The sequence below is a fragment of the Chelativorans composti genome (genome assembly GCF_039541695.1).
GTDB classification, from domain to species: domain Bacteria; phylum Pseudomonadota; class Alphaproteobacteria; order Rhizobiales; family Rhizobiaceae; genus Chelativorans; species Chelativorans composti.
Genome location: NZ_BAABGS010000075.1, coordinates 1 through 112691 on the forward strand (window position 1 = coordinate 1; position 112691 = coordinate 112691).

Below are 112691 nucleotides of genomic sequence, written 5' to 3' on the forward strand. Positions count from 1 at the left end.
CTTCGTGACGATCTCGTCGGGCTTGTGTCGCTTGTTTGCCATTGTGGTCCTCCTTCATGGTCAAAACCATACTTCAAGGTGGACCCGTTCAATGGGGGTGGATCAAGCGGAGATGGCCCCTTTCGGGGAGACATTGTGACGGCGATCCCGGGGGGAGGTTCGGTTCCAGACTACTTAGCTATATACGTCGACAACCAAGGGTTTCATTTTACTCAATTAATCCATGATGATTATTTCAAGGCAATAAAAATGCTTTTTAATAATGGGCTATATGTTTCCTGCGCAAAGCTTCTCATGTCGTGTATTGATTCAATGGCTTATGTTGAATTCGGTGACGTCAAAGGGAATTTTGAGCGTTGGCTTGAAGAATATTCTGATCTATCTCGCTGCGGAATCACACCTGCTGAACTTTGGGAATTTAGGAATTCACTTCTCCATATGACAAATTTGAACTCACCCAAGGTTCGCCGCGGAGAAACGTCAGGAATAATACCATTCATCGGAGGAGTACAACATTTGCCAAGCATTCACCCCAGCCTTCCTAAGCCATCCAACCTGTATATACTGTTACAGGAAATTGGATCTGCAATTTGTAGATGGGGGGAGAGCTATAACCACGATAAGGATAAGCTACTGAAGTTCATCGAACGTTATGATGAAACGATTTCCGATTCTCGCATGGCCGTTTTTTCGCTAAATTCGCCATCTGAATCCTACCAGCACCGGTAGATGATGCCCGGACAAGAAAGCGAGCCATAGCTCGATACCGGTTCTCAATCCCAGAGTAGTCACACTACACAAGTGTCAGTCGCCGCAACCGACCTGATCCATCATGAATACAAATGGAGCGGGTAGCGGGAATCGAACCCGCATATTCAGCTTGGAAGGCTGCTGCTCTACCATTGAGCTATACCCGCAGCGGGATGGTGGAGGGGGCTGGATTCGAACCAGCGTAGGCATAGCCAACGGATTTACAGTCCGTCTCCTTTAACCACTCGGACACCCCTCCATGCGCTTGCTTAACAAGCACTTAACTGGAACAACCTCACGTTCTCGCAAGGCCGCTGTCCGTGATGGGCGCGTTATGGCGATCCTCGGCGCGACTGTCAACTGGGTCGTTGTGAAAAACATGCAGGCAGCGCGATTTTTCACAAGCGCCCCACTCCGTCCGGCTTCAGCCCGCGCGGACGCCTGCCGGGAAAACCCCGCGCTTTTCGCCCGCAACGCGCGCTTTTTACATAGGCGCAGCGCGGCTCCTCCGCTATAGGGGGTGCCATGACTGACGAAAAGAAGCATTCCACACCGAAGGACAGCCACTATGCGCGCCTGCGCCGCGCCTACCGCGACGGCCAGGGCAAGGGCGAATCGCGCCGCCGGCCGCGGCCGTCGATTCCCGGCGCCCCCGCACCGGAAGGGCTCGTCCGCCTTTATGGCCTCCACACCGTGCGTGCCGCGCTCGACAACCCGCGCCGCAAGATTCGCGCCATGTTCGTCACGCGCAACGCGGCCCAGCGCCTGAACCTGGCCGATCCCGATTCCCTGCCCTTTCCCGTCGATCTGGTCGAGCCCAGGGCTATCGATCTGCTGGTGGGCTCCGACGCGGTTCACCAGGGCGTGCTGATCGAAGCTGAGCCGCTGGAACCCAAGCCGCTCTCGGCCCTCGGCGACACGCCGCTGGTGCTGGTTCTTGACCAGGTCACGGACCCGCACAACGTCGGCGCGATCATGCGCTCGGCCGTGGCCTTCGGCGCCGGAGCGCTGATCACCACCGCCCGCCACAGCCCGGAGGAATCGGGTGTGCTCGCCAAGGCCGCCTCCGGCGCGCTCGAACATATCGACCACATCGAGGTGAGGAATCTGGCAGCAGCCCTCGAGGAGCTGCACGCGGTCGGCTTCTTCACCGTCGGCCTCGATTCGGAAGGGCCCGAAATCCTCGAGGAGACGCTCAGCGGCAACCGCATCGCCCTGGTGCTGGGCTCCGAAGGCAAGGGCCTGCGCCAGAAGACGCGCGAGACCGTGAAAGCCCTGGCACGCCTCGACATGCCGGGCGCGATCCGCTCCCTAAACGTCTCGAACGCTTGCGCCGTCGCCCTCTACATCGCCCGCAGCAAGCTCTCCGCAACCTGATTCCAACGCCCGCCTGGCGGCGCGATGCGCGCCCTCAGGCAACCAGTAACCAACTGCGGCGTTGTACCGGGCCCCGTGTCCCGGTTCGGGGTTGGGCATGGAGAGGATTCATGGCACCGCCGCGCTACTGGAAGGGCTATCTCAAGCTGTCGCTCGTCACCTGTGCGGTGTCGCTGACGCCGGCCACCTCGCCCGCCGAAAAGATCCGCTTCCACACACTCAACAGCGAGACCGGCAACCGCGTCCGCAGCCGCTATGTCGATGCCGAGACCGGAAAGGTCGTGGCCGACAAGGACCAGGCAAAAGGCTACGAGATCGCGGAAGGCCGCCACATCGTTCTCGAGGACGAGGAGATCGAGGCGGCAGCGCTGGAAAGCGCCCGTACCATCAACATCGAGCAGTTCGTGCCGGCGGATTCCATCGACTGGATCTGGTACGATACGCCCTATTACCTGCTGCCCGAGGACGAAGTGGCGGAGGAAGCATTTGCCGTGATCCGCGAGGCCATGAAAGCGACGGGCACTGCCGGCATCTCCCGGCTCGTTCTCGCCCGGCGGGAGCGGGCCGTGATGCTGGTGCCCGAGGACAAGGGAATCATCCTCTGGACGCTCCGCTACGGCGATGAGGTTCGCGCACCGGAGGATGTCTACGGCTCCGGCGCACCCCGCAAGGGGGAGCCGCAGCTGGTCTCGCTCATTGAGACGCTGATCAAGGACAAGACCCTGGAATGGTCGCCCTCGCTGGTAGAGGATCCGGTGCAAAACCGGCTCAAGGACATCATCGCCGAGAAGGAAAAGGGTGCGAAGAAGAAGCCATCTCGCCAGAAGAAGGATGACGAGGTTGAAGCGCCGAGTAATGTGGTGAGCATCATGGAGGCGCTGAAACGATCGATCCGCGAGGAGAAGAAGGGAAAGCGTTAGCTAAGATGTTGATTCAAGGACTTTTCAAGTCACTTGAGTCTAAGATCTTAACGCTTTGACTTATCTATAATTTTACCCCTTCCGCCCTCCTCGGCGCTTCCGATTCTCCGCAGGCAACTCTACGGCCGCCTTGCGGAAGTCCTCCCACGGATCGGACTCTCTCAGGCGCTCCGCTGCGTTGAGGACGGTGAAATGGGCCGGCCCGATATCCGGCGAAAGCTCTTCCCATGCGAGCGGCATGGAAACCGGCGCGCCCGCACGCGCCCTGCTGGAGTATGGAGCAACGGCGGTTGCCCCCCGCCCGTTGCGTAGGTAGTCGATCAGGATTTTACCCTTCCGCTTTGCCTTGGCAACTGTGGCGACGTATCGGCCCGGCTCATCCTCGGCCATGGAATCGGCAATCGCCTTGGCGAACGCCTTCACCTCGTCCCATCCGGCCTTCGGCTTGAGCGGCGCCACCACGTGGAGCCCCTTGCCCCCGGTGGTCTTGACGAAACTGGCGAGACCCTTTGCCGCGAGTCGCTCGCGCACGTCTTGCGCAGCCCGGATTACGTCCTTCCATTCGACGCCCGGCCCGGGATCGAGGTCCAGGGTGATGTAATCCGGCCTCTCCATATCCTTGAGCGTCGCGCCCCATGGATGGATCTCGAGCGCGCCCGCCTGCACCAGGCCGAGGAGACCGGCGAGCGATTTCACGGCGATGAGCGGCTCCTTATCCTCCGGATCTTCCGCAATGATGATGTCCTTGGACAGGCCCTTCCAGGGATGCTTCTGGAAGAAGCATTCACCCTCCGCGCCGTCCGGGCAGCGTAGCAGTGCGAGCGGCCGGCTGACCACGAAAGGCTCCATGCGCGGCCAGACTTGCGCGTAATATTCGGCGAGGTCCTGCTTGGTAACGCCCGCATCCTGCCAGTACACCCGGTCCGGATGCGTGAGTTTCACCTTGGGCAGCGGCACCGTCTCCTTCACGGCACGGTCCTCCGTTTCGCGGACGATCTCCCTGGACGCCTTGTCTTCGCGCAGGCCGCGGAAAGCAGCATGGCGGATGATGCCGTCCGCCGTCCATGTCTGAAAATCCACCTCCACCACCGTTTCCGGACGGACGAAGACGAGACCCCTGGCCTCCGTGGCTGAAAGCTTCCGCTTGAGCGGGCTCCTGTCAATCGCGAGCTTGGAGAGCCTGCGGTAGAGGTCCCCCGCCACCTTGCGGTTGAAGCCGGTACCGACGCGCCCGGCATAGATGAGATCATCTTTGTCGAAATACCCAAGTGCCAGCGAGCCGATGGCCCGGTTCGAGGTGGAGGAAAGCGTAAAGCCTACCACTACGAACTCCTGCCGCTGGGAGCACTTGGTCTTGAGCCAATCCTTGCTCCGGCCGCTCCCGTACGCAGACGCGACCTTCTTGGACACGATCCCTTCCAGGTCCAGACGGCAGGCGTGTTCCAGCACGGTCTTGCCGTCTTCCTCGAAATGCTCGCTGAAACGGAGCACCGGCGGCGCGCCGTGCAGGAGAAGTTGCAGCGTGCGCTTGCGTTCGGCAAGCGTTGCCGCCCTGAGGTCCATGCCGTTCACGTAGGGAAGGTCGAACAGGTAGAAAACCATGCGGTCGCTTCGCCCTTCCGAGAGGTCTGACTGAAGCTCGGCGAAGCTGGCAACGCCGCCGCCGTCCTCCACGACCACCTCGCCATCGAGAATGGCGTTCTCCACCGTCAGCGAGGCGAGCGCTTCCGCGAGCTCCTTGCCGAACCGCTTCGTCCAGTCGAGCCCTCCGCGCGTGATGAGTTTCACCTTGCCGTCACGCACCTGCGCCTGCAGGCGGTATCCGTCGAACTTGATCTCGTGCAGCCATTGGCCGCCGGAAGGGGGCTGCTTGGCAAGCGTCGCCAGCGCCGGGGGAATAAACCCCGGCCAGCGCGCCTTCTTCGCGCGCTCTGGCAGCGGAAGCTCTGGTTCCGGCTCGCGAAGCTTCCCACGCTTCGACGACCAGCCAGGCTCCTCGCCTGCCACTTCTTCGACCAGACGCCCGGTCTTTACCGACTCCGGCCGTTCCTCGAGAATGTCGGGATCGGCCTCCGTTCGCGCGGATTCGTCGTCCGCTTTGATCAGCAGCCAGTTGTCGGCCTTCTCACCCTTCCGGCGGGCCATGCGCACGAGGTGCCACTCGCCGGAAAGCTTTTCGCCCTTGAGTCGGAAATCGAGATGGCCCTTGGCATAGCCTTTCGCGACGTCGCCGACCGGTTCCCAGGTGCCGCGATCCCAGACGATGACGGTACCGCCGCCATATTCGCCCTTCGGGATCGTACCCTCGAAGGAACCGTATTCGAGCGGATGGTCCTCCACATGCACGGCGAGCCGCTTTTCGCCCGGCACCAGGCTCGGGCCGCGTGTCACGGCCCAGCTTTTCAGCACACCGTCGATTTCGAGACGCAGGTCGTAATGGAGCCTTCGCGCCACATGCTTCTGGATGACGAAGGTGGGCTCGGCCGGTGCCTTGCGCCGACGCTTGGCCCCGCGCGGCTCCGGCGTCGCCTTGAAATTGCGCTTGGCCTGATAGGTTTCGAGCGCCATTTAGCCGGCCTTCCGGCGAGACGCGGCCTGAGACTTGCTGCCGCTCGCCGCCCGTTTGCTCCCTGATGCCTTGGCGGCCTTTGCGCTTTCCCGCAGCGCATCGAGCAGGTTGACCACCTTTTCCTCGCGCTTGCGCGGCGGCACCTTGATCTCCTTACCCTCGGCCTTGGCCTTGACGAGCTCGGCAAGTGCCTGGTCGTAGCGGTCGTCGAAGCTGCGGGGATCGAATTCGCCCATCTTCGTCTCGATGATGTGCCTGGCGAGGTCGAGCATTTCACCTTCTATCTTGAGATCCGGCAGATCCCGGAAGACCTCCGAGGCGGGCCGGACTTCATAGTTGTAGTTGAGCGAGCAGGCGGCGAGCCCCGGCCCTTCGGGCCTCAGGACCAGCGTGCGCGCCCGCTTGAAGAGGATCGCCTTGCCGATGGCCGCCACCTTGCGCCGCCGCATGCCTTCACGCAGCACCGCGAAGGTTTCGCCCAGGATGCCGTCCGCGGGGGCGAGGTAATAGGGCTTGTCGAGGAAGACCGTATCCACCTCGTCGAGCGGCACGAAGCCCTCGATGCTGATCGTCTTGTCGCTTTCCGGGAGGGCAGCGGCGATCTCCTCCGGCGTGAGGATGACATAGTCCCCCTCCCCGGTCTCGTATCCCTTCACCTGATGTTCACGGTCGACCGGCTTCGACGTGTCCTCGTCGATGTACTCCCGGCTCGCCCGGTTCCCGGTCTTGCGGTTGATGATATGAAAGGAGACCCGCTTGGAGGTTGTCGCTCCCGCATAGAGCGAGACTGGAAACGCCAGCTCCGCCAGCCTGATGTAACCCTTCCACGTCGCGCGCGGCGCCATGGTACACACTCCCGTGACAAAGCGGGGAAACGCCATGGTTGCGCCGGAGGTTCCGCCAAAAACGCACGTCCGGCGGATTGTCATGTCTGATAAAAGGTTCTCCCAATTACCAATTGCGGAATTCTGTTAGCTTGCTAATCTTTGCATGTTTGAATGCCTTGCGTGGCATCGGGACCGAATTCGGCCGCTGCAGGCGGGAGTGTCTGCGGCGAAACTTCAGCGAGGGAACATGAAAGCAGCGCGCAACCTTTTTCTGAGCGCCGCCCTGGCCGCTTCCACGGCCCTGGCTGGTTGCCAGTCATCGTCCACGCCCTACGGGCATACCCGCAACCATGAGTTCGGCTGCATGGCCGGCACGGTCGGCGGCGCCATCATCGGTGGCCTGATCGGCAGCACCATCGGTTCGGGCCGCGGCTCCGTCCTGGCTACAGCGGCCGGCATCGGTGCCGGCGGCCTGATCGGCAATCGCCTTGCATGCTGATAGGAGAGATCCCCATGCGCAAGATCATCGCCGCGACTTTCACCGCTCTCCTCGTCAGCGCCGGCATGGCGTCCGCCCAGGACCTCTATGAACACCATCTCAACCACCTGGACGACAACAAGGACGGCGCCCTGACCCGGGTCGAGTACGAGGACTTCATGAACTCGACCTTCCGGGCGCTCGACACCAACAAGGACGGCTCCCTCAGCGTCGAGGAAGCTTCCAAGGTCCTGACTCAGGAGCAGATCCGGGCCGTGGACACCAACCAGAACGGCCGCATCAGCCGCCAGGAGTTCATGCGGCAGGTGATGAAGGACTTCGACGCGGCCGACAAGGACGGTGATGGCAGCCTCCGCTGACTGGCCGTACCGTCGTCTGGCTTGCAGGAACCCGCCGTCTCCGGCGGGTTTCCCATGCCGGAGTCCGGTGTTTCCCTCCACCGGAATTTTCGCGGGGGCGATGCGCGGCGTTCCGCGCGGATCCAGCGCCCCTCATCCGCATACCTGACGCAATGACAGACAAGCGGGCATAGCGGCCGAAACGCCCAGCCGTCTCAGCTCTTCGATTCAATGGAACCGGCGGCGATGTCGGACTGGTCGCTTCTATCTCCAAGCTCTTCCATCTTCTCGAGCGTGCGCACCTGTTCCAGGTCCCGCACCCTTTCGCGGCTGGCGAAGAGCGACCACACGGCGAAGAACAGTGCCGCGATCAGCGGGCCTATCACGAAGCCGTTGATGCCCAGGAGCGAGATGCCGCCCACGGTGGACACCAGCACCACGTAGTCCGGCAGGCGCGTATCCTTGCCGACGAGCGGCGGCCGCAGCAGGTTGTCAATCAGACCGATGACGAACACGCCGACGAAGAACAGGATCGCCGCGCGCAGGTAGTCGCCGGTGAGCAGCAGATAGATGGCCACTGGTCCCCAGACCAGGAACGATCCGATCGCCGGCAGCAGCGACAGCACCGACATCAGCACGCCCCACAACAGCGCCGCCTCGACGCCGAGGAACCAGAAGGTGATGCCGCCGATCGCGCCCTGCAGGACGGCGATGATGACGTTGCCCTTCACGGTGGCCTTCACCACGGTGGCGAACTTCTTGAGCACGTAGTCCGTGTGGAAGTCGTTGAGGGGGCTTGCCCGGCGGATGATGCGGGCGATCGCTGCGCCATCCCGGAACAGGAAGAACAGCACGTAGAGCATGACGCCGAGGCTGACGAACAGCTGCGCCGTGCCCTGCCCAATGCTGACCGCGCGCGACGCGATGAACTGCGCCACCTGCGTGGCATAGGTCGTCAGCTTGTTCTGAATCTGCTCCAGACTGTCGAGCTCGAAATTGCCGAGCAGGTCGACGATGTAGCTTGGAAGCGAGCTGCGGATCCGTTCGACAGCCGCCACCAGGTCGAACTGGCTGCGGCTGATGCGCACGTAGAGAGCCGTGGCCTCCTGCGCGAGAGAGGCAAGGATCAGCGTTCCGGGGATGACGACAATGCAGAGGCAGACGGTGAGCGTCAGCGCGGCCGCGAGGTTCTTGCGTCCGTTGAGATGCACGACCAGCCATCGCTGCAGCGGATGGAACAACAGCGCCAGGATCGCCGCCCACAGCAGCGCCCCGTAGAACGGGAGCAGCAGCCAGATGAAGGCGATCGTGACGAGCACGACCATGACCATGAAGCTGTTGTCCTGAACGGTACGACTCAATTGACTGCCTCCCGGGGACGGATCCCCAAAACCCCACGCGCATGATTTATGGCACAAACTCCCCTTCGCCACTATCCTGAGCGCAAAGCGTGGTGCTGGGTGTTGACAGCAACCGTCTTGTTGCGCCGGAAGGCAACGTTCCTGCGGGCACCGCCGCCCCTCGTCCGTGGACCGGGCTTTTCCCGGAGCCGGACAAGACCAACCTTTCTGTCCGCAGTGTGACACCCGAGTCCCGGCCGTCCAGGGCCCTGCGCGCCTCCCAGCGCTTGAGGGCCATGCCTAAACCGGCGTTCGGAGACACGCCTGTATCCCGGCGGCACAGGTCTGGCCTGTGAACTTGTGCCGGGGTGGAAAAGAATGGATTTTACTCCCGGGCGCTTTATGCTATCGGAGCGCGCGTGCCCTTGTAGCTCAGCTGGTAGAGCAACCGCCTTGTAAGCGGTAGGTCGCGGGTTCGAATCCTGCCGGGGGCACCATTTGCCACCGTGTATGGCCGAACATTGCCATCCGTCAGGCGGAAACCCATTACCTTGGCATTTGCGGACCAGGTTTCCCGCTCAGTACCGGATTTTCCGCTCAGTATCTGAGTTACGGCGTGGATTTTGTCACGGCTGTGGGCCAGTGCATCCTCACTGAAGAACAGCGCCGAATGATCCACTTGCGGAAATGAATATGTTCATCACCCCGACCCATTGCGATAACTCGCCTGCAATTTCGCGATTGCTCTGGGTTTTCCGCGCTTGGCTGCACTACCCGCTATGGGCCGTGATGTTTGCAGTTTCTACAATCCCATGTGTCCACGTATTCAGCACTCCGCCTCTGCCCAAATAAACCTTTCAGGATGCTGACGGTTTCACGCGCCTGGGCAGGAGGACAACGCACCGGAACACTCTCCCCTCCCGCGGGTTGGGCGGAAAAGGGAGATACCTGATGAAGAGAATCCTTGAGACTGCCGTTCCGATCCTTCTGTTCGCCCTGGCCGCGCCGTCCGCCATCGCCCAGGAAAACAGCGGCAGCAACATGTCTATCCCGGAAAGCCAGCTCAGTGCCGTTCGTGAACGTTGCGAAGAGCTTCAGGTTCAGCAGGGCGTGACGGGAAGCCAGCAGCCCGAGACTACCGAACCGGAACGCGCCACCAACCAACCGGACAGTGATGGACAGGAGGACCGCGGCGGCAGGAGCTTCGACCTGTCCGCGATCACGCTGCAGGACTGCATCGACAGCGGCATGACCGCCCAGCAACCGGCAGACTAAGAGGATCGCCCTCGCAAACTGGCTCGAACCGTCAACCGCGCACCAGGCGTTCTGCGACGAACGCCTGAACCGTGCAGGAAAGGCTGCCCCCGGCTTCCATCCGTGAACGCCGGAACAATTGACAAAGGTAATAGAGGCATCTGAAGCACCTCGTGGTTTCGGGACGTTGGAGCCTCAAGATTGCCAGCTCCATGGCAGGGCCCCATTGTGCACGGTCCCTGCAATCCACGGCAATTCATAGCGGACTGGCTCCAGGGCCCCTGTCCCCCTTTACAGGAAAGCGCTATGACCGCGCGCCCAAGCGTGGTACCAGACATGGTAACGCTTGCCGCAGGCTCCAGAACCATCCGTCGATTACGCATGAAAACGTCTCCCCTGCCCTCGACCGCTCCGACGATCGCTTTCGTGTCGGCCGACACGGACGACGCTCGCAGCGCCCTCGCCCGTCTCACCGAGATCTACGGCCAGCGACCGCCGGAAGACGCGGACGTCATTGTCGTGCTCGGCGGCGACGGCTTCATGCTGCAGACGCTGCGCGAGACCATGGGTTCGGGCAAAAGGCTCTACGGAATGAACCGCGGCACCATTGGCTTCCTCATGAACGAATATCACGAGGAAGATCTCTACCGCCGCATTGAGGAAGCGGTCCCCGAAACGATCCGTCCGCTGGAAATGCACGCCACGGACGTGAACGGCGACACGGTAAGCGCCCTGGCGATCAACGAGGTTTCGCTGTTCCGCCAGTCCTTCCAGGCGGCCAAGATCCAGATCGCCATCGACGGCAAGGTGCGGGTCGACGAGCTCATCTGCGATGGCGTGATGGTGGCGACACCGGCCGGCTCGACCGCCTACAACCTTTCAGCGCACGGGCCTATCCTGCCGCTCGACGCGCCCCTGCTCGCCCTCACGCCGGTGAGCCCCTTCCGTCCGCGGCGCTGGCGAGGCGCCTTGATTCCCAACCGCTCCACCGTTGAATTCACGGTGCTGGAACCACAGAAGCGCCCGGTCAACGCGGTAGCCGACAACCGGGAGGTCAAGTCGGTCATCACCGTGCGCGTGCATTCATCGCTCAACCACACGGCGACGCTTCTGTTCGACGCGAGCCACCCGTGGGAGGAGCGCATCGTCGCCGAACAGTTCCGCTACTGATTTTCGCGATCGGCGCCCGGAACGCATTTCTGGTATCGCCGCGGCAGGTGGATACGGAACTGTTTTTAGTCAAACTGCAACGCAGTGTTGACATTGAGCCTGCTTGGTCTTACGTCGCGCAACGGGGGTATTGCACTTTCGCCCCCGTTTGTAGGCGTATTCACGCGCAGCATTAGCACTGCAGAGAGCAAAGACGTCACTCCGTGTCAGATACAGACGTTCAGGAAATCACGCAGCAAGTTACCACCTTTGAGGAACTGGGCCTGTCGCCCAAGGTTCTTTCTGCTGTCAAGGATGCGGGATACACGACGCCCACGCCGATCCAGGCTGGCGCCATTCCGCACGTACTGGCCGGCAAGGATGTCCTCGGCATCGCCCAGACCGGAACGGGCAAGACGGCGTCGTTCGTCCTGCCGATGCTGGTGCGGCTGGAGCGTGGCCGTGCCCGCGCCCGCATGCCGCGCACGCTGATCCTCGAACCGACCCGCGAACTTGCCGCCCAGGTGGAGGAAAACTTCACCCGCTACGGCAAGAACCACCGGCTGAACATCGCCCTGCTGATCGGCGGCGTTTCGTTCGAGGACCAGGAGCGCAAGCTTGAGCGCGGGGCCGACGTGCTGATCGCCACGCCCGGCCGCCTCATCGACCATTTCGAGCGCGGCAAACTGCTGCTGACCGGCGTCGAGATCCTCGTGATCGACGAGGCGGATCGCATGCTCGACATGGGCTTCATCCCGGACATCGAGCGCATCTGCAAGCTGCTTCCGTTCACGCGGCAGACGCTGTTCTTCTCCGCGACGATGCCGCCCGAGATAACCAAGCTCACCGAGCAGTTCCTGCAGGCACCGGTCCGCATCGAAGTCGCCAAGCCCGCGACCACGAACGAGAGCATCACGCAGAAGCTCGTCAAGTCCGGCTCCAAGCCCTGGGCCAAGCGCGCGCGTCTGCGCGAGCTGATCCGCGCCGAGGGTGACGAGCTCAAGAACGCGATCATCTTCTGCAACCGCAAGACGGACGTTTCGACGCTCTTCCGTTCGCTTGTCCGCCACGAGTTCGACGCCGGCGCCCTGCATGGCGACATGGACCAGCGGTCGCGCACGACGATGCTGGAAAACTTCCGCAAGGGCAAGCTGCGCCTGCTGGTGGCTTCCGATGTCGCCGCCCGCGGCCTTGACATCCCGGACGTGAGCCATGTCTTCAACTTCGACGTGCCTGTTCACTCCGAGGACTACGTGCACCGCATCGGCCGCACGGGCCGAGGTGGCCGCACCGGCAAGGCCTTCACCATCGTCACCAAACCGGACATGAAATATGTCCAGGCCATCGAGAAGCTGATCGGCCAGCAGCTCGAATGGTATGACGGCGATCTCTCCACCCTCACCCCCGAGGATGAGGCAGAGGAGAAGCAGACCGGCAAGTCCGGCTCCCGCCGCAGGGGCAAGGATTCCCGCCAGTCGCGGCAGAAGGAGTCTCCGTCCAGGCCGGCAGAAAAGCCTGCCACGGACAAACCGGCGGAAGAAAGCGCCGCCGCGGAACCCGCCCCCGCCAGACAGGAGGGCCAGAAGGCCAGACAGCAGAAGGCCAAGGCCTCGCACGAGGCTTCAGCACCTGCAAAGGACCGCCAGCACCGCTCCGCCCAGGACCATGGCCATTCCCGGCACAGGGGTCACGAGGAGAAGGTTGTGGTCGGCTTCGGCGACTTCATTCCGGATTTCATGAAGATCCCCGGCAAGGTCTGACCGCCGGCCTTGCCTTCCAGGCGGATACGCCAAGGCCTTCCGCCTTTCTCTCTTCCCTTACATGTCGAACCGCAGGTGGAGCGCCACCTCCCCGCCCCGCGTGGTGGTGGAAACGCGGTCGGCGAACAGGCCTACGGCCACGTCGCGCAGGCCGCCGCTCATGGCGGCCTCCTCATTGCTGGTCGGGTTGAGTTCGTGGCTGGGTAGAAACAGCGGCGTACCGCGGTAGCGCAGCTCGATTTCGAGCGAATTGTCCTGCTCACGCGCGAGGATGGCCACGGGCTCCGCCATCAGCTGCCCTTCCCGCAGAAGCTCCACCACTCTTCTCTTCACATTGGCCACGCCGCGGGCAATGACCTCCTGCGTGAGTTCCCAGGCCTGGGCGTTCTTCTCCAGCGTTGCCTTGAGGTCAGTGACAGCGTCCTTCGACTGGCTCCACAGGATCGTCTGCTGCCGGTCCGTGGCGATGCGGAAGATCATGAGCAGGCCGATGGCTGCCAGCAGCCCGAGCGCGAGTCCGCTGTTGGTGACGGGGCTGAGCCACGCCGGCAGACTGGTGAAGTAGCTGGTCGAGACCATCTGCACCAGCGGGAACAGGATGCCGAGGCCGACCACGAAGGTCATGCGCGTGTCGAGCGCCTTGACCGTCATGAGCTGCAGCCCGCTCGCCAGCATGATGCAGGACGTGAAAAGCAGAAGCCCGCCCGCTACCGACAGCGGCAGCTGCAGGAATATATCCGCCACCTTCGGCATGAAGGCGAGGATCACCATCACCACTGCCGTTCCGTAGGCGATGCTGCGCGAGGTGACGCCCGTGGCGATCGACACCCCGACGAGGCTCGGCCCGATGTTCATGCCCGGCGCGCCCACCATGCCGCCGAGGGCGCAGCCGAGACCGTCCGCCAGGATGCCCTTGCGGATGCTGACGAAGTCCGGACGTGTCCAGCCCGGCTCGTTGGCGCGCTGACAGGTGGTGACCACGCCGACGGTGCGGATCGCCGCAGCCATGCCGGCGGCCATGAAGGCCGGCATCAGGCTTGGGTCCCAGTGGGCGAGCGACATGTAGGAGAGACTCGGGACCGCGAACCACGGCGAAGCCGCGATGTCGCGCATCGCATCATCTCCGAACAGCGATAGCGCGAAGGCCACGGCCACGCCCGTGACCATGCCCAGAAGCGAGCAGATGAGCCGCCACACACCCTTGCCCCATACGGCGAAGCCCGCACAGACGGCGAAGGTGAGCGCGCCCGCCATCACGTTACGGGCGAACGGCGGCGTATGCTCACCGCTCACGTCGAGCACCTGCTGCAATCCGACGATACCCAGCTCGAGCGCGATGATGGTGATGATCAGCCCGCTGATCACCGGTTGCATGATGATACGCAGGTGCCTTAGGAACCACGCAATCAGGATCTCGAACAGTCCCGCGCAGACGGTCATGCAGGCCACGGCCGGCAGCCCGCCGGCCTTCGCCGCCAGGATCGAGGGGCCCAGATAGATGGCCGAAAACACCGGCGGTGCGAAGAAGCCGGAACCCACCGGCCCGCGATGGAGAGCCTGCAGCACCGTTCCTGCCGCCGAGGCCACCATGGCCATGCTGACCACGCTTCGCGCCGTGTCGGCATCTGCCTTCGCCGCATGCACGACGATGACCACCAGCACGAGATACATCGACAGAAGAAAGGCGTACTGAAGTGACAGCAGCACGAATTGAAGCGGCGGCGGTGTCCGATCAACGCCGATCGTGATGTTGGCGGATGCCATCGGCTGCTCCCCCTCAGGCTTGCGAGCCCCAGGCGGCCAGCATCAACTGGGCCACGGCCTGGAACACAACCTTCAAGAAATGCTGAGCCAGCCTAGTAAATTCGGGAAACGGAGAAAACTGCTTTTGCAGGCGGAAAAGAGTAGCGCATCAATCAGGGCGGCGTGCCACGCTCCACGCCTCATCCTGAATCCGTGGAAGGACGAGACCAGGAAAAGGCGGCCAGCCTTCCCGATACTTCGCCCCCTCGCAAGCTCAGGTGCGCGGGGCGGGACGCAACAAGTTTGCTTGATCACTCCGCCGGATTGGCACCGGCGGCGGCACGGGCCTCTGCCAGGGCCTTGAGGTCGGCGGGCTTCAGCTCCACCGATTCGCCGCAGCCGCAGGCGGAAGACTGATTGGGATTGTTGAAGACGAATCCCGAGCGCACCCGCGTGGTCTCGAAGTCCATTTCCGTGCCGAGGAGAAACAGCGCCGCCTCGGGCGCGACATAGACATGCGCGCCATCCTTCTCGACGTGGTCGTCCTTCGGATTGGGCTCCTTCACCACATCGACCGTGTATTCCATTCCGGCACAGCCGCCCTTCTTGATGCCAAGACGGATTCCATGCGCGTTCTGCGCCTTCATGATCTGGCGCACGCGCTCCGCAGCGGCGTCGGTCATGGTGATTACCTGAAATCGGGCCATCTGCTTCTCCGTTCGCGGCGAGGTCAAGACTCGCGGAATGGGTTCCTCATGGATGTAAAATGGTCAGGCAGCGGGCAATTTGCAAGCCCGCCGGCCCTGCGCAGCTCAGTACCAGCCGACCGCGACGCGCGCTTCCTCGGACATGCGGTCCGGTGTCCACGGCGGATCGAACACCATCTTGACCTCGACATCCGCCACGCCTTCGACGGCGCCGACCGCATTCTGCACCCAGCCGGGCATCTCGCCCGCCACCGGGCAACCCGGCGCGGTGAGCGTCATTTCGATCTTCACCGTCCGGTCATCCTCGATGTCGATCCGGTAGACCAGTCCGAGCTCGTAGATGTCGGCCGGGATTTCCGGGTCGTAGACGGTCTTGAGCGCGGCGATGATATCGTCAGTCATCCGCTCCAGCTCTTCCGGCGGGATGGCGGAAACCTGCGCGCTCTTCTGCTCCGTCCCGGTTGTCGTGTTGTCATCCGTCATGGGGTCATCCGAAGAACTTGCGCGCCTCGATGAGCGCATTGGCCAGGGCGTCCACCTCGGCCCTCGTATTGTACATGGCGAAGGAGGCCCGGCATGTCGAGGTCACGCCGAAGCGCTGCAGCAACGGCTGCGCGCAATGGGTGCCCGCGCGCACCGCCACGCCGGCGCGGTCGATGATCATCGACACGTCATGGGCATGGATGCCTTCGAGTTCGAAGGAGACGATGGCCCCCTTCCCGGGCGCGTGACCGAAGATGCGCAGCGAATTGATCTCCGAGAGTCTCTGGTGCGCGTAGGCGACGAGATCGGCTTCGTGCACAACGATCTTCTCGCGGCCGATCTGCTCGATGTAGCGGAGCGATGCGGCAAGCCCGATCGCCTGCACGATCGGCGGCGTGCCAGCCTCGAACCGGTGCGGCGGCTCGTTGTAGGTGACGGTATCCACCGTGACGGTCTCGATCATCTCGCCGCCGCCCATGAACGGGCGCATCTCGTGCAACAGCTCCTCGCGGCCATACAGGAAACCGATTCCCGAAGGGCCATAGAGCTTGTGGCCGGTGCAGACGTAGAAGTCGCAGCCGAGATCCTGCACGTTGACCGGCAGGTGCACGGCTGCCTGGCTGCCGTCGACCAGCACCTTGATGCCGCGTTCATGTGCTATCCGCACGATGTCCTTGATGGGTGTCACCGTGCCGAGCATGTTCGACATGTGCGTGATGGCGACGAGCCTGGTGCGCTCGGTCAGGCACTTCTCGAAATCCTCGAGGTGGAAGCTGCCGTCGTCATGGACCGGCACGAAGACCAGCTTCGCCCCCTGCCGCTCGCGAATGAAGTGCCACGGCACGATGTTGGAATGGTGCTCCATGATGGAGAGCACGATCTCGTCGCCCTCGCCGATGCGCGGCATGCCGTAACCATAGGCAACGAGGTTGATCGCCTCCGTCGCCGAGCGGGTGAAGACGATCTCGTTCACCGACTTCGCGCCGATGAAGGCGCGCACGGTCTCCCGCGCGTTCTCGTAGGCTTCGGTGGCAGCATTGGAGAGGAAATGCAGGCCGCGGTGCACGTTCGCATATTCCTGCGTGTAGGCATGCGTCACGGCGTCGATCATCGCCTGGGGCTTCTGGGCCGAAGCGGCGTTGTCCAGATAGACGAGCGGCTTTCCGTAAACCTGGCGTGAAAGAATCGGAAAATCGCGGCGGACCGCCTCCACGTCGTAGGAAAGGTTTTCCACTTTCAGATCCATTCGGTCTCCGCATGAATGCCAAGGCGCGGCCCCGCCGCAGACGGCGGGGCCATGCCGGTTTCGTCAGGCGTGCTCGTCGAACCAGCGCGTAAGCCTGGCTTCAAGCATGTCGATGACCCGCTCGTCCTCCAGCTCCTCGATGACTTCAGCGAGGAAAGCCTTGACCAGCAAGCCGCGCGCCGACTTCTCGTCGATGCCGCGTGCCATCAGGTAGAACAGGTGGTCCTTCTCGATCTCGGTGACCGTCGCGCCGTGGCCGCAGGCCACATCGTCGGCGAAGATCTCGAGCTCGGGCTTGGTGGAGAAGCCTGCCTCGTCCGAGAGTAGCAGCGTGTTGCAGGCCATCTTGGCGTCGGTCTTCTGCGCCGCCTGCGCCACGCGGATCATGCCCTGGAACACTCCCTGGGCCCTGCCGGTCACGATGTTGCGGATCGTCTCCGTCGAATAGGTGTCCGGCGCCAGGTGATGCAGCACCATGGTGGTGTCGGAATGCTGCTCATCGGCCATCAGGTTCGCGCCGCGCAGGCGGAACTCCGAATGCTCGCCCTCCATTCGCACGCGGACCTCCTGCCGGGCGAGCTTCGCGCCCACGTTCATGACGAACAGCGTGAGCTTAGCACCGCCTGCGACGCTCGCCTTGAACTGGGCCAGATGATGGACGTTCTCCGGCTGGTCCTGCAGGACGATCCAGAGGATGTCCGCCCCTTCGCCGACCTCGAGCTCCGAGACGGAAGAGATCAGCGCCTGACCGTTGCCAGTCTGGCGCTCGATGAACACGGCCTTGGAACCGGCTCCTGCCTTCACCACGAAACGGCTGTGGACGTGACCGCCCGCATGCACGTTCTGCAGCTCGATCGGCTGCTCGATTTCCGCGCCCGCGTCGAGCGTGATGGACAGACCATCGGCGACGAAGGCGGCGTTGATCGCGCCGACCGTGTCGTCAGTTTCGGCGACCGCAAGGCGCTCGGCGAGTCCGCCGTCGGCGAGGCTGTCGGCGAGAGGCCGGACGGCAATGCCTTCGGCACCCTGCCCGGCCGCCGCCTTGCCACCCAGCACCGGCAGCACCAGCGAGCCATCGAGCAGCGGCTCGAGCACGCTCGCACCCGCCTCCTGCGCGAAGGCAGGGAGCTTGGAAAGAAGCCGGCGAAGGTCAGTGTAATGCCAGGATTCGACGCGGCGCGTGGGCAACCCGCGGCCGATCAGGTCGATGGCCGCCTTGCGCCTGGCCTGGACAGAGGGGTCGCCCGGGAGCGCCCCGCCATGCGAAGCGAAGGCGTCCAGCAGAAGCTCTTCGGCAGCCGTTCGCTGTATCTGGGTCTGGATGTTCATGGCTATCCCTAGGCAGCTTCACCGACGATGTCGGCGTAACCGGACTTCTCGAGCTCCTGCGCCAGCTCCTTGCCGCCGGACTTCACCACGCGGCCCTTGTAGAGCACATGGACGGTGTCCGGAACGATGTAGTCGAGCAGGCGCTGGTAGTGGGTGATGACAACGATCGCCCGATCCGGCGAACGCAGCGCATTCACGCCCTCGGCGACGATTCGCAGCGCGTCGATGTCGAGGCCGGAGTCCGTCTCGTCGAGGACACAGAGCGACGGCTCAAGCAGCTTCATCTGCAGGATCTCGGCGCGCTTCTTCTCGCCGCCCGAGAAGCCGACGTTGAGCGGGCGCTTCAGCATGTTCATGTCCATGTGAAGCTCCTCGGCCGCCTGGCGCACCCGCTTCATGAACTCGGGGATCTTGAGTTCCTCTTCGCCCCGCGCCTTGCGCTGGGCATTCATGGCCACCTTCAGGAACTCCATGGTGGCGACGCCCGGGATCTCCATCGGATACTGGAAGGCGAGGAAGATGCCGGCGCTCGCGCGCTCGGCCGGGTCCATCTCGAGGATGGACTGGCCCTTGAACAGGATGTCGCCCTCGGTGATCTCGTAGTCGTCACGGCCGGCCAGCACATAGGAGAGCGTGGACTTGCCCGAACCGTTGGGACCCATGATGGCGACCACTTCGCCGGGCTTCACGGTCAGGTTGACGCCGCGCAGGATCTCGGTGCCGTCCTCGGCAATGCGTGCGTGAAGGTTCTTGATCTCTAGCATCGTAATCTTTTCCCAAATTCCTTGCGGCGGCGCTCAGCCGACCGAGCCTTCAAGCGAAATGCTGATGAGCTTCTGAGCCTCGACGGCGAACTCCATCGGCAGCTCCTGGATGACTTCCTTGACGAAGCCGTTCACGATGAGCGCGATGGCCTCCTCTTCCGGAATGCCGCGCTGCATGACGTAGAACTTCTGGTCCTCGGAAATCTTCGAGGTGGTCGCCTCATGCTCGACCTTGGCGGATGAGTTGTTCGCCTCGATATAGGGCACCGTGTGGGCGCCGCACTCGTTGCCGATCAGCAGCGAGTCGCAGTTGGTGAAGTTGCGGGCGTTCTCCGCCTTGCGGTGGATCGACACCTGGCCGCGATAGGTGTTGTTCGACTTGCCGGCGGAAATGCCCTTGGAGATGATGCGGCTGGACGTGTTCTTGCCCAGGTGGATCATCTTGGTGCCGGAGTCGATCTGCTGGTGGCCGTTCGACACCGCGATCGAATAGAACTCGCCGCGCGAGTTGTCGCCGCGCAGGATGCAGGACGGATACTTCCAGGTGATGGCCGAGCCGGTCTCCACCTGCGTCCAGGAAATCTTCGAGTTCTTGCCGCGGCAGTCGCCGCGCTTGGTCACGAAGTTGTAGATGCCGCCCTTGCCTTCCTTGTCGCCCGGGTACCAGTTCTGGACCGTCGAGTACTTGATCTCGGCGTCGTCAAGCGCGATCAGCTCGACCACGGCGGCGTGCAGCTGGTTCTCGTCGCGCTGCGGCGCCGTGCAGCCCTCGAGGTAGGACACGTAGGCGCCCTCATCCGCGATGATCAGCGTGCGCTCAAACTGACCGGTGTTGCGCTCGTTGATGCGGAAGTAGGTGGAAAGTTCCATCGGGCAGCGCACGCCCTTCGGCACGTAGACGAACGAGCCGTCCGTGAACACCGCCGAGTTGAGCGTCGCATAGAAGTTGTCGGAGACCGGCACGACGGAGCCCAGGTACTTGCGCACCAGCTCCGGATACTCGCGGATCGCCTCGGAGATCGAGCAAAAGATCACGCCCGCCTTGGCAAGCTCCTCCTTGAAGGTGGTCACGACCGAAACGGAGTCGAACACCGCGTCAACGGCCACGCGGCCGGACGCGTAGACATTGTCCCCCGGCTCCTCGGACGGCTTGCGCACGCCGGCAAGGATTTCCTGCTCCTGGAGTGGAATGCCGAGCTTCTCGTAGGTCTTCAGCAGTTCAGGATCCACCTCGTCCAGGGACTTGGGGCCGGTAACTCCCTTCGGCGCTGCAAAGTAATGGATGTCCTGGAAATCGATCTTCGGGTACGAGACGCGGGCCCAGGTGGGCTCCTCCATCGTCAGCCAGCGCCGGTAAGCGCCCAGACGCCACTCGAGCATCCACTCCGGCTCGCCCTTCTTTGCCGAGATGAAGCGGATGATGTCCTCGTTCAGGCCCTTGGGAGCCTTGTCGCTCTCGATGAGTGTCTCGAAACCGTACTTGTACTGGTCCACGTCGAGCGTTCGGACCGTATCAATGGTTTCCTGTACTGCAGCCATCAACGTTCTCCATTATCCCGGATTCAAGGTCCGGTTATTGCAGCTTCGCCAGGGATGCCCCGTATCTAGTGTGTTACAGCGCCGAATGCACCCTGAGAAACCAAAAATATGTGTCTTTTACTCCAATTTTCGAAGTCGCGTCCATGACCGCTCACGCGGCGCTGCCCGCCGCCGTCCGGCGATGAACTTCTGCAGCGCCGTGCCGAATGCCTCCACATCCTCATCCGTGGTGTCCCGCCCGATGGAAACGCGCAGCGCACCGCCCGCATCCGCATACCCCATCGCCTTCAGCACATGGCTCGGCCCGACCTTGCCCGAAGAACAGGCCGATCCGGCCGACACGGCGATACCCGCCAGGTCAAGAGCAATCTGCGCCGTCTCCGCCTTGATGCCCGGCATCGAGAAGAACACGGTGTTGGGCAGCCGCCCCGCGCCCTCCCCGTGGATGACGGCCTGCGGGACAGCCTCGCGGATCATTCGCTCGATTCGTTCGCGGCGCACCTGCACCGCGTCAATCTCCGCCAGCCCGGTCAGCGCTTCACGCGCAGCGGCACCGAACCCGGCGATACCCGCCACATTTTCGGTACCGGCGCGATGGCTTCTCTCCTGTCCACCGCCCTTGATAAGCGGCAGCGGCATGAGCAGGTCGGACTGCCCCACCACCGCGCCGACGCCCTTCGGGCCGCCGATCTTGTGCGCGGACAGAATCAGGAAATCGGCATAACCCGCTGACATGTCGAGTAAAACGCGGCCCGCTGCCTGTACCGCGTCGAAGATCATCAGCCCGCCGGCGGCCCGCACAATCGCTGCGATCTCCCGCATTGGCTGCAGCACGCCCGTCTCGTTGTTGGCGCTGTGGATCATGACGAGCGGCAGCCCCTGGGAGGCATCGTGCGCGGCGAGAGCGCGGGAAAGCGCATCGAGGTCGATCACGCCGTCGGGGCGGACCGGCAGGACCTCCACCGCTTCCGGCGGAAAGCGGCCTCCCGCGAGCACGCAGGGGTGATCGGCGGCCGACACGTAGGCGCGCGAATAGCGCACCGGCGAGCGCCCCATCTGCCAGTTCGGGGCAAGCAGCATGTTCGCTGCTTCCGTTGCGCCCGAGGTAAAGATGACGTGCTCCGGCTTTGCGTTGACCAGCACCGCCACATCGCGGCGCGCCTGGTCCACAATGTGCCGGGCGGCCCTTCCCTCCGCATGGACGGACGACGGATTGGCGGCATCCAGCGCATCGACCATTGCCTGCCGCGCCGCGGGAAGCAGCGGCGCCGTCGCGTTATAGTCGAGATAGATGCGCCTTCTCGTCATGGTTTCTTCACTTCGCGTCTCAAGTCACAGCCGGGAGAACGCAATTCCCTTGAATTTTTTAGGCAAGCCGTCCTATCTACGCGAGTTGCCGGTGTGCGGTTCGCACAACTTTTGAACGGTTCTAAACAAGCTTCTATGGAGGCACAGGCGTTACGTCAAGTCCTGCCATGACTGTGCAGGAGGATAACCGCCCAAGCTGGAGTCACTATGCCCGAGGTCATTTTCAATGGTCCTGCCGGCCGTCTCGAAGGCCGTTATCAGCCGTCACCCGAGAAGAATGCGCCGATTGCGATCGTGCTGCATCCGCATCCTCAGTTTGGCGGCACGATGAACAATAAGATCGTCTATGATCTCTTCTACATGTTCCAGAAGAGGGGCTTCACGACGCTGCGCTTCAACTTCCGGGGCATCGGCCGCAGCCAGGGCTCCTTCGACCACGGCCATGGCGAGCTGTCCGACGCGGCGGCCGCCCTGGACTGGATCCAGTCGCTCCATCCGGATTCCAAGAGCTGCTGGGTGGCGGGCTATTCCTTCGGTGCCTGGATCGGCATGCAGCTTCTGATGCGTCGTCCGGAGATCGAGGGTTTCATTTCCGTCGCTCCGCAGCCGAACGTCTACGACTTCTCCTTCCTGGCCCCCTGCCCCTCGTCGGGCCTGATCATCCACGGCAGCGAGGACAAGGTGGCGCCGGCCCAGCACGTTCAGGCGCTGGTCGACAAGCTCCACACCCAGAAGGGCATCACGATCACCCAGAAGATCATCCAGGGCGCCAACCACTTCTTCTCGAACCATCACGACGAGCTGATCGAGGAGTGCGCTGCCTACCTGGATGCGCGCATGCGCGGTGAACTGGCGGAGACACGCCCGAAGCGGCTGCGCTGAACCTGTCCAGGTTTCACAAGACAAGCCCGGAAATCCGAAAGCCCGGCAGCCGCTGCCGGGCTTTTCTCACGTGCCCCCCGTTACGGCGGGTCAGGCGGGCTCCGCCACCACCCCGCCGCTTGCCGCCTCGCGGCAGCCCGTGGTCGTCGGGAAGGTGAGCGGCAGCCCGACAAGAGACCGGACCGCGAGATAGGCCCAGGCTTCCGCCTCCATGGCATCCCCGTCCACCCCGACATCATCCGCGGTCACGACTTCAGAAACTGATTCAAGACCTGCAGAAAGCGATTCAGCAAGAAGCTTCATATCGCTGATAATAAAAGGGTTTTTCCGTCCGCCCCCGCAAACGATCCAGAGCCTTGGCGCTTCTTCCAGAAGCTCCACGGCCTTGAAGATCGCTTCCGCCGTGACGGCCGCGAGCGTCCGCGCCCCGTCCGCGGCGCTGAGGCCGCGCACCGGACCGAGGTCGAAATCCCTGCGGTCGAGTGACTTTGGCGCAGCCCGCATGAAGAACGGATGCGCCAGATAGTCCTCCACGGCCGGACGCACGACCTTGCCCTCGGCCGCGATCCTGCCGCCCTCGTCAAAGGATACGCCAGCCGTTTCCGCGACCCACTGGTCGATAAGCGCGTTGCCTGGCCCGGTGTCGAAGGCGACGGGATCGCCTTCGGCCGGGATATAGGTGATGTTGGAAATGCCACCGATGTTGACGAAGCAGAGCGGCAGCCTCCGGTACTGCTCGGGCAGCGATGCGGCCAGCGCCGCATGATAGACGGGAACCAGCGGCGCCCCCTGCCCGCCCTGGCGCATGTCCTCCGCCCGCATGTCATAGACAACCCGGATACCGATAGCCCGCGCCAGCGCCTCGCCATCACCGATCTGCACCGTGAGCGCCTCCTGCGGCCTGTGGAGCACCGTCTGGCCATGGAAGCCTATGACGTCGGGGCGCCAGGCCTCACCATGCTCCTCCAGAAAACGCCTGACCGCTTCCGCGTGCCACTCGGTAAGCTCCCGTTCGAGTTCGGCAAGAATGCCCGGCCGATCCCTGCGCTCCCGGATCTGACGCGCGTCATCGAGCCCCTGTTCAAGCCTGGACCGGAACGCCGCGTCATACGGGACGAACAGGAATGGCCCGCGCTCCACATGGCCCTCGCCGTCGGTGCGGATCGCCGCGATGTCGATCCCGTCCATGGAGGTGCCGCTCATCAGTCCGAGCGCCGTCATCAATGCCATCTGTCTGCTCCTGCGAAATCCTGCCGGACGAGTGCACACTCCTTTCCCGGTCCCCGGATCGCCCCGTGCATGGCAGACCGGCGAAAAACAGCGGACCTGAGGCAGCTCTGCCGCTTGTCCCTGAGGATGGTTCAATGGTAAAGGCCGCTCGCACCCACTTTACCTCCTTGTTGTACGGGATCTGCGGAAAAATGCCCGAGTTTAAATCTGATTTCCTGCGCATTCTGTCCGAGCGCGGCTTTATCCACCAGACCTCTGATGATCGTGGCCTGGACGAGCTTTTCAGCAAGGAGACCGTCACCGCGTATATCGGCTATGACCCGACGGGGAACAGCCTGCACGTCGGTCACCTGACGCAGATCATGATGCTCTACTGGCTCCAGCAGACGGGCCACCGTCCCATCACGCTCATGGGCGGCGGCACGGGCATGATCGGCGACCCGTCCTTCAAGGACGAAGCGCGCAAGCTGCTGACGCCGGAGGTCATCAACGACAACCTCGCCAAGATGAAGCAGTCGTTCTCCCGTTACCTGCGTTTCGGTGACGGCCCGAACGACGCACTCATGGTCAACAATGCCGACTGGCTGCTCGAGCTCAAGTACATCGACTTTCTGCGCGACATTGGCCGCCATTTCTCGGTCAACCGCATGCTCTCCTTCGATTCGGTGAAGCTGCGCCTCGACCGCGAGCAGTCGCTGTCCTTCCTGGAATTCAACTACATGATCCTCCAGGCCTATGACTTCACCGTGCTGTGCCAGCGCTACGGCTGCCGCCTGCAGATGGGCGGTTCCGACCAGTGGGGAAACATCGTGAACGGCATCGACCTTGGTCACCGTCTGGGCCTGCCGCAGCTCTATGCGCTGACCTCGCCGCTGCTCACCACCGCTTCCGGCCAGAAGATGGGCAAGACGGCCTCAGGCGCCGTGTGGCTCAATCCGGACCTGTTGAGCCCCTATGACTTCTGGCAGTACTGGCGCAACACCGAGGACGCCGACGTCGGCCGCTTCCTGAAGCTCTTCACCACCCTGCCGATGGACGAGATCGCGCGCTTGGAGAAGCTGCAGGGCGCGGAGATCAATGAGGCGAAGAAGATCCTCGCCAACGAGGTCACCGCCATGGCCCACGGTCGCGAAGCGGCCGAACAGGCGGCGGAGACGGCCCGCAAGACCTTCGAGGAAGGCGCGTTGGCCGAGACGCTGCCGACCATTACCGTTCCCGCAGGGGACCTCGACGCCGGCATCGGCCTTCTCGCACTGTTCGTCCGCGCCGGCCTCGCCGCCTCCAACGGCGAGGCGCGCCGCCACGTCCAGGGCGGCGCCGTGCGCGTAAACGACTCGCAGATCCAGGACGATAAGTACACCGTCGGCGCAAAGGACGTGACCTCCGACGGCGTGATCAAGCTGTCGCTCGGCCGCAAGAAGCACGTCCTCGTCCGCCCGGAATAAGGACATTCCGCAGCAGAAACCTGAAAGGCGCCGGGGGCCTCCCCCGGCGCCTTTCTTTTCCCGAGTGTCCTGGTCTCTTTTTTGGGGGAGAATGCACAATCGACAGCTTGGCAAATCCAGGTGTCTGATCGTGGCAGAGGGTGGATCAGGCACGGCTTCGGGCAATACGGAACCGGTATCCCGCCTCGAGCAACCGGTCCGCGCCGCACTAATCAAACTCGAAGATCTGGCGGAAAATGCCCGGCGCGATGGCGGAGATCGGATTGATTTCGAGATTTGGCTGGTCGAACGGGCCGACCACGCGGAATGTGATGCCGATCAGGCCGCGGTCGCGGCCGTTGCCGAGGATCTGCCCGATCAGCGGAATCTCGCCAAAAATGCGGTTGAGCCCGTAGGCCGGCATGAAGGTGCCGGTCATGTTGGTATTGTTTTTCTCGTCGAACAGAGTGCCCTGGAACGCGAAGCCGATGGTCGGCCCGCGAATGATGCCGTTTGCCAGGTCCACCCGCTGCTTTCCCTTCGCGATGTCCGCGAAGGCCGTGCCGAACTGCACGCGCGTAACGTCGACACTCTTGCTCGGCTTGCCCGACTTTGAGCTTGCCGCCACCAGTGAGCTCAGCCGCGGTTCGTTGACGACCCAGAAATCGTTGATCTGGATGCGGCCCCTGAGGGCGTTGTCATTGAGTCCGGCCAGTTGGAGGTTTAGCTTGCCACCCTCCATGTAACGGTAGAAGTTCAGGAAGCGCAGCACCGCGCCGCCGTTTTCCGACTGCAGACGGAGCTGCCGCTGCCCGCCCTCGGTCCAGCGTGCGAAGATGACGGAGCCGAAAACCGGGGTGGCCGCCCGGATGGAGAGCCGGTCAGGACCGTTGCCGGAAGCGTATTCGGCCGTGACCTGCTCCAGGCGCACGTCGTGGAAGCCTGTCACCTGCTTGAGGCTTGCCTGCAGCTTGATCGGCGTCCCGGCGGAAGCGTCCTCGGGCTTCGTGTCCTTGCCGGTCACCAGCTTGATGACCGAGCGGGCATCGAACGAATTGCCCCGTGCGACGACGTCATAGCCGTTTCCCCTGGCCCTGATGTCCACCGACAGATCGTCGTCCCGGTTGAAGCGCACGTTGCTGAAATTGGCCTCCCGGAGCCGCCCCTGCGCCACGAACACCCGCCCGGCCAGGCCGAAGGTCTCTCCTGTCAGCCTAAAGTCGGAAAGTTCCATCTGGCCATCTGCATCCTTCAGGACGAAGCTGGCGCGCGCGGGAATGCCAGCGCCCTTCTCCCATCCGATCCAGGGAACGCTGAGCTTCGCCCTGAGGAGGTTCACCTCAATGCGGCGGTCCTTGCCACTGCCCTGCTCGAAGCTCACCTCCATCGGCCCGGAAACCAGCTGGCCGAGCCCGGGAAACATCTTGCCGCGGGCTTCGTCATTCACTTCCATTTCGATGTGGCGCTTGCGACCATCCCGGACCCCTCCGAGCGGTTCAACCAGCTCCACTTTCGCAACGAGGCCATTGAGTTCGGCGTTCGCGGAAATCCGCGCGCTGGTGCGGTCGATCTCCATCGTGCCCGTGGCGTTGCGTATGATCTGTCCGTCGACGGGTTTGGCAATGGAAAGCTGCTCGTAGCTGAGTTCCGCAGCCCAGCCCAGCCGTTCCCGCGGAACGCCCTCGCTAAGCGGAATGTCCGCGCGGACATGACCCGAAACCCGGCCCGACAGGTCCTCCGGCTTGAGGTCGAGAAAAGACGCATTGATCGGAGGCAGGGACGCGAATTCCGCCACCGCCTGCGCATCGCCGGAAATGTCGATTGCGAGCTTGCCGATGCGCGGGCGCAGGTGGGTGGCGGCGATTTCCATGACGCCGCCTCCGGTGTGCACCACGCGGCCACTGGGAAGATAGGCAGCGCCCTTGGTGAGGCCGACCAGCACGTCAGTTCCCTCGATGTCCACCCAGCCGTCGCTGTCGCGCACGGCGGGCAGGTCTCCGACGAGATCGAAGCGCGCGCCGTAGATGTTGAACTGTCCGTTGAACTCATCCTTCGAAAGCGGCACGCCGTTGGCGAGCCGTCCGGGCGCCACGCTGTAGCGCAGGTGGCTGTCCCGCAGCATTCCCCCGAACAGATTGTCCATCACCCAGCGGCGTGTTCCCGGCGCGGCAAACCACGGCCACAGCTGCTTTGCTTCCGCGGTGGGAAGCTGGTCGACCCTGAGATCGAGCGAGATGCCCGGCGCCTGCCCGGACTTCAGGACCAGGCCGCCGGAAAGCGAAACACCGCCATTGTCCGTTACCACCTCCAGTTGTTCGGCGGTCAGAGTCGTCTGAGAGATGTCGAAAATGCCGGTAAAGCGCGAGGCGAACCGCAGCGGCTCTTCGGTGGAATCGCGAGGCGCAAGCAGCGAATTGCGGGACAGGAAGTCGAAGCGGTACGTGTCCGGCCGTCCCGTCTCGGGTCTCACCGTCCCCCCGAAGGTAACGAGGCTTCGCCCGATGGAGACGGAGGAGTCGACAATCGAGAACGCGTCCTCCTCGCGGTGCATGCGGATCCGCAGCGCGGCGGCCTTTAGATCCAGCTCTTCCTTCTGCAGCATCAGGACGAAGTCCCCGAGCTTCAGATCCGCGAGCAGCCAGGCTCCATTGGGATCGGTTTCCGTTCCCTGCAGCGTCGCGTCGACGCGCCCGAACTGCCGCAGCACGCCGCCCATGTCGTTCCGCGGCAGACGGCCAACACCGTCAACCGCGACGCGCACCGCTAGCTCGCTCACAAGCCCCGTGTCCGGTTCGCGTTCAGCCTCGCCGTCAAGGGCAAGATCCTGGCCGGCGATCTGCAGTGCTCCCTCGACATGCAGCCGCCGTTCGCCCGACACCCTGAAGTCGAGCCTTTCGAGCCGCAGGAGCGGTTCATCGTTCTCGCCCAGCAGGGCGACATTCTGAAATCGGAAGCGCGAGATGCCCGTCCCGAGCATGGACGCAAAAAGGGTTCGCACCGCATCGAAGACGGCCGTCTCCGCTTCGGTCGCCGTGAACACGGTTTTCGGCTCGCCGCTTCCGAACAGCGGCTGCAACGTGGCGGCCGACAGATCCGCGTCCGCCAGCATCACCTGGCTGAGTTCGACCCGCCCGAACAGGAGCGGCAATGCGCGGATGCCGAATCGGAGCGTCCCGGCGCGCGCAATGAAGGCGCCGTCATCTTCAAGCGCGATGCGTGCGTTTTGCACCTCGAGTGCAAAGAGGCTTGTGGTTCCCGGCCGCAGCTCCAGCCTTCCAAGCTGCACATCCACATCCTCGCCGACCATGCGCGTGAGCGCGAGCTCGGCCTGCTGGCGCAGCCGCTCGTTTCCGATCGCATCGACGCCGACAACATAGATGACCAGGGCCGCCGCAATGAGAAGCAGGAACAGCCCTGCGAGGGCAAGGGACAGACGCCTCATCCAGCGCCGCCTGCGCCGTTGTCCCGCCCGCTCCCGGGCCGTCTGCGCGGGATTGTCGCCTGGAGGATCCAACGGCCGCGACGTCGCTTCTTCACTGTCGAAGCGAAGATCGTCCTGTCCGATAGCAACCTTTTCGTTTCGCGCGGCCGTCAATGCCTCATCCACATTGATTGGACGAATCCTCCGGAAGATTATAGCTATGGGTATCCCCGAACGACAAAAGCAAAAGTTTGGCGAACGGGGCATTCGCCCGCCCTATTTCAACAAAGGAAGGTGAGAAGATGGCAGTGCCTGAACCAGGCTCTTTCGCCCCGGATTTTGAGCTGCCGAAGGATGGCGGTGGAACCGTCCGTCTGTCCAGCCTGCGCGGCAGACCCGTGGTGCTTTACTTCTACCCCAAGGATGACACCTCCGGCTGCACCACCGAGGCGCTGGATTTCACCGCGCGCAAATCCGATTTCGACGCGCTCGGCGCGGTCATCCTCGGCGTTTCCCCGGATTCCGTGAAGAAGCACGACAAGTTCAAGGCAAAGCACGGCCTCACCATCGACCTGTTGTCCGACGAGGAGAAGCAGGTGGTGCAGCAGTATGGCCTGTGGATCGAGAAGAGCCTTTACGGCCGCAAGTACATGGGCGTCGAGCGCAGCACCTTCCTCATCGACCCGGAAGGGAAGATCGTGACTTCCTGGATCAAGGTGAAGATTCCCGGCCACGTCGACGCGGTCCTGGAGGCTCTGAAAAAGCTTCTCCAGTCGGTCGCATAGGAATTATTAACCATAATCCATTGTAATGCGGCCTTCTGACCACTTGATGGTTTCGGCCGTGAGCAACGCCCGCAGTAAGCAGAACCGCAGCGCCAAGCCACCTTTCCTGATCATCCTCGCCCGGGGTGAAAAGATCCGTCACATAACCCTGAAACCCCGTCAGGTCCGCTGGCTTTCGGCCCTTGTGGTTCTGGGCATGCTCGGTAATCTGGGCGCAGCGAGTTATCTCATCCTGCGCGACGACATTCTATCCACGCTGCGAGCGCCGCGACTGTACCAGTACGAGGACAAGATCGCGGAGCTCCGCGGCCGCATGCTCGAGCTCGGCACGCAAACCACGCTGGAACAATCCGACGTCCATGAAAAGGTGCGCGAGCTTCTTGAACGCCAGCAGCTGATCGCCGAACGACAGGACCGGCTGGAGCCCCTGTTTGACCGCAAACGCCGCCCCGCCGCGCAGCCGGCCAGGCAAACCGTGCCCATTCCGCGCCCGCGTCCGTCGACCCGGACAGCGCAGGTGCCGGCCGAGCCCAAGGATCCTCCGATCAACGCTTCTGCCTTCGCCCCGGAGATGCGGCCGCAGATCCAATGGCCACTGCGGATGGATGTCCCAGCCATTCCGGAAGAGCCTGATGGCAAGGATGGGCTTCCGGACTCCCCGGTCAACGCCCTGAAGCATTCCCTGCTTGAGGCCGAGCAGAAGCAGCTCGCCCAGATCGACACCCTCACCCGCCACGTCTACCAGACCGCCGAGACGCTGGAGGAACTCCTGGAGTCCATCGGCATTGCGCCCGCCACGCCCGCTGGCGGCCCCCTCACCGTGACGACAGGACTGACGCCGTTCGAGTACCAGTTGCAGGAGCTGGACGAAGCCCTCGCAAACCTGGACCGGTTGCGGGTCTTCGCCGGAAGCATCCCGCTCATCAATCCCCTCCCCGGAGCCAGGGTCACAAGCAGGTTCGGCAAACGGAAGGACCCCTTTCACAAGCAGGTGGCATTTCATTCGGGCGTCGACTTTCGCGCCAAGCGCGGCGACCTCGTGCGGGCGGCCAATGGCGGCCGCGTCATCAAGGCAGGCTGGCACGGCGGTTATGGACGGATGGTGGAGATCGACCACGGCAGCGGCATCACCACGCGCTACGCCCATCTGCAGGAAATACTTGTCAGCGAGGGAGAGACGGTGCCCGCCGCGGCTCCCATCGGCCATGCGGGCAACAGCGGGCGCTCGACCGGACCGCACCTTCATTACGAGATCCGCCGCAACGGCGAACCGCTCAATCCGATGCAGTTCATCCAGGTCGGCCGGCAGCTGGCGCAACTTCTATACTGAAGCGGCTCCCGGAACAGGGTGCCGAAACAAGAAAGCCGCCGGCATGACCGGCGGCTTTTCGATGACAATCACCTGAGGAAGATCAGGCTTCGCCTTCCTTTTCCTCGGACTTCTCTTCAGCCTTCTTCGAGGACTTCTTCTTGGCCGGAGCCTTCTTGGCAGGCTTCTCCTTGGCCTCGGCCGGCTTGGCCTCTTCTTCCTCGTCGTCGGCGAGCAGCTCCTCGCGGGTCACCTTGTTGTCGGTGACATTGACCTTCGTGAGCAGGTGGTCGACCACCTTCTCCTCATAGATCGGCGCGCGGATGCCGGCGAGCGCCTGCGGGTTCTGGCGGTAGAACTCGAAGACCTGCTGCTGCTGGTCGGCCGGGAAACGGCGGATCGTGTCGAACAGGGCGCGCTGCAGCTCGTCCTCGGAAACCTGCACGCCAGCCTCTTCGCCGATCTGCGCGAGCACGAGGCCCAGGCGCACGCGGCGCTCGGCCAGTCGCTGGTACTCCTCGCGGGCAGCCTCTTCGGTCGTGTCCTCGTCCTCGAAGGTACGGCCGGCCTGCTCCAGCTCGCGGGTGACCTGCGTCCAGATGTTGTTGAACTCGGCCTCGATCAGCTTGGACGGCGCCTCGAACTTGTAGGCCTCATCCAGCGCGTCGAGCAACTGGCGCTTGGCCTTCTGGCGGGTGACCGAACCGAACTGGCTCTCGAGCTGGCCGCGGACGATCTCGCGCAGCTTCTCGGCGGACTCGAGACCGAGCTTTTCGGCGAGCGCGTCGTTGATCTCGATCTCGTCGCCGGAGGCGACCTTCTTCACCGTGATGTCGAACTCGGCTTCCTTGCCGGCGAGGTGTGCCGCCGCATAGTTGTCCGGGAACTTGATCTTGAAGGTTTTCTTGTCGCCGGCCTTGAGGCCGATGAGTTCTTCTTCGAAGCCCGGGATGAACTGGCCGAAGCCGATCACCACATCGGAATCCTCGGCGGAACCGCCCTCGAACGGCTCGCCGTCGAGCTTGCCGACGTAGTCGATGGTGACCTTGTCGCCCTTCTCTGCCTTGCCGTCCTTTTCGCTGTAGGTCCGGGTGGACTCGGCGATGCGCTTGATCTGCTCGTCGACCTCCTCGTCGGTCACATCATAGACCGGACGGGTGATCTTGATCTCCGAGAAGTCCTTGAGCTCGATGGTCGGGATAACCTCGTAGGACAGCGAAAACTCGAAGTCGGCGGCGCCGGACAGGATCTTTTCGGCTTCCTTCTCGTCCTCGGTCATCTTGACCTCGGGCTGCATGGCCGCCTTCTCACCGCGCTCGCTGATGATGTTGCGCGAGGTCTCCGTCAGGATCTCGTTGACGATCTCGGCCATCATCGACTTGCCGTACACGCGGCGCAGATGCTGCACCGGCACCTTGCCCGGGCGGAAGCCCTTCAGGCGAACTTTCGTGGCAGCATCCTGCAACCGCTCCATCAGGCGGTTTTCCAAATCCTGAGCGGGCACGATCACCTTGATCTCGCGCTTCAGGCCGGAATTGAGAATTTCGCTTACCTGCATCAATCAAACCTTTTTGTGTTTCATGCGCCGCTCTTAACGGCTTTTTCCAGACCGTCCAGCCTTGCCGAAGATTGAGGGCGGCTCCATGCGGTTAGAGGGACCGAATCCCCGCGGCTTTTACCGCTGGAACGAAAATCCGATACTACCTATCCGCTTCCCTCTGCCTTGCAAAGGGTTTCGCCACTCCTTCCAAAACCTGTGACGGGTCCCCTGCGAGGAAGCGGTTACCCGTCCGAACACGAGTTGTGTCGTTAAATGAGACCTTGCAAACACGCAAGACTTATCTTAGGGACGGGGCCGTTGCGGGTGTGGCGAAATTGGCAGACGCACCAGATTTAGGTTCTGGCGCCGAGAGGCGTGGGGGTTCAAGTCCCTCCACCCGCACCACCGCCGACCGTTCCGCTGCCGGGCGTGCAGCGCACGCGTCTTCCCGGCGGAGACAAATTCCGACGCGCACATCCGGCGGTCAAAAACTTCGGAAAAATCAATTTCTTAGTCTACGGCTTTCGTGCTCGCCGGCGCCATGCGCCAGATCAATATTGCAATGCACAATACGCATTACTGCTATGCAGCATTCGCGCTTCAAAAAGAGGCAGGCCCTGACTATTTGAGAGGCAACAAGATTGATGATCGATTTTCCAAGCGAGCGAGCACGACGATGAACCTGATCCAGAACTTCCGCAACTGGCGCCGTTACCGCGAGACGATGAACGAGCTGAGCCGTCTGTCCAACCGCGAGCTGGCAGACCTCGGAATTTCCCGCAGCGAGATTCCTTACGTCGCCCGTAAGTCCTCGTTCTAAGAAAGAATTCCCAGATTTCGTCGGATAATCCTCCTCCTCCTCCCAGGTCCGACGAATAAGACCGGCATCTTCCTCCTCCTCCTCCCAAAATTGCCGGTCCACTTAACAACACTCGCTGGCCCCTCCCCCAGCGAGTGTTGTTTTTTTGTGCGTTTGCGAGAATGCCTATTCGTTGAGCACCGCACCAAATGCTCCCGGGCGCAACGTTGGCGTTGCATTCTTTTCGGCTTCCCCCTATTTCCACCCCATGACACACAAACCGATCCACGTCATTGGCGGTGGCCTCGCCGGTTCCGAGGCAGCCTGGCAGATTGCCAGCGCTGGCGTTCCCGTCATTCTGCATGAGATGCGTCCCGTGCGCGGGACCGAAGCCCACAAGACCGACCGGCTGGCGGAGCTCGTCTGCTCCAACTCCTTCCGGTCCGACGATGCCACGAGCAATGCGGTCGGCGTCCTGCATGCCGAGATGCGCATGGCGGGTTCGCTCATCATGCGCTCGGGTGACGCCAACCAGGTTCCGGCCGGCGGCGCGCTTGCCGTGGACCGCGAAGGGTTCTCCGAGGCCGTCACGCGGGCGCTGGAGGAGCATCCGCTGATCACGATCGTGCGCGAGGAGGTCACGGGCCTGCCGCCTGCGAACTGGGACATCGCGATCATTGCCACCGGCCCCCTCACCGCTCCGTCGCTCGCCGAGGCGATTCGGAAGGAAACCGGCGAGGAGTCGCTTGCCTTCTTCGATGCGATCGCGCCGATCGTCCACTTCGACACGATCGACATGAACGTCTGCTGGTTCCAGTCGCGTTACGACAAGGTCGGCCCTGGCGGTACCGGCAAGGACTACATCAACTGCCCCATGACCAAGGAGCAGTATGACGCCTTCGTCCAGGCGCTTCTCGAAGGCGAGAAGACCGCCTTCCGTGAATGGGAGGGTACGCCCTATTTCGACGGCTGCCTGCCCATCGAGGTCATGGCCGAGCGCGGACCGGAGACGCTGCGTCACGGCCCCATGAAGCCCATGGGCCTCACCAACGCGCACAATCCGTCGGTCAAGCCTTACGCGGTGGTCCAGCTGCGCCAGGACAATGCGCTGGGCACGCTCTACAACATGGTCGGCTTCCAGACGAAGCTGAAATACGCCGAGCAGGTACGCATCTTCCGCATGATCCCGGGCCTGGAGAACGCGGAGTTCGCGCGTCTTGGCGGCCTGCACCGCAACACCTACATCAACTCGCCCGCGCTGCTCGACGGCACGTTGCAGCTCAAGTCCCGACCCGGCCTGCGCTTCGCCGGCCAGATCACCGGCTGCGAGGGCTATGTGGAGAGCGCCGCGATGGGCCTCGTCGCCGGCCGCTTCGCCGCCGCCCAGCGTCTGGGCAAGCCGGTCGTGCCGCCGCCGCCCACAACCGCCTTCGGGGCGCTCATCAACCACATCACCGGCGGCCACATCCTCACTGATGAGGAGCCGGGCAAGCGCTCGTTCCAGCCGATGAACATCAATTTCGGCCTCTTCCCGCCCGTGGAGCTGCCCAGGACGGAAGGGAAGCGTCTGCGCGGCAAGGAAAAGACAGCCGCCAAGAAGCAGGCCATGGCCGCCCGCGCCCTTGCGGACTGCCGCGCCTGGCTCGACCGCATTGAGACCCTCGCCGCTGCCGAATGATCGGCGGGGCCTCCGGTCATCTGCACCCGTTTCCAATCTTTATCGCGAGAGCAAGCCAGCTGCGCATGGGGCCCACGTCCTGCAATTGGCCGGACGGGCGAATTGAACCCAGTTCCTCGAAGGGCCTTGCATCGCCCTCACTGCGGCCGGTTCTTCCAGACCCCTACCAGCCACGCAGGGCGTGGCGCAGCATGATCCATTGCCTGCGGATCGGCGAGATGTTGACGATCTGGTCGATCGCTGCCGTCCCGTCCGCCTCCAGCCGGTCGAGATAGGCCCCGGCAAGCGCCACCGGCAGGAACGCAGGCCGCAGGCTTGAAGGCAGTTTCCGCGCATGGCTGCGGAAGGCGGCGAAATGATCCCGCCCGAGCGCGACCATGGCCGCGACGGCCCGGGCAATTCCCTCCCGGTCCCTTCCCTCGACGATGGCCTGCGGCGTTACGCCGACCGAGTTCAGGAGGTCGGCGGGCATGTAGCATTGCCCGCGGGCGCGGTGGATCGGCAGCGACCGCAGAAGACCCGCGATCGCCTGTGCGCAACCGCCATGGCCCGCCGCGTCCGCCGCCCCGCGCGCCGCGTCCCGGTCAAGCACCAGCGCCGACAGCTGGAGGAGCGCCGAGGCCGTCTCGCCGCAATAGCCCTCGAGGTCGGTTCGGCTCGGCATCGGATCGTCATAGAGGTCGAAGATCCGCGCCTCCAGCATGTCGAGAAGCGGCTGCACCGGAAGATCGTGCGTACGGACGGTGGTGAGCAGCGCTGTTGCCACCGGACTGCCGCCCGCCTGTTCGGGCGAGCCGGACTCGAGCACATTACGCCACCACTGCAGGCGGATTTCACCCGGCAGTGGCTGCGATACGCGTTCGCGCACCGAGGCAATTTCCACGTTGAAGGCGTAAAGGGAAAGCAACGCCGCGCGCTTGTCTTGCGGCGCGTAAAGGGTGGCGAGATACCGGTCGGCATCGGCCTGCCGTACCAGCGCCTCAGTCTCGGCTGTCAGAAAGGTTTCACTCAACGGCAATCAACGCAGCCGCGACCGCGCGGTCCTCCTCCAGGAGAACGTTGTAGGTCCGCACTGCGGCTCCCGTCGACATCACTTCAACGCTCACGCCGGCCTCCCGCAATCTGGCCTTGAGAGTGGGAGGCAACGGCTGAAGCCGGTCGCCGGTTCCGACCAGCAGGATCTGGATCTCGGCCGCCTCGTCGAAAACGCGCTGGAACGCCACCTCGTCCAGCTCGGCATGGCTCACCGGCGCCCAACCGTGGATGCCCGACGGCACGCAGAGCAGCGAGCCGCGGTGGGACATTTCGGCGAAGCGGAATCCTCCGTTGCCGTAGGCGTCGATGGGAGCGCGGCCCGGAAAATGGGCCGCGCGAATTTCGATACCCTTTGCCATCAGCTTGCCGAAGCCTGTTTGGCCTCCGTCTTGAGATCCCTCGCCTCTCCCGCGCGGATCTCCTCTTCAGAGATGAGCTGCCCCTTGGTGGGCCGCAGGTTGAAGAAGATGAGCGCGGGTGCGGAGATGAAGATCGACGACAGTGTGCCGATCACGATGCCGAAGATCATGGACGCCACGAAGGAGCGTATCACCTCGCCGCCGAAGAAGTACAGGGCAAGCAGGGCAAGCAGGGTCGTGACGGAGGTCATCACCGTGCGGGCAAGCATCTCGTTGTCAGAGAGGTCGAGCAGTTGCCCGAGCGGCATCTTCTTGAAGCGGCGCAGGTTCTCGCGGACCCGGTCGTAGATGACCACCGTGTCATTGAGCGAGTAGCCGACGATGGTCAGCATCGCCGCCACGGTCGTGAGGTCCACCTGGATCTGCGTCACCACGAGGAAACCAAGCGTCAAGCAGACGTCGTTGATGGTGGACATGATCGCGCCGATGGCGAACTGCCACTCGAACCGCACCCAGACGTAGATCATGATGCCGGCCATCGCCACCAGCACGCCGATGATGGCCGACCACATAAGCTCGTTTGAGACCGTCGGGCCTACGACCTCGGTTCGGCGGATGTCATAATCGGACGAGAGTATCTGCTGCGCCTGGGCAACCATGGCGTTGCCCGTCGCCTCGTCCTCAGCCGCGCCAAGACGGATCAGCGCGTCGGAAGCTTCGCCGAAGCCCTGCACCTGCACCTCGCGGATGCCGGCTTCCAGAAGCTTCTGGCGGATCTCGCCCGTGTCGGCCGTGCCATCCTTCGCGCGCACCTCGATCAGCGTGCCGCCGGTGAAGTCGATGCCGAAGTTCGGCTTGACCGTGAACAGCAGCGCGATGGAGGCGACGCTGAGCAGCACTGACAACGCGAACACCTGCAGGCGCACCTTCATGAAGGGGATGCGCGTCACCTCGGGCACCAGGCGGAAGAAGCCCTTCGGCACCTCGGTAGGCTTGCTGCGCCGCAGCCAGAAGGCCACCACCCAGCGGGTGAAGGTGAAGGCAGTGAACAGCGTCGTGCCGATGCCGATGGCAAGCGTGACGGCGAAGCCCTTCACCGGGCCGGTACCGACCAGGAACAGCACCAGTGCGGCGATGAGGGTCGTCAGGTTCGAGTCGACGATGGTGGCAAGTGCGCGCTCGAAGCCCGCGTCAAACGACTTCAGCACGGAGCGCCCGAGCCGCCGCTCCTCGCGGATGCGTTCATAGATGAGCACGTTCGAGTCCACGGCCATGCCGACGGTGAGCACGATACCCGCGATACCGGGCAATGTGAGCGTTGCCCCAAGGATGGACAGGATCGCGATGATCATCACCACGTTGAGGATCAACGCGACGTCGGCGATGACGCCGAGGAACCCGTAGGCAAGGATCATGAAGACGATCACGAGGACCGAACCGATGATGGACGCCATGATGCCGGCGTCGATCGAATCCTGGCCGAGGCCGGGGCCGACGGTGCGCTCTTCCACCACGGTCAGCGTGGCGGGCAGCGCGCCCGCGCGCAGCAGCACGGCGAGGTCGTTCGCGCTCTGAACGGTGAAGTTGCCGGAGATCTGGCCAGAGCCGCCGAGGATCGGCTCGCGGATCTGCGGCGCCGAGATCACCTTGCCGTCGAGCACGATGGCGAACAGCCGGCCGACATTCTCCTGGGTGGCCTGGCCGAAGCGGGTGGCGCCGCGCGTATCAAAGCGGAAGGAAACGATCGGCTCGTTGGTCCGCTGGTCGAAGCCCGGCTGCGCGTCCACCAGGTTTTCGCCCGACACGATCACGCGGTCCTCGATGACATAGGGGACCGGCGGGTTGTCGATGGAATACATCAGCGTGGTGCCGGCGGGCGCACGGCCGCCATTGGCGATGACCTCCTGCGGCGACACGGACATGTCGACCATCTGGAAGGTCAGCTTCGCCGTCTGCCCGAGTATGTCCTTGAGGCGTTGCGGGTCCTCGAGGCCCGGCACCTGCACCAGCACCCGGTCGAGGCCCTGCCGCTGGATGATCGGCTCGGTCGTGCCAAGCTCGTTCACGCGTCGGCCGATCACCTCGATGGACTGGGTCACGGCGTTGGAAAGCCGGTAGTCGAGGCCCTCGTCCGTCATGGCGATCCGGAAAAGGCCCGGCTCCTGCTCGGTCACGCTGAACTCGCGGACGGAGCCCGTGCCGAACAGGCCGGACGAGATGGGCTGCTCGAGCTCGGCAAGCGCCGTGCGAGCAGCCTCGCGCTGGGCTTCGTCGCGCACCCTGACCTGAACGGCATTGCCGGACAGCGCCAGGCCCGTGTAGCCGACCTTGGCATCGCGCAGGATGCGGCGTACGTCATCGCGTGCCGCCGTCAGCCGCTCGTGGATGAGGTCGTTCCGGTCGACCTGCAGCAGGATATGCGATCCGCCCTGCAGGTCGAGGCCGAGTGTCATGGGGCGCGATGGCGCCCAGCTCGGCATGGATGACAGCCATGACTGGGGAAGAACGTTTGGCGCAGCGTAGAGGACGCTGAGTGCGACCGCCAGCCAAATAAGGATCGTCTGCCAGCGTTTGAAGTATAACATGCAGTGTATTCCTTTGCGGGCCAGGCTATGCCACCCCAGTCACGAGCTTCGTATGTATTGGCCTACTTCTTCGCGGCTTCCGCAGCGACCGGTTCGCCCTTGGTGCGGACATCCGCCAGCATTGCGCGCACGGCCACGACCTTCACGCCATTTCCAAGGTCGATCTCGACCTCGCCGTCGCTGATCACCTTGGTCACCTTGCCGACCAGGCCGCCGCCCGTCACAACCGTGTCACCGCGGCGGATGTTGGCGAGCATCTCGGCCCGCTTCTTCATCTGCTGCCGCTGCGGACGGATGATAAGGAAATACATGACGGCGAAAATGAGGATGAACGGCAGGATGCTCATGAAAACATCCGGTGCCCCACCCGTCGCGGCTTGTGCATAGGCTGGCGTTACAAACATCAAGAAACTCCCGAAATGGTCGCCGGGACGCGCGTCCCGTACGTTCTGAAGGTTGCGCGGAATATAAACATTCGGCTCGCCCATGCAACATTGCCGTCCCGCAGGCTGCCTTCAGCGCACAGGCGAAGCTTGCCTCATCCAGATTGCGGGAGTAAACAGGAACCGTACCGTACGGTACTGTTCGCACTGCATGGGGAACATGATGGCTGACACCGCAATCGAAACGCTGAACCGCAAGCTCGACAGTCTCCTTGAGCTCATTGGCCGCATGGTGCCGCAGCCTGCGCCCGCGCCGGACTTCGACGCAGCGGACTGCTTTGTCTGGCAGGCCGACACCGGCACGCTCCAGCCTGTCCCCCATGTGAACCGCGTGGATATCAGCCTGATTACCGGCGTGGACCGCGTTCGCGATATCCTGCTCGACAACACCCGCCGCTTCGCCGAATCCCTGCCGGCCAACAACGTGCTTCTGTGGGGCGCGCGCGGCATGGGCAAGTCGTCACTGGTGAAGGCCGCTCACGCGGAAGTGAACCGTACCCGCGGCGCCGACACCCCTCCCCTCAAGCTGGTGGAGATCCATCGCGAGGATATCGACACCCTTCCGAAGCTGATGGGGCTGCTCAAGACTGCGCCCTATCGCTTCATCCTCTTCTGCGACGACCTCTCTTTCGATCATGACGACACCTCCTACAAGTCCCTGAAGGCGGTGCTGGAAGGTGGCGTTGAGGGCCGTCCGGACAACGTGATCTTCTACGCAACGTCGAACCGCCGCCATCTCCTGCCGCGCGACATGATGGAGAATGAACGTTCCACCGCCATCAATCCTTCCGAGGCGGTGGAGGAGAAGGTCTCCCTGTCGGACCGTTTCGGCCTCTGGCTTGGCTTCCACAAATGCTCCCAGGATGAATACCTGCAGATGGTGGAAGGCTACGTCCGCTATCACGGGCTCAAGATCGATCCGGAGACGCTGCGGGCCGAGGCACTGGAATGGGCCACCACCCGCGGCAGCCGCTCGGGCCGCGTCGCCTGGCAGTTCATCCAGGACCTCGCCGGCAGGCTGGGACAGAAGCTGAAGGCTTGAAGCAGTCACCAAGGCCCGATTTCATGAAACCCCGCTCCGGCGGGGTTTCTTCTTTCAGGGACGCATCACCATCCGTGAATCCTTCGCCTTGATCATCCGCCACAGCAATAGAACCATTGCGAAAGGCTTGCAGTTGGTGATCAGGGAGGGGTAGCTGCCTTACCCACTCAATCTTTTTCACGCCTTTCGCAATTGAGCACTGGGCGCACTGCAAAAGCAAAGGGAGCAGCTTGCGCTGCTCCCCTGCCCGTTGCCTGAGAATGCCGGTCAGTTGAGATAGGTCATCGGATTGACCGGGCTCGTGCCCCTGCGCACCTCGAAGTGCAGCTTCGGGCGGTCGGCGTCGCCTGTCATGCCGGAGAGCGCAATCTCCTGCCCGCGCTTGACCGTGTCACCGCGCTTCACCTTGAGTTGCGAGGCATGACCGTAGACCGTGACGAGACCGTCCTCGTGACGGATGAGCACCGTATTTCCGAAGCCCTTGAGGCCGTCGCCGGCGTAAATCACCGTGCCCGCCTCGGCGGCGCGGATGGAGGTGCCTTCCGGCACGGCGATGTCGATGCCGTCGTTGCTCTTGCCGCCGGAGCTCTTGCCGAACTGGGAGATCACGCGGCCCTGCACCGGCCAGCGCAGCTTGCCGCCGCCGGTCTCCTCCGGCGAGATCGCGGCCATCTGCTGGGTCTCGCCCGACGAGGAGGCGGACTGGGCGCTCGAAGTGGCCTGTCCGGAAGACGGGGATGACGCGGTCGCCGGTGGCGTGTAGGTGGCGACGGTCGCCGGTTTCTGCACCTGCGCAGGTTTCGGCGCCTCAACGGGAGCGGCGACCGTGACGGACTTCTCCTGCTTTGCGGGAGCGGCAGCCGGCGTCGGCGCCGGATTGGCGGCGACCTTGGCGGCCTGCGTGTTGCCGCCGGGGATCACCAGGCGCTGGCCGACCCGGATCGAATCGGGGCTCGAGAGATTGTTTGCCGACTGGATGGCCGCAGCGCTCGCGCCGGTCTTGCGGGCGATTCCGTAGAGCGTGTCACCCGGCTCGACCGTATAGGTGCCGCCCGCCTGGGCTGCCGGACGGTTCGCCGGTGCGGGGGCTGCCGGCGCGAAAACCGGAGGAGGCGTGACGTTGCTTGTGGCGGCCGCGACCTGCTGAGGCGCGACTGGCTGCGGAGCCGTTGCGACGGCGCCGCCAGGGTTCTGCGGAGGCGGCAGCGGCGGCGATGAAATCGGCGAGGAATAGACGGGCGAGACGGGTGCGGCCGCGACAGGCGCTGCAGGTGCCGGCGGAGGAAGCTGGCTGTACTGGGGCGCCGTCTCCACGGTGCCATAGCCGCCACCCACGGGAACCTGCGGACGGATGACCCGCTCGTTGGAATAGGAGTTCGTCGAGCTGGTCGTGAGGCCGTCGGTCAGTCCGTCCATCCCGCGGCTGCAGCCCACGGCCGCGCCACAGAGAACAACGACGGCAACGCCCCGCGCCAACCCAATTTTGAACTGTGCCGAGATACTAGAACGCATGACCAACCCGCACTCGTCCCGCTTGATTACGTTTGATAATGAAAACGCATTAAAGTTACCGTGCGGTTAAGGCATCAGAACTTGCGGTAACGATACGGGTAACGACCTGTGTGGAATCATCCACTTGCCCGTTCACGTGGGCGATTTGGCCGCTGCTGAGCTGAAATGAAAAGAAGGCAGAAGCCTGCGCCACGCCCGCCTACAGGGCCAGCGGCAGACCCTTGGCAAGCGGTTGCATTCGCACCGGCATCAGGTCTGTGCGCTCGAACCGGCTTCCCATCTTGACGAACTTTTGCAGCATCTGTTCGCCGTCTCCCGGCCCCACCGGCGCGACCAAAATACCGCCGCTGGTGAGCAGATCGGCGAAGCGGCGCGGATGCTCCTCGAAGGCCGCCCAGGCGACGATGCGGTCGAAGGGGCCGTCCTCGATCGCGTCAAGACCGTTTGCCTGCCGCATGACGATGTTGTTGATGCCGAGCGCCTCGTGCCGCACCCGCGCGTCCTCGATCAGCCGCTTGTAGCGGTCGATCGACACGACCTTGGAGACGAGCCGGGACATCACGGCCGCCGTGTAGCCGGAACCGCTGCCGATTTCGAGCACCTTGTGGCCGGGGCCGAGTTCCAGCGCATCGAGCACCACACCCTGCAGGTCGCAACCCTCGATCACCTCGCCGCAGTCGATGGGAACCGACCGGTGCGACCAGGTCCAGTTGTGCCATTCCACCGGCACGAAACTGCCGCGGGGAATCGCTTCCATGGCGGCAAAGAGCGGATTGTTGAGGATGCCGCGCGCTCTCATGCGCAGCATGAAGGCGGCAAACCCCTCTCGTTCCCCCACCCGCCCGTTCATGCAAGCGCCTTGGCCAACTTGTCGCGCAACGCATGCGCGGTGAGATCGAGGTGAAGCGGCGTCACCGACACGTAGCCGTCACGGATGGCCGCCTGGTCGCTCCCTTCGCGCAGCTCCGCCTCGGCCCTTCCGAAGCGCAGCCAGTAATAGGGATAGCCGCGGCCGTCCCGGCGTTCGTCGATCCAGAGGCCGTGCGTGAGCCGCCCCTGCGAGGTGACCTTCACGCCCTTGACCTCCGCGGCCGGAATCTTCGGGAAATTGACGTTGAGGAACACGCCCTTCGGGATTTCGAGTTCGATCAGCCGCTTGAGCAGGTCCGGCCCCAGCGTCTCGGCCGTGTCCCACGGCACATAGCGCATCTCGTCCACGTAGTCGTAAGCCTGGCTGAGCGCGATGGAACGGATGCCCAGCAGCGCCCCCTCCATGGCTCCGGCGATCGTGCCGGAATAGGTCACATCGTCAGCCATGTTGGCGCCGCTGTTGACGCCCGACAGGATCAGGTCAGGCGGTGTGTCCATGAGCTTGCGCACGCCCATGATCACGCAGTCGGTCGGCGTGCCGCGCAGCGCGAAATGCCGGTCGTTGATCTTGCGCATGCGCAGCGGCTCCGACAGCGAGAGCGAATGGGCGAAGCCCGACTGGTCCGCCTCCGGCGCCACCACCCAGACGTCATCAGACAGGGTCCGGGCGATGCGCTCCAGGACCTGGATACCCTCGGCGTGGATCCCGTCGTCGTTGGTCAGAAGAATTCGCACCGCTCGTCCTTTCGTTCCTGCCTGTTCGCCCCCGCGCAGTCTGATCACCCAGCCGGATGCGCTACGCGCGCTCGATGCGCGTGACGCCTCCCATGTAGGGCTGCAGGACGGACGGCACGCTGATGCTGCCATCCTCGTTCAGGTAGTTCTCCATCACCGCGATCAGCGCGCGGCCGACCGCCACGCCCGAGCCGTTGAGCGTATGGACGAAGCGGGTCTGCTTCTCCCCGGCCATCCGGTAGCGCGTGTTCATGCGGCGGGCCTGGAAATCGCCGCAGACGGAACACGAGGAAATCTCGCGGTAGGTCTTCTGGCCAGGCAGCCAGACCTCGATGTCGTAGGTCTTCTGCGCGCCGAAGCCCATGTCGCCAGTGCACAGCACGATGGTACGGAACGGCAGCTCCAGCTTTTTCAGAACCGTCTCGGCGCATTCCGTCATCCGCTCGTGCTCGGCGATGGATGAGTCCGCGTCCGTGATCGAGACCAGCTCCACCTTGTTGAACTGGTGCTGGCGCAACATGCCTCGCGTGTCGCGTCCGGCCGAACCCGCCTCGGAGCGGAAGCACGGCGTCAGCGCCGTGAAGCGCAGCGGCAGCTTCTCGCCCTCGAGGATTTCACCCGCCACCAGGTTGGTGAGTGGCACTTCCGCGGTGGGAATCAGCCAGCGGTCGTCAGTCGTGCGGAACAGATCCTCGGCGAACTTCGGCAACTGCCCGGTGCCGAACAGCACCTCGTCGCGCACGAGCAGCGGTGGCTGCACTTCAGTGTAGCCATGCTCGCGCGTGTGCAGGTCCAGCATGAACTGGCCGAGGGCGCGCTCGAGCCTTGCGAGCTGCCCGGTGAGCACCGTGAAGCGCGTTCCGGCAAGCTTCGCGGCGCGCTCGAAATCCATGAACCCCAGGCTCTCGCCGATATCGAAATGCTCCTTCGACCACGGATTGAGGGCCGGTTCGCCGAAGCGGCGGATCTCGACGTTGTCCTTCTCGTCCCTACCGACCGGCACGTCCTGGAGCGGCACGTTCGGGATGCTGGCGAGCTGGTTGCGCAGCGACTCGTCGAGCTCCCGCTCCCGCACCTCGCCGTTCTGCACGAAGGTCTTGAGGTCGGCAACCTCCGCCTTCAGCTTTTCGGCCCGCTCCTTGTCGCCGGAAGCCATGGCCTTGCCGATCTCCTTCGACGCCGCGTTGCGGCGCTCCTGCGCCTCCTGCAGCCGGGTCACGTGGGCGCGACGCTCCTCGTCCGTCGAGATCACGCTCTGGACGGTCGCGCGGGCGTCGCTCTCCGACTGTCCCCTGTTCCTGAGTGCCTGCACGAGAGCTTCAGGGTTTTCACGTATCCACTTGATATCGAGCATCGGTCAGCTTCCAGACAATACGGAGTGACACGCCGGGCGGGTTGCGGAGGCCCCCCATCGCTCAGGAGGCTGCGCCATCGGCTCCGGACGAAGCATTGGCGGCGGCCTGCGCTTCTTCCTCTCGCTTGCGCTCCACCATGCGTGCGCACCAGATGCCGATCTCGTAGAGAAGGATCGTGGGAAGTGCAAGACCGATCTGGCTGATCGGATCGGGCGGTGTGAGCACCGCCGCCACGACGAAGGCGACCACGATCATCACCTTGCGCTTGCTGACCAGCGCCTCGGATGAAAGCAGCCCCACGCGCGCCAGCAGCGTGGTGACGACTGGCAGCTGGAACACCAGACCGAAGGAGAGGATCAGCGTCATGATCAGGCCGAGGTATTCTGACACCTTCGGCAGCAGCGAAATCTGCACGTCGGTATCCGGTCCCACCTGCTGCATCGACAGGAAGAACCACATCACCATCGGGGTGAAAAAGAAATAGACAAGCGCTGCGCCGATCAGGAACAGGATCGGGGAAGCGATCAGGAACGGCAGGAAGGCGCGGCGTTCGTTGCGGTAGAGGCCCGGCGCCACGAACTTGTAGATCTGCGTCGCGATCATCGGGAAGGCCAGGACCAGACCGCCGAACATGGCGAGCTTGATCTGGGTGAAGAAGAACTCCTGCGGCGCGGTATAGATCAGGTCGACCTTGTCGGTGGGAAGGCCCGCCCAATCCGTCGCCCACTTGAAGGGAATGACGAGCAGGTTGAAGATCTGCTTGGCGAAATAGAAGCAGACCAGGAACGCGACGAAAAACGCCCCGATGGCCCAGATGAGCCGCTGGCGCAGCTCGATGAGATGCTCGATCAGAGGCGCGGCGGACTTTTCAATCTCTTCTTCTTCGTCTGGGGCCCTCACTGCGTGTCGCTCCCGTTCTTCTTCCTGCTGCGTGAGGCTGCGCTGGGCTTGCTGTCGCTGGCGGCTGCCTTGGCCGCCGTAGTCCTGGCGGTGCCGCTTTTCGCCGATTTCGTGGACTTCGGGCCCACGGCCTTGGTCGCACTGGCGGACGCGGTGCGCTTCGCCGTGCCGGACTTCGCCGGCGCCTTGACCTTCGTCTCAGCGGTAACAGGGGCCGGGCTGGACTCAGGGGCCGCGCCGGATGTCGCGGCAGTCTCCGCCGGCCTGGCTTCGCCGGCCGCGGCCTCGAATGCCTTGAGCGGAGGCGTCGCATCGCCCGATCCCTCGCCTGCGAGAGGTGCGGGCCCCGCCTTCAGCGGCTCCGCCGGCTGGGCAGACGTGGACGCGGAAGGCTCCGGCGACGACATCAGGCGCGTCGTGTCGTCAAGCTCCTTCTTGATGTCGCGACCCACCTGCTGGAGCGGATTGAGATGTTTCTTGATCTCGTTACGCGGATCGAGCTTGCGGACATCATCCACCAGCGTCTTCACGTCGTCGAGTTCGGCCTCGCGCAGCGCATCGTCAAACTGACGGCGGAATTCTCCCGCCATCGTCCGTAGCTTGGCCGTGGTCCTGCCGAAACTGCGGAGCACCTTCGGCAGATCTTTCGGCCCGACGACGACAATCAGAACGATGGCAATGACAAGGATTTCGGACCAGCCGAGATCAAACATCTACAGCTCACCTGAAGAGACGGATTTGAACTCAGCTCTCGCTGGTCTTCTTCACGGTCGTGCGGATCGGCTCGTCAGCCTTGTGCTCGACCGTCTTCGTCTCTTCCTTCTCGGCATCGTCCTCACTCATGCCCTTGCGGAAGTTCTTGATGCCCTTGGCCACGTCGCCCATCAGCTCCGGAATCTTGCCGCGTCCGAAGAGCAGCAGAACAACGACGAGGACGATGAGCCAGTGCCAGATCGAAAAGGAACCCATGACTTGTCTCTACCAGTTTCGGGATGAACCCTGATTATTCGCTTTCGCGTCTCGTTTCAAACATTAGTGCGTCAGGATGATGGTGAACTTATCCTGACGTCCCGCGCATCTGGCTACAATATTGCATATTTCGCAGTTCCCCTGAATTGTTTTCCTCATTTGGGTATAGCAGACCGCGCGGCCCGCACCACTCCTGCCGCGCCAGAATCCTTGTGGAATTTCACCGCGCTGCGCGGATTCGCTGCCAAACTGATTCAATCGTGTGAACCGGGCACTTTCACAATCGCGGGAAACGAATGCGCCCGCCTGTGACAAAGCGCGCGGGGTGACGGATTCGGCGGGCAGCAATGGAGTTTCCACCCCGTCCTACTCGTCCTCTGCCTTCGGAGCGAACAGCCCCAGTTCCTCGAGATCGATATCGGTAAGCGGATCCTCGTCGTCGGCGAGCACGCCGGGATCGGAGAGCGGCGTCGGCACCGAGAAATTCGTAGGCATCCTGGGCGAAAGCAGTCCCGCTCCCTTGAGCTCTTCGAGGCCCGGCAGGTCGCCCAGCTCCTCGAGGCCGAAATGGTCCAGGAATTCGGGCGTCGTGCCATAGGTCACCGGGCGGCCCGGGGTCCGTCGACGCCCGCGCATCCGCACCCATCCCGTCTCGAGCAGGAGGTCGAGCGTGCCCTTCGAGGTTTCGACACCGCGGATCTCCTCGATCTCGGCGCGCGTGACCGGCTGATGATAGGCGATGATGGCTAGCACCTCGAGCGCGGCGCGCGACAGCTTCTTCTGCTGCACGGCGTCCCGGTTGAGCAGGAAGGCCAGATCCGGCGCGGTGCGGAAGGCCCAGCTGTCCTCCACGCGGTTGAGGTTCACGCCGCGACTGGAATAGTCCCGCTTCAGTTCCTCCATGACGGCACGCACGTCCACACCCTGCGGAAGCCGCTCCGCAAGCACTTTCTCCGACACGGGCGTGGCACTGGCGAAGACCAGTGCCTCCGCCATGCGTTTGGCTTCGAGGAATGTGAGCTCGTCCACCCCCGGTCCGGTTTCGGCGCCTTCCCCGCCGGCGGCAATCGAGGTCATGTCGTCGTCAGTCATTGGCTAACCCGGGATTGAACTTGGCGGCCTTCGGTCCGCTTCGCAAATAGATTTCGCCAAACGCTTCCATCTGCCGGATTTCGAGAGCGCCCTCCCGCACCAGCTCCAGCGATGCGGCGAAACTGCTCGCCCGCGCCGTCGCGCGCTCCTCCGGCGTGGTCAGGAAAGCGATCAGGAACCTGTCAAGCGGCGTCCAGTCGTAGGTCGTGCCGACCAGCCGCGTCAGGATCTCGCGCGCCTGCTTGAGCGACCAGACATGCCGCTTGGCGATCTGCACGTTGGTGATCGCGCGGCGCTGCCGCTGCGCGGCATAGGCCGTCAGCAGATCGTAGAGCGTGGCCTGGAACGCGCTCTTCTTCGAGACGATCACAGCCTCCGGCATGCCGCGCGGAAACACATCGCGGCCGAGCCGGTTGCGGTTGACGAGGCGGGCCACGGCATCCCGCATCGCCTCGAGGCGCTTCAGGCGGAACTGCAGGAGGGCCGCCATCTCCTCGCCGCTCGGCTGATCGTCGTTTTGCGGCTTGGGCAAGAGCAGGCGCGATTTCAGGTAGGCGAGCCACGCCGCCATCACCAGATAGTCGGCGGCCAGCTCCAGCCGCGCCTTGCGCACCCGGTTGATGTAGTCGATGTACTGTTCGGCAAGCGCCAGCACCGAGATCCGGGAGAGATCCACCTTCTGCGCGCGCGCAAGATGGAGCAGAAGGTCCAGCGGGCCTTCAAAGCCGTCGACGTCGACCGTCAGCGTGGGTTCGGAAACGCCACGGTCCGCAACCTCCGGCTCCCCCCACAGCTTCTCGAGGGGGGCGGCAGCGTTGTTCCCTGCTCCTCTTGCCAGTTCGGCCACCTCAGCCGTCCTTTTCCATCAACTGACCAGCGCGAAATGCTCCGCAAACTCCGCCCGTGCCGCCGCCTCGTCCGTATCGTCGGCTGTACGCAACGCCAGCAGAGCCGCTCCGGCGCGCTCCCGGGACTTGCCGGCGAGTTCCGGCGTCCGGTTTGCCACGGCGCGCATCTCCTCCATGACGCCATTGCAGTGAAGTACCACATCGCATCCTGCTGCAAGGATTGCGTCGACGCGATCGCCGAAATCCCCAGAAAGTGCGTGCATCGAAATGTCATCGCTCATCAGCAGGCCATCGAATCCGATCTCCCCGCGGATGATGTCCTCCACCACCCGCCGCGAGGTCGTGGCGGGACTGTCGGGGTCAAGTGCGGAATAGACGACATGCGCGGTCATCGCCATCGGCAGGTCGTTGAGCGCGCGGAACGGCAGGAAGTCCTGCCCGCGCAACTCGTCCGCCGAGACATCCACGCGCGGCAGCTCCTTGTGACTGTCGGCAAACGCGCGCCCGTGCCCAGGCACGTGCTTCATGACCGGCAGCACGCCGCCGGCGAGCAGCCCGTCGGCCGCCGCGCGGCCGAGCTTCGCGACCGTCTCCGCATCATGCGCGTAGGCGCGGTCGCCGATAACATCATGGGAGCCCGGAACGGGCACGTCGAGCACCGGCATGCAGTCGGCTGTGATGCCGAGCTTCTGGAGATCGAAGGCATGGAGCCGCGACATGAGCCAGGCCGCTCGCAGGCCCTTCCGCTGATCCATTGCGAAAAGACGGCCGAGCGCCGCCGCCGGCGGATAGTTCGGCGCGAGCGGCGGGCGCAGCCGCTGCACGCGCCCTCCCTCCTGATCGACGAACACCGGAGCCTCCGGACGCCCGACCGCGTCCCGCATGGACGCCACCAGGTCGCGGACCTGCTCGGGCTCGCTGATGTTGCGGGCGAACAGGATGAAGCCCCACGGCCGCTCGTTCCGGAAGAAGGCAAACTCCTCGGCGGAGAGACGGGTGCCCGCGGCCCCCATGATCATGGCTTTTGATTCGCTCATGCCCAAGATTACCCTGTTTGGCGGCGTCCCGCACCGAATGGCCCGGGGGTACCCCGCGGCCTTGCGCCCATGCAAAAGCCGGCGCCCCCCTGGACGCCGGCTTGCTGATGACTGTTCAGCGAACCTACTGCGAGACGAAGCAGGTGCCGCCCTGCGACTTGAGCGCCTCGCAGAGCGCGATCGCCTCGTTCTTCGAGCCGGCCGGAATGCGCACGCGGTAGTAGGTGCCCTTGCCCGGAACCTCGGCCTTCACGATGTTCACGCCCTTGCCCTGCAGCATGGTGCCATAACGCCGCGCAAGGCTCTGGTAGGACTGCTGCGCAGCCTCCAGCGTCGGCTGCGAGGCAATCTGCACCGACCAGCCTGAGGAAGCGGCCGACTGTGCCGGAGCCGCAGGCTGCGCGGCGGCAACCTGCGTGGGCGCAGGCTGGGCAGGCGCCTGCTGCGCGGGGACCGGAGCCGCTGCCGGCGTTGGCGCCTGGGCAGCCGCGACGGACCGCGGAGCGGCAGCCGGTCGGGGCGCGGGGATCGGCGCCGTGCTCGGCATCGCGACATCATTCTGGGACGGCGCGGAATTCTGGGACGGCGCGGACGCGTTGGCCTGACCGCCCAGCGGCGGTACCTCCTGCCCCGCGACGAGACCGCCGTCCTGCGGATTGCGTACCGCCACGTCCACGCGCTCGTTGTTCACGCCGGGGAGATCGTTACCGGCGCCGGCATTCTCGCCTGCACCAGCCGCGGCCGTGCCTGCGTTGCTGGCGGCTGCCGGAGTTTCGACCTCGCGCGGCACCATGGTGCCGTCAGGCCGCACCACGAAGGAGCGGACGCGTCGCGGCGTCAGCGTCGTGAAGGTTTCGGACGATCCGGCAGCGCCTTCCTCCGCGCCGGTCGACGTCAAACGGTCCTCGAACTTGGCAACCTGTTGGTCCGCCCCCGCCTCAGGCGAAGCGGCCCCCTGAGGAATGAACCCGTCGTCCTCGGCGATGATGTCCTCGACATCGTCGTTGGGGCTCGGCAGCTCGATCGGCTCCTCGGCGGAAGTCACCAGCTGCGACTGGTTCGCCGTCTGCGACGTCTCGCCGGCCACCTGACGGTAGACCTGGCTGTCCTGGTTCGGAATGTTCGGGCCACCCGGATTTTCGGGCTTCACCTTGATGGGCGAGTCGTCGGCCCGGATGAGCGCGATCTCGCCGCCGTCGCCGCCACCCAACTTGCCGAGCGCGAAATAACCGCCGGCACCGATGATGGCCACACCGGCCAGCAGCGCGGCGATCCGCACGCCGCGGCGGCCGAAAAGCCCCTGCGACGGCGCGGGCGGCGGCGGCGTGCCCGGCATCGGACGCGGCGCCTCTTCAAACGGAACCGAATTCCACTCGGGTCCGGGGTCGGCCTCGGAGCGCCCATAGGCGTTGCGCGAAGCAGCCGCCGAGGTCACCGCCGCGAGCCCCGCAGCGGCCAGCAGCTCGTCAAACGCGCTGTCGTCCTGATTGTCTTCTTCCTGCGCGGCTTCGGGCTCAGACTTGGCCCAACCTTCGTCCTCCTGCGGCGTCTGTTCAAGCGAGCCGAAGGCGCCCGCCAGCAGCTCCTCGATATCGTCGAGGGGAGCGGCCGGCTTCACATCCTCACGGTACGGCACTTCGGGAAGGTCGAGGGCGTCGGTGACGGCCACCGCCTTCTCCGGGATCTCGACCGTTTCGATTTCCGGGGGCACATCGCCGCCCGCCGGTCCGAAGGCCTGAAATTCATCCATGGCATCGCCGCCGCCGGTCCAGTCATCCGCGGGTCCGTTCTCCGTCCAGGACTGCTCCTGGCCGTAACCTTGAACGTCCTGCGACTGCTCCACGGCGGCATAATCGGAGGCCGCATATGCGTCCGCCGCGACCGCTGCGGACTGCTCAAAACCGGCCTGTTCCTGTCCGCTGTTGCGGACGCTGTCCGGCTCGAAGCTCCAATCCGCTGACGGCTGGGAATCGTCCCAGTTCCACCCTGTTTCCGTGGCAGCGGAAGAATCCTGATCCGGCGTGACGGCCTGTGGCCCATGATCCCATGCGGCTTCTTCGGCTGCGGCAGTCTGACTTTCGACCTCGTCGGCCGCCTCCGCGTCGGCGGGCTCCCCCGGCATGTCGCGCGGATCAAAGGAGAACCCTGCATCGTTCTCCATCCAGTCGGCGTCGAGTCTCAGGGCGTTTGCGAGCTCATCCTCCATCGCCGGCTCGACCGCCGCTGCGTTGTAGTCGTGATCAACCACGTCGTCAGCCCTGGTTCCGCGCAGATCGAGATCGGCGAACGGATCAGGCTCGGCCTGTTGGAATGCATCGTGGGAAGCGGCCTCGGGCGCACCGGTGTCCTGCTCGTCCTGCAGGTCGAGACCGCTGAAAAGCGCTGAGAAATCCGGTTCACCGCCGCTCGCGGTCTCCACATCCGAATGGTCATCGCGGGAGGGAGCGGCAAGGAACTCGTCGGCACGCGCAGCGGATGCCGGAGCTTCGGCCCGCGGCGTGAACAGGGAATCCGAAATGCTTGCGAAAGGATCAACCTCGGCGGCGCTGACCTCACTGTCCGGCTGCGCCTGCTCTTCCGGGTTGAGATCGAACGAAAGGCCGGAGAAGTCCGGCTCGGCGCCGGCCGATGAACCGGCCGGGTAACCTCCCAGGGAAGCGTCGTCATCCCGTGGAGAAAACGAGAGTTCATCCCAGGCCGGAGCTTCCTGCGCCGGCGGGCTGCTGCCGAAATCCAGATCGAAATCGAACGCCGCTTCCGGCTCCCGAGGTGTCGGGGCGGCGCCTTGCTCCGCTTCGGCCCCGCCGAACTGGAAGTCGTCCAGGAACCCGCTCGCCGGATCGCTCTCACCGAAAGCCCCGGCGAGATCGACCTGCTCCTGCGAGCCCTCGTCCTGCCGGGAACCCGCCGAAGCGCCGCTGTCGAAGGAGCCGAAATCAGCGAGCAGCTCCTTCTCCAGGTCCAGTCCCAGGTCTTCCAGGCCCTCATCAACGGCGCGAGGACGGATAACGGCTCCCTGCCCCATGATACGCGTCAGTTCCGCAAACGGATCATCGTCCGGAAGCTCGTTCGTCCTGGCGCTCAGTTGGTTGTCAGCCATGGAATCCACCTTTGACCGGTTACCGGCTTCTTACAGTTGTACTCGCCATTACCAGCGCATTGTGGGCAAAAGGTGACAGTAAATGCTTTGGTATTATCGCATTTCTGCCGGTGCCTCTGCCCCGATCAGCGCAAGACCGGAGGACAGTACATCCAGTACAGCCTGCACCAATCCAAGCCTGGCCGCCGTTAACTCTCGGTCGTTAACCTTAACAAAACGTAACGATTCCGTATCGGTACCTCTGTTCCATTGCGCATGGAACATGCTGGCAAGGTCATAGAGGTAGAAGGCAATTCGGTGAGGCTCCATGGCAAGCGCCGCTCCCTCGAGCATGCGCGGGTATTCCACCAGCTTTCGGATCAGGGCCAATTCTCCTTCATCGACAAGGAGATGCGCGTATTTCTTCAGGTCCTCGCGCGAAAATTCGACGCCGGGGAACTGCTCCCTCGCCTGGCGGAAGACGGAGTGGCAGCGTGCCGAGGCGTACTGCACGTAAAAGACCGGATTGTCCTTCGACTGCTCCGTCACCTTCTGGAAGTCGAAGTCCAGCGGCGCGTCGCTCTTGCGGTAGAGCATCATGAAGCGGACGGGATCGCGGCCCACCTCGTCGATGACGTCGCGCAGCGTGACGAACTCGCCCGCCCGCTTGGACATGCGCACCGGCTCGCCGCCGCGGAAGAGCTTGACCAGCTGGCAGAGCAATACCGTAAGCTTCAGCTTGCCGCCTGAAAGCGCCCGGGCCAGCGCCTCCAGGCGCTTCACGTAACCGCCGTGGTCCGCGCCAAGGATGTAGATCAGGTGCTCGAAGCCCCGCTCGTACTTGTCCTTCATGTAGGCGACGTCGGCGGCGAAATAGGTGAAGCTGCCGTCCGACTTGATGAGCGGGCGGTCGATGTCGTCGCCGACCTCGGTCGAACGGAACAGCGTCTGCTCGCGATCCTCCCAGTCCTCCGGCAGCTGGCCCTTGGGCGGCGGCAGCTTGCCCTTGTAGACATGGCCCTTGAGGGTGAGATCGTTGATAGCCGAGCGGATGGCTCCGCCATTGGCCGCGTGCAGTGACCGCTCCGAGAAGAACACGTCGTGATGGACGTTGAGCGCCGCGAGGTCGTCGCGGATCATCGCCATCATCATCTCGACAGCCTTGTCCTTGACGATGGCGAGCGCCTCGGCCTCCGGCATCTCGAGGAGCTTCGTGCCGTATTCCTTCGCCAGCGCCTCGCCCACGGGCTTGAGATAGTCGCCCGGATAAAGGCCGGCCGGGATCTCGCCGATCTGCTCACCCAGCGCCTCGCGGTAGCGCAGCATGGCCGAGCGGCCGAGCACGTCGATCTGCGCGCCGGCATCGTTGATGTAGTACTCGCGCGTCACATCGTGGCCGGTGAAGGCGAGCAGGTTTGCCAGCGCGTCGCCCACCACGGCGCCGCGGCAATGGCCGACGTGCATCGGGCCCGTCGGGTTCGCGGAGACGTACTCGACGTTGACCTTCTTGCCGCCGCCGAGATTGGAGCGGCCGTAGTCGGTACCCTCGTCGAGGATCTCGTCCAACTGGCGGTGCCAGAACGCCTGGCTCAGGCGCAGGTTGACGAAGCCCGGGCCGGCGACCGTCGCCTCGGCGACGTCAGGATCCCTGCCGAGTTCGGCCGCGAGCTTCTCGGCCAGCGCCCGCGGATTTTCGCCAACGGCCTTCGCCAGCACCATCGCTGCATTGGTGGCGAGGTCGCCGTGGCTGGCGTCCCGCGGCGGCTCGACGGTCACGCGCGTCACGTCGAGGATGCCGCCATCCCTGGGCTGCAGGCCAAGCGTTTCGATGGCCTTTTTCACCCGGGCGGAAAAATCTGCGAAGATGTTCATTGGTGGTTGTCCAGATCTTTGGTTGCCGCAACTGCGGTCTTCTTCAGCCAGCGCCCTAACGCAATTCTGGTGTGCGGTCAAACAGACGCTGATGTTCCTTGAGCGCGTAGGTGTCTGTCATGCCCGCCAGGAAGTCGGCGATGGCAATCGCCCGCACTCCCTCGTCGGCCTCATCGAGCCCCTGACACCAATCGGATGGCATGAGCATGGGATCGGCGAAATAGGCGTCGAACAGGTCGCGCACCACCTGGTCCGCCTTTGCCCGCACTGCCACCACCGACGGATGCCGGTAGAGGTTCTTGTAGAGAAAGCGCTTGAGCTCCCTCTCCTGCTCGGCCATGGCGCCGGAGAAGGTCACGATCGTCTCGCCCGCCGCGCGCACCGCGTCGGGCGACTGCGGCGCCAGCCGGTCAAGCTTCTCGCGGGCGGTGATGATGACGTCCTCGACCATCATGGTGATCTGCCGCCGCACCAGCTCGTGGGTCGTGCGCACCGGATCGAGTCCGGGATAGTGCTGGCGCACGAGCCGCAGGATCCGGCCCGGCAGCGCCACTTCCTCCAGCATCGGCAGCGTGAGCAGCCCGGAACGCAACCCGTCGTCGATGTCATGCGCGTTATAGGCGATGTCGTCGGCGATGGCCGCGCACTGTGCCTCGATGCTGGCGTAGCTCGCAAGTTCGAGATCGTTGATCGAGTTGTAGGCAAGGATGGTCGGGTGCACCGGGCCGCGCAGGCCGTTGCCCTCGGCATCCATCAGCGGACCATTGTGCTTGACGAGCCCTTCCAGGGTCTCCCACGAGAGGTTGAGCCCGTCGAACTCCGCATAGCGATGTTCAAGCCGGGTGACGATGCGCAGCGACTGGGCGTTATGGTCGAAGCCACCCCACGCGGCCATTTTCTCGTCCAGCGCGTCCTCGCCCGTGTGCCCGAACGGCGTGTGACCGAAGTCGTGCACCAGCGCAATGGCCTCCGCGAGATCCTCGTCGCAGCACAATGCCCGCGCGAGCGCCCGGGCGATCTGCGCCACCTCGATCGTATGCGTGAGCCGTTCGCGGTAGTGGTCGCCCTCATGGGCGATGAACACCTGCGTCTTGTGCTTGAGCCTTCGGAACGCGGTCGAATGGATGATCCGGTCGCGGTCGCGCTGGAAGGGCGTCCGTGTCGGACTCGCCGGCTCCGGATGCAGCCGCCCCCGCGACCTCGCCGGGTCGCAGGCGTAGGCCGCGCGCGGCCGGTAGCCGAAACCGATGCTGTCGAGGGAATGGGAAATCGTCATTGTGCCGCTTGTTGACTTGATGCCCGCACGTTCATACCTATGGCACATAAGCGAACGCAAGGTGATCACCAATGGGCGTTGATGCGAAAATCGACATGAAGGGCGTGACGCTAACGGAAGCAGCTGCCGCGCGCATCAAGCAGATTCTGGCCGAGGAGCCGGACAAGATCGCGCTGCGCATTGCCGTGGACGGCGGCGGATGCTCCGGCTTTTCCTACCGCATCGAGCTCACCGACACCCTGAACGACGACGACCGCGTGTTCGAGCGTGACGGGGCGAAGCTCTTCGTGGACGAGATCTCGCTGGTCTACATGGGCGGTTCGGAGGTCGATTTCGTGGACGACCTGATGGGCCAGTCGTTCCGCATCAACAACCCCAACGCTGTCGCCTCCTGCGGTTGCGGCACCAGTTTCTCGATCTGACCATCTCGTGAACTGTTGCCAGGTTGGCGTTTCGACGCCATCCATGCTAGAGACCGATCATACAAATGATTGTTTTTGAAGCGGCTGTATGGCAGCCGCTCTATTTTTTGGATAATCCCCATGTCCGTGCTTGAGGCAGGAGTAACGCTTCCGCAGCAGAATTCTTGGCTTTCCGAAATCCGGGCGACCATCCGTCTCGCCTGGCCGATGGTGCTCACCAATCTGGCGCAGACGGCGATGACGGCGACGGACGTCATGCTGCTCGGCCGCCTTTCGCCGGAAGCGTTGGCCGCGGGCACCCTGGGTCACAATCTCTACTTCCTCTTCACCATTGCCGGCATGGGCCTGGTGCTTGCCTCCTCCCCGATGATGGCTCAGGCGATCGGGCGCAAGCTCCACATGGTCCGCGACGTCCGCCGCACGGTGCGCCAGGCGCTGTGGCTCGCAGTGATGACTTGCGCCGTCATGTGGACCATCCTCTGGCACGCGGAGGACCTGCTTCTGCTCATCACCGCGAACGAGCGGCTCAGCGCGGACGCGGCCGAATACATGCTGACGCTGCAATGGGCGATGCTGCCCTTCTTCTGCTATATCGTCCTGCGATCCTTCCTTGCCGCCCTCGAGCGCCCGGGCTGGGCAATGCTGATTGCCTTCCTCGCCGTCTCCTTCAATGCGCTCGCCGCCTGGACGCTGATCTTCGGTCGTTTCGGCTTCCCGGCCCTGGGATTGTTCGGTGCCGGCATCGCCACCACCCTCTCCTGCACGCTTCTGTTTCTGGGACTGGTGGCTGTCATCCTCTGCGACCGCCAGTTCCGCCGCTTCCACCTGTTCGGCAACTTCTGGCGATCCGACTGGCCGCGCCTGAAGTCCATGCTGAAGCTCGGCCTGCCGATCTCCGGCATCATGACCTTCGAGGTCTCGATCTTCAACATCGCCGCCATGCTGATGGGCCGCTTCGACACGGTGACGGTGGCCGCCCACAGCATCGCCATCTCCATCGCCTCGATCAGCTTCATGTTCCCGATGGGGCTGGGACAGGCCGTGACCGTGCGCGTAGGCCGCTCCGCCGGCCGTGGCGATCTGGACGGCGTGACCCGCGCGGGCTGGGCCGCCTTCGTCCTCAGCATCTCCTTCATGGCCTTCATGGCGCTGCTGATGCTGTTTGCTCCGCGCCTGCTCATCGGCGTATATCTCGACGTGAGCGCGCCGGAGAACCAGCCGGTCGTCGCCCTGGCGACGACGTTCCTCGTCTTCGCCGCAATCTTCCAGATCGCCGACGGCGCGCAGGCGGTGACCTCCGGCATGCTTCGCGGACTGCACGACACGACCCTGCCGATGATCTACGCGGGCATCGGCTACTGGCTGATCGGCATGACCGCGAGCCTCGTGCTGGGCTTCGGCTTCGGCCTTGGTGGCGCGGGTATCTGGACGGGCCTCTGCATCGGTCTCGTGGTTGTGGCGCTTCTCCTGTTCCATCGCTGGCTGGACCGGCTGAAGCACTTCCGTGAGAACGAGATGGCGTTTCAGGCGATCCTGGTGCGCGACTGACCCGGGTTCCACCCCATTGCATCACCGTAAGGCGGCAGCGTCCCCGCAGACGCTGCCGCCTTCTGTTTGTACGATCGCGTGCTATGCTCTTGCGAGATGCGGATTCGGATAAGTAAGGAGGCTCCATGAGGCCGATCCAGCTGCTTGCAGCCGCCAGCCTGGCTGTTTTCGCCCAGGCCATACCCGCCGTTGCCCAGTCCCAGCCGCCCTATCTCGATGACCGTTCGAGGCCGCAGCAGCTCATCCGCTCGCTCTACAACGCGATCAACCGGCACGAGTACGGACGCGCCTACAGCTACTTCGCCGATCCGCCGGCCCCGTCCTTCGACGACTACGAGAAGGGCTTTGCCGGCACGCAGAGCGTCGAGGTCCTGACCGGCGTACCCTTTGCGGATGCGGGAGCGGGAACGGTACGCTATCACCTGCCCGTCGCCATTCTCGCGCAGAACACCAATGGCGAGGCGCATGTGTTCGCCGGCTGCTATGTCCTGCGTCTGTCGAGCCCGACCGCGCAGACCACGCCCTACACGCCGATGGTGATCGAGTCGGGCAGACTGCGCCCCGCCAATGGCGATCTGGCGGCCGTCCTGCCCACGCGCTGCAGCGACGACGAGCCGGAGCGGACGGAGGACGAGCTTCTGCTTCAGCAGGCGCGCGAGGCGTTCAGGGCGATTTACGGCGGCGAATGCCAGATCTCCGACACCGAGGAGGAGGACGACGCGCCGCGGCATTACCGCATCAGCTGGCGTCCTTCCTGGGGCTCGGAGGACACGCCGGACGAGGAGCTCGATCTGTTCCGCTTCTTCTGTTACCGCGGCGCCTACAACGAGGTGCATGCCTATCTCGTCCGGAGCGACCTGACGGGGTCCATCGTCCCCCTCGCCTTTGCCACGCCGGAGCTGGAGATCACCTACGAGGACGACGACAGCGAGAAGCCGGCGACCGACATCAGGATCGTCGGTTATCAGGCCGAAAACATGCTGGTGAACTCCGACTACGATCCGGACTCGATGACCATCACTTCTCACAGCAAGTGGCGTGGGTTGGGCGATGCCTTCTCGAGCGGCACCTGGCTGTTCCGGCAGGGCAAGTTCACGCTGGTGAAATACGAAGTGGACCCGTCCTATGATGGCGAGATCAACCCGGTAACCGTGCTGGATTACGATACCGCGCCCTGATTGACGGGGATTGTTGCCGCTTTGCTGGTACTGCCCGGTCCCAGAACGGTCGCTGGCATGTGCGGGGCAACGGCCATCGCCAGCGATGAGCAGATGCCTCACCCCCGCGCGGAGAGCATCCAGTTGATGGCGTCGCGCCAATCGATCATGCGGATTGGCGTGCCGTGCGAGCCCGTCTCGAAGCGGACGAAGCGGATCGGATAGCCCGGAAACGCCTTTCGGACCTTGCGGTGAAAGCTTTCCACCGCCCCGACCGGAAACACGCGGTCCTGGCTTCCGTGCCCGATCAGGATGGGCACGCGCAGGTGTATTGCCGCCACGTTGCGGAAATCGTTCTGCCACATGGAGCCGAGCAGCAGGATGCCACCCAGCAGCGGCGAGATGTCCGGGCGGTCGGCGAGCTTCCAGCACAGCGCGCCGCCCATCGAGCCGCAGGCGATGATGACCGGCGCGCCGGGTGAAGCTTCCCGGTAGTGGCGGATCAGAACGGCGATCTGCGCCGCCCCCATGTCGCCGAAGTTGCTCACATCAGGCGAGAGATAGAGGCCGCCGTTGCGGACCATGAGATTCTTGATGCGGTTGAAGTTGCCGCCGAAGGTGTAGTCGTTAACGCCCTGCAGGCGGTTGCCGCCCTGCCCGTGCAGATAGATGGTGATGAGACGGGCACCCTTCGTGCGGCCCACCGTCATGTGGCGCACGGAGCCGAACAGCGTCTCAAGCACTGCCTCCCGCTGAACGCGCCGGGGGGAGAGGTCGACGTAGGCGCCGCGTACCTTCTTCTCAGGCACCTCGTCGCGCTGGTGAATGTCGCGTTTCTCCTGGTAGTCGACGACCATCCGGTAGCCGTTGTCGTCCATCGCCAGGATGCCGGGATAGGCGAACAGCCCGTCCTTGAACGGGGCAAGCTCGAAGGCCGCGACGGGCGCCGGGGACGACAGCAGAGCTGCCGCCGCGATCAGCACGGCGCGGATCAGGCGTCCCGGGCGGCGACAGAAGCTCGTCACCGTCGCAGCACGCCTCCTGCCGCTTGAAGCACGTCGGGCGTGTCCACGTCGAGGCTCGCCGCCGGGCCGAGTTCCACGTCGACGACCTCGAGCGCCGCCGTTTCGATGATCCGCCGCGCGCCCGTGTCCCCTTCCAGCTCCATAACCTCCGGGAAGAGAGCGCGCGGCAGGATGACCGGATTGCCGCGCTTGCCGCCGTGGGTGGCGCGCACGATCGCCTTGCCGCCCGCCTGCACGAAGGCGTCGATCATGCGGTCAAGGTCTTGCGTTGTTACCGCAGGCATATCGGCCAGTACGATGAGCGCGCCCGCGACCGTTTCCGGCATGGCGCGGATGCCTGCCTTGAGCGAGGAGGAAAGCCCGTCAGCGTAATCCGGATTGATCACGCGCTCGATGGCCAGCCCGTCGAGTGCCTCGCCCACCTCTTCCGCCTGATGGCCGAGCACGGCGACCGAGAAGGCCGTCCGGCTGGCGAGCACCCGCTTCGCCGATCGGCGCACCAGCGCCTCGCCATCGAATTCCGACAACAGCTTGTTGCCCGTTCCCATGCGGCTCGAACGCCCGGCCGCCAGCAGCATGGCGCCAACCGTCACCGCCTTTGGCCTGTCAGCCGCCTCGCGCAGCTGCGGCCGGGTGGGAATTTCCATCAGCAGCCCGCCGACGCCCATGCCCGCGAGCACCTTCGGCGTCACCTCCACATCCGCCAGGATACGGTCAAGCACCCAGTCGAAGCCGTTGAGCTTGGGGCTGCGGGCGCAGCCCGGCGCGCCGAGCACCGGCTTGTCACCAAGGCGACCGAGAATGAGCAGGTTGCCGGGGTCGACCGGCATGCCGATCCGCTCCACCGTTCCGCCTGCAAGGCGGATCGCTGCCGGGATCACGTCATCCTCGTCGCACACCGCCGACGCGCCGAAGACGATGACCATATCGTTGTCGGCAATCAGCGTGCGGATGGCTTCCGCCACCGCACTCTCGTCGTGGGCCGCGCGGATCTCGCGCGTGATGCTGCTCCCCGAGCGCGCAAGCCGCCCCTGGGTGATGCGCGCGGTTTTGTCGAGCACGCTCGTCTTCAGGATGGGAAGCTCCGTCTGGACGAGGCCAACCTTCCGCGCACGGAAGGGGCGGACGGCAAAGGCCTCGCGCTGCCGGCAGATGAGTTCCGCATCCGCCACCAGCCGTTCCGGCACGGCAAAGGGAATGACCTTGATGGTGGCCACCATCTGCCCCGCTTCCACGCTTGTGTTGGGGGCAAGCGTGGCAATGGTGATGGCGGGATCGACGCTGTTCACCGCGTCGATCAGCACCGCGTCGACGGTGAACAGGCCTGCCGCCGTCGCATGGAGATTGACGCGGCCCGTGGCCGGCGCGCGCACCTCGACATTGTCGAAACGCAGCGCTGCGGCAATGCGCGCCGCAGCCTCGTCCTCGTCGAGGTCGCCCTCATCCAGCTTCGCTGCCGTCACCTGCCCGATTCCGGCCGCGCGGAGACTGGCAATGTCTCCGGCTGTCAGGCGGTGCGCCTTGGGAATGCGCCTGCCGTCAACATTGATCGCATGGGCGAGCAGTGCGCCTTCAGCCTCCTCCAGTCTGAAGACACCGAATTTCAAGCTGCCACCTCCCCGTCCTCTTGGAGACCCCGCGTCCGAAATGCCTGGATCACTTCCGCCAGCACTGCCACCGCGATCTCCGCCGGGCTCGATGCGCCGATGTTAAGCCCGATCGGTGCATGGATACGGGCGATCGCCTCCGGCAACACTCCCGCTTCTGTTAGCCGCTCGACGCGCTTGGAATGCGTCTTCCGGCTGCCGAGCGCGCCAACATAGAAGCATCCCGCCTCGAGCGCGGCTTTCAGCGGATAGTCGTCGATCTTCGGATCGTGGGTGACCGCTGCCAGCGCGCAATAGGGATCGAGCGGCTCGCGTCCGAGCACCACCTCCGGCCATTCGGCATCAAGCCGCACGTCGGGGAAGCGTTCTGCCGACGCGAAGGCCGTGCGAGGGTCGATGATGTGCACGTCGAAGCCGGCGATCTTCGCCATGGGCGCCAGCGCCTGGCTGATGTGAACCGCGCCGATGATGACGAGCCTCGGCGGCGGCACGTGGACGTTGAGAAAGAACTGCCGCCCCTCCGCCTCCACCGTGACGGAGCGGCCCGAGCGGAAGGCATTGGCGATGTGCGCCCCGAGTTGGCCCGCGACCGGATCGCCTTCGGCGACCACACGGTCGCGCCCATCGCCGAGGTCGGTGACAAGGATGGCCGCTCGCCGCGCGCGGCGCAATTCGTTCAGTTTCTTGAGGGAATAGGGATCCATGCCGTTTCAGCCCAGCCGTTCCACGTAGACCTTGATGCGTCCGCCGCAGGAGAGGCCGACCCGCCAGGCGGTCTCGTCCGCCACGCCGAACTCGAGCATCCGGGGCTCGCCGCTGGCAATCACGTCGGCGGCCTCGGCCACCACGGCGCCTTCCACGCAGCCACCCGAGACAGAGCCCTCGAAATTGCCGTCGGCGTCGATCACCAGATGGCTGCCGACCGGTCGCGGCGCCGATCCCCAGGTCTCGATGACGGTGGCGATGGCAACGTTTCGCCCCGCCTTCATCCATTCCTCGGCGATCATCAGTGGATCATTTTCCTGCATGGTTCCCACCTCCGATGCTCACCATCCGGCATGGCATCGCCGGATCGTCGTTATGCGACAGTATCGTTATGCGACAGTATGATGCCGAGCTTGCGGCCTTGCCAAGCCCCGTGCGCCGGACGCCGGATGGCACCGCCGCGAAATCTCCGTCAGCGACGCGCAAAGGTCGGCCAGCGAATTCAGGTTATGGATGGGCCTGAGCTCGTCCACGTGCGGGAGCATCGCCTGCATGCCGCGCGCGAGCGGCTGAAATCCCTCGTAACGCAAAAGCGGATTGAGCCAGACAAGTCTGCGGCAGGACTTGTGCAGCCGCTCCATCTCATGCGCCAGCACGCTCACGTCATCGCGCTCCAGCCCGTCGGTGATGAGCAGCACCACGGCCCCCTGCCCCAGCACACGCCGCGACCAGAGCCGGTTGAATGTGGCGATCGCCTCGCCGATCCTTGTGCCGCCCGACCAGTCTTTCACCGCCGCCGCGCATTCCGCCAGCGCCTCGTCCGGGTCGCGGTGGCGCAATTGCCGCGTGAGATTGGTAAGCCGCGTGCCGAACACGAAACTGTGCACCTTGCGCCGTCGCTCGGTGAGAGCGTGCAGAAAATGCAGGAAGATGCGCGAATACTGGCTCATCGAGCCGGAAATGTCGGCAAGGATCACCAGCGGCGGATGCACCACGCGCGGCGAGCGGAACCGCGGCAGGATGAGGTCGCCGCCGGTCCGGAGCGCTGCGCGCATCATCGCGCGCGGGTCGATCCTGCGGCCGGAGGGATCTGCGCGGTAGCGGCGCGTCGCCACCAGATCGTCAGGCAGGACAAGCTCCTTCATCGCGCGCTTGGCGAGGGCGATCTCTTCCGCCGTCATCTGCGCGAAATCCTTGGTGCGGAGCACTTCGTTCGCCGAGAGGCTCAGCCGCGCGTCGATCTCGACTTCTTCCCACTTGACGCGCTCGTTCTCCTTGTCCCGGTTGAACATCGCGTCGGTGGCCCGCGTCTCGCCCGCCTTCGGCTTTTCCTTCTCCGCACCCGCCGGCGCGACCGGCAACAGGAGCGAGAGCATCTTCTCCACCACTCCGCGCGAGCGCCAGAACATGTTGAAGGCCGCGTCGAAGACCGCATGGTCCTCGCGCCGGTTCACGAGCACCGAATGCAGTGTCCAATAGAAGTCCTCGCGCGAGCCGATGCCCGCGGCGAGCACGGCGGAGACGGCGTCCGCCACCGCTCCTGGTCCAACCCGCGGGCCCGCCTTGCGCAACACGCGCGCGAAATAGACGATGTTGTCGGCGAGCCGTCCGTCGGGATCGGCCCGTTCAGTCGCTGCAAGCGGATGCCCGTCCCCCATCATGCACCCGTGCTGAGCTCAGCCTTGACCTCGCTGAGGATCTTCACCGCCTCGCCCGACTGCATCCGCGCAATGTCATCCTGGTACTTGAGCAGCACGCCCAGCGTATCGGACACGGTCTCGGGATCGAGCGCCAGCTTGTCGAGCTCGGTGAGCGCCGTCGCCCAGTCGATGGTTTCGGCCACGCCCGGCACCTTGAACAGGTCGATCTGCCGCAGCTTCTGCACGAAGGCCACTACCTCGCGCGACAGCTGCTCTTTCGCGCCCGGCACCTTGCGTCGGACGATCTCGAGCTCCCGTTCCGCATCCGGATAGTCCACCCAGTGATAGAGGCAGCGGCGTTTGAGCGCGTCGTGGATCTCGCGTGTGCGGTTGGTGGTGATGATGACGATCGGCGGCTCCGCCGCCTTGATCGTGCCGAGCTCGGGGATCGTCACCTGGTAGTCCGACAGGATCTCGAGCAGGAACGCCTCGAAGGCCTCATCCGTGCGGTCGAGCTCGTCGATCAGAAACACCGGCGCTTCGCCCGGCAGGCCCGACAGCGCCTCCAGCACCGGCCGCCGAATGAGATAGCGCTCGGAAAAGACATTGCGCTCCATGAGATCCCGGTCGGTCAGGCCCGCGGCCTCGTCCATCCGGATCTCGATCATCTGTGCGGCATAGTTCCACTCGTAGACTGCCGAGGAAACGTCCAGTCCCTCGTAGCACTGGAGCCGGATGAGCCTGCGTCCCAGTGTCTCGGCCAGAACCTTGGCGATCTCGGTCTTGCCCACACCCGCCTCGCCCTCGAGGAACAACGGCCGCTTCATCTTGAGGCTGAGGAAGAGAACAGTCGCCAGCGCCCGGTCGGCCACGTAGCCGCCCGCGGAAAGCAGCTCCAGCGTCTCGTCAATGCTCTTGGGAAGCGGTCTCGGCGCCGTGGTGTTCATGTCTCCTCCCCATTGTCATTCGGCCAGCACCCTGTACTTGCGATCGTGATAGAGCAGCGGCCGCCGGTGATCGCCGATGAGGATGCCCTTCACCCGGCCGAAGTAGATGCGGTGCGTCGCCATTTCCTTGGCTTCAAGAAGCTGACAGTCGAACACCGCGAGCGCGCCTTTCAGCACCGGCGCTCCCGTCACCAGCGTCTCCCAGCGACCATAGCCGAAGCGCTCCTCGGCAGGCACGCCCGCTAGTCCGGAGAAAACATGCGCGATCGGCTGCTGGTCGGCGGCCAGCGTGTTCAGCGCGAATACTCCATTCTCGAGAAACAGCTCGTTGGACGTGTTCTGCCGGTTGAGACAGACGAGGACCGTCGGAGGATCGTCCGAAACCGAGCAGGCGGCGATGGCCGTGACCCCTCGTTTGCCCGCTGCGCCGTCTGTGGTGACGATGTGAACAGCCCCCGCAAACTGTGCCATGGCATCGCGGTACTGCTGCGAGGTGATTTCGTTGGTCTTCAGCAAGGCAAACCCCATTTGCGTCTAAGATAGGCGTAGCGGCAACAGTTGCAACTGAAAGCATTTATTTCGTGTCCGGCAAATGTTTCAGCGCAATTGTCACGTCTTTTTCGCCGGCGGGGGGATGGCAGGGGCCCTGCCCGCACCGTCTTGCGCCACTGTTGCTCGTACCGCCTGTTGCACCGGAGCCCGCGTCCGATTACCAGAGAATAAGCAAGAGTATAGGTGCGGTGCAGGTGCGGAGTATCATTACCCATTCGCTGCGTATGACGGGGCTGGCCCTTCTGTCCATGGGCCTGGTGTCGCTGGGACATATGGCCCCGGCCGGGGCGCAGGACGTGAAGATAGGGCTCGTTGCACCGCTGTCCGGAACCTTCGCCCTGCTCGGCGAGCAGTTCGCCAATGGTGCCCGCGTCGCGGTGAAGGACGATGGCATCGCGCTCGAGGAGGTGGATGATTCGTGCACGGCCGAGGGCGGCGAGCAGGCCGCCAGCAAGCTGCTGGAAGCGGAGGTAACCGTCGTTGTCGGCTTCCTCTGCACGCCGTCGCTGGAAGCGGCCCTGCCGCTTCTCACCGAACGCGGCATTCCCGTCCTCACGCCCGTCCGCACGCCCAACATCACCGACACGAAGAACCGCACCGGCTGGCTCGTCTGGCGTATCGCCCCCCGCCTCGACGACGAGGCCAACGCCGTCGCCCGCCTGCTGGTCAGGGCCTGGCGCGACAAGCACTTCGCCATTATTGACGACGGCACGATCTACGGCCGCGAACTGGCCGAACACCTGCGCGCCGAGGCGGAACTCGCCGGCCTGAAGCCTGTGCTGTTCGACACCTTCCGCCCCGGCCTCGACAATCAGATCGGGCTCGTCGGCCGGCTGCGCCGTTCCGGCGCGACCCATGTCTTCGTCGGCGGCGACCGTTCCGACATCGCCATCATCGCGCGCGATGCCCGCAAGCTCGGCTACGATGTCGTGCTGGCCGGCGGCGAGGCGCTGCGGGCGGCCGACGACGCGGTCCGCCTATCGAAGGGCGTGTTGATGATCGCCCCACCGCTCTGGGAGGAGCTTGCCTCCCCTGACCTGCTCGACAAGTTCAGGCAGGAGGGGATAATCCCAGAAGGCTATACGTTGCTCGGCCATGCCGCCGTGGACATTGCGGCCGGCGCCGCGCGCGCCGCCGCTGCCGACGGCACATCGATTACCGATCAGTTGCAGGGCTTCAGCTTCGACACCGCGGTCGGCGTGATCCGCTTCAACGACAAGGGCGATCTCGCGAACAGTCTCTACCGCCTCTACGCTTATGACGGCATGCACTTTATGGAAGAGAAGGACTAGCATGTTCCGCACGGGGCCGCTCAATCTCATCACCGACGTCGCCGGGCTGAAGGTGGGCAACGCGCAGGACAACCGGCTCAAGTCGGGTGTCACGGTCCTGGTCTGCGAGGAGCCGTCCGTGGCGAGCGTCCAGGTGCTGGGCGGCGCGCCCGGAACGCGCGAGACGGATCTGCTCGAGCCCCACATGCTGGTGCAGGCGGTGAACGCCCTCGTACTCTCCGGCGGTTCCGCCTTCGGCCTTGATGCGGCCTCGGGCGTCCAGGCCGCCCTGCGCGAAGAGAGCCAGGGCTTTGCTGTCGCGGGTCACATCGTTCCCATCGTCCCCGCCGCCATCCTCTTCGATCTGGCGAATGGCGGTGACAAGGACTGGGGCCGCTTTCCGCCCTACCGCGAGCTCGGCTACGAGGCGGCCCGCACCGCCTCCGCTGGCCCATTCACCCTCGGCTCCGTCGGCGCAGGCACCGGCGCCCTCGTCGCCGGACTGAAGGGCGGCCTCGGCTCGGCTTCCACCGTCCTGCCGAACGGCATCACTGTCGGCGCGCTTGTGGCCGTCAATGCCGTGGGTACGCCCACCATGGGCGACAGCAGACATTTCTGGGCCGCGCCTTTCGAGGTGGGCGACGAGTTCGGCGGCCTCGGCTTGCCCGGCGAACTGCCGCCGGGCACGCAGGAAATCCGCCGCAAGCAGCTCCCCCCGCAGGGCAATACGACCATCGGCGTCATCGCCACCGACGCCCGGCTCACCAAGGCCGACGCGAAGCGCCTGGCCGTCGCCGCCCATGACGGCTTTACCCGGGCGCTCTGGCCCGCGCACACGCCGCTCGATGGCGATCTCGTCTTCTCCTTGGCGACGGGCAGCAATGACGCAGCACTAGATCCCGCTGGCCTTGTGGAGCTGTACGCCGCTGCTGGCGCCACTATGGCGCGCGCCATCGCCAGGGGCGTCTATCACGCCACGCGCGAAGACGGGGACCTTCTGCCCACCTGGCGCGAGCGCTTCGGGGGATAGCACCCGCCGCGCGGGCTGTTTCCCCTTCCGCCTCCCTGTGGCAAGCTGCATGCTTTGAACGGGAGATTTCGCCATGTTCATTGTTCGTCTTGCCCTTGCGCTTGCTTTTGCCCTTCCGGCCCTTTCGACCGTCCGCGCCGGTGATGTCGCCGAGCTGGAGATCCTGGGCTTCAGCGCCGACGGCAAGATCTTTGCCTTTGAGGAATACGGCGTTCAGGATGGCTCCGGCTTTCCCTACGCCAACCGCTATTATATCGATACCGAGACCGACAAGTTCCTGCCCGGCACCCCCATCCGCGCCCGTATCGACAATGAGAACGCGACCGTCGCCGATGCCCGCGGGCAGGTGAAGAGCAACGCCCAGTCGGTCATCTCCGACGAGGTCCTGGCCGCCCATCGCGGTCACACCGCCGGCTTCAGTCCGGTGACGGAACTGTCCGGCGACCCGTTCCGGATGACCGTCAACCCGCGTCCCGTCTTCCCGCCGATCGACACGCCTCTCGAGTTCCGCCTGGAGGAACAACTGATCGACGCTCCCGACAGCTGCGAGCTCTTCGGCGCCCGCATCGGCTTTCGCCTGTTCCGCGTGACCGTCGAGGACGGAGCGCGCACGCAACTGATCCACGAGGACCGGACCATCCCGTCCAGCCGCGGCTGCCCGCTCGGCTACCGGATCGCAGCCGTGGAGACCTTCTATCCCAAGGACCGCAGCCCGGTCTTTGCGGTACTGATCGCCATGCGGACCGGCGGCTTTGAAGGCCCCGACTACCGCTATCTTGCCGTTACCGGACGCTTCTGAGCCGTCCTGCCGCGCTGTGGCGCGACCCGCACCGGCGGGCCATCGCCGCAGTGCGCGCTTCGGCCTGTGTTTTTGCTGCCCGTGTCCGTTGACAGGGGAGCGTTGTCTGTTAAACCGCCAGCAGCCCTCACAAACCGTTAGGAAAGCCAATGATCCCGCGCTACTCGCGTCCTGAAATGGCGGCAATCTGGTCGCCCGAGACCAAATTCCGGATCTGGTTCGAGATCGAGGCCCATGCGGCCGATGCCATGGCCGAGCTTGGCATCATCCCGAAGGAAGCAGCCCGCGTCATCTGGGAAAAGGGCGGGCCGGCCACGTTCGACATCGACCGCATCGACGAGATCGAGCGCGAAACGAAACACGACGTCATTGCCTTCCTGACGCATCTGGCCGAGATCGTTGGCCCCGAGGCCCGTTTCGTCCACCAGGGCATGACCTCGTCCGACGTGCTCGACACCTGCCTCAGCGTCCAGCTGGTGCGCGCGAGCGACATTCTGCTGAAGGATCTGGACGACCTGCTCGCCGCCCTGAAGAAGCGCGCCTTCGAGCACAAGTACACCGTCACCATTGGCCGCAGCCACGGCATCCACGCCGAGCCGACAACCTTCGGCATCAAGCTGGCCCAGGCCTATGCTGAGTTCAGCCGCGCCCGCGCGCGCCTCGTCAATGCCCGCGAGGAGATCGCAACCTGCGCCATTTCCGGTGCGGTCGGCACCTTCGCCAATATCGACCCGCGCGTTGAGGCCCATGTGGCCGAGAAGATGGGCTTGAAGCCCGAGCCGGTCTCCACGCAGGTCATCCCGCGCGACCGCCATGCGATGTTCTTCGCCACCCTGGCGGTGATTGCCTCCTCCATCGAACGCCTTGCCGTCGAGGTCCGCCACCTGCAGCGCACGGAAGTGCTGGAGGCCGAGGAATATTTCTCGCCCGGCCAGAAGGGTTCCTCGGCCATGCCGCACAAGCGCAACCCGGTGCTCTCCGAGAACCTGACGGGCCTCGCCCGCATGGTCCGCGCCTATGCCCTGCCGGCGCTGGAGAACGTCGCCCTCTGGCACGAGCGCGACATCTCCCATTCCTCCGTCGAGCGCATGATCGGCCCGGACGCTACTGTCACCCTCGACTTTGCGCTCGCCCGCCTCACCGGCCTGATCGAGAAGCTCGTGGTCTACCCCGAGAACATGGAGAAGAACCTCAACAAGTTCCGTGGCCTTGTCCACTCGCAGCGCGTGCTTCTCGCTCTCACCCAGGCCGGCGTGAGTCGCGAGGACGCCTACCGCCTCGTTCAGAGAAACGCCATGAAGGTGTGGGAACAGGACGCTGATTTCCTTGAGGAACTGCTGGCCGACAAGGACGTCCGCGCGGCCCTCTCGGAAGAGGAGATCCGCGAGAAGTTCGACCTCGGCTACCATACCAAGCACGTGGACACGATCTTTGAGCGCGTGTTCGGCGAGAGCTGAAACCCGCTTCCTGCGCTCTCCCTTCATTGGGGAAGCCTGTCGAACCATCAGCCTGTCAAATGAGGGGTAGAGCCCGGCAGCCTCTGAAGCTTAGATCGCTGAACCCGGGCCTCGAACAGGCCCGGCATACGGGACGGGTGGAAATGCAAAGGCCGCGGACTGTGCCCGCGGCCTTTTCCTTGCCTGGAGGAACAACCGTTCTCACACCATCCGGATGACCGTGCCCCACGGGTCTTCGCAATCCGTCCCGGCTCGCTCCGCCGGGACCTTGAGTGCCACCCAGGCAAGACCGCTGCGGCCCTCGTCGCGCCGCCCGGCGCCGGCGCTTTGCCAGGAATTGGCGCCGATGTGGTGGTGGTAGCCGCCCGTAGACAGGAACACAGCCTGCGGTCCGTAGTGGGCCGTGGTGTCGAAGCCCATCGTCTCGTTCCACCACCGCTCCGCCTCGGCCGGATTGCCCACGCGCAGGTGCACGTGGCCGATGACCGTGTTCGCTGGCGCCTGCGTGTAGGGCAAGGTTCCGCCCGGCGTCGCCATCAGGTCGCGGAAGTCGAGCGGCAGCGTCTTCATCACCACCTCACCGCCTTGCCACTGCCATTGCCCGTTCGGACGGTCTGCGTAGATTTCGATCCCGTTGCCCTCGGGGTCGGTGAGATAGATGGCCTCGCTCACCAGATGATCGGACGCGCCCTCGACCGGAATGAGCTTCTCGATGGCACGATGGACCCATCGCGCGAGATCGGCGCGCGTTGGAAGCAGGAAGGCCGTGTGGAAGAGCCCGGCCTCGCGCGGATTGTCCGGTTTGAGCGCCCTGTCTTCCTGGATCGTGAGCAGCTTGCGGCCGCCGGCGCCGAGCACGATACCGTCCGCACTGCGCGACAGTTCGTCAAGGCCGAGCAGATTGCGGTAATAGGCGGCAAGCGCATCGGCATTGCGTGCCTTCAGCCCCACGTCGGAAATGCTGATCGGCGTGGTGGCGGCGAAGGGAACTTGTGTCATCGAACGGTCTCCGGCCAGTCCGGGCGAAAGGAGCGCACGCGCGCTCCCCACTCGGCGAGAATCATCCCCGACATTTGTTATCATTGCGAACGATGCGCAATGCTCTCCGCGGGAACAACGTGTTCAGCATTCGGAAACAATGCGTGTGCGGAGCCAAGTTGCATCATCAGCATCAGGCAGGGTAAAGGGCGGATCATGAAAGCCAAGGACGCAGACATTCTGATCGTGCCCGGATTCGCCAATTCCGGCCCTGACCACTGGCAGAGCCGCTGGCAGGCCCGCCTTCCCTCGGCCCGCCGGGTCGAGCAGCGGGAATGGCTCAAGCCTGTCCTGGAGGACTGGGTGAGCACGCTGGCCGAGACCGCCAACGCCGCCACGAGGCCGCTGGTGCTGGTCGGCCATTCGCTGGGCGTCCCGACCATCATTCACGCGCTGCCGCACATCCGCGCGAAGATCGCGGGCGCCTTCCTGGTCGCGCCCCCTGATGTCGCAAGCCCCAACATCCGCCCGAAGCACTTCATGACTTTCGGGCCCTATCCACACCAGCGCCTGCCGTTTCCATCCATCGTCGTGGCGAGCCGCAACGACCATTACGCAAGCTTCGAAACGGTGGAGAAGCTTGCCAGCGCGTGGGGCTCGCTGCTGCTGGATGCGGGGGAAGCCGGCCACATCAATACTGACGCCGGCTACGGCCCATGGCCGGAAGGCGGCATCGCCTTCGCCCGTTTCGTCTCCAGGCTGTGATCACTTCCCCTCATGCCCCGCCTGGCGCGGCGTGGGGAAGCTGAGGGCAGCTTAAACCACCTCGAGGCGCCGGTGCGGCGCGGGCGGAAGCTCCACGGCAATTCCGTCTCCCGCCCGAATGACGCCGCCTTCGATGACGATCCCCATCACGCCAGCCTTGCGGATCACCCGCCCGTCCGGCGTCTTGTCAAGCAGCGCGTACATGAGCCCCTCCTGAAATCCTTCGATGAGCTTGCACGGGCTGCGCAGACCGGTGATCTCCACCACCGCCTCATCCCCGATCCTGAGCCGCGTGCCGGCCGGCAGGTCGAGCAACGCGATGCCCTGCGTGGTGATGTTCTCGCCGATGGCGCCGGGATAGACCTCGAAGCCCTGCGCCCCGAGCTCCTTCAGCGTCTCCTGTGCGATGAGATGCACCTGCCGCAGGTTTGGCTTCTCGGGGTTCTTCGCCCGGGCGTGGCGGTGCATGACGGTCGGGCCCGCATGAGCGTCGCCCTCGACGCCGAGACCCGCTATGAGTCTGATGGAGGTTTGCACCGGCTTGGTGAAACTGTGCGTTGGCGAGGCTGCCACCGCGACGACACTGCCATTCATGGGGAGATGCCTTCTGCTGGACGGGGAATGCCCGTCCAGCGCTTACAGGCTTGCCCGGGCTGCGGCAAGCAGATTGCTTGCACCCTGAGCCATGTAGACGTTTTCATTGCCGATGGCGAAGAAGCGGAACCCGGCCTTGTGGAACCGGCCGACTGTTGGCGGATCGGTGATGTAGATGCCCGCGTGCTTGCCTGCGGCCACCGCCTTCCGGCCGACCGCCGCGATGGCGTCCATGATGTCCTCGGCCAGCGGGTCGATCCTCTCCCCGCGGAACCAGGCGATGGAGAAGTCCGACGGCCCAACGAACACCCCGTCGATTCCCCCGACGCCGAGGATCTCGTCCACGAGCGCATAGGCCTCGCGCGTCTCGATCATGGCAAGCGCCAGCGTGTTCCGGTTGGACTCCCTGAGCCACTCCTGCGGATCGGTCCTGCCCATGCGCTGCATGCCGAGATAAGGCGCCCACGAGCGCTCGCCGAGCGGGGGATACTTCATGTGGGCAGCGAAGCGCCGCGCGTCCTCGACCGTGTTGATCATCGGCGCGATTACGGCCTCGGCGCCGAAGTCGAGCGCGCGGCTCGCCATGTCGAACCTGCCGACGGGAATGCGCACCACCCCGTGCCGGGCGGAAGCCGTGATCGGTAGAAGGGAGCGCTCCACGCTCCCTTCGTCATGCGCGCCGTGCTGCATGTCGAGGGTGATGGCCTGGAACTCGAGTCCGGCGATGGCCTCCACCACACCGGCGTGAGCGAGGCCCGACCATGCCGAGAACACTGCCTCTCCGCGCGTCAGGCGTTCGGCCAGCAAGGTCATCGGCTAGTCCTGCGGATTGATCTGGTTGGTCGCTTCGGTCAGCAGGTCGACCATCCTGGTGCGGATCTCCTCGTCGGAGATGGAAATGCCTGCCGCGTCGAAATCCGCGCGGATCTTCCGGAAGACGTCTTCGTCGCCCTTCTCCCGGAGGTCGGCCTTGATGACCTCGCTGACATAGGCTTCCGGATCCTTGCCTAGCTTTTTTGCTGCCCAGACGCCGAGGAGCCTGTTTCGCCGCGAGATGATCTTGAACTTGGTCTCCTCATCGTGGGCGAACTTGCGCTCGAAAGCCTCCTCACGTTCTTTCAGGGTGCTCATACGCTCTAACCTCCAGTAGAAGTTCTTCATGGAAGCGAACCTGAAGACGGCTGCGCCGTCAAGTGAAGGACGCATCTTGCCGCACAATGGTTGATAGACGCAAATCACAATTGAGATGGCGCACCAATTGCGCTAAGAGCGCCCCAAGCCGTGTTGGCCGTGTATCTTGCCGAGTCAGGCCGCAAACACCATCTGAAAGACCGGCAATCTAACTCAGAGTTAACGCTATGACCCGTCGCCGCCGCATTTACGAAGGCAAGGCCAAAATCCTCTATGAAGGCCCCGAGCCAGGTACTCTCATCCAGTTCTTCAAGGACGACGCGACAGCGTTTAACGCCAAGAAGCACGAGGTCATCGACGGCAAGGGCGTGCTGAACAACCGCATCTCCGAGCACATCTTCGAGAACCTCAACCGGATCGGCATTCCCACGCACTTCATTCGCCGTCTCAACATGCGTGAGCAGCTGATCAAGGAAGTTGAGATCATTCCGCTCGAGGTTGTGGTGCGCAACATCGCTGCCGGCTCGCTGGCCAAGCGCTTTGGCCTCGAGGAAGGCACGGTGCTGCCGCGTTCGATCATCGAGTTCTATTACAAGGCCGACGCGCTCGATGACCCGATGGTCTCCGAGGAGCACATCACGGCCTTTGGCTGGGCGACCCCGGCCGAGCTCGACGACATCATGTCGCTCGCCATCCGCATCAACGACTTCCTGTCCGGCCTGTTCCTTGGCGTCGGCATCCAGCTCGTCGACTTCAAGATCGAGTGCGGCCGTCTGTGGGAAGGCGATACGATGCGCATCGTGCTCGCCGACGAGATTTCGCCGGACTCCTGCCGTCTCTGGGACATTGCGACCAAGGACAAGCTGGACAAGGACCGCTTCCGCCGCGACATGGGCGGCCTGGTCGAGGCCTATCAGGAAGTGGCGCGCCGTCTCGGCATCATGGGTACCAACGAGACGCCCAAGCCCTCCGGGCCGGTTCTCGTGAGCAGCAAGGACGACGGCGAGACCCGCCACTAAGCGTTGATCGAACCGACGGCTCCCGTGACGGGAGCCGCTGGACTTTTTGCAGGACCGCAGGAGATCAGTCAGAGTGACCAAGGCCCGAGTTATCGTTACGTTGAAGAATGGCGTCCTCGACCCCCAGGGCAAGGCGATTGAAAGCGCGCTGGGCGGTCTGGGCTTCGCCGGCATCGGTTCCGTCCGCCAGGGCAAGGTGTTCGACATCGTTCTCGAGGAGACCGATCCGGCCAGGGCTGAGGCTGCCCTGAAGAAGATGTGCGAGCAGCTGCTCGCCAACACGGTCATCGAGGACTACAGCATCACTATCGGCTGACCGCTGGTCCCCGTCCGCCTCCCCTGACGCTATCCGGAACAAATGCCATGAAATCAGCAGTCATCCAGCTCCCCGGCCTCAACCGCGACCGCGACATGATCGCGGCGCTGACGAAGATTTCGGGCAAGGCGCCGGTCACGGTGTGGCAGACTGAGACGGAGCTTCCCGACGTCGACCTGATCGTCATCCCTGGCGGCTTTTCCTATGGCGACTACCTGCGCTGCGGCGCGATTGCCGCGCGCATGCCGGTGATGCGCGCCGTGGCCGACAAGGCCGCGAAGGGTGTCACGGTGATCGGTGTCTGCAACGGCTTCCAGATCCTGCTCGAGGCGGGCCTGCTGCCCGGTGCGCTGATGCGCAACGCCTCGCTCAAGTTTGTCTGCCGTGAGGTGAAGCTCGAGGTCGCCAACGCCAACACCGCCTTCACCCGCGCCTATGCCCAGGGCCAGATCATCCGCTGTCCCGTCGCCCATCATGACGGCAACTACTTCGCCGATGCCGAGACGCTGAAGCGCATCGAGGGCAACGGCCAGGTGGTCTTCCGCTATGCGGAGGGCACCAACCCGAACGGTTCCATCAACGACATCGCCGGCGTGATGAATGAGGCCGGCAACGTCCTCGGCATGATGCCCCACCCCGAGAACCTGATCGAGTCCGCCCATGGCGGCACCGACGGCCGGGGCCTCTTCGAGAGCGTATTGGGAATCGCAGCGTGAACCTGACCGAGACGGCCCTTCCCGCCTCCAGGAGCCGATGGGCTGCAGCTGCCCTTGTCGCGCTTGCCGCGCTCGCGGGCTGCCGCGAGCAACCTCCGGCCGGGTCTCCGGTCCCGACGGGCAATCAGGCCGCCGTCTCCGCCCTGCAGGCGATCAATGCCAGCGCCCACGAGTGCTGGATCCGCTCCAAGGATCCAGCCTTTGCTGGCCTTCGCCTGATTCCGGAACTCGACACGCAGTACGGCCGCCCGCGTCTCCTGCTTCTCAGGAAGAACAGCACCCAGGGTCTGCCCGTCCTCGTCATCGAGGCCTATGGCAATCCTGCCAGGGTCGAGACCTATGGTCCCCTTGCCGCCACGCCGCTCGGCAACCGCATCGGCAACGATGTCCGGCGCTGGTCGGCTGGCACGCGTACATGCGCCGCCTGAACCAGGCGGGGAAACGCAACTGTCTGTTTGAAAGGTTGAAACGGAATGAGCAACCCGAACGCGATCCCCATCACCCCGGAACTGGTGGCCGCGCATGGGCTCAAGCCTGACGAATATCAGCGCATCCTGGACCTGATCGGCCGCGAGCCCACCTTCACGGAGCTGGGTATCTTCTCCGCCATGTGGAACGAGCACTGCTCCTACAAGAGCTCCAAGAAGTGGCTGCGCACGCTTCCTACGTCCGGTCCGCAGGTCATCCAAGGCCCCGGCGAGAACGCCGGCGTGGTGGACATCGGCGACGGCCAGGCCGTGGTCTTCAAGATGGAAAGCCACAACCACCCGTCCTACATCGAGCCCTACCAGGGCGCGGCGACGGGCGTCGGCGGCATTCTGCGCGACGTGTTCACCATGGGCGCCCGCCCCATTGCGGCGATGAACGTCCTGCGCTTCGGCGCGCCTGACCATCCGAAGACCCGGCATCTCGTTTCCGGCGTCGTCGCCGGCATCGGCGGCTACGGCAACTCCTTCGGCGTGCCGACCGTGGGCGGCGAGGTCCAGTTCGACGAGCGCTACAACGGCAACATCCTCGTCAACGCCTTTGCCGCGGGCCTCGCCGACGCGGACAGGATCTTCTACTCCAAGGCTGAAGGCGTGGGCCTGCCGGTTGTCTATCTCGGCGCCAAGACGGGCCGCGACGGTGTCGGCGGCGCCACCATGGCCTCCGCCGAGTTCGACGAGACCATCGAGGAAAAGCGCCCGACAGTCCAGGTGGGCGACCCCTTCACCGAGAAGTGCCTGCTGGAAGCCTGCCTCGAACTGATGGCCACCGGCGCTGTCATCGCCATTCAGGACATGGGCGCGGCTGGACTCACTTGCTCGGCCGTCGAGATGGGCGCCAAGGGCGATCTCGGCATCCGCCTAGACCTCGACAAGGTGCCGGTGCGCGAGGAAGGCATGACGGCCTATGAAATGATGCTCTCGGAAAGCCAGGAGCGCATGCTCATGGTGCTCCGCCCCGAGAAGGAGGCCGAGGCCGAGGCGATCTTCCGCAAGTGGGGTCTTGACTTCGCCATCGTCGGCGAGACGACCGACGACCTGCGCTTCCGCGTCTTCCACAAGGGCGAAGAGGTCGCGAACCTTCCCATCAAGGAGCTGGGCGACCAGGCTCCCGAATACGACCGTCCGTGGGTCGAGCCGAAGCCTGCCGCGCCGCTTGCCGACGCTGACGTTCCGCAGACCGATCCGGCGGAGGCGCTCCTGAAGCTGCTCAATTCGCCGAACCTCTCCTCCCGCCGCTGGGTGTGGGAGCAGTATGACACGCTGATCCAGGGCAACTCGCTGCAGATCCCCGGCGCCAACGCCGGCGTCGTGCGCGTCGAGGGACAGGAGAAGAAAGCCCTCGCCTTCTCCTCGGATGTGAACCCCTTCTACTGCGAGGCCGACCCCTACGAGGGCGGCAAGCAGGCCGTTGCCGAGTGCTGGCGCAACCTGACGGCAAGTGGCGCTCTGCCGCTGGCCGCCACCGACAACCTGAACTTCGGCAATCCCGAGAAGCCGGAGATCATGGGCCAGTTCGTCTTCGCCATCAAAGGCATTGGCGAGGCCTGCCGCGCGCTCGACTTCCCGATCGTCTCGGGCAACGTTTCGCTCTACAACGAGACGCTCGGCACCGCGATCCTGCCCACGCCCACCATTGGCGGCGTCGGCCTGATCCGCGACTGGTCGCGCATGGCCCGCGTCCGCTTTGCGGCTGAGGGCGAGGAAATCCTGCTGATCGGCGCGCCGGCGGAATGGGGCACGCACCTCGGCCAGTCGGCCTATCTCCGTGAGCTCTTCGGCAAGAAGATCGGCCCGGCGCCGAAGGTGGACCTCGCCCACGAACGTCGCGTCGGTGACTTCGTCCGTGGCCTGATCCAGGAAGGCATTGTCACCGCCGCCCATGACATTTCGGACGGCGGCCTGGCTGTCGCCATCGCCGAGATGGCCATCGCCTCCGGCATCGGCGCAACCATCGAAGAGCCGGCGGCTCCGTCGCCCATCGCCGCGTTCTTCGGCGAGGACCAGGGCCGCTATGTCGTGACCGCCCTGAAGGGCACCGCCGCCAAGCTCGCCGCGCCCGAGGGCGTGTCGGTGCAGCTGATCGGCGTGACCGGCGGCACGGCGGTGAGGCTCGGCAACGCCGAGCCGGTTTCCGTCGAGGCGCTGAAGCAGGCCCACGAAAGCTGGTTCCCGTCCTTCATGGACGGCAAGCCGGCCTGATCCCGGGCATAACGCAGGCCATGTGATCCCTCGAGGCGCGGGGCTTTCCCCGCGCCTTTTTCATTGCCCTTGCCCGCCCTATATCGGCTGAAGAACGACCGGGGTTGCCGTGGTCCACAGCCCGGGGCTCGACGGGCGCCCGCGGTTTGATTTTCCGCCACGCTCGCGGCATTCTCTGAGTCGTCTCAGCAAGGAGTATTTGCCAGTGGCAATGGACGCAAAAGAGATCGAACGTCTCATCAAGGAAGGCATTCCGGACGCCCAGGTGGAGATTCGCGATCTGGCCGGTGACGGTGATCACTACATGGCAGTCGTGGTTGCGGAGAGCTTTCGCGGGCTTTCCCGGGTGCAGCAGCATCAGAAGGTTTACGAGGCCCTGAAGGGCAACATGGGAGGAACGCTGCACGCGCTTGCGCTGCAGACCAGCGTGCCCAACTGAGCGCACTGACCCGTTTCACGCGGCGCCACCTGCCCAGCAGGTGGCGTTTTTCTTTCGGGGAACCCAAGCGGTGCCGGACACCTGCCCTACTTCAGCATCGGCCAGAGTGTGAGCGCGAGCAGCACCCCCATGCCGATGTTGAACCACTTGAGCCGCAGCGGATCGGCCAGGAACTGCCTGAGCGCGACCCCGAAGGCAGCCCAGGCGGACACGCACGGCAGGTTGACCAGCGCGCACGGGATGGTGACCAGAAGGGCTGAAAGGAATGGCATCTGCGGGTCCGCGTAGAGCGCCATGACCGTCACTGCCATCACCCACGCCTTCGGATTGATCCACTGGAAGGCGGCCGCCTCGGAAAAGGTCATGGGCCGTCCCTTCGCGTCCCCGTCCTTGGCCATGCTGCGCGACATGGCAATTCGCCAGGAGAGGTAAAGCAGGTAGGCTCCGCCCAGCACCTTGAGCGCGAGGTGCAGACCCGGATAGGCCGTGAGCAGCGCCCCGAGGCCGAAGCCAACGCCGAGGAGCAGCGAAGCGAATCCCACACCGATGCCCATCACATGCGGGATGGTCCGCACAAAGCCGAAATTCACGCCGGAGGCCAGCAACATGAGGTTATTCGGCCCCGGCGTGATCGACGAGACAAAGGAAAAGACCACCACTGCGGCAAACGTTTCGTAAGACATGGATGTCCCCCGAGGGGGCTGGTGCGCCGGTCGTTCCGGTCGTACCGCCTCCCCGCTCTGACCGATGCGCCTCTTGAACGCAATTCCGGCGGGAGCCCGGAACGTGCGCCCGCCGGAACCGTTGGAAAATCAGGGACCTGCGCGGCTTCCCTGAGAAGTGGTCTCAGCCCTCGAAAAGAAGGCTGCAAGTCCTTGCCGGAATGGCGTCAGATAAGTTCAGAGCCCTTCCGGACCGCGGTTCATGGCTGCGACGCCGGTGCGGCACACCTCCACCAGCCCGAGCGGCTTCATGATCGCGATGAACTGTTCGATCTTGGAGACCCTGCCGGTGATCTCGAAGATGAAGTGCTCGGTGTTGGCGTCGATCACATGGGCGCGGAAGGCATCCGCCAGGCGCAGAGCCTCCACGCGGGCCTCGCCCTTGCCTTTCACCTTGATGAGGGCAAGCTCGCGCTCCAGCGGATGGTCGTGCTGACGCTCGCGGGCCACCTGGGTAAGGTCCACCACGCGGTGCACCGGCACGATGCGCTCCAGCTGATGCTTGATCTGCTCGATCACGTGCGGCGTTGCGTGCGTGACGATGGTGATGCGGGACAGATGCTGCTCGTGTTCAGTCTCCGAGACCGTCAGACTGTCGATGTTGTAGCCGCGGCCGGAGAACAGGCCGATCACGCGCGCAAGGACACCCGGCTCGTTGTCCACGAGCACGGCAAGCGTGCGCTTTTCCGCCTTGGCGGTCTCCTTGGTGATGAAATAGGCGGACCCAGTCGGTTGAAGCTGAGCGTTCATGGTAATCTCTCGGTAACCTTTCCGGATGGAGCGTCATGCCGGACCTGACGGCCCGGCGCGCTCCCGTTGATTGGTTCCGCGCCGGCCGCTGACGGACCGGCGCGACGGTCTCGCGACGGTCCGGGCTAGACCAGCATCCGCCCTTCTTCGCCGATCGCGTTGGCGACGGCCTCGTCCGTGGCCTCGTCCGGAAGCAGCATCTCGTTGTGCGCCTTGCCGGACGGGATCATCGGGAAGCAGTTGGCGAGGTTGGCGACGCGGCAGTCGAAGATCACCGGTCCCGGCGTGTTGATCATCTCCATGATGGCGGCATCGAGATCCGCCGGCTTCTCGCAGCGGATGCCGCGGCAGCCGTAGGCTTCGGCCAGCTTGACGAAGTCAGGCATCGCCTCCGTGTAGGAATGCGACAGCCGGTTGCCGTGCAGCAGCTGCTGCCACTGGCGCACCATGCCCATGTACTGGTTGTTGAGAATGAAGATCTTGATGGGCGCGTTGTACTGGACCGCCGTGCTCAGCTCCTGGATGGTCATCTGCACCGAGGCGTCGCCCGCGATGTCGATGACGAGCGCGTCCGGATGCGCGATCTGGACACCCAGGGCCGCCGGCAGACCGTAGCCCATCGTTCCGAGGCCACCGGAGGTCAACCACCGGTTCGGTTCCTCGAAGCCGAAATGCTGGGCGGCCCACATCTGATGCTGGCCGACTTCGGTCGTTATGTAAGGCTTGCGGTCCCTGGTGAGCTCGAAGAGCCGCTGGATCGCGTACTGCGGCATGATCACGTCCTCGCCCTGCTTGAAGGCAAGCGAGTTGCGCGCGCGCCAGCGGTTGATCTGATCCCACCACGGCTGGAGATTGGCCTTGTCAGCCTTGGCGGTCGCGCGCCACAGGCGCACCAGATCCTCGAGCACCCGGCCGGCATCGCCGACGATCGGGATGTCGACGCGGACGTTCTTGTTGATCGAGGACGGATCGACGTCGATGTGGATCTTCTTCGAGTTGGGCGAGAAGGCGTCGACGCGGCCGGTGATGCGGTCGTCAAAGCGGGCGCCGATGCACAGCATGACATCGCAGTCGTGCATGGCCATGTTGGCCTCGTAGGTGCCGTGCATGCCCAGCATGCCGAGCCAGTTCGGTCCGCTGGCCGGATAGGCGCCGAGGCCCATCAGCGTCGAGGTGATCGGGAAGCCGGTGAGGTTGACCAGCTCACGCAGGAGATGGGAGGCTTCGGGTCCGGAATTGATGATACCGCCGCCGGTGTAGATGATCGGCCGTTTGGCAGTCTTCAGGAGATCGATGGCAGCCTTGATGGCAGCCGCATCGCCCTGCAGGCGCGGTTGGTAGCTGGGGCGTGGCGCCGTCTGCGGCGGCGTGTAGATGCCGCGGGCGAACTGGACATCCTTCGGAATGTCAACGACCACCGGTCCGGGGCGGCCGGTGCGGGCCACGTGGAAGGCCTCGTGGAGAATGGCGGCAAGCTCGTTGACGTCACGCACCAGCCAGTTGTGCTTGGTGCAGGGACGGGTGATGCCGACCGTGTCGCACTCCTGGAAAGCGTCGGAACCGATCAGCGTGGTGGGCACCTGACCCGTGATGCAGACGAGCGGGATGGAGTCCATCAGCGCGTCCTGCAGCGGCGTGACGGCATTGGTGGCGCCGGGGCCGGAGGTGACCAGCATCACGCCAACCCGTCCGGTCGAGCGGGCATAGCCCTCCGCCGCGTGTCCCGCCCCCTGCTCGTGGCGCACGAGGATGTGCTCGATCTCGTCCTGCTGGTACAGCTCGTCATAGATCGGAAGGACGGCTCCTCCCGGATAGCCGAAAATGTGCTTAACGCCGTTGTCCTTCAGCGCCTGAACCACCATTTCGGCGCCCGTCATTTCCTGCATTGTCGTCTCCTGCCACTTGGGCGCTGGCGCTTGTGCGTTCATCTGCTTTCCTGCCCCATTCGATCACGGACCTCATACTGCCATCGCTGGCAAACCGGCAATAAAAAAGGCCCCCGGAGGAGCCTTCGTTCGCACATGAGCGGCTGTCGCCCGGCGGCTACGCCGCCTTGCCCATGTGCCTTCCTACTACGAGAATGACGTAATTGTTCATGCGCGAACCATAAAAGCACTTGTTTTGATATGTCAATCAGGAATCCGTGCGGCGTAAAGCGCCCGGAGCCGCTCGCTTGCCCATGTCAGGCAGGCAGGTCGCAACCGCCACTCCCTTGTCCACCGCCTCGGAGAACGGCCCGGGAAGCTCTCGCGAAGCCGGCACTGGGCGGAAAACCACAGAGCGGCGGATGGCTTCGCCGCCTGCGTCTTTCGCTTCCGGTCCGATCGCTCGGTCAGGCGCGGATGTAGTTGGCGCCTGGGGCCTGCCCGGTGGCTTTCGTCTCGGGCGCCCGCTGCAGGTAGATGATCCGTGCCGGACGGCTCACCTCCGCTTCGACCTGCCGCGCCAGATCCCGGACAAGCGCCTTCTTCATGCTCTTCAGCTTCTTGGTGGCGAGACCTTTCAGCTCGGCGACCCGGGACTTCTTCTTCGGAAACTCGACCACCATCGTCTCCTCGGACGGGCCGGCGATCACAGTCTGTTCCGGCTCGTCGATGTCGGGAGTTCGCTTCTGGAAGCCCTGCACGAGCTCGGCCAGTCGCTTGCGCGTCTTTTCCTCGCTTTGGGTACTTCTGTAGACGACAACGGCCAGCCGGTCATCGCTTGAGGACGAGCTTTCGGTACCCGAGATGGAGCTGGCCTCGCTCATCTCCGCGATACCGCTGTCGTCGCCGGACGCCACGGAGGATCGGTCCGGGGCGGCGGCAATGGCAAGCCGGACCGCCGGCATGACCGCCGGCATGACGGCTGGCAAGAGGGTCTGCACTGGGGCCGTTGATGCCCACAGGTTTTCCGTCTTGAAGACGCCGCTCAGATCCGGACGGAAACCGAGGTTGCACAAGAGGCGTCCCTTGGTGTCGATGCGGAAATCGTCATCCGTCAGCGCCCCCACGTTGATGCCCGCCGCTGACAGGCGCTGCTGGAATGCCGCCCGATCCTTGACCAGCAACGCCTTGATGTTCTGCGCCACCTCAGCCTTCCTGGCCGACTTCTTCTCCAGTGCCGCAATGATATCCCTCATGTTGGAGAACGTCGGCAGATCCCGATCGTCCCGGAATACATGCGCGAGATAGCCGCCAGGCAGCTCCACCACAGAAACGTACCCGGTCAGGCTTCCGTCCCGGCTGTGATCCAGGCGGCGCGCCTTCTCGAACAGATCCGCCAGCTGCCAGGTGACGTTGTTGCGCATGCGGCGCACGGCGACCGGGCGGCTGTCTTCCCGCGGCAGCCGGATGACCAGCTTCGCAGCTTCCTTGTTCGAACTTTCAAGCGCCTGCAGGCTGGCGTCGGTGCCAGGAAGCTCTGTGACGCCATCCTTGGCGGAATATTTGATGCCGTCGAGCTTGACCTTCATCATGCCGCGCTTGTCCTGCTCGACGCGGGCTTGCCGCTCGCTCAGCTTCTCGAAGGCCTGCAGGATCCCCCGATGCAGGATCACCGTGTCCACCCCGGCAGCCGCCGGTCCGAGATCACGGATGAGATCCATCGCGAAGCGTTCGCCACTCGACACGAACATCAGCCGGCGCGGGCCGGCAAGCTCGTCTGAAGGATTCCGCTCGAACTCCTCGGCCCAGGCCTGGGCAAACTGCTTTGCCAGGTCGGGCGCCTGCACCGTCGGCTTCTGTCCATTCTGTGCCTGTAGCACCTTGTAGGCCACAAACGCACCGGCAGCTCCAGCAACGCCAACCAGGGCAGCCGTCGCGCCGAAGCTGATCGTCAGGTACACAAGCCCCGAGAACAGTGCGGCGGCAACAACCCCATACCCGAGACGGCCGACGACCGAGGGCGTGCATCCCGAGATCTTGTCCATGAGCTGCTTGCACACGCGCTTCCAGGTGCTGCGGGGCTCGGGCCTCTCGCCGTTGGAAGGCGTGATGATCCTTTCCGCCCGGGTCACGATACGGTTCCACCCGCTTCGGGAGAAGGCCGCCCGGCCATAACCCCGGGGAAGGCCCTTGGCGTTGTCTTCGACATCCTTGAGGAGACTCGCCAGATCGCCGGCCTTCACGTCCCGGTATTTCCGCGACGAAAACAGCTTCTTCTCGAGATCCGGACGGATCGTGTAATCCAGCTCATGGCTATACTTTTCCAGCGCCTGGCGGATCATGTCGCGCACGGCGGTTCTCTGCTCGACCAGGCTGCGCCGGGGGAGATGGATGGCGTCCCTCAGACGGTCCAGCGTTGACCGGTCATCGTCCTTGACGGCCAGAACGGGCCTGCCGTCTTCGAGGGTGTAGGTATAGACGATCTTGTCCATTCGAGGCCCTTTGGAATAGTCGCTACGAGTATAATGACCTGAAAAATCGCAAAAATTACCAGTCATTTCGGAATTTATTGGATACCTCATCCAACTATCCTCCTAGGTGACCGTCAGAAATTATTTCCTTCCATACGGAAAATTTCTGCACCATTCCGAAGACAACGCTTCGCACGAAAGGTGCGTCAATTTCGGAAACAGGAAAAGCAACCATCATGATGGGCCGCTCCTCATCATTCAGCGCGAAATAGAGGCCATCGGTCACGTTCCAGAGAAACGAATACTGCATGAGCATCACGAGCTTTTCGCGCGGGAGCTCCGGCATCTCGCCGAGATATTCCATGGAGAAACACACGCGGCGCGCCTGTTCGTCCAATTCGACGGATATGATGTCGGCGCCGGTCAGGATTCTCCATGCGCCGTCCTCATGCCGGACAACGTCCGCATGGCCGGCGACGGCATCGTGCAGCGACTGTTCAATGGTGTTGGCTGGACCACCCAAGGACGACCTCAAATAACATTTATGGAGCCAAGTTCCGTATCGCTTTTACTGACCTTATGTATTACCGATCAAAGTACAGACGCCAAATTAGACACCAAAAACAAGGAGAATGGTGACGAATATTACACTTCCATCATATTCATTCATAAATGTAGACTGAGATCCAAGATCTTTTCAGAGAATTTTCCCGTTTACCACCCTTCAACCATTCCCGATCACGACCCTTTAATGATCTACACCTAACGTCACGGTCGATTGGGGGTGCTTGTCATGTATGTTGAAAATTACAATCGATCGAATGAAGCGACCGCGCAGGAAAGACGTGCGGCTGGCCAGACCCCGGACCGGCTGATCGGCCAGGTCAGCCGGTGCGATGGATCGACGGCCGTCATCACGGGAATCTATGCCGATCCCGAACACGCGGCCCACCTCACCGTCGGCAAGCTCATATCCGTCAATCTGGGCACCATCCGGACGGTCGGCCTTGTCTATGCCGTGGAACAGGCCCCGTTCGCGACGGAAGGCGGAGCCCTGTCCGTTTCGGTTTCGGTGGAGTTCCTGGGAGAGGTCCGCGACAACGGAACCGGGGTGATCTTCGATCGTGGCATCACCGAATATCCCTTCATCGGCGCACCCGCTCACCGCATCCGCGCGAGCGATCTCAGGGCGATCTACGACCTCGGCGGCAAGCACGCCATCCGCATCGGCAGCCTGTCCCAGGACGGCATGATCGACGCAACGGTGGCGGTCGATGAGATGCTCAGCCGCCACTTTGCGGTCGTCGGCACCACCGGCGTCGGCAAGTCGACGGCCGTGAGCCTGCTGCTCCGCAAGATCGTGGAAGCGCGCCCGGACCTCAGCGTGCTCATCTTCGATCCCCACAACGAATTCGGTGTGCCGCTGGCCGACCATTGTGTCCGGCTCAATCTGAAGACGCTTTCCCTGCCGTTCTGGCTGTTCCGCCTCGATGAGCTGACCGAAGTGCTCTACCGCGGCCACGCGGCGCCGCCCGAAGAGCTTGAGCTGCTGCGCGACATCATCGTGCATGCGAAGCTCGCCCACCGGGACCCGGGCGGCGTGCTGCGGCGCAAGCTGGACTCCACCGGTATCACCGCTGATACCCCCATGCCCTATCGCATGGCGGACGTGCTCCGCGAGATCAACGACCGCATGGGCGCCCTTGAAGCCAAGTCGGAACGGCCGCACCTCCGCCATCTTCGGCTCCGCCTCGAAGCGGCGATGAACGATCCGCTCTATCGCTTCATGTTCGGCGTTCCGGCAACCGAGGAAACCATTCACGAAACCATCGGCGCCATCTTCCGCATCCCGAACGACGGCCGGCCGATCACCTGCTTCGAGATGGCAGGCATTCCGGGCGAGGTAGTGAATGCTGTCTGTTCGGTGCTGGCCCGCCTGGCCTTCGACCTCGCGAGCTGGAGCGACGGCAAATTCAAGGTTCTGGTGATGTGCGAGGAAGCGCATCGCTACGTGCCCTCCGATCCCCGGCTGGGCTTCGAGCCCACGCGGCTCGCCCTGGCGCGGATCGCCAAGGAAGGCCGCAAGTACGGCTGTCACCTGGGCGTCATCACCCAACGGCCCGGTGACCTGGACCCGACGGTCCTCTCACAGTGCTCGACCATCTTCGCCATGCGGTTGTCCAACGAGAGCGACCAGGCAATCATCCGCTCCGCGATCGGTGACGCTTCGGCCTCTACCCTCGCCTTCCTTCCCGCGCTCGGACAGCGGGAGGCGATCGCCTTCGGCGAGGGCGTGGCGGCAACCATGCGTCTGCGCTTCGAGGAGGTGCCCCCGTCTCTCCTGCCCGGCAAGCCCGAGAATGGCGACGGCGCCCTGACACGCGCGAATGCGGACATCCGCCAGATCATCGACAGGATGCGCAGCGTCACGCAACCCATGGCGGGTTCGCTGCTGAAGCATTCCTATGACCTCGGTTCCGAGGTTCCGGATGGCGACGCAGGCACGTATCCGGCCGGACCATCCTTGTCCGGCGGCTCCCGCTTCTTCAGCCGCTAGATCCGGGTCTTCAGCGTCGCGGCGCGCCGCTGCAGCATGAGCAGAGCCTCTGACGGAAATGACACGAGAAAGAGGGCATCGCCGCCGTGCGCCCTCTTTCCTTGCAAACACACCGCTACACAGGCACGCGCTGCCAGTCGGGCCCGAGCTGGTGCCGGAACCAGGTCATCTGGCGCTTGGCGTACTGCCGGCTGGCCGCCTTCGCCCGTTCGGCCGCTTCCTCCAGGGAGATTTCCCCGGCGAGACAGGCGGTAAGCTCCGGCACGCCGATCGCCTTGGCGGCCGGAAGCCTGGGATCGAGGTTCAGGCTGTTGAGCGCCTTCACCTCGTCGATGGCCCCGAGCTCGAGCATCCGGTCGAAGCGGTCTGAGATGCGCTGCGCAAGCACCTTCCGGTCTGGCTCCAGCACGATCTTCTCGGCGCCGGCCCCGTCCACCAGCGGCACCGACCTCTCCCGCTGCCAGCTGGAGATGGAACGTCCTGACGCGTCGAGGACTTCCAGCGCGCGCACGATCCGCTGCCCGTCGGATGGCATAAGCCGTGCGGCGGTCTCGGGGTCCCGTTCTGCGAGCAGCCGGTGCAGCGCCTCTGCGCCCTCCTCGGCAAGCCGCGCGCGCCACCCCTCGCGGATTTCGTCAGGAATGTCGGGCATCGGCGAGAGCCCCTCCGTGAGTCCGCGGAAATAGAGCCCCGTGCCACCCACGAAAATGACGGGACGCCCCTCAAGCCGGGGGTCCCGGAGCAGCTTCTCCACGTCCCGAAGCCAGGCGCCCGTGGAATAGGAGACGGACGGATGGATGTGGCCGAACAGATGGTGCGGCGCCCGCACCAGCTCTTCCGCCGAAGGTCTCGCCGTCAACAGCGAGAGCACCGAATAGACCTGCATGGAATCGGCGTTGAAGATCACCGCGCCGCTACGCTCGGCCAGCTCGATCGCACGAGCGGTCTTGCCGCTGGCAGTCGGTCCCGCTATCAGGGTGGCGCCCTTCAGCATGGCAACCCCGCCAGCATATCCGGACATTCCCATGGCTCTCGTCGCAACGCTCATCTCCAATCCAAAGGCCGCAGATCTCAGCCAGGCAACCGCGAATATGGCAGCAGATGCGCTCGGCGCAACCTCTGTCGCGTGGCTGGCGCCTGAAATCGCCTGTGACATTGCGGTTCCCGCCGGCCTTTCCCGCGAGGAGGCGGAGGGTCGCCTGCGCGGGGCCCTTGCGGCCAAGCCCATCGACGTCGCCGTGCTCGAGGCGGAGGGCCGCCGCAAGAAGATGCTGCTCGCCGACATGGACTCGACCATGATCGACCAGGAGTGCATCGACGAGCTGGCTGCCGAGATCGGCATCAAGGACCATGTGGCCGCCATCACCGCGCGTGCCATGAACGGCGAGATCGCCTTCGAGCCGGCGCTTCGCGAGCGCGTGGCACTGCTCAAGGGCCTCGACATCTCCGTCATCGACCGGGTGATCGAGCGGCGCATCACGCTTGCCTCCGGCGGCCGCGAGCTGGTGGCCACCATGCGCGCAAACGGCGCCTACACGGCGCTGGTCTCCGGCGGCTTCACGGTGTTCACCGGCCGCATCGCCGCCATGCTCGGCTTTGACGAGCACCGCTCGAACACGCTGATTGAGGAAAACGGCAAGCTCGCGGGCCTCGTCGCCGAGCCGATCCTTGGCCGCGAGGCCAAGGCCAGTTCGCTGATCGAGATTTCGCAGCGACTCGGCATCGCTCCTGCCCAGGTGATGGCCGTCGGCGACGGTGCCAACGACCTCGACATGCTGCGGCTGGCAGGCGCCGGCGTGGCGCTCCATGCCAAGCCCTCCGTCGCCGCGCAAGCGCAGATCCGCATCGACCATGGCGATCTTACCGCACTGCTCTATCTTCAGGGTTACAGACAGGAGGAATTCGCCAGATGAAGCCGATCGTCACGGAACGTCTGCTGCTGCGCAACTGGGAGGAGCGCGACCGTGACCTCTTCCACCGGATCAACTCCGACGATGTGGTGATGGAGTTCTTTGACTTCCGCCGCACCCGCGAGGAAGCCGACCGCGTATTGGACCGCATGCGCGCCGGCATCGACAACCTCGGCTATGGATGGGCCGCCGTCGAGCTGCGCGAGACCGGCGAGTGCCTCGGCTTCACCGGCATCTCGCCGGTGACGAACACCCCGCCCGTCCCCGACGGCGAGATCGAGATCGGCTGGCGTTTCGCCCCCGAACACTGGGGCAAGGGCTATGCGACGGGAGCCGCCCGCGCCTGGCTGCGCTTTGGCTTCGAGGAACTGGGTCTGCACCACATCATCGCCTTTGCGGTGGAAAGCAACGAGCGATCCATCGCCGTCATGAAGCGTCTCGGCATGCTGCCGGATCCGGCGCGAAATTTCCTGCATCCGCGCGTGGCGGAGACCCATCCGCACCTGCGTCCGCATGTGGTCTACACGATTACGAAGGAGCGCTGGCAGGCCCGCGCGCACGGGTGAAGGCTTTCGGTGAAGCCGCATGCACGCGGTTGGGCGGCCCTGACAAGCAGGCGGACTGCCGAAATCGCCTTGCGCTTCAGAGCTTTTCCGGCAGATCGAGACTGTGGGTAGAGGGAAGGGGTGTATTCGTGTTTCCACCCGTTACCACTACTGCCTTCATCAGGTCCAGCGCGCGGCCGATGACCGAACTCTCGCCGGTGATGGTGGGAAAGGCGACCGTCGACACGAGCCTGACGGTGACGGTTTCGCCACCTTCACCGACGAACTCCACCGTGATCCAGGAACTGTTGGGACTTTCCCGCGAGATGACGGTATCCACGAGATGAAATGATGGCTCATCGGCATCGGGCAACGCGCTCATGGCGAGCCTGCGCCCGTTCGCGAATCGACCTCGGCCTCGGGCCTGTCGAATCCGGATATCTCGTCCTCGTGCCAGCGGCCCCGGTCGTCCTGATACTCGATATGAGCGTCGTCACCGATGAGTTCGTGCGCGTCCGCCGCGTTCTGGGCGGCAATCACCGCCTCGTGCCGGGTGGGAAAACTTTCGGAATAGACATCGCCGACCTTGTAGGCCCAGCCGCCATCGTGCTCGACGACCTCATACACGACCCGCGCTGCCTTCTCCGGGCGTTGGTCGCTAAGCAGGCGGCGCGGATGGCGCTTTCGGTAGTCCCGGCGAAGCAGGGCCAGAAGTCCCCATACGCCAGCGAAAAACAGGGCAAGACGCATTCCGGTCCCTTCCGATTGGATGATGATCCCTCCAACGTCCGGATAGCCGGCATGTTCCGTGAAATCTTCCGGGCCTTCGCCGGGATTGGAACGAAGTGCGTTTCGGTCTAAAGCTCGGACCAGGGTTCCACCGACAAGAATCCTGGGGCCCTGCCCGGCCTTTTGGCTCAAATTCAAGCAACCTGGGGACGCCGCATGAAGATTGCCACCTGGAACATCAATGGCGTGAAGGCGCGCATCGACAGCCTGCTCCACTGGCTGCGGGAAGCTTCCCCTGACATCGTGTGTCTGCAGGAAATCAAGACCGTGGACGACCTCTTCCCGCGCCTGGAGATCGAGGCCCTGGGATACAACGTGGCGACTCACGGCCAGAAGGGGTTCAATGGCGTGGCCATCCTCTCGAAATTCCGCTTCGACGAGGTCAACCGCGGTCTTCCCGGCAACGATGCGGACGAACAGGCCCGTTTCGTCGAGGGCGTCTTCTCGACCAAGCGGGGTGTCATACGCGTCGTGTCCCTGTATCTGCCGAACGGCAATCCGGTCGGCAGCGAAAAGTTTCCCTACAAGCTCGAATGGATGCAGAGGCTCGAGCGCTGGACTCGCGAACGGCTGGAGCTGGAGGAACCGCTGGTTCTCGCCGGCGACTACAACGTCATACCGGAGCCTGAGGACGCGAAGAACCCGGAAGCTTGGCTGGGCGACGCGCTGTTCCAGCCGGAAAGCCGCGCTGCCTTCCGCCGCCTGAAGAATCTCGGCATGACGGACGCCCTGCGTGCGGTAAACGACCGACCCGAGACCTACACTTTCTGGGACTACCAGGCCGGCGCCTGGCAGAAGAACAACGGCATTCGCATCGACCACATCCTGCTTTCCCCCGAAGCAGCCGACCGCCTTCGCACTGTCCGCGTCGACAAGCACACACGCTCGTGGGAAAAGCCTTCAGATCACGTTCCGGTGGTTGTGGAGCTGGATGTGGAGGCAGCCTGAGGTGAGCGGCCCAACAGGTTCCTTGGCCCTTTCAAGCAGGCTTCAGTTCCCCGTTTGTTAGCTCTGAACGGGGTAATGAAGGAAGCCCGCCCCTCTCGGACTTCAGGCACGCGGGTCTGCGCTTCGCTACGCCGAAGATGCCAAGAGTTCACTCTCCCCGCATTGGGGATACAGGGCGGGTTGCTTTCAGAGTTCTGCAGGCCCACCAAAGACGAAGATCGCTGTTACGTTGGGCGAAGGTTGTCTCCCCCAATGTGGGTAGAATGCAAAACCCAACCTCTTGCTGGAGCCAAGTATCTGGCTTTTGCGAGAGGGGGAATTAGAAACAACCCGAAAACAGAAGGCCAGTCTCCTGCCCGGATCTGCGCTGACCGGCAGCCAACATGCCTGCAAAGGATGAAACTCAGAGAAGCTTTCAGGTCGCGGCCGGTCAGCATCCCGGCAGGGCAGGAACGGCCCTACCGCAGGCCGTTCTTGAGATAGTCCTCGGCAAGCGCGATCGCCGTGCGGCGGTCGGCCTCCGCCGAAAGCGCGAAAGCCTGCTCCTGCATGGCCCGGATCCAGCCGACATCCTTCGGCGCGGCATGTTCGAGCGCCGTGGTCATGAGCGCCAGCCCGCGCACCGTCTGACCGCTCTGGAACAGGAGATTGCCGAGCGTGGCCTGCGCGCCCACATGGCCCTTTTCCGCGGCGAGCTGCAGCCACCGGGCCGCCTGCGTGACATTGCGCTGGACGCCCTCGCCCTTCAGGAACATCAGGCCCAGCTCGTATTGCGCGGCCGGATGACGGTAGGTAGCAGCGGCGCGCATGAAATATTCCTGCGCAAGCGTCGGGTTCGCCTCGATGGCCGTGCCGGGGATTCCGTTCTTGAGATAGCGTCCGACCGCCACCAGCGCATCGGCGACGTAGGCCTCGTCCTCGCTGCCCGGCTGCACATCAAGCTGCGCCACGGCCGTGAAGAACCGGAAGGCCTCGTAATCGTTACGGGTAACGCCGTCGCCGTCGGCATACATGCGCGCGAGCTTCCAGCGCGCGCCGACCTGACCGTTCTCGGCGGCATAGCGATAGGCCTCGATGGCCTCTTCCTTCTTGCCGCTCTTGTATGCCGTGAAACCGAACTTGAAGACGGCCCAGGGCGATTTCTCTGGCTGCTGCACCACGATCTTGTCATCGAGCGCTGTCGCCGGGCCGGCGATGGCGACGACGACCAGCCCTCCCAATACTGCCCCCTTCAGACATTTCAACTTGCGCATAACACCGTACTTTCTCGACGCCGCAAGCCGCCCACAAAGGTGCAGAGGATCCCGAACGCTCCCCTCAACCCCAAGCTGCTGGCCTGGCATCTTCCTTGCGGAGAATGCCCGGACATCAAGACCTGAAATCGCTCGAGCCTTCATTTAGAACCCTTGCTGCATGCACAGCTCAGTTAATAAATCGTAACCTGCAGGAGGCGTACCAACAGGATATTGGGTGCGCCTCCTTTATGGCGGGAAATTGACCTTCAGCACCCGCATTGTTCTAGCTTATTACATCGTCACTGACTGTTGCGATTTGGTCACAAATCCCAGTTTTGAATTGTTAGTCTGCACCCTTCGTCCCGCGGGCGGCGGAAATACTGGCCAATGAAAAAGGCCGAAGGCGGGACTGCCTTCAGCCTTGTTTTTGTTACGATAAATGAAGCGTAAATTGGGCGGCGCAGCGGCAGCTGCATGTCCTGGCGCCGCTGGAGCGATTCCGGAACGGTTTCCCGTCCGGAATCGCAAGCGCTGATACCAAGTACAGTTCAGGCTTTGCTGGTGAAAACCTGAACTGGACTAGGCCGCGTCGCGCACCCGGGCGAGTGCCGCCTCGAGGCGGGCCTTCAGGTCGAGGAGCTCGGCATGCCTCTCGCGCTCCTGGGCGACGACCTCTTCCTTCGCGTTGGCCACGAACTTCTCGTTCGACAGCTTCTTCTCGACGCGGTCGATTTCGGCCACCGCCTTGGCGATCTCCTTCTCGAGACGTGCGGTCTCGGCCTTGAGGTCGATCAGCTCGCCGAGCGGCAGGCAGAAGGTCGTGCCGGCGATGACGAGCTGCGCCGAGCCCTTCGGAACGTCGGATGAGAACGCAACCTCGCCGATGCGCGCCAGCCTGCGGATCGCCGGATCGTGGCGTGCAAGACGTTCGCGCGTCAGCTCGTCCGCGCCGACAGCGACGAGCGGCGCCTGGGCCGCCGGCGGCACGTTCATCTCGGAGCGGACCGAGCGGATGCCGTTGACGAGATCGACCAGCCAGTTGAGGTCGGCCGCGGCCTCCTCGTCCTCGAACGAGATGTCCGGCCAGCGGGTGAGCGCCAGCACATCGTCTCGGCCGCCCTCGCCAGCGGTCAGCTGCCACAGTTCTTCGGTCATGAAGGGCATGAACGGGTGCAGCAGCTTGTAGATCTGGTCGAGCACATAAGCCGCGCAGGCGCGCGACTCGGCCTTGGCCGCCTCGTCCTCGCCGTTGAATACGGGCTTCAGGAGCTCCAGGTACCAGTCGCAGAACAGGCTCCATACGAACTTGTAGGCCGCGCCCGCCGCCTCGTTGAACTTGTAGGTGACGATGCCTTCGGTAACCTCCCGCGCCGCGCGGGTAAGCTCCGTCAGGATCCACCGGTTGATCGCCAGACGCGCATTCGCCGGCTCGAACGACGGGTCATGCTTGACGCCGTTCATCTGGGCGAAGCGTGTGGCGTTCCAGAGCTTCGTGCCGAAGTTGCGGTAGCCCGCGACGCGCGCCGGATCGAGCTTCACGTCGCGTCCCTGCGCGGCCATGATGGCCAGCGTGAAGCGCAGCGCGTCCGCGCCGTACTCGTCGATGAGTTCCAGCGGGTCGATGACGTTGCCCTTGGACTTCGACATCTTGGCGCCGTGCTTGTCGCGCACCAGCGCGTGGACGTAGACCGTGTGGAACGGCTCCTTGCCCGTGAAGTGCAGGCCCATCATCATCATCCGGGCAACCCAGAAGAAGATGATGTCGAAGCCCGTGACCAGGACCGAGGTCGGGTAGTAGGTCTCGAGTTCCGGCGTCTTGTCCGGCCAGCCGAGCGTGGAGAACGGCCAGAGGGCGGACGAGAACCAGGTGTCGAGAACGTCCTCGTCGCGGGTGAGAATCTCGCCGGGCTTAAAGTTCTCGAGCTTCTCCTCGACCCAGGCCTTCCACGGCCCCTCGTGCGCGAGGTAATGCTGGATGGCGACCTCGAGAGCCGTTTCCTCGTCCTTCTCGACGAAGACGGTGCCGTCCGGTCCGTACCAGGCCGGGATCTGATGACCCCACCAAAGCTGGCGCGAGATGCACCAGGGCTGGATGTTCTCCATCCACTCGAAATAGGTCTTTTCCCAGTTCTTCGGAACGAACTTGGTGCGCCCCTCTCGGACGGACGCGATGGCGGGCTTTGCCAGCGTTTTGGCGTCGACGTACCATTGGTCGGTCAGGAACGGCTCGATCGGCACGCCGCCGCGGTCGCCGTGCGGAACCATATGCCGGTGCGGCTCGATCTTGGCCAGGCACCCAAGCTCTTCCATGATCTCGACGATGGCCTTGCGCGCCTCGAACCGGTCGAGGCCATGCAGCCGCTTCCAGAGCGCCGTCTGTTCCGGCGTCGGCGTGAGGCCCTCGAGGAAGTCCTCGTTGTCCTCCAGCGTGATCTTCGCCTCGATCGTCATGACGTTGATCGCGCGCAGGCCATGGCGCTTGCCGACCTCGAAGTCGTTGAAGTCGTGCGCGGGCGTGATCTTGACCGCGCCCGTGCCCTTCTCCGGATCGGAGTATTCGTCGCCGACGATCGGGATGCGGCGGCCGACGATCGGCAGGATGACGTTCCTGCCCATCAGGTGCTTGTAGCGCTCATCCTCCGGATGAACGGCGACGCCCGTGTCGCCCAGCATCGTCTCAGGACGCGTGGTGGCAACCGTGATGTAGGTCTCCGGGTTCTCCGGATCGAAGACCTCGCCCTCGATCGGATAGCGGAAATGCCAGAGGTTGCCGTTGACCTCGCGCTGCTCGACCTCGAGGTCCGAGATTGCCGTCAGCAGCTTCGGATCCCAGTTGACGAGGCGCTTGTCCTTGTAGATCAGCCCCTGCTTGTAGAGCGTGACAAACACCTCGATGACGGCCTTCGAGAGGCCCTCGTCCATGGTGAATCGTTCGCGGCTCCAGTCGCACGAAGCGCCCAGCCGCTTGAGCTGGTTGAAGATGGCGCCGCCGGATTCGGCCTTCCACTCCCAGACGCGCTCGATGAATTTCTCGCGGCCGAGGTCCCGGCGATGGATGCCCTTGGCCGCCAGCTGGCGCTCCACGACCATCTGCGTGGCGATGCCCGCATGGTCCATGCCGGGCTGCCAGAGAACGTTCTTGCCGCGCATGCGCTCGAAGCGGACCATGATGTCCTGCAGCGTGTTGTTGAGCGCATGGCCCATGTGCAGCGAGCCGGTTACGTTGGGCGGCGGGATGACGATGGTGAATGCCTCCGCGCCAGGTTCAGCACCAGCGCCAGCGCTGAACGCCCCAGCTTCTTCCCATAGCCTTGTGATTTTTTCTTCGACGCTTTTGGCGTCATAGGTCTTTTCGAGCATAGTGGTATATCCGTGCTGCGCCGGTCTTGTTATCTGCGTGTAAAGCGGATGGGCCCGAGCGTGTCAACCAAACTCGGTACCGCCGGGCGCTTTGAAAAACCCCGGTGCATGGAAGATCCGCGCCTGCCTGAGCGCGTTCCCCAGCGGTCGGGCAGCGGCTCCATGGGGTCTCGCATCTCTCGCGGATCAGTGGTTGGACGGGAGTACGCCCCCCACGAAGGCCAGGCTGCGAAACGAATATGGCGGGAAATCCCGCCACGGAAATCTCTCCTGGAAGCAATCCGGCGGCTGACGCCGGAAGGCGCATCAGCCGCCCCGGGCGATGCGCTCGATTTCCTCGCGGACCAGCCGTTCCACCAGCTGCGGAAGGTTTTCGTCAAGCCAGTCCCGCAGCATGGGACGAAGCATGTCCTCCACGGCGTCGGCCAGGCTCTTGCGGCGCACTGCCTGATAGGCTTCGCTCAGCTCGCTGAACGCCATTGCCACCTTGCGCTCCGACTGTTCCGAGAGGATGGGCGCCGGTCCGGATGCTGCGGATGCGGGCGGTACGGACTCGGATACCTGAACCATGGTCTCCTCACGCACCCTTGTTTCGGCCTCTTCCGCGGCCGCGATATCGGCGGCGCGCGACACGCCGTCGGCACCGTTGAAAGCTGCCCTGTCGCTGCCGGCCTCGGCATCGCCAGTCACCGGCTTCGGCGCCGGACGAAGCGAAACGATGTCGTTGGCGAGCTGGGCGGTCTTCACAGCCTGCGGTAACGGCCTGGAGAACTCGGACGGCCTGGAAGCGGGCTGCGGTTGGCTCTCGGCAACGGCAGGCGCGGGCGTGGCGGGAACGTCAACCTCCGCATCCGCGGCGCGAAGAGGCTCCTGCGTCTGGACAGGCTTCTCATCCTTTCTGGACGTCTCGTTATCCTCGATGATACGCCGGATCGACGCGAGAATTTCTTCCATCGAGGGCTCACGCTGAACACTGCTCGGCTGTGCCATGGTCATTCCGGTGCCTTCATCCACGGTTTACCCGCCTTTTCGCGCGGGTATGCGAATCATTGATAGACTACCGAAGGATTAGGACCGTGAGAATCCTTTAACCATGAAACCGTTCGTTTCACACAGAAAGTAAAAAGCCCGCCTCACTGACGAGTGAAGCGGGCTTAATCTGACTTCGCCGATCAGACGGTTAGCGTCCGTCAGGCGTACGCAGGCCGATCCACTTGTCCTTGACCGCGTCGAGGTGTTCCTTCGGATTGTAGGGCGTCACCGGGAGCCCCAGCCGTTCAGCGGTCAGCTGCCCCGTGGCGGAGGCAATCGCGTAGCTCGCCACGACCACGTTCCGCTGGGCGTTCACAAGATTGATCTGGGCCGTGATGACGTCCGCCTGCGCCTGCAGAACGTCGAGCGTGGTGCGCTGGCCGACGTCGCGCTCCTCGATCACGCCACTCAGCGCAAGCCTCGCGGCAGCGACGGATTCGCGCGTGGCGCGGACATTTTCGATGGCGGCGAAATAGTTGGCCCATGCGGACGCCACGGCGGCGCGCACCTGGTCACGGGTCACATCGACATTGATGCGAGCCTGTCCGAGGGACTCCTTGGACTGGCGTACGCGCGCGTGCTCCGCGCCACCCTGATAGATCGGAATGGTCAGACGCAGTCCAACCGAGGCGGAATGACCATCGGTCGAAGCGCCATACCGGTCGCCGGTCGTGGCGGACAGGCTGGCCGTGGCCGAGAGCGACGGCAGCAGCGCGCCCTCATCGACCTTCACGGCGAAGGAGGCCGCATCCACTTCATGCGCCCGGGCAATCAGAGCCGGATGCTGATCGAACGCGAGCGCGTAAGCGGCCTCGATGCTCTTCGGCAGCAGCTTGGTCAGCGGTTCCGGCATTTTCAGGGAACCGGGCTCCTCGCCGACGATCTGGCGGTAAATGGCTTCCGCGGAACGCGCGTCGGCCCGCGCCGTCGCGTGCTGCGCAAGCGCAAGCTGTAGCGCCGCCTCGGCCTGCGCCACATCGGTGCGGGTACCCTCGCCCACCTCGTAGCGCGACTGTGCCGAACGCAGCTGCTCGCGCAGGAAGTCGATATTCTGGGCCCTGAGATTGGCGATCTGGCGCGCCCGGATAACATCCATGTAGGCGCTGGTCGCGTCTAGCAGCAGGTTGAGCTCGTTGTTACGCAGTGCGGCCTGTGCAGCCCGCACCCGGGCCTCGGCCTGCCTGACGTTGTTGGCGGTCTGAAATCCGTCGAAAATGGGCTGCTGGAGCTCGATACCGAACGAACCGGCCCGAATCTCGCCAACGTCATCCGACGTCAAACTCGCGGTTCCCGTTGCACTGAGTCTGGGACGCAGTCCGGACTTGGCAAGCGGGACGCTCTCATCGACGACCCTGACGCCCGCCCGGTTGTAGTTCATCGTCGAGTTGTTCTGATAAGCCTTGGTGAGCGCCCCCTGCAAAGTCTCAGCACCGACTTGAACGACTGAAAGAGCCAAGGCGACGGCAGAAAGTCCCGCCAAGAATAATTTTCGTGAAGGCACGTTCAACCTCTTCTCATCAGCGCTGGAAACCCACCGCGATTGTTCCCCCTGCATCTCGTGCCCGAAGCCACCCGAAGACAGGCGAATCCAACCCCCTCGAAGCAGTACCACAGAAGAATGTTACAATACATCCCGAACGAAAACCGTTGCAGGAAAGCAACATCCGTTCTGTCAATATAACAAGATCAGGCTCGTCAGAAGACGAATCCGGGTTCTTTCTGGAAGCCCGGAAGTGGATGGATCGCTGCATTGAAATCCGCACGCTCGGACACGACACCCTCAACTTTGATGAAGATGTGCGCGCGCGCAGAATTGCCCGTGCCGATGACGGTGACAAGACGTCCGCCCTCACCCAATTGGTTGAGGAGCGCCTCGGGAACATAGTCGACACTGCCCTGAAGGATGATGACGTCATAGGGGGCGTGCGCCGGATGCCCTGCCTCAAGCGGTCCGGTAACGACCGTGGCGTTGCCGTAACCGAGAGCGGAAAGCGTCGAGGAAGCCTTCTCTGCAAGCGCCGCGTCTGTCTCCAGACCAACGACGAAGCTGGCGACGCGCGAAATGACGGCGGTGGAATAGCCGGTGGCGCAACCCACGTCGAGCACCAGGTCGGTGGAGCGGACTCCGGCCAGCTGCAGGAGCCGGCCCAGAACAGCGGGCTCCATCAGGTAGCGTCCGCGAACCGCGCCCTGGCGCGGGACGATCTCGAGATCCTCGTCCAGATATGCGAGGGGACGCTTCGATTCCGGAACGAATTCTTCGCGGGGAACCTCGCTGAACGCCTGAAGAACGGCAAGGTTCGTGACATCACGGGTCCGAAGCTGCCCTTCCACCATGTTTTCGCGGAGTTGGGAGAAATTGCTGCTCATCACGCTCATTCCAGATGGTCTTGGGTTAAGCGGAATACGACAGCCTCGGCGGCCGGTCAAATGCCGCGACGCGTAATAAAACGGAACCTGGAGGCCTCGCCCGGAATCGAACCGGGGTACAAGGATTTGCAGTCCTCTGCGTAACCACTCCGCCACGAGGCCTCGCGCGTCCGTTCGCGCTGGGCACTCAATAGGTTGGCGAACGTCAGGCGTCAAGCGTCATCTGTGCCGCTTCGCCATGCTTGTTCACATCCCTATCGAGCAAAGGTGCGATCGTGAAGGAAAAGCCCCTTGTCCCGACCGCCTGCCCGAACGCAGCCCGCAGCCGGCGATGATACCGGCAGTTGCGCAAAGGAGGACAGGAAGCGCTAACGGGCTGGAACTCCTGATTCCGATCCGCCAAGGCAACACGTCGCACCCGCCGCGAAGGGCTCCACGCGAATCGCCCCACCACGGGCCAGGTCATCGTCTCCGCGAATCTGCCTGTCTTGCTTCTTGGAATTGTCGGACAGGAAGAGGGCTTCCACCTCCTGGAATCGCATCTGTTCGCCGGTCGCGGTTCCGGACGGAAAACCGGTTTCCACTTTTCCTGGAACCGCTCCTAGTCAGCAATCTCCCGGGGGCGTGAGAGGCCGTCGCCGCGCCGGTCCCTGCGCCGCAGCCACCAGACCTCGAGCCGGCGCCGGCGGCGGCGAACGGACGGAAGGTCATGGGACAGAATCAACAGGCCGACGGGAATCATCCAGAAGCCGAGGACGGGCAGGAATCCGAACATGCCCAGGACCACGAACGTCGCTCCGCTCGTAATCCGGGTCTTGCGCGAGCGCGGCAGGGGAAACTGCTTCCCCGCTACACGGATGTAGCGGCGGCGCAGCGATTCATCGATTCTGTGATCGTTATCCTGATGGTCCATATGTCCTTTATTCCCGTGGCGGTCCGACTTGTCCACATCCCGCGCACCCAGCCGGAGCCTGTGCCGCCTTTCCCTGGGCAGCACGCAAAGCCTTGCAACGCCATGCCTCGCCGCCTCCCCGTCCTTTCTTTCATATGTGGACGGTTATGGCCAAATCGAGCCCGCGTGAAGAAAATTTGGACAAAAGTGAAAAAGCCTCTTTGCAAATCAAAAAGGTCTTTGCTATAGGCAGCGTCGTCTCAAGCGAGCGCACCGTTCCCCGGTAGCTCAGCGGTAGAGCAACCGGCTGTTAACCGGTTGGTCGCTGGTTCGAATCCGGCCCGGGGAGCCACTCTTTCTCTTCCTTGACGAAGATCGGTTTTGTCCAAACGCTGAAGCGTTTTCCTCTTCTTTTCCGCTTCTTGCCGCTATTTCCTGTCTTGTTCGAATAATTACCTGGTTTGGTGATTCTGAGTTCAGCTTCGGCAACTGGCAGCATCGCACGCGATTCTTACGCCAGCGCGAAAACTACGCTCGCATCCTGTGTCTTATAGGAAGCGTCAGCGACCGCCGCGCGCTGATTCTGCCTTGTCGCTTGCGGCAGCCGGTTCTGCCGGCATCTGCCCTGGAATACCACCTCACTGTTCCCCTTCATCCATTTGAATGAGCGCCGGCTCTTGTCGCGACCTTGTGGCGGCTTCGATTCTTCCTACCCTAGAAGCTGACCCGGCGCCCCGGCATTCGCCGACCGCCGCCGCGGCGCCGGATACACTTTTCCGCGACGCGCATTCCATCGCACGGGCGAAAATAGGAGGCTCTGAAAGCAATGGCAAATACTGAGGACAGACTTTTCGAGGAATGGAAAGCGCGGGCCGGACTAACCAGCGACGGAGCCTCCGCCGAGGAACGAATCGCCTCCACTCTCGAATACATCGCCTTCAAGCTGCACCGGCTGGAGCTCGTTCTGGAGGAAATCAGAGACGAGATTGCCGAAGACGAAGATGATGATGATGACGATGAGGATGACGAGGAGGACGACGACGCGGATGACGAGGAGGACGAAGAGGACGACGAAGACCGGCAAATGAACTAGAACGGCGTCGGAACAGGTGGAAACCTTCCCCAGCATCGGGACACAGACGCGTTAAACTAGCTTCGGCGATCCCGCGAAAGGCTGGACTGGTCCAGATGGTGCACGCCCTCTGCCCGCGCCGCACGCACTTCCCTTGGCAGATCTCAGGTTCTCAGCAACCCTACGGCGCGCGCCAGCCTGCAGCGCCCGCGCCACTCATCTGCTTTGCTGCTCGTCCGTCATTGTGCAATGCACAATTGCAATACTGCATTGCAATTTTTGGTCTGGTCGAAGAGCAAGCGAATCCGTAGAAAGCCAATCGTTAGCTGTCTTCCTCCTCCCAGACACGCTAACAAGAATACAGCATCTCCTCCTCCCATGCTGTATTTCAGATCAAGCCCGCCATCCTCCTCCCTGGCGGGCTTTTTCTTTTTCTGAATGCTCCAGCGCCATTTCTGAACCGCTTCGGCGCGGAACCGCTCCGGAGCGCACACGCTTCCGGCTCCGCCCGCACTCCCCCATCCGCCCTGCCCATCCATAGATCGGGAACCAGTGGCTTGTCATATCCGGAAGGTGACGTTCTCCGGATGATGGGCCGCTATCTGCAGGTGAACAGGATCCGCCATCACCGCTGTGGTCGAGGGATACGGGCGGTAACCATTGGCACCTTTCGCACACGAACATGGCGCATAGCCTCCTGATAGCCAATCAATTCCCCTTTCTGCCCTAGCCCGGCGATGCCTCATGACAAGGCTTCGTGATGAGTGGTCGCGGGGCTCCCCCCCTTGGACGATCCTTGCGGGGCAACGGCATTTCCCGTACCCGCCTCCGGGGCCCTCAATTCACGCCGGTGTCTGCGCTCCGCCCGTCCTTCTGGAAAGAAAAATGCGCAGACCAATGACAGACGCGGCAGAAAATTGCTGGATCGCGTTGGATTTACGGAGTTTACAATTCAAGCATTTCAAGAAGAAAACAATTTACCTCGTCGGCAAATGTTTTCGTGAATTGTCCTTCCTGTTCACATGACATGACAGAGGCGAAACAGGACTTTTCGATTTTTTCCGACGCGTCTACACTTCCGGCCGACCATACACGGGAGGATCAGTATGATCGCATTTTCACGACGCACGTTCATCGGAGCCACGGCGGCCCTTTCCCTTTGCCTTTCGGCGACGGGAGCCAGCGCCCAGCAGTTCATCAACGTTCTGACGGGTGGCACGTCGGGCGTCTACTATCCGCTGGGCGTCGCGCTGTCCGAGATCTACGCGAAAGGCATCGAAGGAGCCCGCACCCAGGTGCAGGCCACCAAGGCTTCGGTGGAAAACCTGAACCTGCTGCAACAGGGCAAGGGCGAGATCGGTTTCTCGCTCGGCGACTCGGTTCAGGAAGCCGTGAAGGGCAACAAGGAGGCCGGTTTCCCGCAGCCGCTCGACAAGCTGCGCGGCGTTGCCGCCATTTACCCGAACTACATCCAGGTGGTCGCCACCCAGGATTCCGGCATCAAGACGCTTGAGGACCTTAAAGGCAAGAGCCTGTCGGTCGGCGCTCCGGCCTCGGGCACCGAGCTCAACGCCCGCGCCATCTTTGCCGCGGCCGGCATGAGCTACGACGATCTCGGCAAGATCGAGTACCTGCCCTTCGGCGAGTCCGTGGAGCTGATCAAGAACCGCCAGCTCGATGCGACGCTGCAATCCTCCGGCCTTGGCGTTGCCTCCATCCGTGACCTGGCAACCTCGCTGCCGATCAATGTCGTCGCCATTCCGAAGGACATCGTGGAGAAGATCGGCGCGCCCTATGTCTCCGCCGTGATTCCCGCAGGCACCTACGAGGGGCAGGCCGAGGACGTGGAGACGGCTGCGGTCGGCAACTTCCTGATCACCCATGAGGGCGTGCCGGAAGAGACCGTCTACCAGATGACCAAGCTGCTGTTCGAGAATCTTCCGCAGCTCATTGCTGCCCACTCGGCAGCCCAGGCCATCGATGTGAACAAGGCCGTGGACGGCATGCCGGTGCCGCTGCATCCCGGCGCCGAGCGTTATTACCGCGAAGTGGGCGTCCTGAAATAGCGTCCTCTGCCATGGAGCGCCGACAGATCCCGCTCCATGGCCACTCTTCGATGGTGCAAAATTCAATGGTTCATCCAGGCGGGGCCGACGCCGGTCCGGCGGCCGTGCGGATCACCCGTATCCGGGCTCTCCTGCCGGCGCCGGCAAGCCCCGTCTGCATTTCCATCTCCCGCAATCCTGATCGGATTGCGGTTTGTTCGTGTGGAGAGACAACGTGAGCACAGCTGCCAAGGTGGAAAGTCCGATCATACCTCAGGACAGCGCGGAAGAAGTCATTGATGGCCTGCCGAAAGGATTTGGCGAAGGATTTCTAGGCAGGCTGGCGTTCTGGATAGCCTTCGCCTTTTCGCTGTTTCAGATCTGGGTTGCAGCCTATGGCGCCCTGCCTAGCCAGGTCATCCGCGCCATGCACGTGGGCATTCTGCTGCTTCTGGGCTTCGCCCTGTTCGGCAACCTGGTTGCGAGGACGCCGTTGGGACGGGCCTGGTTCTGGCTCCTTGGCATCCTTGGCTTCTCCACGGGCCTTTACAACTGGATCTTCTACAAGGACCTGATCATCCGCTCCGGGTTCCATACGCCGCTGGATCTCGTCGTGGGCGTGGTGCTGATCCTCCTTGTGTTCGAGGGTGCACGACGCCTGATGGGCTGGCCGCTCACCATCATCGCCGGCCTCTTTCTCGCCTATACCCTATTCGGCAACCATCTGCCGCCGCCCTTCATCCACCGCGGCTACGACTTCGCACAGATCGTCGAGCACTTTGCCTTTGGCACCGAAGGCATTTACGGCACGCCGATCTACGTCTCGGCCAGCTACATCTTCATCTTCGTGGTCTTCGCCGCTTTCCTCGAGCGCGCCGGAATGCTTGCTCTCTTCAACGATTTCGCTCTCGGTCTTGTCGGCGGCTGGCGCGGCGGCCCGGCGCAGGTCTGCGTCATGTCCTCCGCGTTGATGGGCACGATCTCCGGCTCGGGCGTGGCGAATGTCGTGGCGTCCGGCCAGTTCACAATCCCGTTGATGAAGCGCTTCGGCTTCCGCTCGGCCTTCGCAGGCGGCGTCGAGGCCACATCCTCAATGGGCGGACAGCTCATGCCGCCTGTGATGGGCGCCGTGGCCTTCATCATGGCCGAGACACTGAACGTACCCTATGTCGAGATCGTCAAGGCTGCACTCATCCCTGCCATCCTCTTTTTTGCCACCTGCTTCTGGATGGTGCATCTGGAGGCCGGCAAGGCGGGCCTCGGCGGCATGGACAAGGACACGCTGCCGGATCCCTGGAAGGCAGTCCGCCAGCACTGGCCGCTGGTTCTGCCGCTCGGCATGCTCGTCTACCTGCTTTTCGCCGGTTACACGCCCATCTTCGCCGGCACCATCGGCCTGACGATGATCGTCGTGCTGCTGCTCGGCATGCCCCTTGCCGCCCTGATCGGCCCCTATGCTTTCCGCGTCGTCTTCTGGATCGCCCTGGGCCTTGCCGCCGCTGCCTTCCTTGAGTACGGCGTGAACGTCCTCGCCCTGCTGATCGGCGCGCTGGTCCTCGCCTGCGCCCTCGTGAAGGGTGGGCGCGAGACGCTTGTCCTCTGCCGTGACGCAATGGCAGAGGGCGCCAAGAATGCTCTGCCCGTCGGCATCGCCTGCGCCATCGTCGGCATCGTCATCGGCACGCTGACGCTCACCGGCATCGCTTCGACCTTCATCGGCTGGGTGATTTCGATCGGCCAGAACAACCTGCTCCTGTCGCTGATCCTCACGATGATCACGTGCCTCGTGCTAGGCATGGGCATCCCGACCATCCCGAACTACATCATAACCTCGTCGCTCGCCGGTCCCGCGCTGCTGCAGCTTGGCGTGCCGCTGCTGGTGAGCCACATGTTCGTCTTCTACTTCGGCATTCTGGCTGACCTGACGCCGCCGGTAGCGCTTGCCTGCTTCGCGGCGGCCCCTATGGCGAAGACCTCCGGCCTCAAGATTTCCATCCAGGCCACCAAGCTCGCGACCGCGGGCTTCCTGGTGCCCTTCATGGCGGTCTATACTCCGGCGCTCATGCTGCAGGATCCCGGGCCCCTTTCCGCCCATATCGGCGACTGGGGCGAGGTGACCTACCTCTTCCTTAAGGCCTGTTTCGCCATCGGGCTGTGGGGCATGGCCGTGGTGGGCTACCTCTTCGGCCACGCGCAATGGTGGGAGCGCCTGATCAGCTTTGCCGCCGGCATCCTGCTGGTTCTGGCCCTGCCCGCCACGGACGAAGCCGGCTGGCTGCTCGGCATTTTCGTTATCGGGCTGCACTGGTGGCGCACCCGCCGCCAGGCGGCACCCGCTGCCCCCTGAGGCAGCGATGCCGGCCCTCTGCATCCTGGCCGCGGGAAAGATGACGGTTCTCGCGGCCTCCCTGTTCTCCCTATCCTGGACCCATTCCGTCCAGAAGACCGAATGGCGGGAGACATGGGCGGTCACGCCGGATGGCCTCGTCCTCGAGGAAGCCCGCGTCAAAGGCTCCGGCGCGGGCATGGATCCCCCCGAGGATGCTGTGTTCGAGGATGGCTGGTGGGTTTACCGGCCGAACCGCCCGCCCCTTCCCTCGCTGACCCTCGCCGCTTCCGGCGCGACCGGTGGTGGCTGGACCCTATGCGCAGAGGGACAGTGCCTCAGCCTTGGAGAAACGGCAGGCGCCCCCATTACCGTTGCCCCCTGCGATCGCCCTCCGCACGAATAGAGCCGGGCGTATCCGCATTCCGTCTCCGATGGCGGCGGTTCGGTACTACAAGTGCCGGAACCATGCTTCGTGCCTGCCGACACGCCCTCCCTGACGCAAAAGAGGCATGGGCAATCGTGCCCGTGCCTCTCCCACGTCCGCGTGATGGTCTGCCGGCTACTCGAGAATGTAGACGATCTCGCGGGTCTGCGGCTCGACGAGAACGGTCCGCCCGTCGACCACGAAATAGCGGTACTGCACGCCGAGATCGGGCGCATCCAGCGGCTGCAGCTCGATTGCTTCGGGCAACGGCGTGCCGACTTCGAGCGTCAGCTCCGGCGGCATTTCGACCGGCTGGGGCTGATGCGTGACCACATACTCGCGGATGACCGTCTCCTGTTCGGGAGTGATGACCACCGTCTGGGCCATGGCAGTTCCGGCGAATGCCGCAGCGGCGGCCGTGAGAAGGATGCGTCGCATGATGATGCTCCTGTTGGTTGATACCGCCCCAACTTCAGGCTCGGGAGCTTGTTCCCCTGTGGGGAGAGGGACATGGCACCGCCATCGCGCCAGGCGGCACATGAGCGCGATCGCGGGATTAAGGCTGCGCGCGGTTCGTGCTATGAGCCTCGGAAACCGCCACCGCTGGGGAGCATGCAATGACCATCACCATTTACCACAATCCCAAGTGCGGCACCTCCCGCAACGTGCTGGCCATGATCCGCGAAAGCGGCGAGGAACCTGTCGTCATCGAGTACCTGAAGGATCCGCCCTCGCGCGAAAAACTGAAGGAACTGCTGGCGGCGATGGGCATGAGACCGCGCGAGCTGCTGCGCCGGAAGGGCACGCCCTATGACGAGCTTGGCCTGGATGATCCCGAGTGGACCGACGACCAGCTCATCGGCCTGATGGTCGAGCACCCGATCCTCATCGAGCGGCCGATCGTCGTCTCGCCCCGCGGAACGAAGCTCTGCCGCCCCGCCGAGACGGTGCGCTCTCTGGTGGGGTGAGGCTGCTTCGGCGCCCGCGGCGATCGTCTCCGGCACGCATGAAGCGCGAAAGGCTGCCCGCCCGGCAGCCTTTCGTTTTATGATCCGTGAAAGTCTTCTGCGCCTAGCGCACCTGGTCGAGGAGCCGCTTGCATTCGAGCAGGTCGAACAGCGTCTCCTGCAGCAGCGCCCGGTTCTCCTTGGAAAGCGAACCGCCCTCGCCTTGCGTTTCCTCGCGCGAGCCGCCCAGCCCGAAGAAACGCCGGGCCGGCTTGACTCTCGCCTGGCCGACCAGATCCTCGCCCTCGGGCGCCTGCGGTGGTGCATCGGTCTCGGCCCCGGCCTCGGTATCGGCGGCCTTCATCCGGCTGAAGGCCTCCACCTCGGCGATGTCCTCACGCCCGACCGCGATCACGAACTGCACGCCGTTTTCGCGCAGGATCTTCTGTACGCCCTTGATCGTATAGCCCTGCTCGTAGAGCATGTAGCGGATGCCGCGAATGAGATCGACGTCCTGCGGCCGATAGTACCGCCGCCCGCCGCCGCGCTTGAGCGGCTTGATCTGCGAGAAGCGGGTCTCCCAGAACCGCAGCACGTGCTGCGGCAGGTCCAGCTCTTCGGCAACTTCGCTGATGGTGCGGAATGCGTCCGGGCTCTTGTTCATATCCATGCCCTTCTCGCTCAGATACGACTCATTCGTATATAGAGCAATGTTCGCACAGAAATGACAAGTACTTAGGATAAGAAGTTACACCAGCGGCGGAATCGGGTGGTCTCGGTGGCGTTCTTGCTGTCGCGAGTTACAGGGACCGCGCGTCGCATTCTGCGGGAAGGTAATCCGCGAAACTCGTGGATGAGTTGCCGTTCAAAGCTGTAGGGTTTCGTGGGCGCTTCAGGCTTTCACATGTATGCTCTGGCCTTGATCCGGCAACAGACGCGGAACCCCTCACCTGCGCGTCTTGGAGGGCGAGAGTTCCGGAACGCGAAGCCTGTTCCCAGCCCGCCCTTTCAACGGCCAAAAATGGCGTGAACGGTCCTCCGCCCGAAGTTTCGGGAATTCCGAGCCGTACTAGGAAGAAGAGGACGACTTCTTCTTTCGGTTCTGATGGGCGCGCAGGATGTGGTTCTTGAGCACGTTGGATGCCTTGAAGGTCATCACACGGCGCGGAGAAATCGGTACTTCCTCGCCCGTCTTGGGGTTGCGGCCGATGCGCTCGTTCTTCTCGCGCACCTGGAACGTGGCAAAGGACGACAGCTTCACTGTCTCTCCCCGCACAATGGCGTCTGACAGTTCCTGCAGAACCATCTCGACGATCTGCGCCGACTCCGTGCGTGACAGGCCGATCTTGCGGTAGACTGCCTCAGCGAGGTCTGCGCGTGTGACGGTTTTACCCCCCATCAGACGGTCCAATTCTTCCAAACTATTGAAATTACAACGAAGCTCAGGGCGACGTTACCCAAATTGCCGCCCCGAGGTCAAGCGCCCAAAAGCTAAATTTAGCGGCGTTACCAGCGCAGGAGCACGGCACCCCAGGTGAACCCGCCGCCCATGGCCTCTAGCAGGACCAGGTCGCCCTTCTTGATCTTGCCCTCGGCGACCGCGCAAGCCAGTGCCAGCGGCACCGAGGCTGCCGAGGTGTTGCCGTGCTTGTTGACGGTGATGATGACCTTCTCCTCGGCGATGCCGAGCTTCTTGGCGGACGCGTCGATGATGCGCTTGTTGGCCTGGTGCGGCACGAACCAGTCGATGTCCTCGGCCGTGACCCCCGTCTTGGCGAACACGTCCTCGATCACATCGGTGATCATGCCGACGGCATGCTTGAACACCTCGCGGCCCTGCATGCGCAGATGGCCCACGGTGCCCGTGGTGGACGGTCCGCCGTCGACGAAGAGCTTCTCCTTGTGCGAGCCGTCGGAACGCAGCGACGAGGCCAGGATTCCGCGATCCTCGACAGTACCCTTCCCTTCCGTCGCCTCTAGCACGACCGCACCCGCGCCGTCGCCGAACAGCACGCAAGTGGTGCGGTCGCTCCAGTCGAGGATGCGCGAGAAGGTTTCGGCGCCGATCACCAGCGCCCGCTTTGCCATTCCGCCGCGGATATGCAGGTCGGCGCAGGTGATGGCGTAGACAAAGCCGCTGCACACCGCCTGCATGTCGAAGGCGAAGCCGTGCTGCATGCCCAGGCGCTGCTGAATTTCGACTGCCGACGCCGGAAACGTGTTGTTGGGCGTGGCGGTCGCCACCACGATGAGGTCGATGTCGTCGGGAGTGAGGCCCGCATTCTCGAGCGCCGCCCGGGCCGCCGCCTCGCCCAGCGATACGGTGGTTTCATCGTCGCCTGCGATGTGCCGCTGCTCGATGCCCGTCCGCTGCACGATCCACTCGTCGGATGTATCGACGAGCTTTTCAAAATCCTTGTTGGTCATGATGCGGCGCGGCAGAGCCGAACCGACGCCGATAATAGCGGACCTGATCATCAAATTTCACCTATGCATCGGATTCTTCGCGGACTGCCAGCACCTGGGGCCGGCGCGCATGATAGAGATCGAGCGTGGCGCGCGTCTTCTCGAAAACGCCGTTCTTCACCAGCTCATAGCCCAGCTCGACAGCCGCAGCAAACCCTTCTGCATCTGCCCCCCCGTGGCTCTTCACGACGATGCCCTTCAGTCCCATGAAGACACCGCCGTTGGTCTTGTTTACGTTCATCTTCTCGCGCAGGCGGTCGAAGGCCCCCTTGGCCAGCAGATAGCCGAGTTGCGACAGAAGCGAGCTGTTCATCGCCTCGCGCAGGTACGCGGCGATCTGCCGGGCGGTACCCTCGGCGGTCTTGAGCGCGATGTTGCCGGCGAAGCCTTCGGTGACGACCACGTCGACCGTGCCCTTGCCGATGTCGTTGCCTTCGACGAAGCCCACGTAATTCATGCTTTCGAGATTGGCCTCGCGCAGCATGCGTCCGGCTTCCTTGACCTCCTCCTGGCCCTTGATCTCCTCGACGCCCACATTGAGCAGGCCGACCGTCGGCCTCTCGATGTCGAACAGGGCGTGCGCCAGCGCCGCGCCCATGATGGCGAAGTCGACCAGGAGCTGCGCGTCGGCGCCGATCGTCGCGCCCACGTCGAGCACGATGCTCTCGCCGCGCAACGTCGGCCAGATCGCGGCGATGGCCGGCCGCTCAATGTCGGCCATGGTGCGCAGGCAGAACTTGGACATGGCCATGAGGGCGCCGGTGTTGCCCGCCGAGATGCAGGCGTCGGCATCGCCGTTCTTCACCGCTTCGATGGCCTTCCACATGGACGATTTCCACCGCCCGTGGCGGAGCGCCTGGCTCGGCTTCGCATCCATTTCCACCGCCACGTCGCAATGGACAAAGGTGCTGATCTCCTGCAGCTTCGGCATCCTCTCGAGGACGGGAAGAACGACTTGCTGCTGGCCAAAGATTACAAATCTTATGTCGGGCCTGCGGGTCGCAACCTGGAGGAGTCCAGCGAGCGTGACCTCGGGTCCGTGGTCGCCACCCATTGCGTCAATAGAAATGCGTATCACGCGAAACTTGCCTCTATTATTCTCCTGGCCGCCTTAAAAACGCTGCGAAAATAGCTTTTTTGTGGGACGGCACAACACCGTGTCATAAAAAGTGTACTCGGTTAATTGCCCCCGCCGAGCTTTTTCAGCTGTTCATAAAGCGGTCCCCGCTTTTCCTCAACCTCACCGCCAAGCGCTTCCTCGAGGGTAATGCCCTCCTTCCGTGGATAAGGATCAATGCCGAGCGTGAAAAACTCCTCGGCCAGCGCGCCGAGGTCGATCGAGTCGTCGCTGTAGGTTTCCGGCAGGTCCTCCGCCTCGGGATTCAGGATGATCTCCGTCTCGTCGAGGTGCCTGGCAAGCTTCGACGTCTCCGGCACGAAAATGGCGGTGATTTCCTCGTCGATGTGCGAGAGGATCGGGTCGAGCGTAACCACGCACTGCTGTGTGATGCGGGCGCGCACCCGTCCCTTCACCATCACGCCATCCGCCTTCCACTTCTTGACGGAAAGCTCGGCCGTGAATGCCTCCACCGACAGGAGGTCGTGAATGCGGGCCAGCTCGGCCCGCTGCGCCTCGTCGGCTTCCAGCGTGACATCCGCCCCATTCTTCGGCAGGCGGTTGACCTGGAACATGAATGAGACGGGGCTTTGAGCGTCGGCTGTCATCGGTCTACTCCTGCTCGAAAGAGATAAGGCGCAATGTTCCCGCGGCCAGTTCCTCATCGGAAACGGACTGAAGGGCGGCCGCTGCCCGCATGACATAGGCAGCGAGCGGCGCAGCCCCTTCCCACTTCTCCTGGTCCGGATGGATATTGCGTTTGAGCGCCTCGGCGAGAGCCGCCTCGTCCCCAGCATCCACAGCTTCCGTGTAGGAGGCGAGCCGCCCATAGAACATGCGCGCGAACTTCTTCATGCGCCTGGGCACGCCCATGTCGCCGATGCCGATTTCTCGCAATGAATGGTCGAGATCCTGGAAGAACTGATCAGTGAGCTCCTGCGCGATGTCCTGGAGAGCCCCTTGCCTGTCGCGCACGCGGTGCAGGAACAGGAAGAAATGCACCGACAGCATCTCGAATCGGCCAAGCGGCGTGTCGGGCACGCCGAGCTGGGCGTAGAACGCCGGCTGCCGGGCACCCGCCACGATCCGCTCGTAGAGCGCATCGACGATGGCCTGGCGTTTCTTCCGCCCCTGACCGAACAACCATCGGAACATTGAGAAACGGGCTCCTTGTGAATGCAGTTATCTTGGCAAATCGAAAGCATTCTGTTGCATCAGCGCGGTAGCTGGTTTACCCGTTTTGACGGCACGCGCAAGGCTCGTGGGCACGCGAAGCTGATGAATGAAGAGGAGATGTCGTTGCAAGTGCGAAATTTCGAGACCAGCCATGCCGGGCGGCTTGTGATTGCCGCATTTCTTGCGGGAGCCGGACTGGTTCTTGCTGGCTGCAACACCGTTTCCACCCTTACGCCCGGCGAAACGCTGACCCAGGGTTACGTCATCGACGAGAAGGCGCTGGAACTCGTTCCGGTCGGATCGAGCCGCGAGCAGGTTCTGCTGGCACTTGGAACGCCCTCGACGACAGCCACGTTCGACAATGAGGTCTTCTACTACATTTCCCAGACCCGCCGTCGTTCAGCAGCTTTCATGAAGCCGAAGCTCGTGGACCAGAGGGTCTTGGCCGTCTACTTCGGCCCCGACGGCCGCGTGAAGCAGATCGCCCACTACGGCCTGCAGGATGGCAAGGTTTTCGACTTCATCTCGCGCACGACGCCGACCGGCGGACGCGACCAGAACTTCATCGCCCAGATGATCACCGGCGTGGCCAGCGGCCAGATGCCGATGAACCCGCTGGGGGCGGGCGGCATGTAAAGCCATTCCTGCCAGACAGAATGCAGGAGGCCTGCGAAGCGTCTTCGCAGGCCTCATTCTTTTGTGGTCTTCAGCTCCTCCTTCAGATGCTTCGGCAGCCTCCGATTGAGGAGCAGCAAGCCCCCATCAGTGCGCCAGGACCGCAAGAAGCAGCAGCGCCATGATGTTGGTGATCTTGATCATCGGGTTGACCGCCGGACCGGCCGTATCCTTGTAGGGATCGCCGACCGTGTCGCCCGTCACCGATGC

At 63.8% G+C, this 112691-nt stretch carries 104 protein-coding genes and 6 tRNA genes (1 of these 110 running past the window's edge); 42 read left to right on the top strand and 68 right to left on the bottom strand.

Features of this window, described 5'->3' with window-relative positions:
- Positions 1 to 729 (top strand): hypothetical protein (locus ABD906_RS15225; RefSeq protein ID WP_345100507.1); only part of this gene is annotated, 729 nt, incomplete at its 5' end.
- A 114-nt stretch (positions 730 to 843) separates the two neighbouring features.
- Here the strand turns inward: ABD906_RS15225 and ABD906_RS15230 are convergent.
- Both ABD906_RS15230 and ABD906_RS15235 read right to left on the bottom strand, forming a co-directional pair.
- A tRNA-Gly gene (locus ABD906_RS15230) sits at positions 844 to 917 on the bottom strand.
- Positions 918 to 924: 7 nt separating this feature from the next.
- Positions 925 to 1009 (bottom strand) — tRNA-Tyr (locus ABD906_RS15235).
- A gap of 266 nt (positions 1010 to 1275) precedes the next feature.
- On the opposite strand from ABD906_RS15235, the gene ABD906_RS15240 reads away from it, so the two are divergent.
- Positions 1276 to 2127, top strand: coding sequence for a TrmH family RNA methyltransferase (locus ABD906_RS15240; RefSeq protein WP_165278660.1), 852 nt, complete (start codon positions 1276 to 1278; stop codon positions 2125 to 2127).
- Positions 2128 to 2237: 110 nt separating this feature from the next.
- The gene (ku, locus tag ABD906_RS15245) at positions 2238 to 3047 is read left to right on the top strand and encodes a non-homologous end joining protein Ku (RefSeq protein WP_165278661.1); all 810 of its coding nucleotides are present in this window, start codon (positions 2238 to 2240) and stop codon (positions 3045 to 3047) included.
- Positions 3048 to 3119: 72 nt separating this feature from the next.
- Here ku (ABD906_RS15245) and ligD read toward each other — a convergent pair whose 3' ends face one another.
- A complete protein-coding gene (gene ligD, locus ABD906_RS15250; protein ID WP_345100510.1) occupies positions 3120 to 5615 on the bottom strand; it encodes a DNA ligase D in 2496 nt (831 codons plus the stop codon).
- Complete coding sequence (gene ku, locus ABD906_RS15255; protein ID WP_345100511.1) at positions 5616 to 6461, bottom strand: non-homologous end joining protein Ku; 846 nt, start codon at positions 6459 to 6461, stop codon at positions 5616 to 5618.
- A 229-nt stretch (positions 6462 to 6690) separates the two neighbouring features.
- On the opposite strand from ku (ABD906_RS15255), the gene ABD906_RS15260 reads away from it, so the two are divergent.
- Together ABD906_RS15260 and ABD906_RS15265 are read left to right on the top strand one after the other, a co-directional pair.
- On the top strand, positions 6691 to 6942 hold the full coding sequence (locus ABD906_RS15260; protein WP_165278664.1) for a hypothetical protein: 252 nt from the start codon (positions 6691 to 6693) through the stop codon (positions 6940 to 6942).
- A gap of 14 nt (positions 6943 to 6956) precedes the next feature.
- Positions 6957 to 7301, top strand: a complete 345-nt coding sequence (locus ABD906_RS15265) for an EF-hand domain-containing protein (protein WP_345100513.1) — start codon at positions 6957 to 6959, stop codon at positions 7299 to 7301.
- Positions 7302 to 7495: 194 nt separating this feature from the next.
- On the opposite strand, the gene ABD906_RS15270 is transcribed toward ABD906_RS15265, so the two are convergent.
- Entirely contained in the window at positions 7496 to 8611 is a 1116-nt protein-coding gene (locus tag ABD906_RS15270) for an AI-2E family transporter (protein WP_165278821.1), read from the bottom strand.
- Positions 8612 to 9041: 430 nt separating this feature from the next.
- Between ABD906_RS15270 and ABD906_RS15275 the strand changes: the two genes are divergently transcribed.
- The 4 genes from ABD906_RS15275 to ABD906_RS15290 all read left to right on the top strand — a co-directional run bounded on the left by ABD906_RS15275 (position 9042) and on the right by ABD906_RS15290 (position 12783).
- Positions 9042 to 9117 (top strand) — tRNA-Thr (locus ABD906_RS15275).
- A gap of 454 nt (positions 9118 to 9571) precedes the next feature.
- Positions 9572 to 9895 carry a hypothetical protein gene (locus tag ABD906_RS15280; protein ID WP_345100515.1) on the top strand — a complete coding sequence of 108 codons (324 nt, stop codon included), beginning with the start codon at positions 9572 to 9574 and terminating at the stop codon, positions 9893 to 9895.
- A gap of 360 nt (positions 9896 to 10255) precedes the next feature.
- Positions 10256 to 11044 (top strand): NAD kinase, encoded by a 789-nt coding sequence (locus ABD906_RS15285; RefSeq protein WP_165278667.1) that lies wholly within the window; start codon positions 10256 to 10258, stop codon positions 11042 to 11044.
- A 203-nt stretch (positions 11045 to 11247) separates the two neighbouring features.
- Complete coding sequence (locus ABD906_RS15290; RefSeq protein ID WP_345100517.1) at positions 11248 to 12783, top strand: DEAD/DEAH box helicase; 1536 nt, start codon at positions 11248 to 11250, stop codon at positions 12781 to 12783.
- 57 nt (positions 12784 to 12840) lie between these two features.
- Here the strand turns inward: ABD906_RS15290 and ABD906_RS15295 are convergent, their stop codons facing one another.
- From ABD906_RS15295 to ABD906_RS15330, 8 genes are all read right to left on the bottom strand, one after another.
- Entirely contained in the window at positions 12841 to 14547 is a 1707-nt protein-coding gene (locus ABD906_RS15295) for a uracil-xanthine permease family protein (RefSeq protein WP_345100519.1), read from the bottom strand.
- A 290-nt stretch (positions 14548 to 14837) separates the two neighbouring features.
- Positions 14838 to 15233, bottom strand: a complete 396-nt coding sequence (gene sufA / locus ABD906_RS15300) for a Fe-S cluster assembly scaffold SufA (RefSeq protein ID WP_165278669.1) — start codon at positions 15231 to 15233, stop codon at positions 14838 to 14840.
- Positions 15234 to 15338: 105 nt separating this feature from the next.
- Complete coding sequence (locus ABD906_RS15305) at positions 15339 to 15716, bottom strand: SUF system Fe-S cluster assembly protein (protein WP_165278670.1); 378 nt, start codon at positions 15714 to 15716, stop codon at positions 15339 to 15341.
- A 4-nt stretch (positions 15717 to 15720) separates the two neighbouring features.
- Positions 15721 to 16962 carry a cysteine desulfurase gene (locus ABD906_RS15310; protein ID WP_345100522.1) on the bottom strand — a complete coding sequence of 414 codons (1242 nt, stop codon included), beginning with the start codon at positions 16960 to 16962 and terminating at the stop codon, positions 15721 to 15723.
- Positions 16963 to 17025: 63 nt separating this feature from the next.
- Positions 17026 to 18291: a Fe-S cluster assembly protein SufD gene (gene sufD / locus ABD906_RS15315; protein WP_165278672.1), complete on the bottom strand. Its 1266-nt coding sequence runs from the start codon at positions 18289 to 18291 to the stop codon at positions 17026 to 17028.
- 8 nt (positions 18292 to 18299) lie between these two features.
- Positions 18300 to 19055 (bottom strand): Fe-S cluster assembly ATPase SufC, encoded by a 756-nt coding sequence (sufC, locus tag ABD906_RS15320; RefSeq protein ID WP_345100524.1) that lies wholly within the window; start codon positions 19053 to 19055, stop codon positions 18300 to 18302.
- Between the two features lie 33 nt (positions 19056 to 19088).
- Positions 19089 to 20594, bottom strand: coding sequence for a Fe-S cluster assembly protein SufB (gene sufB / locus ABD906_RS15325; RefSeq protein ID WP_165278674.1), 1506 nt, complete (start codon positions 20592 to 20594; stop codon positions 19089 to 19091).
- Between the two features lie 117 nt (positions 20595 to 20711).
- Complete coding sequence (locus tag ABD906_RS15330) at positions 20712 to 21902, bottom strand: aminotransferase class V-fold PLP-dependent enzyme (RefSeq protein ID WP_165278675.1); 1191 nt, start codon at positions 21900 to 21902, stop codon at positions 20712 to 20714.
- A 207-nt stretch (positions 21903 to 22109) separates the two neighbouring features.
- Here ABD906_RS15330 and ABD906_RS15335 point away from each other — a divergent pair, with 207 nt between their 5' ends.
- Positions 22110 to 22784: an alpha/beta fold hydrolase gene (locus ABD906_RS15335; protein ID WP_165278676.1), complete on the top strand. Its 675-nt coding sequence runs from the start codon at positions 22110 to 22112 to the stop codon at positions 22782 to 22784.
- A gap of 90 nt (positions 22785 to 22874) precedes the next feature.
- On the opposite strand, the gene ABD906_RS15340 is transcribed toward ABD906_RS15335, so the two are convergent.
- Complete coding sequence (locus ABD906_RS15340) at positions 22875 to 24014, bottom strand: anhydro-N-acetylmuramic acid kinase (protein WP_165278677.1); 1140 nt, start codon at positions 24012 to 24014, stop codon at positions 22875 to 22877.
- 191 nt (positions 24015 to 24205) lie between these two features.
- Here ABD906_RS15340 and tyrS point away from each other — a divergent pair, with 191 nt between their 5' ends.
- The gene (gene tyrS / locus ABD906_RS15345; protein WP_345100529.1) at positions 24206 to 25459 is read left to right on the top strand and encodes a tyrosine--tRNA ligase; all 1254 of its coding nucleotides are present in this window, start codon (positions 24206 to 24208) and stop codon (positions 25457 to 25459) included.
- Positions 25460 to 25667: 208 nt separating this feature from the next.
- Here the strand turns inward: tyrS and ABD906_RS15350 are convergent, their stop codons facing one another.
- On the bottom strand, positions 25668 to 28880 hold the full coding sequence (locus ABD906_RS15350) for a hypothetical protein (protein ID WP_345100531.1): 3213 nt from the start codon (positions 28878 to 28880) through the stop codon (positions 25668 to 25670).
- Positions 28881 to 29161: 281 nt separating this feature from the next.
- Between ABD906_RS15350 and ABD906_RS15355 the strand changes: the two genes are divergently transcribed.
- Positions 29162 to 29644: a peroxiredoxin gene (locus tag ABD906_RS15355; RefSeq protein ID WP_345100533.1), complete on the top strand. Its 483-nt coding sequence runs from the start codon at positions 29162 to 29164 to the stop codon at positions 29642 to 29644.
- Positions 29645 to 29702: 58 nt separating this feature from the next.
- Positions 29703 to 30974: a M23 family metallopeptidase gene (locus ABD906_RS15360; RefSeq protein ID WP_345100534.1), complete on the top strand. Its 1272-nt coding sequence runs from the start codon at positions 29703 to 29705 to the stop codon at positions 30972 to 30974.
- Between the two features lie 82 nt (positions 30975 to 31056).
- Here ABD906_RS15360 and tig read toward each other — a convergent pair whose 3' ends face one another.
- On the bottom strand, positions 31057 to 32511 hold the full coding sequence (gene tig / locus ABD906_RS15365) for a trigger factor (protein WP_345100536.1): 1455 nt from the start codon (positions 32509 to 32511) through the stop codon (positions 31057 to 31059).
- A gap of 302 nt (positions 32512 to 32813) precedes the next feature.
- Between tig and ABD906_RS15370 the strand changes: the two genes are divergently transcribed.
- The 3 genes from ABD906_RS15370 to trmFO all read left to right on the top strand — a co-directional run bounded on the left by ABD906_RS15370 (position 32814) and on the right by trmFO (position 34970).
- Positions 32814 to 32898, top strand: a tRNA-Leu gene (locus tag ABD906_RS15370).
- A 271-nt stretch (positions 32899 to 33169) separates the two neighbouring features.
- A complete protein-coding gene (locus tag ABD906_RS15375; protein ID WP_165278682.1) occupies positions 33170 to 33313 on the top strand; it encodes a YjiS-like domain-containing protein in 144 nt (47 codons plus the stop codon).
- 247 nt (positions 33314 to 33560) lie between these two features.
- The gene (trmFO, locus tag ABD906_RS15380) at positions 33561 to 34970 is read left to right on the top strand and encodes a methylenetetrahydrofolate--tRNA-(uracil(54)-C(5))-methyltransferase (FADH(2)-oxidizing) TrmFO (RefSeq protein ID WP_165278683.1); all 1410 of its coding nucleotides are present in this window, start codon (positions 33561 to 33563) and stop codon (positions 34968 to 34970) included.
- Positions 34971 to 35133: 163 nt separating this feature from the next.
- Here trmFO and ABD906_RS15385 read toward each other — a convergent pair whose 3' ends face one another.
- From ABD906_RS15385 to yajC, 4 genes are all read right to left on the bottom strand, one after another.
- On the bottom strand, positions 35134 to 35982 hold the full coding sequence (locus ABD906_RS15385; protein ID WP_345100539.1) for a phytoene/squalene synthase family protein: 849 nt from the start codon (positions 35980 to 35982) through the stop codon (positions 35134 to 35136).
- On the bottom strand, positions 35975 to 36364 hold the full coding sequence (locus ABD906_RS15390) for an Mth938-like domain-containing protein (RefSeq protein ID WP_345100541.1): 390 nt from the start codon (positions 36362 to 36364) through the stop codon (positions 35975 to 35977). Before ABD906_RS15390 ends, ABD906_RS15385 begins: the two co-directional genes overlap by 8 nt.
- Complete coding sequence (gene secDF, locus ABD906_RS15395) at positions 36364 to 38949, bottom strand: protein translocase subunit SecDF (protein WP_165278685.1); 2586 nt, start codon at positions 38947 to 38949, stop codon at positions 36364 to 36366. Before secDF ends, ABD906_RS15390 begins: the two co-directional genes overlap by 1 nt.
- 62 nt (positions 38950 to 39011) lie before the next feature.
- Positions 39012 to 39353: a preprotein translocase subunit YajC gene (gene yajC, locus ABD906_RS15400; protein WP_165278825.1), complete on the bottom strand. Its 342-nt coding sequence runs from the start codon at positions 39351 to 39353 to the stop codon at positions 39012 to 39014.
- 202 nt (positions 39354 to 39555) lie between these two features.
- Between yajC and ABD906_RS15405 the strand changes: the two genes are divergently transcribed.
- A complete protein-coding gene (locus tag ABD906_RS15405) occupies positions 39556 to 40434 on the top strand; it encodes an ATP-binding protein (RefSeq protein WP_345100546.1) in 879 nt (292 codons plus the stop codon).
- A 267-nt stretch (positions 40435 to 40701) separates the two neighbouring features.
- Here the strand turns inward: ABD906_RS15405 and ABD906_RS15410 are convergent, their stop codons facing one another.
- From ABD906_RS15410 to ABD906_RS15470, 13 genes are all read right to left on the bottom strand, one after another.
- The gene (locus ABD906_RS15410) at positions 40702 to 41850 is read right to left on the bottom strand and encodes a peptidoglycan DD-metalloendopeptidase family protein (RefSeq protein WP_345100548.1); all 1149 of its coding nucleotides are present in this window, start codon (positions 41848 to 41850) and stop codon (positions 40702 to 40704) included.
- Positions 41851 to 42145: 295 nt separating this feature from the next.
- Positions 42146 to 42796 carry a protein-L-isoaspartate(D-aspartate) O-methyltransferase gene (locus ABD906_RS15415; protein ID WP_165278687.1) on the bottom strand — a complete coding sequence of 217 codons (651 nt, stop codon included), beginning with the start codon at positions 42794 to 42796 and terminating at the stop codon, positions 42146 to 42148.
- Complete coding sequence (gene surE, locus ABD906_RS15420; RefSeq protein ID WP_345100550.1) at positions 42793 to 43551, bottom strand: 5'/3'-nucleotidase SurE; 759 nt, start codon at positions 43549 to 43551, stop codon at positions 42793 to 42795. The genes ABD906_RS15415 and surE overlap by 4 nt, the downstream gene beginning before the upstream one ends.
- A 61-nt stretch (positions 43552 to 43612) precedes the next feature.
- Complete coding sequence (gene serS / locus ABD906_RS15425; RefSeq protein WP_165278689.1) at positions 43613 to 44905, bottom strand: serine--tRNA ligase; 1293 nt, start codon at positions 44903 to 44905, stop codon at positions 43613 to 43615.
- A 61-nt stretch (positions 44906 to 44966) separates the two neighbouring features.
- Positions 44967 to 45806 (bottom strand): twin-arginine translocase subunit TatC, encoded by an 840-nt coding sequence (tatC, locus tag ABD906_RS15430; RefSeq protein WP_345100552.1) that lies wholly within the window; start codon positions 45804 to 45806, stop codon positions 44967 to 44969.
- On the bottom strand, positions 45803 to 46519 hold the full coding sequence (gene tatB, locus ABD906_RS15435; protein ID WP_345100554.1) for a Sec-independent protein translocase protein TatB: 717 nt from the start codon (positions 46517 to 46519) through the stop codon (positions 45803 to 45805). Before tatB ends, tatC begins: the two co-directional genes overlap by 4 nt.
- A gap of 31 nt (positions 46520 to 46550) precedes the next feature.
- Positions 46551 to 46775, bottom strand: coding sequence for a twin-arginine translocase TatA/TatE family subunit (locus ABD906_RS15440; RefSeq protein ID WP_165278692.1), 225 nt, complete (start codon positions 46773 to 46775; stop codon positions 46551 to 46553).
- A gap of 366 nt (positions 46776 to 47141) precedes the next feature.
- Positions 47142 to 47867 carry an SMC-Scp complex subunit ScpB gene (scpB, locus tag ABD906_RS15445; RefSeq protein WP_345100556.1) on the bottom strand — a complete coding sequence of 242 codons (726 nt, stop codon included), beginning with the start codon at positions 47865 to 47867 and terminating at the stop codon, positions 47142 to 47144.
- Positions 47860 to 48705 (bottom strand): segregation and condensation protein A, encoded by an 846-nt coding sequence (locus ABD906_RS15450; RefSeq protein ID WP_378188511.1) that lies wholly within the window; start codon positions 48703 to 48705, stop codon positions 47860 to 47862. Before ABD906_RS15450 ends, scpB begins: the two co-directional genes overlap by 8 nt.
- Positions 48706 to 48732: 27 nt before the next feature.
- Positions 48733 to 49752 (bottom strand): beta-N-acetylhexosaminidase, encoded by a 1020-nt coding sequence (gene nagZ / locus ABD906_RS15455; RefSeq protein WP_165278694.1) that lies wholly within the window; start codon positions 49750 to 49752, stop codon positions 48733 to 48735.
- A gap of 124 nt (positions 49753 to 49876) precedes the next feature.
- Positions 49877 to 52852: an SPOR domain-containing protein gene (locus ABD906_RS15460; protein ID WP_165278695.1), complete on the bottom strand. Its 2976-nt coding sequence runs from the start codon at positions 52850 to 52852 to the stop codon at positions 49877 to 49879.
- 93 nt (positions 52853 to 52945) lie between these two features.
- A complete protein-coding gene (gene argS / locus ABD906_RS15465) occupies positions 52946 to 54703 on the bottom strand; it encodes an arginine--tRNA ligase (RefSeq protein ID WP_345100560.1) in 1758 nt (585 codons plus the stop codon).
- A 55-nt stretch (positions 54704 to 54758) separates the two neighbouring features.
- Entirely contained in the window at positions 54759 to 55979 is a 1221-nt protein-coding gene (locus ABD906_RS15470) for a deoxyguanosinetriphosphate triphosphohydrolase (protein ID WP_378188506.1), read from the bottom strand.
- A 71-nt stretch (positions 55980 to 56050) separates the two neighbouring features.
- Between ABD906_RS15470 and erpA the strand changes: the two genes are divergently transcribed.
- The 3 genes from erpA (at position 56051) to ABD906_RS15485 (ending at position 59127) form a co-directional block, all read left to right on the top strand.
- Positions 56051 to 56401, top strand: coding sequence for an iron-sulfur cluster insertion protein ErpA (erpA, locus tag ABD906_RS15475; RefSeq protein ID WP_165278697.1), 351 nt, complete (start codon positions 56051 to 56053; stop codon positions 56399 to 56401).
- 120 nt (positions 56402 to 56521) lie between these two features.
- On the top strand, positions 56522 to 57949 hold the full coding sequence (locus tag ABD906_RS15480) for an MATE family efflux transporter (protein ID WP_165278698.1): 1428 nt from the start codon (positions 56522 to 56524) through the stop codon (positions 57947 to 57949).
- Between the two features lie 125 nt (positions 57950 to 58074).
- Positions 58075 to 59127, top strand: a complete 1053-nt coding sequence (locus ABD906_RS15485; protein WP_165278699.1) for a DUF1176 domain-containing protein — start codon at positions 58075 to 58077, stop codon at positions 59125 to 59127.
- A gap of 98 nt (positions 59128 to 59225) precedes the next feature.
- Here the strand turns inward: ABD906_RS15485 and ABD906_RS15490 are convergent, their stop codons facing one another.
- The 7 genes from ABD906_RS15490 to ABD906_RS15520 form a co-directional block, all read right to left on the bottom strand.
- Complete coding sequence (locus ABD906_RS15490) at positions 59226 to 60131, bottom strand: alpha/beta hydrolase (RefSeq protein ID WP_378188505.1); 906 nt, start codon at positions 60129 to 60131, stop codon at positions 59226 to 59228.
- On the bottom strand, positions 60128 to 61738 hold the full coding sequence (locus ABD906_RS15495; protein ID WP_345100565.1) for an NTP transferase domain-containing protein: 1611 nt from the start codon (positions 61736 to 61738) through the stop codon (positions 60128 to 60130). Before ABD906_RS15495 ends, ABD906_RS15490 begins: the two co-directional genes overlap by 4 nt.
- On the bottom strand, positions 61735 to 62442 hold the full coding sequence (locus ABD906_RS15500; protein ID WP_165278701.1) for an XdhC family protein: 708 nt from the start codon (positions 62440 to 62442) through the stop codon (positions 61735 to 61737). The genes ABD906_RS15495 and ABD906_RS15500 overlap by 4 nt, the downstream gene beginning before the upstream one ends.
- Before the next feature lie 6 nt (positions 62443 to 62448).
- Entirely contained in the window at positions 62449 to 62766 is a 318-nt protein-coding gene (locus ABD906_RS15505) for an XdhC family protein (protein ID WP_165278702.1), read from the bottom strand.
- Positions 62767 to 62832: 66 nt separating this feature from the next.
- On the bottom strand, positions 62833 to 64104 hold the full coding sequence (locus tag ABD906_RS15510) for a vWA domain-containing protein (protein ID WP_345100568.1): 1272 nt from the start codon (positions 64102 to 64104) through the stop codon (positions 62833 to 62835).
- Entirely contained in the window at positions 64101 to 65030 is a 930-nt protein-coding gene (locus ABD906_RS15515; RefSeq protein WP_165278703.1) for an AAA family ATPase, read from the bottom strand. The genes ABD906_RS15510 and ABD906_RS15515 overlap by 4 nt, the downstream gene beginning before the upstream one ends.
- Positions 65031 to 65045: 15 nt before the next feature.
- Positions 65046 to 65546 (bottom strand): flavin reductase, encoded by a 501-nt coding sequence (locus ABD906_RS15520; RefSeq protein WP_345100570.1) that lies wholly within the window; start codon positions 65544 to 65546, stop codon positions 65046 to 65048.
- A 230-nt stretch (positions 65547 to 65776) separates the two neighbouring features.
- Between ABD906_RS15520 and ABD906_RS15525 the strand changes: the two genes are divergently transcribed.
- From ABD906_RS15525 to purB, 4 genes are all read left to right on the top strand, one after another.
- Entirely contained in the window at positions 65777 to 66874 is a 1098-nt protein-coding gene (locus tag ABD906_RS15525; protein WP_345100572.1) for a branched-chain amino acid ABC transporter substrate-binding protein, read from the top strand.
- A 1-nt stretch (position 66875) separates the two neighbouring features.
- Positions 66876 to 67883, top strand: coding sequence for a P1 family peptidase (locus ABD906_RS15530; RefSeq protein WP_345100574.1), 1008 nt, complete (start codon positions 66876 to 66878; stop codon positions 67881 to 67883).
- 73 nt (positions 67884 to 67956) lie between these two features.
- Positions 67957 to 68682 (top strand): DUF2259 domain-containing protein, encoded by a 726-nt coding sequence (locus ABD906_RS15535; protein ID WP_165278706.1) that lies wholly within the window; start codon positions 67957 to 67959, stop codon positions 68680 to 68682.
- Positions 68683 to 68831: 149 nt separating this feature from the next.
- The gene (gene purB, locus ABD906_RS15540; RefSeq protein WP_165278707.1) at positions 68832 to 70139 is read left to right on the top strand and encodes an adenylosuccinate lyase; all 1308 of its coding nucleotides are present in this window, start codon (positions 68832 to 68834) and stop codon (positions 70137 to 70139) included.
- Between the two features lie 201 nt (positions 70140 to 70340).
- Here the strand turns inward: purB and ABD906_RS15545 are convergent, their stop codons facing one another.
- Complete coding sequence (locus ABD906_RS15545; protein ID WP_345100576.1) at positions 70341 to 71138, bottom strand: VOC family protein; 798 nt, start codon at positions 71136 to 71138, stop codon at positions 70341 to 70343.
- A gap of 195 nt (positions 71139 to 71333) precedes the next feature.
- On the opposite strand from ABD906_RS15545, the gene ABD906_RS15550 reads away from it, so the two are divergent.
- On the top strand, positions 71334 to 71882 hold the full coding sequence (locus ABD906_RS15550; protein WP_165278709.1) for an alpha/beta hydrolase: 549 nt from the start codon (positions 71334 to 71336) through the stop codon (positions 71880 to 71882).
- Between the two features lie 51 nt (positions 71883 to 71933).
- Here the strand turns inward: ABD906_RS15550 and ABD906_RS15555 are convergent, their stop codons facing one another.
- From ABD906_RS15555 to ABD906_RS15565, 3 genes are read right to left on the bottom strand one after another with little or no spacing between them, the layout of a single operon-like run.
- Complete coding sequence (locus ABD906_RS15555) at positions 71934 to 72476, bottom strand: MOSC domain-containing protein (RefSeq protein WP_165278710.1); 543 nt, start codon at positions 72474 to 72476, stop codon at positions 71934 to 71936.
- Between the two features lie 42 nt (positions 72477 to 72518).
- Positions 72519 to 73289: an HpcH/HpaI aldolase family protein gene (locus ABD906_RS15560; RefSeq protein ID WP_345100579.1), complete on the bottom strand. Its 771-nt coding sequence runs from the start codon at positions 73287 to 73289 to the stop codon at positions 72519 to 72521.
- 3 nt (positions 73290 to 73292) lie between these two features.
- Positions 73293 to 73607 carry an ATPase inhibitor subunit zeta gene (locus ABD906_RS15565; protein ID WP_165278712.1) on the bottom strand — a complete coding sequence of 105 codons (315 nt, stop codon included), beginning with the start codon at positions 73605 to 73607 and terminating at the stop codon, positions 73293 to 73295.
- Between the two features lie 227 nt (positions 73608 to 73834).
- Between ABD906_RS15565 and purC the strand changes: the two genes are divergently transcribed.
- From purC to ABD906_RS15595, 6 genes are all read left to right on the top strand, one after another.
- Positions 73835 to 74626: a phosphoribosylaminoimidazolesuccinocarboxamide synthase gene (purC, locus tag ABD906_RS15570; RefSeq protein ID WP_165278713.1), complete on the top strand. Its 792-nt coding sequence runs from the start codon at positions 73835 to 73837 to the stop codon at positions 74624 to 74626.
- Positions 74627 to 74699: 73 nt separating this feature from the next.
- A complete protein-coding gene (gene purS / locus ABD906_RS15575) occupies positions 74700 to 74942 on the top strand; it encodes a phosphoribosylformylglycinamidine synthase subunit PurS (protein ID WP_165278714.1) in 243 nt (80 codons plus the stop codon).
- A 47-nt stretch (positions 74943 to 74989) separates the two neighbouring features.
- Positions 74990 to 75658, top strand: a complete 669-nt coding sequence (purQ, locus tag ABD906_RS15580) for a phosphoribosylformylglycinamidine synthase subunit PurQ (RefSeq protein WP_165278715.1) — start codon at positions 74990 to 74992, stop codon at positions 75656 to 75658.
- Positions 75655 to 76086: a hypothetical protein gene (locus ABD906_RS15585; protein ID WP_165278716.1), complete on the top strand. Its 432-nt coding sequence runs from the start codon at positions 75655 to 75657 to the stop codon at positions 76084 to 76086. Before purQ ends, ABD906_RS15585 begins: the two co-directional genes overlap by 4 nt.
- A 45-nt stretch (positions 76087 to 76131) precedes the next feature.
- Complete coding sequence (purL, locus tag ABD906_RS15590) at positions 76132 to 78345, top strand: phosphoribosylformylglycinamidine synthase subunit PurL (protein ID WP_345100583.1); 2214 nt, start codon at positions 76132 to 76134, stop codon at positions 78343 to 78345.
- A 205-nt stretch (positions 78346 to 78550) separates the two neighbouring features.
- A complete protein-coding gene (locus tag ABD906_RS15595; RefSeq protein WP_165278718.1) occupies positions 78551 to 78784 on the top strand; it encodes a BolA/IbaG family iron-sulfur metabolism protein in 234 nt (77 codons plus the stop codon).
- 86 nt (positions 78785 to 78870) lie between these two features.
- On the opposite strand, the gene ABD906_RS15600 is transcribed toward ABD906_RS15595, so the two are convergent.
- The 5 genes from ABD906_RS15600 to ABD906_RS15620 form a co-directional block, all read right to left on the bottom strand.
- Positions 78871 to 79467 carry a LysE family transporter gene (locus ABD906_RS15600; RefSeq protein ID WP_165278719.1) on the bottom strand — a complete coding sequence of 199 codons (597 nt, stop codon included), beginning with the start codon at positions 79465 to 79467 and terminating at the stop codon, positions 78871 to 78873.
- 216 nt (positions 79468 to 79683) lie between these two features.
- A complete protein-coding gene (ilvN, locus tag ABD906_RS15605; protein WP_165278720.1) occupies positions 79684 to 80256 on the bottom strand; it encodes an acetolactate synthase small subunit in 573 nt (190 codons plus the stop codon).
- Between the two features lie 125 nt (positions 80257 to 80381).
- Entirely contained in the window at positions 80382 to 82184 is a 1803-nt protein-coding gene (locus tag ABD906_RS15610) for an acetolactate synthase 3 large subunit (protein ID WP_345100586.1), read from the bottom strand.
- A 404-nt stretch (positions 82185 to 82588) separates the two neighbouring features.
- The gene (locus ABD906_RS15615; protein WP_345100588.1) at positions 82589 to 84613 is read right to left on the bottom strand and encodes a hypothetical protein; all 2025 of its coding nucleotides are present in this window, start codon (positions 84611 to 84613) and stop codon (positions 82589 to 82591) included.
- A gap of 94 nt (positions 84614 to 84707) precedes the next feature.
- Complete coding sequence (locus tag ABD906_RS15620; protein WP_165278723.1) at positions 84708 to 85115, bottom strand: type III secretion system chaperone family protein; 408 nt, start codon at positions 85113 to 85115, stop codon at positions 84708 to 84710.
- 270 nt (positions 85116 to 85385) lie between these two features.
- Between ABD906_RS15620 and ABD906_RS15625 the strand changes: the two genes are divergently transcribed.
- A complete protein-coding gene (locus tag ABD906_RS15625; protein WP_345100590.1) occupies positions 85386 to 87149 on the top strand; it encodes an ATP-binding protein in 1764 nt (587 codons plus the stop codon).
- Positions 87150 to 87264: 115 nt separating this feature from the next.
- Here ABD906_RS15625 and miaA read toward each other — a convergent pair whose 3' ends face one another.
- Positions 87265 to 88176, bottom strand: coding sequence for a tRNA (adenosine(37)-N6)-dimethylallyltransferase MiaA (gene miaA / locus ABD906_RS15630; RefSeq protein WP_345100698.1), 912 nt, complete (start codon positions 88174 to 88176; stop codon positions 87265 to 87267).
- Here miaA and serB point away from each other — a divergent pair.
- Together serB and ABD906_RS15640 are read left to right on the top strand one after the other, a co-directional pair.
- Positions 88175 to 89062, top strand: coding sequence for a phosphoserine phosphatase SerB (serB, locus tag ABD906_RS15635; protein ID WP_345100592.1), 888 nt, complete (start codon positions 88175 to 88177; stop codon positions 89060 to 89062). The genes miaA and serB overlap by 2 nt on opposite strands.
- A complete protein-coding gene (locus ABD906_RS15640) occupies positions 89059 to 89625 on the top strand; it encodes a GNAT family N-acetyltransferase (protein ID WP_345100594.1) in 567 nt (188 codons plus the stop codon). Before serB ends, ABD906_RS15640 begins: the two co-directional genes overlap by 4 nt.
- A 76-nt stretch (positions 89626 to 89701) precedes the next feature.
- Here the strand turns inward: ABD906_RS15640 and ABD906_RS15645 are convergent, their stop codons facing one another.
- On the bottom strand, positions 89702 to 89986 hold the full coding sequence (locus tag ABD906_RS15645) for a hypothetical protein (protein WP_345100596.1): 285 nt from the start codon (positions 89984 to 89986) through the stop codon (positions 89702 to 89704).
- Positions 89983 to 90354 carry a DUF2188 domain-containing protein gene (locus ABD906_RS15650; RefSeq protein WP_165278832.1) on the bottom strand — a complete coding sequence of 124 codons (372 nt, stop codon included), beginning with the start codon at positions 90352 to 90354 and terminating at the stop codon, positions 89983 to 89985. The genes ABD906_RS15645 and ABD906_RS15650 overlap by 4 nt, the downstream gene beginning before the upstream one ends.
- 195 nt (positions 90355 to 90549) lie before the next feature.
- On the opposite strand from ABD906_RS15650, the gene xth reads away from it, so the two are divergent.
- The gene (gene xth, locus ABD906_RS15655; protein ID WP_165278729.1) at positions 90550 to 91341 is read left to right on the top strand and encodes an exodeoxyribonuclease III; all 792 of its coding nucleotides are present in this window, start codon (positions 90550 to 90552) and stop codon (positions 91339 to 91341) included.
- A gap of 458 nt (positions 91342 to 91799) precedes the next feature.
- Here xth and ABD906_RS15660 read toward each other — a convergent pair whose 3' ends face one another.
- The 7 genes from ABD906_RS15660 to ABD906_RS15690 form a co-directional block, all read right to left on the bottom strand.
- Positions 91800 to 92594, bottom strand: coding sequence for an SEL1-like repeat protein (locus tag ABD906_RS15660; RefSeq protein ID WP_165278730.1), 795 nt, complete (start codon positions 92592 to 92594; stop codon positions 91800 to 91802).
- Between the two features lie 561 nt (positions 92595 to 93155).
- On the bottom strand, positions 93156 to 95936 hold the full coding sequence (locus ABD906_RS15665; RefSeq protein ID WP_345100599.1) for a valine--tRNA ligase: 2781 nt from the start codon (positions 95934 to 95936) through the stop codon (positions 93156 to 93158).
- Between the two features lie 306 nt (positions 95937 to 96242).
- On the bottom strand, positions 96243 to 96926 hold the full coding sequence (locus ABD906_RS15670) for a DUF2497 domain-containing protein (protein WP_165278833.1): 684 nt from the start codon (positions 96924 to 96926) through the stop codon (positions 96243 to 96245).
- A 190-nt stretch (positions 96927 to 97116) separates the two neighbouring features.
- Entirely contained in the window at positions 97117 to 98469 is a 1353-nt protein-coding gene (locus tag ABD906_RS15675; protein ID WP_378188503.1) for a TolC family outer membrane protein, read from the bottom strand.
- Between the two features lie 194 nt (positions 98470 to 98663).
- Positions 98664 to 99338: a methyltransferase domain-containing protein gene (locus tag ABD906_RS15680; RefSeq protein WP_165278733.1), complete on the bottom strand. Its 675-nt coding sequence runs from the start codon at positions 99336 to 99338 to the stop codon at positions 98664 to 98666.
- An 88-nt stretch (positions 99339 to 99426) separates the two neighbouring features.
- Positions 99427 to 99500: transfer RNA gene (locus ABD906_RS15685), tRNA-Cys, on the bottom strand.
- Positions 99501 to 99939: 439 nt separating this feature from the next.
- Positions 99940 to 100251, bottom strand: coding sequence for a hypothetical protein (locus tag ABD906_RS15690; protein ID WP_345100604.1), 312 nt, complete (start codon positions 100249 to 100251; stop codon positions 99940 to 99942).
- A gap of 256 nt (positions 100252 to 100507) precedes the next feature.
- Here ABD906_RS15690 and ABD906_RS15695 point away from each other — a divergent pair.
- Together ABD906_RS15695 and ABD906_RS15700 are read left to right on the top strand one after the other, a co-directional pair.
- Positions 100508 to 100582 (top strand) — tRNA-Asn (locus ABD906_RS15695).
- A 474-nt stretch (positions 100583 to 101056) separates the two neighbouring features.
- Positions 101057 to 101323, top strand: a complete 267-nt coding sequence (locus ABD906_RS15700; protein ID WP_345100606.1) for a hypothetical protein — start codon at positions 101057 to 101059, stop codon at positions 101321 to 101323.
- Between the two features lie 218 nt (positions 101324 to 101541).
- On the opposite strand, the gene ABD906_RS15705 is transcribed toward ABD906_RS15700, so the two are convergent.
- Positions 101542 to 101796 carry a hypothetical protein gene (locus ABD906_RS15705; protein WP_345100608.1) on the bottom strand — a complete coding sequence of 85 codons (255 nt, stop codon included), beginning with the start codon at positions 101794 to 101796 and terminating at the stop codon, positions 101542 to 101544.
- Between the two features lie 612 nt (positions 101797 to 102408).
- On the opposite strand from ABD906_RS15705, the gene ABD906_RS15710 reads away from it, so the two are divergent.
- From ABD906_RS15710 to ABD906_RS15720, 3 genes are all read left to right on the top strand, one after another.
- On the top strand, positions 102409 to 103368 hold the full coding sequence (locus ABD906_RS15710) for a TAXI family TRAP transporter solute-binding subunit (protein WP_165278735.1): 960 nt from the start codon (positions 102409 to 102411) through the stop codon (positions 103366 to 103368).
- Positions 103369 to 103582: 214 nt separating this feature from the next.
- Positions 103583 to 105694 carry a TRAP transporter permease gene (locus tag ABD906_RS15715; protein ID WP_345100610.1) on the top strand — a complete coding sequence of 704 codons (2112 nt, stop codon included), beginning with the start codon at positions 103583 to 103585 and terminating at the stop codon, positions 105692 to 105694.
- 40 nt (positions 105695 to 105734) lie between these two features.
- Positions 105735 to 106079: a DUF1850 domain-containing protein gene (locus ABD906_RS15720; protein ID WP_345100612.1), complete on the top strand. Its 345-nt coding sequence runs from the start codon at positions 105735 to 105737 to the stop codon at positions 106077 to 106079.
- A 156-nt stretch (positions 106080 to 106235) separates the two neighbouring features.
- Here the strand turns inward: ABD906_RS15720 and ABD906_RS15725 are convergent, their stop codons facing one another.
- Positions 106236 to 106538, bottom strand: coding sequence for a DUF1236 domain-containing protein (locus ABD906_RS15725; RefSeq protein WP_165278738.1), 303 nt, complete (start codon positions 106536 to 106538; stop codon positions 106236 to 106238).
- A 179-nt stretch (positions 106539 to 106717) separates the two neighbouring features.
- On the opposite strand from ABD906_RS15725, the gene arsC reads away from it, so the two are divergent.
- Positions 106718 to 107068, top strand: a complete 351-nt coding sequence (gene arsC, locus ABD906_RS15730; protein WP_165278739.1) for an arsenate reductase (glutaredoxin) — start codon at positions 106718 to 106720, stop codon at positions 107066 to 107068.
- A gap of 103 nt (positions 107069 to 107171) precedes the next feature.
- On the opposite strand, the gene ABD906_RS15735 is transcribed toward arsC, so the two are convergent.
- The 6 genes from ABD906_RS15735 to ABD906_RS15760 form a co-directional block, all read right to left on the bottom strand.
- The gene (locus ABD906_RS15735; RefSeq protein WP_345100615.1) at positions 107172 to 107711 is read right to left on the bottom strand and encodes a MerR family transcriptional regulator; all 540 of its coding nucleotides are present in this window, start codon (positions 107709 to 107711) and stop codon (positions 107172 to 107174) included.
- Between the two features lie 405 nt (positions 107712 to 108116).
- The gene (locus tag ABD906_RS15740; protein WP_165278740.1) at positions 108117 to 108446 is read right to left on the bottom strand and encodes an integration host factor subunit alpha; all 330 of its coding nucleotides are present in this window, start codon (positions 108444 to 108446) and stop codon (positions 108117 to 108119) included.
- A 107-nt stretch (positions 108447 to 108553) separates the two neighbouring features.
- Complete coding sequence (locus ABD906_RS15745) at positions 108554 to 109525, bottom strand: beta-ketoacyl-ACP synthase 3 (RefSeq protein WP_165278741.1); 972 nt, start codon at positions 109523 to 109525, stop codon at positions 108554 to 108556.
- A gap of 10 nt (positions 109526 to 109535) precedes the next feature.
- Complete coding sequence (plsX, locus tag ABD906_RS15750; protein ID WP_165278742.1) at positions 109536 to 110591, bottom strand: phosphate acyltransferase PlsX; 1056 nt, start codon at positions 110589 to 110591, stop codon at positions 109536 to 109538.
- A 101-nt stretch (positions 110592 to 110692) separates the two neighbouring features.
- Positions 110693 to 111238 carry a YceD family protein gene (locus tag ABD906_RS15755; RefSeq protein ID WP_345100619.1) on the bottom strand — a complete coding sequence of 182 codons (546 nt, stop codon included), beginning with the start codon at positions 111236 to 111238 and terminating at the stop codon, positions 110693 to 110695.
- A gap of 4 nt (positions 111239 to 111242) precedes the next feature.
- The gene (locus ABD906_RS15760) at positions 111243 to 111785 is read right to left on the bottom strand and encodes a ubiquinol-cytochrome C chaperone family protein (protein WP_165278744.1); all 543 of its coding nucleotides are present in this window, start codon (positions 111783 to 111785) and stop codon (positions 111243 to 111245) included.
- 138 nt (positions 111786 to 111923) lie between these two features.
- Here ABD906_RS15760 and ABD906_RS15765 point away from each other — a divergent pair, with 138 nt between their 5' ends.
- A complete protein-coding gene (locus ABD906_RS15765) occupies positions 111924 to 112442 on the top strand; it encodes an outer membrane protein assembly factor BamE domain-containing protein (RefSeq protein ID WP_165278836.1) in 519 nt (172 codons plus the stop codon).
- Between the two features lie 126 nt (positions 112443 to 112568).
- Here ABD906_RS15765 and ABD906_RS15770 read toward each other — a convergent pair whose 3' ends face one another.
- Positions 112569 to 112691, bottom strand: partial view of a sodium-translocating pyrophosphatase gene (locus ABD906_RS15770; RefSeq protein WP_345100621.1) — the final stretch only. It continues 2016 nt past the right edge of the window; only the last 123 of its 2139 coding nucleotides appear in the window; the start codon falls outside the window, past its right edge; the stop codon is at positions 112569 to 112571.

Excerpts from the sequence above, each read along its gene's own strand:
- ABD906_RS15240 (WP_165278660.1), top strand. The coding sequence starts at position 1,276 with ATGACTGACGAAAAGAAGCATTCCACACCGAAGGACAGCCACTATGCG.
- ku (WP_165278661.1), top strand. The coding sequence starts at position 2,238 with ATGGCACCGCCGCGCTACTGGAAGGGCTATCTCAAGCTGTCGCTCGTC.
- ligD (WP_345100510.1), bottom strand. The coding sequence starts at position 5,615 with ATGGCGCTCGAAACCTATCAGGCCAAGCGCAATTTCAAGGCGACGCCG.
- ku (WP_345100511.1), bottom strand. The coding sequence starts at position 6,461 with ATGGCGCCGCGCGCGACGTGGAAGGGTTACATCAGGCTGGCGGAGCTG.
- ABD906_RS15260 (WP_165278664.1), top strand. The coding sequence starts at position 6,691 with ATGAAAGCAGCGCGCAACCTTTTTCTGAGCGCCGCCCTGGCCGCTTCC.
- ABD906_RS15265 (WP_345100513.1), top strand. The coding sequence starts at position 6,957 with ATGCGCAAGATCATCGCCGCGACTTTCACCGCTCTCCTCGTCAGCGCC.
- ABD906_RS15270 (WP_165278821.1), bottom strand. The coding sequence starts at position 8,611 with ATGGTCATGGTCGTGCTCGTCACGATCGCCTTCATCTGGCTGCTGCTC.
- ABD906_RS15280 (WP_345100515.1), top strand. The coding sequence starts at position 9,572 with ATGAAGAGAATCCTTGAGACTGCCGTTCCGATCCTTCTGTTCGCCCTG.
- ABD906_RS15285 (WP_165278667.1), top strand. The coding sequence starts at position 10,256 with ATGAAAACGTCTCCCCTGCCCTCGACCGCTCCGACGATCGCTTTCGTG.
- ABD906_RS15295 (WP_345100519.1), bottom strand. The coding sequence starts at position 14,547 with ATGGCATCCGCCAACATCACGATCGGCGTTGATCGGACACCGCCGCCG.
- sufA (WP_165278669.1), bottom strand. The coding sequence starts at position 15,233 with ATGGCCCGATTTCAGGTAATCACCATGACCGACGCCGCTGCGGAGCGC.
- ABD906_RS15305 (WP_165278670.1), bottom strand. The coding sequence starts at position 15,716 with ATGACGGATGACAACACGACAACCGGGACGGAGCAGAAGAGCGCGCAG.
- ABD906_RS15310 (WP_345100522.1), bottom strand. The coding sequence starts at position 16,962 with ATGGATCTGAAAGTGGAAAACCTTTCCTACGACGTGGAGGCGGTCCGC.
- sufD (WP_165278672.1), bottom strand. The coding sequence starts at position 18,291 with ATGAACATCCAGACCCAGATACAGCGAACGGCTGCCGAAGAGCTTCTG.
- sufC (WP_345100524.1), bottom strand. The coding sequence starts at position 19,055 with ATGCTAGAGATCAAGAACCTTCACGCACGCATTGCCGAGGACGGCACC.
- sufB (WP_165278674.1), bottom strand. The coding sequence starts at position 20,594 with ATGGCTGCAGTACAGGAAACCATTGATACGGTCCGAACGCTCGACGTG.
- ABD906_RS15330 (WP_165278675.1), bottom strand. The coding sequence starts at position 21,902 with ATGACGAGAAGGCGCATCTATCTCGACTATAACGCGACGGCGCCGCTG.
- ABD906_RS15335 (WP_165278676.1), top strand. The coding sequence starts at position 22,110 with ATGCCCGAGGTCATTTTCAATGGTCCTGCCGGCCGTCTCGAAGGCCGT.
- ABD906_RS15340 (WP_165278677.1), bottom strand. The coding sequence starts at position 24,014 with ATGGCATTGATGACGGCGCTCGGACTGATGAGCGGCACCTCCATGGAC.
- tyrS (WP_345100529.1), top strand. The coding sequence starts at position 24,206 with ATGCCCGAGTTTAAATCTGATTTCCTGCGCATTCTGTCCGAGCGCGGC.
- ABD906_RS15350 (WP_345100531.1), bottom strand. The coding sequence starts at position 28,880 with ATGAGGCGTCTGTCCCTTGCCCTCGCAGGGCTGTTCCTGCTTCTCATT.
- ABD906_RS15355 (WP_345100533.1), top strand. The coding sequence starts at position 29,162 with ATGGCAGTGCCTGAACCAGGCTCTTTCGCCCCGGATTTTGAGCTGCCG.
- tig (WP_345100536.1), bottom strand. The coding sequence starts at position 32,511 with ATGCAGGTAAGCGAAATTCTCAATTCCGGCCTGAAGCGCGAGATCAAG.
- ABD906_RS15375 (WP_165278682.1), top strand. The coding sequence starts at position 33,170 with ATGAACCTGATCCAGAACTTCCGCAACTGGCGCCGTTACCGCGAGACG.
- trmFO (WP_165278683.1), top strand. The coding sequence starts at position 33,561 with ATGACACACAAACCGATCCACGTCATTGGCGGTGGCCTCGCCGGTTCC.
- ABD906_RS15390 (WP_345100541.1), bottom strand. The coding sequence starts at position 36,364 with ATGGCAAAGGGTATCGAAATTCGCGCGGCCCATTTTCCGGGCCGCGCT.
- secDF (WP_165278685.1), bottom strand. The coding sequence starts at position 38,949 with ATGTTATACTTCAAACGCTGGCAGACGATCCTTATTTGGCTGGCGGTC.
- yajC (WP_165278825.1), bottom strand. The coding sequence starts at position 39,353 with ATGTTTGTAACGCCAGCCTATGCACAAGCCGCGACGGGTGGGGCACCG.
- ABD906_RS15405 (WP_345100546.1), top strand. The coding sequence starts at position 39,556 with ATGGCTGACACCGCAATCGAAACGCTGAACCGCAAGCTCGACAGTCTC.
- ABD906_RS15410 (WP_345100548.1), bottom strand. The coding sequence starts at position 41,850 with ATGGACGGACTGACCGACGGCCTCACGACCAGCTCGACGAACTCCTAT.
- ABD906_RS15415 (WP_165278687.1), bottom strand. The coding sequence starts at position 42,796 with ATGAACGGGCGGGTGGGGGAACGAGAGGGGTTTGCCGCCTTCATGCTG.
- serS (WP_165278689.1), bottom strand. The coding sequence starts at position 44,905 with ATGCTCGATATCAAGTGGATACGTGAAAACCCTGAAGCTCTCGTGCAG.
- tatB (WP_345100554.1), bottom strand. The coding sequence starts at position 46,519 with ATGTTTGATCTCGGCTGGTCCGAAATCCTTGTCATTGCCATCGTTCTG.
- ABD906_RS15440 (WP_165278692.1), bottom strand. The coding sequence starts at position 46,775 with ATGGGTTCCTTTTCGATCTGGCACTGGCTCATCGTCCTCGTCGTTGTT.
- scpB (WP_345100556.1), bottom strand. The coding sequence starts at position 47,867 with ATGACTGACGACGACATGACCTCGATTGCCGCCGGCGGGGAAGGCGCC.
- nagZ (WP_165278694.1), bottom strand. The coding sequence starts at position 49,752 with ATGAGCGAATCAAAAGCCATGATCATGGGGGCCGCGGGCACCCGTCTC.
- ABD906_RS15460 (WP_165278695.1), bottom strand. The coding sequence starts at position 52,852 with ATGGCTGACAACCAACTGAGCGCCAGGACGAACGAGCTTCCGGACGAT.
- argS (WP_345100560.1), bottom strand. The coding sequence starts at position 54,703 with ATGAACATCTTCGCAGATTTTTCCGCCCGGGTGAAAAAGGCCATCGAA.
- ABD906_RS15470 (WP_378188506.1), bottom strand. The coding sequence starts at position 55,979 with ATGACGATTTCCCATTCCCTCGACAGCATCGGTTTCGGCTACCGGCCG.
- erpA (WP_165278697.1), top strand. The coding sequence starts at position 56,051 with ATGGGCGTTGATGCGAAAATCGACATGAAGGGCGTGACGCTAACGGAA.
- ABD906_RS15480 (WP_165278698.1), top strand. The coding sequence starts at position 56,522 with ATGTCCGTGCTTGAGGCAGGAGTAACGCTTCCGCAGCAGAATTCTTGG.
- ABD906_RS15485 (WP_165278699.1), top strand. The coding sequence starts at position 58,075 with ATGAGGCCGATCCAGCTGCTTGCAGCCGCCAGCCTGGCTGTTTTCGCC.
- ABD906_RS15500 (WP_165278701.1), bottom strand. The coding sequence starts at position 62,442 with ATGGATCCCTATTCCCTCAAGAAACTGAACGAATTGCGCCGCGCGCGG.
- ABD906_RS15505 (WP_165278702.1), bottom strand. The coding sequence starts at position 62,766 with ATGCAGGAAAATGATCCACTGATGATCGCCGAGGAATGGATGAAGGCG.
- ABD906_RS15510 (WP_345100568.1), bottom strand. The coding sequence starts at position 64,104 with ATGATGGGGGACGGGCATCCGCTTGCAGCGACTGAACGGGCCGATCCC.
- ABD906_RS15515 (WP_165278703.1), bottom strand. The coding sequence starts at position 65,030 with ATGAACACCACGGCGCCGAGACCGCTTCCCAAGAGCATTGACGAGACG.
- ABD906_RS15530 (WP_345100574.1), top strand. The coding sequence starts at position 66,876 with ATGTTCCGCACGGGGCCGCTCAATCTCATCACCGACGTCGCCGGGCTG.
- ABD906_RS15535 (WP_165278706.1), top strand. The coding sequence starts at position 67,957 with ATGTTCATTGTTCGTCTTGCCCTTGCGCTTGCTTTTGCCCTTCCGGCC.
- purB (WP_165278707.1), top strand. The coding sequence starts at position 68,832 with ATGATCCCGCGCTACTCGCGTCCTGAAATGGCGGCAATCTGGTCGCCC.
- ABD906_RS15545 (WP_345100576.1), bottom strand. The coding sequence starts at position 71,138 with ATGACACAAGTTCCCTTCGCCGCCACCACGCCGATCAGCATTTCCGAC.
- ABD906_RS15550 (WP_165278709.1), top strand. The coding sequence starts at position 71,334 with ATGAAAGCCAAGGACGCAGACATTCTGATCGTGCCCGGATTCGCCAAT.
- ABD906_RS15555 (WP_165278710.1), bottom strand. The coding sequence starts at position 72,476 with ATGAATGGCAGTGTCGTCGCGGTGGCAGCCTCGCCAACGCACAGTTTC.
- ABD906_RS15560 (WP_345100579.1), bottom strand. The coding sequence starts at position 73,289 with ATGACCTTGCTGGCCGAACGCCTGACGCGCGGAGAGGCAGTGTTCTCG.
- ABD906_RS15565 (WP_165278712.1), bottom strand. The coding sequence starts at position 73,607 with ATGAGCACCCTGAAAGAACGTGAGGAGGCTTTCGAGCGCAAGTTCGCC.
- purC (WP_165278713.1), top strand. The coding sequence starts at position 73,835 with ATGACCCGTCGCCGCCGCATTTACGAAGGCAAGGCCAAAATCCTCTAT.
- purQ (WP_165278715.1), top strand. The coding sequence starts at position 74,990 with ATGAAATCAGCAGTCATCCAGCTCCCCGGCCTCAACCGCGACCGCGAC.
- purL (WP_345100583.1), top strand. The coding sequence starts at position 76,132 with ATGAGCAACCCGAACGCGATCCCCATCACCCCGGAACTGGTGGCCGCG.
- ABD906_RS15600 (WP_165278719.1), bottom strand. The coding sequence starts at position 79,467 with ATGTCTTACGAAACGTTTGCCGCAGTGGTGGTCTTTTCCTTTGTCTCG.
- ilvN (WP_165278720.1), bottom strand. The coding sequence starts at position 80,256 with ATGAACGCTCAGCTTCAACCGACTGGGTCCGCCTATTTCATCACCAAG.
- ABD906_RS15610 (WP_345100586.1), bottom strand. The coding sequence starts at position 82,184 with ATGAACGCACAAGCGCCAGCGCCCAAGTGGCAGGAGACGACAATGCAG.
- ABD906_RS15615 (WP_345100588.1), bottom strand. The coding sequence starts at position 84,613 with ATGGACAAGATCGTCTATACCTACACCCTCGAAGACGGCAGGCCCGTT.
- ABD906_RS15625 (WP_345100590.1), top strand. The coding sequence starts at position 85,386 with ATGTATGTTGAAAATTACAATCGATCGAATGAAGCGACCGCGCAGGAA.
- serB (WP_345100592.1), top strand. The coding sequence starts at position 88,175 with ATGGCTCTCGTCGCAACGCTCATCTCCAATCCAAAGGCCGCAGATCTC.
- miaA (WP_345100698.1), bottom strand. The coding sequence starts at position 88,176 with ATGGGAATGTCCGGATATGCTGGCGGGGTTGCCATGCTGAAGGGCGCC.
- ABD906_RS15640 (WP_345100594.1), top strand. The coding sequence starts at position 89,059 with ATGAAGCCGATCGTCACGGAACGTCTGCTGCTGCGCAACTGGGAGGAG.
- ABD906_RS15645 (WP_345100596.1), bottom strand. The coding sequence starts at position 89,986 with ATGAGCGCGTTGCCCGATGCCGATGAGCCATCATTTCATCTCGTGGAT.
- ABD906_RS15650 (WP_165278832.1), bottom strand. The coding sequence starts at position 90,354 with ATGCGTCTTGCCCTGTTTTTCGCTGGCGTATGGGGACTTCTGGCCCTG.
- xth (WP_165278729.1), top strand. The coding sequence starts at position 90,550 with ATGAAGATTGCCACCTGGAACATCAATGGCGTGAAGGCGCGCATCGAC.
- ABD906_RS15660 (WP_165278730.1), bottom strand. The coding sequence starts at position 92,594 with ATGCGCAAGTTGAAATGTCTGAAGGGGGCAGTATTGGGAGGGCTGGTC.
- ABD906_RS15665 (WP_345100599.1), bottom strand. The coding sequence starts at position 95,936 with ATGCTCGAAAAGACCTATGACGCCAAAAGCGTCGAAGAAAAAATCACA.
- ABD906_RS15670 (WP_165278833.1), bottom strand. The coding sequence starts at position 96,926 with ATGGCACAGCCGAGCAGTGTTCAGCGTGAGCCCTCGATGGAAGAAATT.
- ABD906_RS15680 (WP_165278733.1), bottom strand. The coding sequence starts at position 99,338 with ATGAGCAGCAATTTCTCCCAACTCCGCGAAAACATGGTGGAAGGGCAG.
- ABD906_RS15690 (WP_345100604.1), bottom strand. The coding sequence starts at position 100,251 with ATGGACCATCAGGATAACGATCACAGAATCGATGAATCGCTGCGCCGC.
- ABD906_RS15700 (WP_345100606.1), top strand. The coding sequence starts at position 101,057 with ATGGCAAATACTGAGGACAGACTTTTCGAGGAATGGAAAGCGCGGGCC.
- ABD906_RS15710 (WP_165278735.1), top strand. The coding sequence starts at position 102,409 with ATGATCGCATTTTCACGACGCACGTTCATCGGAGCCACGGCGGCCCTT.
- ABD906_RS15720 (WP_345100612.1), top strand. The coding sequence starts at position 105,735 with ATGACGGTTCTCGCGGCCTCCCTGTTCTCCCTATCCTGGACCCATTCC.
- ABD906_RS15725 (WP_165278738.1), bottom strand. The coding sequence starts at position 106,538 with ATGCGACGCATCCTTCTCACGGCCGCCGCTGCGGCATTCGCCGGAACT.
- arsC (WP_165278739.1), top strand. The coding sequence starts at position 106,718 with ATGACCATCACCATTTACCACAATCCCAAGTGCGGCACCTCCCGCAAC.
- ABD906_RS15735 (WP_345100615.1), bottom strand. The coding sequence starts at position 107,711 with ATGAACAAGAGCCCGGACGCATTCCGCACCATCAGCGAAGTTGCCGAA.
- ABD906_RS15740 (WP_165278740.1), bottom strand. The coding sequence starts at position 108,446 with ATGGGGGGTAAAACCGTCACACGCGCAGACCTCGCTGAGGCAGTCTAC.
- ABD906_RS15745 (WP_165278741.1), bottom strand. The coding sequence starts at position 109,525 with ATGATCAGGTCCGCTATTATCGGCGTCGGTTCGGCTCTGCCGCGCCGC.
- ABD906_RS15755 (WP_345100619.1), bottom strand. The coding sequence starts at position 111,238 with ATGACAGCCGACGCTCAAAGCCCCGTCTCATTCATGTTCCAGGTCAAC.
- ABD906_RS15760 (WP_165278744.1), bottom strand. The coding sequence starts at position 111,785 with ATGTTCCGATGGTTGTTCGGTCAGGGGCGGAAGAAACGCCAGGCCATC.
- ABD906_RS15765 (WP_165278836.1), top strand. The coding sequence starts at position 111,924 with ATGTCGTTGCAAGTGCGAAATTTCGAGACCAGCCATGCCGGGCGGCTT.